General features: G+C 34.3%; 116 protein-coding genes, 3 tRNA genes and 1 riboswitch. Of the genes, 35 read left to right on the plus strand and 84 right to left on the minus strand.

Annotated features, from left to right (window positions below):
- Nucleotides 1-71 precede the first annotated feature (71 nt).
- The 6 genes from metF to ASG22_RS21695 all read right to left on the minus strand — a co-directional run bounded on the left by metF (nucleotide 72) and on the right by ASG22_RS21695 (nucleotide 8,687).
- Entirely contained in the window at nucleotides 72-1,031 is a 960-nt protein-coding gene (gene metF, locus ASG22_RS17210; RefSeq protein ID WP_055987389.1) for a methylenetetrahydrofolate reductase [NAD(P)H], read from the minus strand.
- 41 nt (nucleotides 1,032-1,072) lie between these two features.
- Nucleotides 1,073-3,739, minus strand: a complete 2,667-nt coding sequence (gene metH, locus ASG22_RS17215) for a methionine synthase (RefSeq protein ID WP_055987390.1) — start codon at nucleotides 3,737-3,739, stop codon at nucleotides 1,073-1,075.
- A gap of 91 nt (nucleotides 3,740-3,830) precedes the next feature.
- Nucleotides 3,831-4,841 (minus strand): homocysteine S-methyltransferase family protein, encoded by a 1,011-nt coding sequence (locus ASG22_RS17220; protein WP_055987391.1) that lies wholly within the window; start codon nucleotides 4,839-4,841, stop codon nucleotides 3,831-3,833.
- Nucleotides 4,842-4,912: 71 nt separating this feature from the next.
- Nucleotides 4,913-6,115 (minus strand): O-succinylhomoserine sulfhydrylase, encoded by a 1,203-nt coding sequence (locus ASG22_RS17225; protein ID WP_055987392.1) that lies wholly within the window; start codon nucleotides 6,113-6,115, stop codon nucleotides 4,913-4,915.
- Between the two features lie 86 nt (nucleotides 6,116-6,201).
- Entirely contained in the window at nucleotides 6,202-7,746 is a 1,545-nt protein-coding gene (locus ASG22_RS21690; protein WP_055987395.1) for an ACT domain-containing protein, read from the minus strand.
- 2 nt (nucleotides 7,747-7,748) lie between these two features.
- The gene (locus ASG22_RS21695; RefSeq protein ID WP_055987397.1) at nucleotides 7,749-8,687 is read right to left on the minus strand and encodes an alpha/beta fold hydrolase; all 939 of its coding nucleotides are present in this window, start codon (nucleotides 8,685-8,687) and stop codon (nucleotides 7,749-7,751) included.
- 64 nt (nucleotides 8,688-8,751) lie between these two features.
- Nucleotides 8,752-8,860, minus strand: a riboswitch (SAM riboswitch).
- Between the two features lie 188 nt (nucleotides 8,861-9,048).
- Here ASG22_RS21695 and ASG22_RS17240 point away from each other — a divergent pair.
- Together ASG22_RS17240 and ASG22_RS17245 are read left to right on the plus strand one after the other, a co-directional pair.
- Nucleotides 9,049-11,658 carry an MGH1-like glycoside hydrolase domain-containing protein gene (locus ASG22_RS17240; protein ID WP_055987399.1) on the plus strand — a complete coding sequence of 870 codons (2,610 nt, stop codon included), beginning with the start codon at nucleotides 9,049-9,051 and terminating at the stop codon, nucleotides 11,656-11,658.
- Nucleotides 11,659-11,913: 255 nt separating this feature from the next.
- Entirely contained in the window at nucleotides 11,914-13,593 is a 1,680-nt protein-coding gene (locus tag ASG22_RS17245; RefSeq protein ID WP_055987401.1) for a T9SS type A sorting domain-containing protein, read from the plus strand.
- Nucleotides 13,594-13,683: 90 nt separating this feature from the next.
- Here ASG22_RS17245 and ASG22_RS17250 read toward each other — a convergent pair whose 3' ends face one another.
- From ASG22_RS17250 to ASG22_RS17280, 7 genes are all read right to left on the minus strand, one after another.
- A complete protein-coding gene (locus ASG22_RS17250; RefSeq protein ID WP_055987404.1) occupies nucleotides 13,684-14,109 on the minus strand; it encodes an OsmC family protein in 426 nt (141 codons plus the stop codon).
- Between the two features lie 85 nt (nucleotides 14,110-14,194).
- Entirely contained in the window at nucleotides 14,195-15,517 is a 1,323-nt protein-coding gene (locus ASG22_RS17255; RefSeq protein WP_055987406.1) for a DUF58 domain-containing protein, read from the minus strand.
- A 62-nt stretch (nucleotides 15,518-15,579) separates the two neighbouring features.
- The gene (locus tag ASG22_RS17260; RefSeq protein WP_055987408.1) at nucleotides 15,580-16,611 is read right to left on the minus strand and encodes an AAA family ATPase; all 1,032 of its coding nucleotides are present in this window, start codon (nucleotides 16,609-16,611) and stop codon (nucleotides 15,580-15,582) included.
- Nucleotides 16,612-16,675: 64 nt separating this feature from the next.
- Complete coding sequence (locus ASG22_RS17265) at nucleotides 16,676-17,830, minus strand: DUF4350 domain-containing protein (protein WP_055987410.1); 1,155 nt, start codon at nucleotides 17,828-17,830, stop codon at nucleotides 16,676-16,678.
- Nucleotides 17,831-17,842: 12 nt separating this feature from the next.
- Nucleotides 17,843-18,631: a DUF4129 domain-containing protein gene (locus ASG22_RS17270; RefSeq protein WP_055987411.1), complete on the minus strand. Its 789-nt coding sequence runs from the start codon at nucleotides 18,629-18,631 to the stop codon at nucleotides 17,843-17,845.
- On the minus strand, nucleotides 18,624-19,586 hold the full coding sequence (locus ASG22_RS17275; RefSeq protein WP_055987413.1) for a hypothetical protein: 963 nt from the start codon (nucleotides 19,584-19,586) through the stop codon (nucleotides 18,624-18,626). The genes ASG22_RS17270 and ASG22_RS17275 overlap by 8 nt, the downstream gene beginning before the upstream one ends.
- A complete protein-coding gene (locus ASG22_RS17280) occupies nucleotides 19,570-20,553 on the minus strand; it encodes a stage II sporulation protein M (protein WP_055987415.1) in 984 nt (327 codons plus the stop codon). The genes ASG22_RS17275 and ASG22_RS17280 overlap by 17 nt, the downstream gene beginning before the upstream one ends.
- A 27-nt stretch (nucleotides 20,554-20,580) precedes the next feature.
- On the opposite strand from ASG22_RS17280, the gene ASG22_RS17285 reads away from it, so the two are divergent.
- The gene (locus ASG22_RS17285) at nucleotides 20,581-21,330 is read left to right on the plus strand and encodes an RDD family protein (RefSeq protein WP_055987417.1); all 750 of its coding nucleotides are present in this window, start codon (nucleotides 20,581-20,583) and stop codon (nucleotides 21,328-21,330) included.
- A 182-nt stretch (nucleotides 21,331-21,512) separates the two neighbouring features.
- Nucleotides 21,513-21,803 (plus strand): GNAT family N-acetyltransferase, encoded by a 291-nt coding sequence (locus tag ASG22_RS17290; protein WP_055987419.1) that lies wholly within the window; start codon nucleotides 21,513-21,515, stop codon nucleotides 21,801-21,803.
- Here ASG22_RS17290 and ASG22_RS17295 read toward each other — a convergent pair.
- From ASG22_RS17295 to smpB, 5 genes are all read right to left on the minus strand, one after another.
- Nucleotides 21,789-22,763, minus strand: coding sequence for a glycosyltransferase family protein (locus ASG22_RS17295; RefSeq protein ID WP_055987422.1), 975 nt, complete (start codon nucleotides 22,761-22,763; stop codon nucleotides 21,789-21,791). The genes ASG22_RS17290 and ASG22_RS17295 overlap by 15 nt on opposite strands.
- Nucleotides 22,760-23,587, minus strand: coding sequence for a UDP-2,3-diacylglucosamine diphosphatase (locus ASG22_RS17300; RefSeq protein WP_055987424.1), 828 nt, complete (start codon nucleotides 23,585-23,587; stop codon nucleotides 22,760-22,762). The genes ASG22_RS17295 and ASG22_RS17300 overlap by 4 nt, the downstream gene beginning before the upstream one ends.
- A 57-nt stretch (nucleotides 23,588-23,644) precedes the next feature.
- Nucleotides 23,645-24,385: a YebC/PmpR family DNA-binding transcriptional regulator gene (locus ASG22_RS17305; RefSeq protein WP_055987426.1), complete on the minus strand. Its 741-nt coding sequence runs from the start codon at nucleotides 24,383-24,385 to the stop codon at nucleotides 23,645-23,647.
- Between the two features lie 93 nt (nucleotides 24,386-24,478).
- On the minus strand, nucleotides 24,479-25,957 hold the full coding sequence (locus tag ASG22_RS17310; RefSeq protein ID WP_055987428.1) for an OmpA family protein: 1,479 nt from the start codon (nucleotides 25,955-25,957) through the stop codon (nucleotides 24,479-24,481).
- Between the two features lie 77 nt (nucleotides 25,958-26,034).
- Complete coding sequence (gene smpB / locus ASG22_RS17315; RefSeq protein ID WP_055987430.1) at nucleotides 26,035-26,493, minus strand: SsrA-binding protein SmpB; 459 nt, start codon at nucleotides 26,491-26,493, stop codon at nucleotides 26,035-26,037.
- 117 nt (nucleotides 26,494-26,610) lie between these two features.
- Here smpB and ASG22_RS17320 point away from each other — a divergent pair, with 117 nt between their 5' ends.
- Nucleotides 26,611-28,233, plus strand: a complete 1,623-nt coding sequence (locus ASG22_RS17320) for an ABC-F family ATP-binding cassette domain-containing protein (RefSeq protein ID WP_055987432.1) — start codon at nucleotides 26,611-26,613, stop codon at nucleotides 28,231-28,233.
- Between the two features lie 79 nt (nucleotides 28,234-28,312).
- On the opposite strand, the gene ASG22_RS17325 is transcribed toward ASG22_RS17320, so the two are convergent.
- Nucleotides 28,313-29,128, minus strand: coding sequence for a M48 family metalloprotease (locus ASG22_RS17325; RefSeq protein WP_055987434.1), 816 nt, complete (start codon nucleotides 29,126-29,128; stop codon nucleotides 28,313-28,315).
- Nucleotides 29,129-29,353: 225 nt separating this feature from the next.
- Here ASG22_RS17325 and recJ point away from each other — a divergent pair, with 225 nt between their 5' ends.
- The 5 genes from recJ (at nucleotide 29,354) to ASG22_RS17350 (ending at nucleotide 35,591) form a co-directional block, all read left to right on the plus strand.
- Nucleotides 29,354-31,066 (plus strand): single-stranded-DNA-specific exonuclease RecJ, encoded by a 1,713-nt coding sequence (gene recJ, locus ASG22_RS17330; RefSeq protein WP_055987436.1) that lies wholly within the window; start codon nucleotides 29,354-29,356, stop codon nucleotides 31,064-31,066.
- A 9-nt stretch (nucleotides 31,067-31,075) separates the two neighbouring features.
- A complete protein-coding gene (nadD, locus tag ASG22_RS17335; RefSeq protein WP_055987437.1) occupies nucleotides 31,076-31,660 on the plus strand; it encodes a nicotinate (nicotinamide) nucleotide adenylyltransferase in 585 nt (194 codons plus the stop codon).
- Nucleotides 31,661-31,693: 33 nt separating this feature from the next.
- On the plus strand, nucleotides 31,694-32,032 hold the full coding sequence (locus ASG22_RS17340) for a DUF3817 domain-containing protein (RefSeq protein ID WP_055987438.1): 339 nt from the start codon (nucleotides 31,694-31,696) through the stop codon (nucleotides 32,030-32,032).
- 386 nt (nucleotides 32,033-32,418) lie between these two features.
- Nucleotides 32,419-34,698, plus strand: a complete 2,280-nt coding sequence (locus ASG22_RS17345) for a TonB-dependent receptor domain-containing protein (RefSeq protein WP_055987439.1) — start codon at nucleotides 32,419-32,421, stop codon at nucleotides 34,696-34,698.
- Between the two features lie 116 nt (nucleotides 34,699-34,814).
- Complete coding sequence (locus ASG22_RS17350) at nucleotides 34,815-35,591, plus strand: alpha/beta hydrolase (RefSeq protein WP_238586941.1); 777 nt, start codon at nucleotides 34,815-34,817, stop codon at nucleotides 35,589-35,591.
- A gap of 117 nt (nucleotides 35,592-35,708) precedes the next feature.
- Here ASG22_RS17350 and ASG22_RS17355 read toward each other — a convergent pair whose 3' ends face one another.
- The 18 genes from ASG22_RS17355 to ASG22_RS17445 all read right to left on the minus strand — a co-directional run bounded on the left by ASG22_RS17355 (nucleotide 35,709) and on the right by ASG22_RS17445 (nucleotide 55,079).
- Complete coding sequence (locus tag ASG22_RS17355) at nucleotides 35,709-36,923, minus strand: serine hydrolase domain-containing protein (RefSeq protein WP_055987440.1); 1,215 nt, start codon at nucleotides 36,921-36,923, stop codon at nucleotides 35,709-35,711.
- Nucleotides 36,924-37,032: 109 nt separating this feature from the next.
- Nucleotides 37,033-38,790, minus strand: a complete 1,758-nt coding sequence (locus ASG22_RS17360; RefSeq protein WP_055987442.1) for a discoidin domain-containing protein — start codon at nucleotides 38,788-38,790, stop codon at nucleotides 37,033-37,035.
- A gap of 27 nt (nucleotides 38,791-38,817) precedes the next feature.
- Nucleotides 38,818-39,843, minus strand: a complete 1,026-nt coding sequence (locus ASG22_RS17365; protein WP_055987444.1) for a hypothetical protein — start codon at nucleotides 39,841-39,843, stop codon at nucleotides 38,818-38,820.
- Nucleotides 39,840-41,429: an NAD(P)/FAD-dependent oxidoreductase gene (locus tag ASG22_RS17370; RefSeq protein ID WP_238586942.1), complete on the minus strand. Its 1,590-nt coding sequence runs from the start codon at nucleotides 41,427-41,429 to the stop codon at nucleotides 39,840-39,842. The genes ASG22_RS17365 and ASG22_RS17370 overlap by 4 nt, the downstream gene beginning before the upstream one ends.
- A gap of 50 nt (nucleotides 41,430-41,479) precedes the next feature.
- Nucleotides 41,480-42,994: a polyamine aminopropyltransferase gene (locus ASG22_RS17375; RefSeq protein ID WP_055987446.1), complete on the minus strand. Its 1,515-nt coding sequence runs from the start codon at nucleotides 42,992-42,994 to the stop codon at nucleotides 41,480-41,482.
- Nucleotides 42,987-43,202: a DUF350 domain-containing protein gene (locus tag ASG22_RS17380; RefSeq protein WP_055987448.1), complete on the minus strand. Its 216-nt coding sequence runs from the start codon at nucleotides 43,200-43,202 to the stop codon at nucleotides 42,987-42,989. The genes ASG22_RS17375 and ASG22_RS17380 overlap by 8 nt, the downstream gene beginning before the upstream one ends.
- Nucleotides 43,203-43,213: 11 nt before the next feature.
- Entirely contained in the window at nucleotides 43,214-43,408 is a 195-nt protein-coding gene (locus tag ASG22_RS17385; protein WP_055987451.1) for a hypothetical protein, read from the minus strand.
- 1 nt (nucleotide 43,409) lies between these two features.
- Nucleotides 43,410-44,882 carry a DUF4178 domain-containing protein gene (locus ASG22_RS17390; RefSeq protein ID WP_055987453.1) on the minus strand — a complete coding sequence of 491 codons (1,473 nt, stop codon included), beginning with the start codon at nucleotides 44,880-44,882 and terminating at the stop codon, nucleotides 43,410-43,412.
- Between the two features lies 1 nt (nucleotide 44,883).
- Nucleotides 44,884-45,243, minus strand: coding sequence for an S-adenosylmethionine decarboxylase family protein (locus tag ASG22_RS17395; protein ID WP_055987454.1), 360 nt, complete (start codon nucleotides 45,241-45,243; stop codon nucleotides 44,884-44,886).
- A gap of 22 nt (nucleotides 45,244-45,265) precedes the next feature.
- Complete coding sequence (gene ctlX / locus ASG22_RS17400) at nucleotides 45,266-46,189, minus strand: citrulline utilization hydrolase CtlX (RefSeq protein ID WP_055987456.1); 924 nt, start codon at nucleotides 46,187-46,189, stop codon at nucleotides 45,266-45,268.
- 9 nt (nucleotides 46,190-46,198) lie between these two features.
- Nucleotides 46,199-46,630, minus strand: a complete 432-nt coding sequence (locus ASG22_RS21030) for a CPBP family intramembrane glutamic endopeptidase (RefSeq protein WP_157844727.1) — start codon at nucleotides 46,628-46,630, stop codon at nucleotides 46,199-46,201.
- Between the two features lie 249 nt (nucleotides 46,631-46,879).
- Nucleotides 46,880-47,794 carry a dimethylarginine dimethylaminohydrolase family protein gene (locus ASG22_RS17410; RefSeq protein ID WP_055987460.1) on the minus strand — a complete coding sequence of 305 codons (915 nt, stop codon included), beginning with the start codon at nucleotides 47,792-47,794 and terminating at the stop codon, nucleotides 46,880-46,882.
- Nucleotides 47,795-48,127: 333 nt separating this feature from the next.
- Nucleotides 48,128-48,616: a hypothetical protein gene (locus ASG22_RS17415; protein ID WP_055987462.1), complete on the minus strand. Its 489-nt coding sequence runs from the start codon at nucleotides 48,614-48,616 to the stop codon at nucleotides 48,128-48,130.
- A gap of 653 nt (nucleotides 48,617-49,269) precedes the next feature.
- Entirely contained in the window at nucleotides 49,270-50,556 is a 1,287-nt protein-coding gene (locus ASG22_RS17420) for a citrate synthase (RefSeq protein ID WP_055987464.1), read from the minus strand.
- A 90-nt stretch (nucleotides 50,557-50,646) separates the two neighbouring features.
- Nucleotides 50,647-51,939: a phosphopyruvate hydratase gene (eno, locus tag ASG22_RS17425; RefSeq protein ID WP_055987466.1), complete on the minus strand. Its 1,293-nt coding sequence runs from the start codon at nucleotides 51,937-51,939 to the stop codon at nucleotides 50,647-50,649.
- Between the two features lie 271 nt (nucleotides 51,940-52,210).
- Nucleotides 52,211-52,996, minus strand: a complete 786-nt coding sequence (locus ASG22_RS17430; protein WP_055987468.1) for a sensor histidine kinase — start codon at nucleotides 52,994-52,996, stop codon at nucleotides 52,211-52,213.
- 640 nt (nucleotides 52,997-53,636) lie between these two features.
- Nucleotides 53,637-54,440, minus strand: a complete 804-nt coding sequence (locus ASG22_RS17440) for a hypothetical protein (RefSeq protein WP_055987471.1) — start codon at nucleotides 54,438-54,440, stop codon at nucleotides 53,637-53,639.
- 6 nt (nucleotides 54,441-54,446) lie between these two features.
- A complete protein-coding gene (locus tag ASG22_RS17445) occupies nucleotides 54,447-55,079 on the minus strand; it encodes a response regulator (RefSeq protein ID WP_055987473.1) in 633 nt (210 codons plus the stop codon).
- A gap of 181 nt (nucleotides 55,080-55,260) precedes the next feature.
- On the opposite strand from ASG22_RS17445, the gene ASG22_RS17450 reads away from it, so the two are divergent.
- On the plus strand, nucleotides 55,261-55,680 hold the full coding sequence (locus tag ASG22_RS17450) for a hypothetical protein (RefSeq protein ID WP_055987475.1): 420 nt from the start codon (nucleotides 55,261-55,263) through the stop codon (nucleotides 55,678-55,680).
- A 56-nt stretch (nucleotides 55,681-55,736) separates the two neighbouring features.
- Here ASG22_RS17450 and rplQ read toward each other — a convergent pair whose 3' ends face one another.
- The 29 genes from rplQ to ASG22_RS17595 form a co-directional block, all read right to left on the minus strand.
- Nucleotides 55,737-56,261: a 50S ribosomal protein L17 gene (gene rplQ, locus ASG22_RS17455; RefSeq protein ID WP_055987477.1), complete on the minus strand. Its 525-nt coding sequence runs from the start codon at nucleotides 56,259-56,261 to the stop codon at nucleotides 55,737-55,739.
- Nucleotides 56,262-56,267: 6 nt separating this feature from the next.
- Nucleotides 56,268-57,263, minus strand: a complete 996-nt coding sequence (locus tag ASG22_RS17460) for a DNA-directed RNA polymerase subunit alpha (RefSeq protein ID WP_055987479.1) — start codon at nucleotides 57,261-57,263, stop codon at nucleotides 56,268-56,270.
- Between the two features lie 33 nt (nucleotides 57,264-57,296).
- Nucleotides 57,297-57,905: a 30S ribosomal protein S4 gene (rpsD, locus tag ASG22_RS17465; protein WP_055987481.1), complete on the minus strand. Its 609-nt coding sequence runs from the start codon at nucleotides 57,903-57,905 to the stop codon at nucleotides 57,297-57,299.
- A gap of 19 nt (nucleotides 57,906-57,924) precedes the next feature.
- Entirely contained in the window at nucleotides 57,925-58,314 is a 390-nt protein-coding gene (rpsK, locus tag ASG22_RS17470; RefSeq protein ID WP_034694697.1) for a 30S ribosomal protein S11, read from the minus strand.
- Nucleotides 58,315-58,326: 12 nt separating this feature from the next.
- Nucleotides 58,327-58,704: a 30S ribosomal protein S13 gene (rpsM, locus tag ASG22_RS17475; RefSeq protein ID WP_007839478.1), complete on the minus strand. Its 378-nt coding sequence runs from the start codon at nucleotides 58,702-58,704 to the stop codon at nucleotides 58,327-58,329.
- A 9-nt stretch (nucleotides 58,705-58,713) separates the two neighbouring features.
- Nucleotides 58,714-58,830, minus strand: a complete 117-nt coding sequence (gene rpmJ / locus ASG22_RS17480) for a 50S ribosomal protein L36 (RefSeq protein WP_007839480.1) — start codon at nucleotides 58,828-58,830, stop codon at nucleotides 58,714-58,716.
- 113 nt (nucleotides 58,831-58,943) lie between these two features.
- Nucleotides 58,944-59,159: a translation initiation factor IF-1 gene (gene infA / locus ASG22_RS17485; RefSeq protein ID WP_027381317.1), complete on the minus strand. Its 216-nt coding sequence runs from the start codon at nucleotides 59,157-59,159 to the stop codon at nucleotides 58,944-58,946.
- Nucleotides 59,160-59,162: 3 nt separating this feature from the next.
- Nucleotides 59,163-60,542, minus strand: coding sequence for a preprotein translocase subunit SecY (gene secY / locus ASG22_RS17490; protein ID WP_055987483.1), 1,380 nt, complete (start codon nucleotides 60,540-60,542; stop codon nucleotides 59,163-59,165).
- 9 nt (nucleotides 60,543-60,551) lie between these two features.
- Nucleotides 60,552-61,001, minus strand: coding sequence for a 50S ribosomal protein L15 (gene rplO / locus ASG22_RS17495; protein ID WP_055987485.1), 450 nt, complete (start codon nucleotides 60,999-61,001; stop codon nucleotides 60,552-60,554).
- 19 nt (nucleotides 61,002-61,020) lie between these two features.
- The gene (rpmD, locus tag ASG22_RS17500) at nucleotides 61,021-61,197 is read right to left on the minus strand and encodes a 50S ribosomal protein L30 (protein ID WP_029297759.1); all 177 of its coding nucleotides are present in this window, start codon (nucleotides 61,195-61,197) and stop codon (nucleotides 61,021-61,023) included.
- 10 nt (nucleotides 61,198-61,207) lie between these two features.
- Nucleotides 61,208-61,729, minus strand: a complete 522-nt coding sequence (gene rpsE, locus ASG22_RS17505; RefSeq protein WP_055987487.1) for a 30S ribosomal protein S5 — start codon at nucleotides 61,727-61,729, stop codon at nucleotides 61,208-61,210.
- 19 nt (nucleotides 61,730-61,748) lie between these two features.
- Nucleotides 61,749-62,102 carry a 50S ribosomal protein L18 gene (gene rplR, locus ASG22_RS17510; RefSeq protein WP_055987489.1) on the minus strand — a complete coding sequence of 118 codons (354 nt, stop codon included), beginning with the start codon at nucleotides 62,100-62,102 and terminating at the stop codon, nucleotides 61,749-61,751.
- 15 nt (nucleotides 62,103-62,117) lie between these two features.
- Nucleotides 62,118-62,663 (minus strand): 50S ribosomal protein L6, encoded by a 546-nt coding sequence (rplF, locus tag ASG22_RS17515; protein ID WP_055987490.1) that lies wholly within the window; start codon nucleotides 62,661-62,663, stop codon nucleotides 62,118-62,120.
- A gap of 17 nt (nucleotides 62,664-62,680) precedes the next feature.
- A complete protein-coding gene (rpsH, locus tag ASG22_RS17520; RefSeq protein ID WP_055987492.1) occupies nucleotides 62,681-63,079 on the minus strand; it encodes a 30S ribosomal protein S8 in 399 nt (132 codons plus the stop codon).
- A 147-nt stretch (nucleotides 63,080-63,226) separates the two neighbouring features.
- Nucleotides 63,227-63,496, minus strand: coding sequence for a 30S ribosomal protein S14 (gene rpsN / locus ASG22_RS17525; RefSeq protein WP_055987494.1), 270 nt, complete (start codon nucleotides 63,494-63,496; stop codon nucleotides 63,227-63,229).
- Between the two features lie 3 nt (nucleotides 63,497-63,499).
- Entirely contained in the window at nucleotides 63,500-64,051 is a 552-nt protein-coding gene (gene rplE / locus ASG22_RS17530; RefSeq protein ID WP_055987495.1) for a 50S ribosomal protein L5, read from the minus strand.
- 13 nt (nucleotides 64,052-64,064) lie between these two features.
- On the minus strand, nucleotides 64,065-64,391 hold the full coding sequence (gene rplX, locus ASG22_RS17535) for a 50S ribosomal protein L24 (RefSeq protein ID WP_055987497.1): 327 nt from the start codon (nucleotides 64,389-64,391) through the stop codon (nucleotides 64,065-64,067).
- Between the two features lie 22 nt (nucleotides 64,392-64,413).
- A complete protein-coding gene (rplN, locus tag ASG22_RS17540; RefSeq protein WP_034684837.1) occupies nucleotides 64,414-64,782 on the minus strand; it encodes a 50S ribosomal protein L14 in 369 nt (122 codons plus the stop codon).
- Nucleotides 64,782-65,039 carry a 30S ribosomal protein S17 gene (rpsQ, locus tag ASG22_RS17545; protein ID WP_053073319.1) on the minus strand — a complete coding sequence of 86 codons (258 nt, stop codon included), beginning with the start codon at nucleotides 65,037-65,039 and terminating at the stop codon, nucleotides 64,782-64,784. The genes rplN and rpsQ overlap by 1 nt, the downstream gene beginning before the upstream one ends.
- An 11-nt stretch (nucleotides 65,040-65,050) precedes the next feature.
- On the minus strand, nucleotides 65,051-65,239 hold the full coding sequence (gene rpmC, locus ASG22_RS17550) for a 50S ribosomal protein L29 (RefSeq protein ID WP_055987499.1): 189 nt from the start codon (nucleotides 65,237-65,239) through the stop codon (nucleotides 65,051-65,053).
- 12 nt (nucleotides 65,240-65,251) lie between these two features.
- A complete protein-coding gene (gene rplP / locus ASG22_RS17555; protein ID WP_055987500.1) occupies nucleotides 65,252-65,677 on the minus strand; it encodes a 50S ribosomal protein L16 in 426 nt (141 codons plus the stop codon).
- Between the two features lie 97 nt (nucleotides 65,678-65,774).
- Complete coding sequence (gene rpsC / locus ASG22_RS17560) at nucleotides 65,775-66,533, minus strand: 30S ribosomal protein S3 (RefSeq protein WP_055987502.1); 759 nt, start codon at nucleotides 66,531-66,533, stop codon at nucleotides 65,775-65,777.
- Nucleotides 66,534-66,540: 7 nt separating this feature from the next.
- On the minus strand, nucleotides 66,541-66,939 hold the full coding sequence (gene rplV / locus ASG22_RS17565; RefSeq protein ID WP_055987504.1) for a 50S ribosomal protein L22: 399 nt from the start codon (nucleotides 66,937-66,939) through the stop codon (nucleotides 66,541-66,543).
- Between the two features lie 2 nt (nucleotides 66,940-66,941).
- Complete coding sequence (rpsS, locus tag ASG22_RS17570) at nucleotides 66,942-67,220, minus strand: 30S ribosomal protein S19 (protein WP_034678015.1); 279 nt, start codon at nucleotides 67,218-67,220, stop codon at nucleotides 66,942-66,944.
- A 2-nt stretch (nucleotides 67,221-67,222) separates the two neighbouring features.
- Nucleotides 67,223-68,044 carry a 50S ribosomal protein L2 gene (rplB, locus tag ASG22_RS17575; protein ID WP_055987505.1) on the minus strand — a complete coding sequence of 274 codons (822 nt, stop codon included), beginning with the start codon at nucleotides 68,042-68,044 and terminating at the stop codon, nucleotides 67,223-67,225.
- A gap of 22 nt (nucleotides 68,045-68,066) precedes the next feature.
- Nucleotides 68,067-68,357, minus strand: a complete 291-nt coding sequence (gene rplW, locus ASG22_RS17580; protein WP_055987507.1) for a 50S ribosomal protein L23 — start codon at nucleotides 68,355-68,357, stop codon at nucleotides 68,067-68,069.
- A gap of 3 nt (nucleotides 68,358-68,360) precedes the next feature.
- Complete coding sequence (rplD, locus tag ASG22_RS17585) at nucleotides 68,361-68,990, minus strand: 50S ribosomal protein L4 (RefSeq protein WP_034678010.1); 630 nt, start codon at nucleotides 68,988-68,990, stop codon at nucleotides 68,361-68,363.
- Nucleotides 68,981-69,607, minus strand: a complete 627-nt coding sequence (rplC, locus tag ASG22_RS17590) for a 50S ribosomal protein L3 (RefSeq protein ID WP_055987508.1) — start codon at nucleotides 69,605-69,607, stop codon at nucleotides 68,981-68,983. The genes rplD and rplC overlap by 10 nt, the downstream gene beginning before the upstream one ends.
- Nucleotides 69,608-69,856: 249 nt before the next feature.
- The gene (locus ASG22_RS17595; protein ID WP_055987510.1) at nucleotides 69,857-70,621 is read right to left on the minus strand and encodes a DeoR/GlpR family DNA-binding transcription regulator; all 765 of its coding nucleotides are present in this window, start codon (nucleotides 70,619-70,621) and stop codon (nucleotides 69,857-69,859) included.
- 115 nt (nucleotides 70,622-70,736) lie between these two features.
- Between ASG22_RS17595 and ASG22_RS17600 the strand changes: the two genes are divergently transcribed.
- The 7 genes from ASG22_RS17600 (at nucleotide 70,737) to ASG22_RS17630 (ending at nucleotide 79,717) form a co-directional block, all read left to right on the plus strand.
- Nucleotides 70,737-72,326 carry a glycerol-3-phosphate dehydrogenase/oxidase gene (locus ASG22_RS17600; RefSeq protein ID WP_055987513.1) on the plus strand — a complete coding sequence of 530 codons (1,590 nt, stop codon included), beginning with the start codon at nucleotides 70,737-70,739 and terminating at the stop codon, nucleotides 72,324-72,326.
- Nucleotides 72,327-72,345: 19 nt separating this feature from the next.
- Nucleotides 72,346-73,842 carry a glycerol kinase GlpK gene (gene glpK / locus ASG22_RS17605; protein WP_055987515.1) on the plus strand — a complete coding sequence of 499 codons (1,497 nt, stop codon included), beginning with the start codon at nucleotides 72,346-72,348 and terminating at the stop codon, nucleotides 73,840-73,842.
- 23 nt (nucleotides 73,843-73,865) lie between these two features.
- A complete protein-coding gene (locus tag ASG22_RS17610; RefSeq protein ID WP_055987518.1) occupies nucleotides 73,866-74,597 on the plus strand; it encodes an MIP/aquaporin family protein in 732 nt (243 codons plus the stop codon).
- An 18-nt stretch (nucleotides 74,598-74,615) separates the two neighbouring features.
- The gene (locus tag ASG22_RS17615; protein ID WP_055987520.1) at nucleotides 74,616-75,416 is read left to right on the plus strand and encodes a hypothetical protein; all 801 of its coding nucleotides are present in this window, start codon (nucleotides 74,616-74,618) and stop codon (nucleotides 75,414-75,416) included.
- A gap of 154 nt (nucleotides 75,417-75,570) precedes the next feature.
- A complete protein-coding gene (locus ASG22_RS17620; RefSeq protein WP_055987522.1) occupies nucleotides 75,571-75,984 on the plus strand; it encodes a hypothetical protein in 414 nt (137 codons plus the stop codon).
- Nucleotides 75,984-76,961, plus strand: a complete 978-nt coding sequence (locus ASG22_RS17625; protein WP_055987524.1) for a hypothetical protein — start codon at nucleotides 75,984-75,986, stop codon at nucleotides 76,959-76,961. The genes ASG22_RS17620 and ASG22_RS17625 overlap by 1 nt, the downstream gene beginning before the upstream one ends.
- 50 nt (nucleotides 76,962-77,011) lie before the next feature.
- Nucleotides 77,012-79,717 carry a hypothetical protein gene (locus ASG22_RS17630; protein WP_055987526.1) on the plus strand — a complete coding sequence of 902 codons (2,706 nt, stop codon included), beginning with the start codon at nucleotides 77,012-77,014 and terminating at the stop codon, nucleotides 79,715-79,717.
- Between the two features lie 28 nt (nucleotides 79,718-79,745).
- Here ASG22_RS17630 and ASG22_RS17635 read toward each other — a convergent pair whose 3' ends face one another.
- From ASG22_RS17635 to ASG22_RS17660, 6 genes are all read right to left on the minus strand, one after another.
- Nucleotides 79,746-80,246 carry a low affinity iron permease family protein gene (locus tag ASG22_RS17635; RefSeq protein WP_055987528.1) on the minus strand — a complete coding sequence of 167 codons (501 nt, stop codon included), beginning with the start codon at nucleotides 80,244-80,246 and terminating at the stop codon, nucleotides 79,746-79,748.
- Between the two features lie 205 nt (nucleotides 80,247-80,451).
- Nucleotides 80,452-80,757 carry a 30S ribosomal protein S10 gene (gene rpsJ / locus ASG22_RS17640; RefSeq protein WP_002661363.1) on the minus strand — a complete coding sequence of 102 codons (306 nt, stop codon included), beginning with the start codon at nucleotides 80,755-80,757 and terminating at the stop codon, nucleotides 80,452-80,454.
- Between the two features lie 18 nt (nucleotides 80,758-80,775).
- A complete protein-coding gene (gene fusA, locus ASG22_RS17645; RefSeq protein WP_055987530.1) occupies nucleotides 80,776-82,893 on the minus strand; it encodes an elongation factor G in 2,118 nt (705 codons plus the stop codon).
- Nucleotides 82,894-82,899: 6 nt separating this feature from the next.
- Nucleotides 82,900-83,376, minus strand: a complete 477-nt coding sequence (gene rpsG, locus ASG22_RS17650) for a 30S ribosomal protein S7 (RefSeq protein WP_055987532.1) — start codon at nucleotides 83,374-83,376, stop codon at nucleotides 82,900-82,902.
- A gap of 23 nt (nucleotides 83,377-83,399) precedes the next feature.
- Nucleotides 83,400-83,813: a 30S ribosomal protein S12 gene (rpsL, locus tag ASG22_RS17655; protein ID WP_002983146.1), complete on the minus strand. Its 414-nt coding sequence runs from the start codon at nucleotides 83,811-83,813 to the stop codon at nucleotides 83,400-83,402.
- Nucleotides 83,814-83,922: 109 nt separating this feature from the next.
- Nucleotides 83,923-85,512: a hypothetical protein gene (locus ASG22_RS17660; protein WP_055987534.1), complete on the minus strand. Its 1,590-nt coding sequence runs from the start codon at nucleotides 85,510-85,512 to the stop codon at nucleotides 83,923-83,925.
- Between the two features lie 104 nt (nucleotides 85,513-85,616).
- Here ASG22_RS17660 and ASG22_RS17665 point away from each other — a divergent pair, with 104 nt between their 5' ends.
- From ASG22_RS17665 to ASG22_RS17690, 6 genes are all read left to right on the plus strand, one after another.
- Nucleotides 85,617-86,093 (plus strand): Dps family protein, encoded by a 477-nt coding sequence (locus tag ASG22_RS17665; RefSeq protein ID WP_055987536.1) that lies wholly within the window; start codon nucleotides 85,617-85,619, stop codon nucleotides 86,091-86,093.
- Between the two features lie 93 nt (nucleotides 86,094-86,186).
- Nucleotides 86,187-87,365 (plus strand): nicotinate phosphoribosyltransferase, encoded by a 1,179-nt coding sequence (pncB, locus tag ASG22_RS17670; RefSeq protein WP_055987537.1) that lies wholly within the window; start codon nucleotides 86,187-86,189, stop codon nucleotides 87,363-87,365.
- A 120-nt stretch (nucleotides 87,366-87,485) separates the two neighbouring features.
- The gene (locus ASG22_RS17675) at nucleotides 87,486-87,731 is read left to right on the plus strand and encodes a hypothetical protein (protein ID WP_055987539.1); all 246 of its coding nucleotides are present in this window, start codon (nucleotides 87,486-87,488) and stop codon (nucleotides 87,729-87,731) included.
- A gap of 85 nt (nucleotides 87,732-87,816) precedes the next feature.
- A complete protein-coding gene (locus ASG22_RS17680; protein WP_055987540.1) occupies nucleotides 87,817-88,572 on the plus strand; it encodes a DUF5995 family protein in 756 nt (251 codons plus the stop codon).
- An 85-nt stretch (nucleotides 88,573-88,657) separates the two neighbouring features.
- Nucleotides 88,658-90,166: a DNA recombination protein RmuC gene (gene rmuC, locus ASG22_RS17685; RefSeq protein WP_409991389.1), complete on the plus strand. Its 1,509-nt coding sequence runs from the start codon at nucleotides 88,658-88,660 to the stop codon at nucleotides 90,164-90,166.
- A gap of 105 nt (nucleotides 90,167-90,271) precedes the next feature.
- Nucleotides 90,272-91,039, plus strand: coding sequence for a TrmH family RNA methyltransferase (locus ASG22_RS17690; RefSeq protein WP_055987541.1), 768 nt, complete (start codon nucleotides 90,272-90,274; stop codon nucleotides 91,037-91,039).
- An 88-nt stretch (nucleotides 91,040-91,127) separates the two neighbouring features.
- On the opposite strand, the gene ASG22_RS17695 is transcribed toward ASG22_RS17690, so the two are convergent.
- On the minus strand, nucleotides 91,128-91,397 hold the full coding sequence (locus ASG22_RS17695) for a hypothetical protein (RefSeq protein WP_055987542.1): 270 nt from the start codon (nucleotides 91,395-91,397) through the stop codon (nucleotides 91,128-91,130).
- 184 nt (nucleotides 91,398-91,581) lie between these two features.
- On the opposite strand from ASG22_RS17695, the gene ASG22_RS17700 reads away from it, so the two are divergent.
- Nucleotides 91,582-92,751, plus strand: coding sequence for a hypothetical protein (locus ASG22_RS17700; RefSeq protein ID WP_055987543.1), 1,170 nt, complete (start codon nucleotides 91,582-91,584; stop codon nucleotides 92,749-92,751).
- A complete protein-coding gene (locus tag ASG22_RS17705; RefSeq protein WP_055987544.1) occupies nucleotides 92,735-93,319 on the plus strand; it encodes a hypothetical protein in 585 nt (194 codons plus the stop codon). The genes ASG22_RS17700 and ASG22_RS17705 overlap by 17 nt, the downstream gene beginning before the upstream one ends.
- On the opposite strand, the gene ASG22_RS17710 is transcribed toward ASG22_RS17705, so the two are convergent.
- The 4 genes from ASG22_RS17710 to ASG22_RS17725 form a co-directional block, all read right to left on the minus strand.
- On the minus strand, nucleotides 93,271-93,843 hold the full coding sequence (locus ASG22_RS17710) for a 5-formyltetrahydrofolate cyclo-ligase (RefSeq protein WP_055987545.1): 573 nt from the start codon (nucleotides 93,841-93,843) through the stop codon (nucleotides 93,271-93,273). The two genes, ASG22_RS17705 and ASG22_RS17710, sit on opposite strands and share 49 nt — an antisense overlap.
- 13 nt (nucleotides 93,844-93,856) lie before the next feature.
- Entirely contained in the window at nucleotides 93,857-95,215 is a 1,359-nt protein-coding gene (locus tag ASG22_RS17715; protein WP_055987546.1) for a rhodanese-related sulfurtransferase, read from the minus strand.
- A 233-nt stretch (nucleotides 95,216-95,448) separates the two neighbouring features.
- The gene (locus ASG22_RS17720) at nucleotides 95,449-96,333 is read right to left on the minus strand and encodes a hypothetical protein (RefSeq protein WP_131726210.1); all 885 of its coding nucleotides are present in this window, start codon (nucleotides 96,331-96,333) and stop codon (nucleotides 95,449-95,451) included.
- A 164-nt stretch (nucleotides 96,334-96,497) separates the two neighbouring features.
- Entirely contained in the window at nucleotides 96,498-97,508 is a 1,011-nt protein-coding gene (locus ASG22_RS17725) for a phage tail protein (RefSeq protein WP_055987548.1), read from the minus strand.
- 177 nt (nucleotides 97,509-97,685) lie between these two features.
- Here ASG22_RS17725 and ASG22_RS17730 point away from each other — a divergent pair, with 177 nt between their 5' ends.
- On the plus strand, nucleotides 97,686-97,937 hold the full coding sequence (locus ASG22_RS17730; RefSeq protein ID WP_185113822.1) for a hypothetical protein: 252 nt from the start codon (nucleotides 97,686-97,688) through the stop codon (nucleotides 97,935-97,937).
- 662 nt (nucleotides 97,938-98,599) lie between these two features.
- Here the strand turns inward: ASG22_RS17730 and ASG22_RS17735 are convergent.
- The 6 genes from ASG22_RS17735 to ASG22_RS17760 form a co-directional block, all read right to left on the minus strand.
- Entirely contained in the window at nucleotides 98,600-99,382 is a 783-nt protein-coding gene (locus ASG22_RS17735) for a hypothetical protein (RefSeq protein WP_055987549.1), read from the minus strand.
- A gap of 158 nt (nucleotides 99,383-99,540) precedes the next feature.
- The gene (locus ASG22_RS17740) at nucleotides 99,541-100,554 is read right to left on the minus strand and encodes a hypothetical protein (protein ID WP_055987550.1); all 1,014 of its coding nucleotides are present in this window, start codon (nucleotides 100,552-100,554) and stop codon (nucleotides 99,541-99,543) included.
- A 741-nt stretch (nucleotides 100,555-101,295) separates the two neighbouring features.
- Nucleotides 101,296-101,925: a response regulator transcription factor gene (locus ASG22_RS17745; RefSeq protein ID WP_055987551.1), complete on the minus strand. Its 630-nt coding sequence runs from the start codon at nucleotides 101,923-101,925 to the stop codon at nucleotides 101,296-101,298.
- Nucleotides 101,926-101,931: 6 nt separating this feature from the next.
- A complete protein-coding gene (locus ASG22_RS17750) occupies nucleotides 101,932-104,925 on the minus strand; it encodes a sensor histidine kinase (protein WP_082505042.1) in 2,994 nt (997 codons plus the stop codon).
- Between the two features lie 431 nt (nucleotides 104,926-105,356).
- Nucleotides 105,357-105,431: transfer RNA gene (locus ASG22_RS17755), tRNA-Glu, on the minus strand.
- 57 nt (nucleotides 105,432-105,488) lie between these two features.
- A complete protein-coding gene (locus ASG22_RS17760; protein ID WP_055987553.1) occupies nucleotides 105,489-106,775 on the minus strand; it encodes an N-acetylmuramoyl-L-alanine amidase in 1,287 nt (428 codons plus the stop codon).
- A 64-nt stretch (nucleotides 106,776-106,839) separates the two neighbouring features.
- Here ASG22_RS17760 and ASG22_RS17765 point away from each other — a divergent pair, with 64 nt between their 5' ends.
- From ASG22_RS17765 to ASG22_RS17775, 3 genes are all read left to right on the plus strand, one after another.
- Nucleotides 106,840-109,428 carry a putative LPS assembly protein LptD gene (locus ASG22_RS17765; protein ID WP_055987554.1) on the plus strand — a complete coding sequence of 863 codons (2,589 nt, stop codon included), beginning with the start codon at nucleotides 106,840-106,842 and terminating at the stop codon, nucleotides 109,426-109,428.
- 67 nt (nucleotides 109,429-109,495) lie between these two features.
- Nucleotides 109,496-109,876 (plus strand): RidA family protein, encoded by a 381-nt coding sequence (locus ASG22_RS17770; RefSeq protein WP_055987555.1) that lies wholly within the window; start codon nucleotides 109,496-109,498, stop codon nucleotides 109,874-109,876.
- Complete coding sequence (locus ASG22_RS17775; protein ID WP_055987557.1) at nucleotides 109,876-110,328, plus strand: hypothetical protein; 453 nt, start codon at nucleotides 109,876-109,878, stop codon at nucleotides 110,326-110,328. The genes ASG22_RS17770 and ASG22_RS17775 overlap by 1 nt, the downstream gene beginning before the upstream one ends.
- Before the next feature lie 60 nt (nucleotides 110,329-110,388).
- On the opposite strand, the gene ASG22_RS17780 is transcribed toward ASG22_RS17775, so the two are convergent.
- Nucleotides 110,389-111,918 (minus strand): trypsin-like peptidase domain-containing protein, encoded by a 1,530-nt coding sequence (locus tag ASG22_RS17780; protein WP_055987559.1) that lies wholly within the window; start codon nucleotides 111,916-111,918, stop codon nucleotides 110,389-110,391.
- Between the two features lie 739 nt (nucleotides 111,919-112,657).
- On the opposite strand from ASG22_RS17780, the gene ASG22_RS17785 reads away from it, so the two are divergent.
- From ASG22_RS17785 to ASG22_RS17805, 5 genes are all read left to right on the plus strand, one after another.
- Nucleotides 112,658-113,602 carry a hypothetical protein gene (locus tag ASG22_RS17785; protein WP_055987561.1) on the plus strand — a complete coding sequence of 315 codons (945 nt, stop codon included), beginning with the start codon at nucleotides 112,658-112,660 and terminating at the stop codon, nucleotides 113,600-113,602.
- 499 nt (nucleotides 113,603-114,101) lie between these two features.
- On the plus strand, nucleotides 114,102-114,422 hold the full coding sequence (locus ASG22_RS17790; RefSeq protein WP_055987563.1) for a hypothetical protein: 321 nt from the start codon (nucleotides 114,102-114,104) through the stop codon (nucleotides 114,420-114,422).
- Between the two features lie 67 nt (nucleotides 114,423-114,489).
- Nucleotides 114,490-114,744 (plus strand): 30S ribosomal protein S20, encoded by a 255-nt coding sequence (gene rpsT / locus ASG22_RS17795; protein ID WP_055987565.1) that lies wholly within the window; start codon nucleotides 114,490-114,492, stop codon nucleotides 114,742-114,744.
- Nucleotides 114,745-114,755: 11 nt separating this feature from the next.
- Nucleotides 114,756-114,827: transfer RNA gene (locus ASG22_RS17800), tRNA-Glu, on the plus strand.
- Between the two features lie 96 nt (nucleotides 114,828-114,923).
- Nucleotides 114,924-114,995 (plus strand) — tRNA-Glu (locus ASG22_RS17805).
- Nucleotides 114,996-115,343: the final 348 nt, after the last annotated feature.

The following is a 115,343-nucleotide window of genomic DNA, read 5'->3' on the forward strand; positions in this document are numbered from 1 at the left end:
CGAAACTATAAAAAAAACAAAAAGCCTTGCTAAAAAACAAGGCTTTAAAAATCAAATATCACTTTACTTTATTAGAATAGCTCGCCGGCTACTTTTTTTATGTTATCACTCTTTCCCATCGAATAAAAATGCAGAACGGGAACACCAAAATCCAGTAATTCCTTACATTGATTGATTGCCCATTCTATTCCTATCTGTTTTACAGCTTCGTTATTTTTAGCTCTTTCAACTTCATTAATTAACTCTTCAGGTAAATCAATTTTAAAAATCTGAGGCAGAATTTTCAAATGCTTTTTTGTAGCAATTGGTTTAATTCCGGGAATAATAGGAACTGTAATTCCCATTTCACGAGCTTTTTTAACAAATTCAATGAATTTTTTGTTGTCAAAAAACATCTGCGTTACAATATAATCTGCTCCGGCATCTACTTTTTGCTTCAGCCATTTTAAATCATAATTCATAGACGGCGCTTCCATGTGTTTTTCAGGATAACCCGCAACACCGATACAGAATTTATTATGTTCTTCACATTCTTTTTCTTCATTGTGCAGATACTTTCCTCTACCCAAATCGTTGATTTGGTTCACCAATTCCATCGCACTGGCATGACCTCCTACACTTGGCTCAAAATATTGATGCCCTTTCATCGCATCGCCACGAAGCGCCATAATATTATCAATTCCCAAATACATACAGTCTACCAAAAGATATTCTGTTTCTTCTTTGGTAAACCCTCCGCAAAGCAAATGTGGAACGGTATCTACATTATATTTATGCTGAATTGCAGCACAAATCCCCAATGTTCCGGGGCGCATTCTTGTGATTCGACGCTCCATCAAACCATTTCCTTTGTCAATATAAATATATTCTTCTCTGGATGTCGTAACATCTATAAATGGAGGTTTAAATTCCATCAATGGATCGATATTCTTGTACAAATCTTCAATCCCGATTCCTTTTTGTGGCGGAACAACCTCGAGGGAGAACAACGTTTTTCCGTTTGCGTTTTTTATGTGGTCTGTGATTTTCATTTAATGAATAGTAAGTTTTAATTTTTTTGAAATAGGTTTACTTAAATTCCGTCTGCCAAATTCGGATTCAACCATTTTCTGGCTTCCTGTAAAGAAATTCCTTTTCTTTTGGAATAATCCTTTAACTGGTCTTCTGCAATTTTCCCCAATCCGAAATATTTTGCGTGCGGGCTTCCGAAATAATATCCTGAAACCGCTGCTGTTGGATACATCGCCAAACTTTCAGTGAGATAAACTCCGATATTTTCTTCCACTTTTAAAAGATCCCAAATTGCATGTTTTTCCAAGTGATCAGGACACGCAGGATATCCCGGAGCCGGACGAATTCCCTTATATTTTTCGGCAATCAACTCTTCGTTGCTTAAATTTTCCTGATTGGCGTACCCCCAATATTCGGTTCTCACTTTTTTATGTAAAAATTCGGCATAAGCTTCTGCAAAACGGTCTGCCAAAGCCTTTACCATGATTGCATTATAATCGTCGTTTGCTTTTTCGTATTCTTCCGACAATTCATCAGTTCCGAAACCTGTCGTCACACAAAAAGCGCCCATATAATCTGTTTTTCCTGAGCTTTGAGGAGCAATAAAATCGCTTAATGCCAAATAATCTTTTCCTTTCGAACGTTGAGCCTGCTGTCTTAATGTCAAGAACTTAACCTTTTCTTCATTATTTTCATCAAAGACTAAAATATCATCCGATTCTGTAGAATTAGCTTTAAAAATTCCGAAAATTGCTTTTGCTGTTAATAATTTTTCATCCAAAATTCTTTTTAAGATAACCTGAGCATCTTTGAACAATTCCTTTGCCTGTTCTCCCACAACCTCATCTTCCAAAATATTAGGATATTTCCCATGCAAATCCCAACTTCTGAAAAACGGCGACCAGTCGATGAAAGGTAATAATTCCCTCAAATCCTGATTTTCAAAAATCTGTATCCCTAAATTATTCGGTGTAAAAATTTCTTCGCTTTCCCAATCTATTTTAAAACGATTTTCTCTTGCTTCTTCAATCGAAACATAATCTTTATCTACCTGTCGGTTCAGGAATTTCTCTCTAAAATCTGAATAGTCACTTTTTAAATCCTCAACATATTCTTTATTTCTGTCACCCAATAATGAACTCACAACGTTTACCGCTCTGGAAGCATCATTTACGTGAACTACAGCATTTTTATATTTTAAATCGATTTTTACAGCGGTATGTGCTTTTGAAGTCGTCGCACCACCGATTAATAAAGGAAAGTTAAGATTTTGCCTTTCCAATTCTGAAGCGATATACACCATTTCATCTAAACTCGGCGTAATCAATCCGCTGAGACCAATTACATCCACCTGATGATCGATTGCTGCCTGAATAATTTTCTCAGCAGGAACCATTACACCAAGGTCAACAATTTCATAATTATTACAGCCCAAAACAACGCTCACAATATTTTTTCCAATATCATGAACGTCACCTTTTACCGTGGCCATTAATATTTTACCGTTGGCTTTCTGAGTCTGATCTTTTTCAGCTTCAATAAAAGGTTGCAGATATGCCACCGCTTTTTTCATGACACGGGCAGATTTTACAACCTGCGGAAGAAACATTTTACCACTTCCGAAAAGATCGCCCACAACACCCATCCCGGTCATCAGATTAATTTCGATAACATGAAGCGGTCTTTCTGCCACCTGTCTTGCTTCTTCAACATCTTCTTCTATAAAACGATCGATTCCTTTCACCAAAGAATGCGTAATTCTCTCCTGCAAAGGATAAGAGCGCCATTCTAATTCTTCAACCTTTTCTTTTTTAACCGATTTATTTCTTTCAGAATAATCTAAAAGACGTTCCGTCGCATCTTCTCTTTTATCAAGAATAACATCTTCAACAAGTTCTAAAAGTTCTTTATTGATCTGATCATAAACCTCCAACATTGCCGGATTTACGATACCGATATTCATTCCTGCCTGAATGGCATGATAAAGGAAAACTGAGTGCATCGCCTCTCTCACAGTATCATTTCCACGGAACGAGAACGATACATTGGAAACTCCTCCACTTACCGAAGCATACGGAAGATTCTGACGAACCCATCTTGTAGCCTCAATGAAATCGATTGCGTTTCTGCGGTGTTCATCCATTCCTGTCGCAACCGGGAAAATATTTAAGTCGAAAATAATATCTTCAGCAGGGAATTTTACCTCATCAACAAGAATATCATAAGAACGTTTTGTGATTTCAAGTCTTCTTTCGTAATTATCCGCCTGCCCGACTTCATCAAAAGCCATTACAATAACCGCAGCTCCGTATCTTTTAATCGCTTTGGCGTGTTTTATGAACTCTTCTTTTCCTTCTTTTAAACTGATGGAATTAACCACACATTTCCCCTGAACAACCTGAAGACCGGCTTCGAGAATCTCCCATTTGGAAGAATCTACCATAATCGGAATTTTGGAAATATCCGGCTCAGAGCCAATAAGGTTAAGGAATTTAATCATGGAAGCTTTTCCATCGATCAATCCATCGTCAAAATTAACGTCAAGAATCTGCGCGCCACCGTCCACCTGATCTCTTGCGATATCTAAAGCTTCAGAAAATTTCTCTTCTTTAATTAACCTTAAAAACTTTTTGGATCCGGCAACATTCGTTCTTTCACCAACATTGATGAAATTAGATTCCGTTGTTATAATCAAAGGCTCCAGCCCCGACAGTCTTAAATATTTCATAATTTAATTTACCAATGTATCAATGTAACAGTTTATCAATTAAATTCTTCATTGGTTAAGAATGATGCTGATTGTTACATTGATAAATTATTTAGATTGTTATATTAACTTTTCTTGGTTCGTATTTCTCCACCAAATCTGCAATCGCTTTAATGTGTTCCGGTGTTGTCCCGCAGCAGCCTCCGATGATATTGATCAATCCTTTCTCAACATATTCTTTAATCTGACTTGCCATATCTTCCGGCGTTTCATCATATTTTCCAAAGGCGTTGGGCAAACCAGCATTTGGATATGCCGAAACATGGAATTCTGAATTGTGAGCCAACGTTTCCAGATAAGGCGTTAATTGATTAGCTCCCAAAGCACAGTTAAAACCAACACTTAATAAATTTAAATGCGAAACAGAGATTAAAAATGCCTCTGCAGTTTGTCCGCTCAATGTTCTTCCTGAAGCATCAGTAATCGTTCCTGAAACCATAATCGGAATTTCGATACCTCTTTCTTCCTGAATTTCATCGATGGCAAATAATGCAGCTTTTGCATTCAGTGTATCGAAAATTGTTTCAACCAATAAAATATCTGAACCTCCATCTAGTAAAGCTTCACACTGTTGTTTGTAAGCCATTCTGAGATCTTCAAAAGTTACCGCTCTGTAGCCCGGATCATTAACATCCGGACTTAAACTTGCCGTTCTATTCGTTGGTCCAATAGAACCTGCAACAAATCTTGGTTTATCAGGATTTAAAGCTGTAAACTCATCACAAACTTTTCTGGCAATTTTAGCAGATTCATAGTTTAGCTCGTAAACCAAATCTTCCATGTGGTAATCTGCCATCGCGATTGTTGTTCCTGAAAATGTGTTGGTTTCCAAGATATCTGCTCCTGCCTCTAAATATTTTCTGTGCACTTCTTCAATGGAATGAGGCTGCGTTAATGAAAGCAAATCATTATTTCCCTTCACCGGATGTTCCCAATCTTTGAAACGTTCGCCACGGTAATCTTCTTCCTCGAATTTATATCGTTGAAGCATCGTTCCCATCGCTCCGTCAAGAACAAGAATTCTCTCGGATAATGCTTTATACAATTGTTCTGAATTTTTCATTTTATGTTTCGGCTAAAGCCAATTTTTATTATTTTTTATTCTAAAATGTGATGAAGTCAATTTTTATTAAATCAATCCAAAGCCTGCTTTAAATCTGCAATGATATCATCTACATTTTCTAAACCAACCGAGCAACGAACTAAACCCGCTGTAATCCCGACTTCATTTCTTTCTTCTTCTGACAACTTTGAATGTGTTGTAGAAGCAGGATGCGTCACGATAGTTCTTGTATCACCTAAATTTGCAGAAAGCGAACACATTTTAATCTTATCTAAAAAGTTTCTTCCACCTTCTATTCCACCTTTAATTTCGAATGCGACGATATTACCTCCCAATTTCATTTGCTTTTTTGCGACTTCATAACTTGGATGAGAAGATAAGAATGGATATTTTGTTAATTCTACATTAGGATGGCTTTCTAAAAATTCCGCTACTTTTAAAGCGTTTTCGCAGTGTTTTTCTACACGGATTGCCAATGTTTCCAAGCTTTTTGATAACACCCAAGCATTGAAAGGCGACATTGCAGGACCCGTATTTCTTGCAAAAAGATAAATTTCACGAATCAAATCCTCTCTACCGACCGCTACTCCACCTAAAACACGACCCTGACCGTCAATTAATTTTGTAGCCGAATGCACCACAATGTCTGCTCCATATTTTATGGGTTGTTGCAAATAAGGCGTTGCGAAACAGTTATCCACAATAAAGATCAAATTATGCTTTTTTGCAATTTGTCCGAAAAACTCTAAATCTAAAACCTCAATCGCAGGATTCGTAGGCGTTTCCAGATATAAGATTTTGGTGTTCGGCTGAATATATTTTTCTACGTTTTCAGCATCTTCTGCTTTGAAATAAGTTGTTTCAATATTCCATTTCGGGAAATATTTTGTAAACAACGTGTGTGTGGAACCAAAAACCGACTGACAGCTTACAATATGATCTCCAGCATTTAATAAAGTAGCAAAAGTTGAATAAATTGCTGCCATTCCCGTAGCGAAAGCGTAACCAGCTTCTGCTCCTTCCATTTTTGCAATTTTATCTGTAAATTCTGTTACATTTGGATTTGAAAACCGGCTGTATAAATTTTTAGATTTTTCCTCGGCAAAGCTTGCTCTCATATCTTCGGCATCTTCAAACACGAAGCTTGAAGTAAGATATAAAGGCGTAGAATGTTCATCAAACTGGGTTCTTTCGGTTTGTGTTCTTATGGCAAGGGTTTCAAAGTTGTTTGAAAGTTGCTCGTTGTTAGTTTCTGGTTGAAAATTATCGCTCATAAACTCGTTTATCTTTTATAAAATATCAATTTAAAATCCTTTTGATAAATTGTTAAACTGATACATTATTATATTGTTACATTAATTTATTTCGTTTCACTTACTCTTAAAATATCCCCAAAAACACCTCTTGCAGTTACTTGTGCTCCAGCTCCAGCTCCCATGATTACGATTGGATTTTCGCCATAACTTTCAGTGTAGATTTCAAAGATTGAATCTGAACCTTTTAATTGTCCTAAAGCCGAAGTTGCAGGAACAGAAATTAATTTTACATCAAGCTCTCCTTTATCTTTTTGTAAATCTCCGTGCAAATCTCCGACGTATCTCAACACATGACCTTCTTCCTGATTTTCTTTTATTTTCTGATATTCTTCGTCTAATTCTTCCAATCTTAAAAGGAATTCTGGTTTTGAAACAGAAAGCAAACTTCCCGGAACTAAATTTTGAATATTGATATCGTCAAATTCATTGATTAAATCTAATTCTCTTGCCAAAATCAATAGTTTTCTTGCCACATCGTTTCCTGATAAGTCTTCTCTTGGATCAGGCTCTGTGTAACCTTTTTCCAACGCTTCGTTGATAATTGTAGAAAATTTATCATCTCTTAATGAAAAATTATTGAAAACATAGCTCAATGTTCCTGAAAAAACTCCCTTGATTCTTGTAATGTTTTCTCCTGAAAGGTGTAGTAATTTTATGGTATCAATTAAAGGCAAACCTGCACCAACATTAGTTTCGTATAAATAACGTCTGTTATTTTTATTCAACGTATATCTTAGTTGACGATATTCCTCAATTGGTAATGTATTGAAAATTTTGTTGGAAGAAACCAGGTCGAAACCGTTTTCTGCCAATGCGTGGTAGTTATGAACAAAATCTTTGCTTGCCGTGTTATCAACAACAATAAGATTTTCAAGCTGATTTTCTTTTGAAAACTTAATTAATTCCTGAATATCAGACGGACTTTCGGCTGTCAAAACCTCATCATTCCAATTGCTGTCAAAACCTTTTTTGTTGAAAGCTATTTTTCTTGAATTAGCAACTGCCACCACTTTAAGATCAATTTTTTTACGTCTTCTGATCTCTTCCGATGAATGTAAAACCTGCTCTATCAAAGTCTTTCCAACATTTCCGTGACCTATAATTGCCAAATGAACAGTTTTTGGCTTTTTAGAAATTTCAGATTCGATGATATTTTTTGCTTTTTCGTCCTGCGAAGAAGTGACAACAATATTTACTCTTTTTTCTGATGCAATTTGGTTTAAAAGCAATGGAAAAACGTTATTTCTAGCTAATTCCGCTAATACTTTATTGAAATCTTCTGCGACAAAACCAATGACAGAAACATTATTTATACTGTAAATCTGAGAAACTTTCCCTGATTTTCTTTCTGCTTCAAATTCGTCAATCAGACAGTTTACCGCTTTTTCGGAATCAGCTTCCTGAACTAAAATTGACAACCCGTTTTCAATTGCCTGCTGAGAAATTACCCCAACACTGATTCGCGCTAAAGTAAGCGCTTTAAAAATTCGTCCGTCAATCCCGATTTCACCTAAGAAATCCTCTCCTTCAAATTTGATGATTGATCTGTTTTTCAAAAATTTTATTTCGTTAGCATTTATCTTATTCATTTCTACAAAATATTTTTAATGATGTTATTTAACTGTTTATATTCCATTAAGAAGGCGTCGTGCCCATGAATTGAGGTGATCTCATGATAGAAAACATTTTCCTTTTTCTCTTTCAGCCTTTCAAAACACTTTCGGATTTCAGAAGCAGGGAAAAACAAATCTGTATCTACAGAGATCATGTGCATTCGTGCCTGAATCTTTTCCAATTGAGTTTCATCAGCATTAATATGCATTAATAAGTGATTCATCAGTTGATAAGATTCTAAACTAAATCTTTCGTTTAAAGCATTTCCGTGATAAACCAGCCAGTCTTCAGACTCTAATCTCCGTTTTTCCTGATTATATTTGTTTTGAAATCTATCGTTTAAAGATTGAGGGGTTCTATAGCACAACATCGCATGAATTCTGGCTTTCTGTAATGGCTCATCATTTTGATTTAATAAAAATTTCTGAACCAGACATTGTGCATGAAGCCAATCGTGGGTTTTAAAATCGCAGGCAATAGGAATGAAAATTTCAGTAAGATGTGGATTTTTCACCAACATTTCCCAACCGATTCCGCCTCCTAAAGAACCTCCAATAATGGCGTGTAAACTTTTAATATTTAAAATTTCAAGCCCTTGTAAAAAGATATTCGCAATATCTGAAGGTGTGAAATCTTCGTAATTATCAATAAAAAAATCATCAAATCCGTTTCCGGGAATATTAAAACACAGAACTGTATATTTATTGGTATCGATTATCTGATTTTCACTAATTAATTTCTTCCACCATCCTTTTTCACCTGAAACATCAGAATTTCCGGTTAAAGCATGATTCACCAAAATAATCGGTGCCGAAAACAAGTCTTTCCCGAAAAGCTGATAGCTCAACGAGATATTATATTCCTTTTTGGAATTGGTTTGATACGAAAAATTAATATGTTTAAGTTCTATTTTCAATTCTATTACACTTTATGATAATACAATTGAAAATGCCACAGGAAATGGCTGAAAAAAGATTCAGTAGTTATCTGTCCAAAAATAAATTTGGTAGAACGTAGCACCTTCTTTGCTTGCACAAAGGGTTGCTAAGGTTTCACAGGGTCTAATCCCTCAACCTTTCTTGATAACATTTTCAATATTTTAATGAACGAATGGTGCAAAGATAAAACTTTTCTTTTAAATATTTATAAAAATTTTATTTAACACTGAAAACACCGATCACCAGAAGGTTTTACAAACTATATTAATTATAATTCAAATATAGCGAGTTGGAATTTTTTCTCAAAAAAACTAACTTCGTAATGAAAAGTGACAACATATGATTGCCGAAAAACAAAGATTACAAGATACAAACTGGAAAAACTGGGGACCTTACGTAAGCAACCGACAATGGGGAAATGTACGTGAAGACTACAGTTCAAACGGCGATGCCTGGAATTTCGCCAATCATAATTCTGCAGAAAGTTATGCTTACCGTTGGGGGGAAGAAGGAATTGCCGGAATTTCCGATGCGAAACAACTTTTCTGTTTTGCTCTGTCTTTTTGGAATAAGAAAGATAAAATGGTAAAAGAGCGTTTCTTCGGGCTGAGCAATCCTCAGGGAAATCATGGGGAAGACATTAAAGAAATCTTTTATTATCTGGATAATACGCCGACTCACAGTTATATGAAAATGGTGTACAAATATCCTATCAATGCATTTCCTTATGATGATATTCGTGCTGAAAACGCAAGACGAAGCAAAAAAGAATCTGAATACGAAATTTTCGATACAGGTATTTTTGATGATGATGAATATTTTGATATTTTTATTGAATATGCTAAAGCTGAACATAATGATATTTTAGTTCGAGTTACTGTCTGCAACAGAAGTCAGATGGATGCACCGATTGTCGTTGCGCCAACTGTCTGGTTTAGAAATAACTGGAAGTGGGGATATAATACATACAAAGGACAAACCCATGCCTCCCATGAAAACTGCATTACAATTGAACACGACAGTGTTCCGATTAAAAAGTTTTACTCAAGAAATACAAATTCTGAAAGTGTTTTTTGTGAAAATGAGACGAATTCTCCCAAATTATACGGAGCTCCTTATCCCGGAAATACCTATTATAAAGACGGAATTAACGATTATATTACCTATGGAAGCAACACGATAAATCCTGAAAAAATAGGAACAAAAGCTTCCTTTTTAATTGATGAATTGATAGAAGCTGGACAATCAAAAACGTTTGATTTCAGATTATCTCCTAATGAATTAGATGAGCCATTTTATCAATTTGATGAAATTTTAAATCTGAGAATTGAGGAAGCTGATGAATTTTACACTGAAATTCAGAACGATGTAGAAGATGACGATGAAAGAAATGTACAGCGACAGGCTTTCGCAGGATTACTTTGGAACAAGCAGTTTTATCACTATAATGTCGGAAAATGGCTGAAAGGTGATCCGAATTTTAAAGCACCGAGAGATTTCAGCAATTATGTAAGAAATACCGAGTGGAATCACATGCACAATAAAGACATCATTTCGATGCCTGACAAATGGGAATATCCTTGGTATGCGACTTGGGATTTGGCGTTTCACTGTGTTCCGTTTGCGATTATTGATGCTGAATTTGCAAAAGGACAGCTTCTTTTGTTAACGAAAGAATGGTACATGCACCCCAACGGACAGCTTCCGGCGTACGAATGGAATTTAAGTGATGTGAATCCTCCTGTTCACGCATGGTCTTGCTTTAGAGTTTTTAAAATTGATGAAAAGCAAAATGGAAAACCGGATCTTTTATTTTTAGAAAAAGTTTTCCAGAAATTACTGCTCAACTTTACCTGGTGGGTTAACAGAAAAGATAAAAATGGTAAAAATATTTTCGGTGGAGGTTTCTTAGGACTCGATAATATAGGTGCTTTTGACCGAAATATGGAGTTAAAAGACGGACAACATCTTGAACAAGCAGACGGGACAAGCTGGATGGCAATGTACGCCTTGAATATGATGCGAATTGCCATGGAATTGGCGCAGTATTATCAGGTGTATGAAGATATGGCGATCAAATTTTTTGAGCATTATCTTTATATCTCAGAAGCCATGGAAAATCTGGGTGAAGGAACGAAAGGACTTTGGAACGAGGAAGACGGGTTTTTCTACGACGTTCTTCAATTGGGAAATGGCGACAGCGTTTCTTTAAAACTGAGAAGTATTGTGGGACTGATTCCGATGTTTGCAGTGGAAATCGTTGACCATCATTTATTGGAAAAAATGCCGAATTTCCAGGCAAGAATGGAATGGGTTTTAAAAAACAAACCTGAACTCACAAAACTCGTTTCTCATTGGGATGAGGAAGGTCATGGCAGAAAACATTTGATGAGTATTTTACGTAAAACACGTCTGACAAAGGTTTTATCAAGAATGCTGGATGAAAATGAATTTTTAAGTTTATATGGTATCCGTGCCATGTCTAAAGTCTATGAAGAGAAGCCTTTTAAATTCTCTGTTCACGGTCAGGAAAATACCGTTTATTATACTCCTGCAGAAAGCGACAGCCGGATGTTTGGTGGAAACAGCAATTGGCGCGGTCCGATTTGGTTTCCCATTAACTTTTTGATCGTCGAAAGTTTACAACGGTTCCATTTTTATTATGGAAATAGTTTAAAAGTTGAATTGCCAACAGGAAGCGGTGATAAAAAAAATCTGGATGAGGTTGCACAAGATATCAGCAACAGATTATGTTCTATTTTCTTAAAAGATGAATTTGGACAAAGACCTTTCAACGGTGGAAATTCGAAATTTAATTATGATGAAAATTTTAAAGATTATATTACTTTCTTCGAATATTTTCACGGTGATAATGGTCGAGGAGTCGGTGCTTCGCATCAAACGGGCTGGACGGCGACAGTCGCCAAACTGATGAAAAAAAGATTATAATACAACAGACTTTTTAAGTTCTTATCAAAGATGAATCCTCTTCTTGCGAAGAGGATTTTTCATTTCCTATACAGTACATACTATCCATGCCTTCAATAAAAATTTGCTATATTATAGTTAAAATCTATTTTCAAATTGAGACAATACAACTACTTAATTCAAATACTAAAAAAATTACTATTAAAATTAGACTTATCTTAATCATTTTACAACAAAATACCTATATTAGCACCATAAAAACTAAAAAGTATTTTTATGAAAGGAAAACTACTGCCTATCGCCGGATTGCTTCTATCTGGCGCATTTACCACTCTTTTTAATGCTCAGGAATATCAGCCATTGACCGTTCAAAGCGGGTTTAATGCTGATGTGATTGCCAATGGAGTGGGTCCTTCTGCATCATCAACCAATAATGATGTAGATGGAGTAAGTTATGCATTTATTGCAAGAGATTTTATGTTATCGGCTACAGGAACGCCTCTTTCTTACGGTCTTCCTACGAATGGAATTATCAACTCTGAAGTTACTTCTACCCCCGGCCTAACTTATCAGATGGCACCTTACGGCGGAAATAATTCATTGAGACTTGAAAGTACGAATGACAGCGGAACGATTTTATTCTCTAATCCTCTGCAAGCGATTAATCTATATATGCTCGCAACTGGTGGAAGTGGAGACTGTACCGTTGACGTTGTTGTAAATTTCACTGATAATACATCACAAACCTTCACAGGCATCGGCATTACAGATTGGTATTACGGAAGCAATTATGCCATCCGCGGTATTGGAAGAATTAATATTGACAATGACAATCTTGAATCCGGTTATGGAACAGATCCCAGATTATATCAGATTCCTCTAGCTATTTCTTCGGGTAATTTGGCTAAAACGGTTAAAGGTGTTACAGTAACCAAAACAGGAACAGGTGGTATCCCGAATATTTTTGCCTTTTCTGCAGATGCTTACAATGCTTGCCCTACTCCTTCTAATGTTAGCGCCACTACTACAGCGACTGGTGCTACTCTAAGCTGGACTGCTCCTTCAAGTGCTCCTTCTTCAGGATATCAGTACTATTACAGTACATCTCCTACAGCTCCCACAGCAACTACAACTCCTACAGGAAGTGTAACATCGGGAACATCCGTTACTTTAAATAGTCTTGTAACAGGACAGACGTATTATTTCTGGGTAAGATCTAATTGTGGAGGCTCTTCACAAAGCTTCTGGAAAATGTTAGAATTTACTCCGGGACAGATTTCTGCTACTTATACCGTTGGTGACATTGAAACACAGTATGATGATGCGGGAGTTAATACTTCATCAACAACAAACTGTCCGGCAAGTTTATCAGTAACTATACCTACAGGTTATAAAATAAAATCAACTAAAGTTTCCTATGCCATGTCAACAGCAGGTAATGGCTGGATGGCAGAGCAGAGAAGCTTTTTGGTATGTACTACTAATAGCACAGCAGAAGCTACTGTTAGTTCAGGATCCGGGTCGAGCACTGGAACATATTCTTACAACAGAACAGGTCTTACAATAGCCAATGAACTTAGCGGAACTGTAAACTTCGAGCTTAGAGCATGGAGAACCTACGGAGGATCAGACTGTAGTTTAGATTATAACAAAGTTGATAACAATACATGGAAAGTAACTGTAACAATAGAACCACTCATATTGGCAACAGGTGAAGTAAGTGCAAAAGAAAAAGAAAGAATCGCCTATCCGAATCCTTTTGTTGACACTTTATATATCGAGAAATCTGAAAATGTGAAGAAAGCAGTTGTAACAGACCTTTCAGGAATTGTTGTGAAAACAGTTGAAAACCCATCTTCATCATTATACTTAGGTGAACTTAAATCTGGAATGTATATTTTATCATTAACGATGAAAGACGGTTCTGTAAAAAGTACAAAAACGATCAAAAGATAATTGATAATTAATAATTTACAACCATTATCAAAAGAAAACCGGGTAACTTAGTTACTCGGTTTTTATTTTTATTGATTATTTAAAAGAAATTTAGTCCTGAACAATTTCTCCGTTTACATATACTTCGTAGCCTATTTCAACATTAGGTTCCAAGGTTTTAGAAACCGAACAGTATTTTTCAAAAGATAACTGAGCTGCCTTTTGAGCTTTTTTAGGATCAATAGCTCCTTCTAAAAAAAACTTAACTTTAATGGCTTTAAAAGGTTTTGCATCTTCCACAGGAATTCTCTCACCTTCTACCTCAGCTTTAAAATCTGTGATTTCCTGTCGCTGCTTTTTCAGAATAGAAACCACATCTATTCCGCTACATCCAGCAACTGCCATCAAAACACTTTCCATTGGCGAAACACCTCTTGCGCCGGGCTGCGTTGTATTATCTAAAAGAATTGAATTTCCCTGAGAATTGGTACATTCAAACAGAAAATCGTCATTGATTCTATTAAGTGTTATTTTCATTTTTATTGATTTTTATAAAGCTTTGACCGTTATCGAAGCATTTTTTATCCTGAATTTTTTATCCTGAATTATTTCTGCCACAAAATTATAAAATTCCCCTCGCTTTTATCTCCAGATATTTATTGATAACATCGATATTTAAATTCTCAGGCAACGTATACACCGTATAAATTCCGTATTTGCGAAGTTCCTGAATGATTAATTTTTTTTCAAACTCAAATTTTTCAGCAATAATTTCATCATAAATTTCCTGCATACTTTCAGGGTTTTTATGAATTAATGTCTGCAATTCTGAATTTTTAAAGAAAACTATCACCAATAAATGGTTTTTGGCAATCCCTCGAAGATATTTTAACTGACGATTTAACCCATCAAGCGTCTCAAAATTGGTGAATAATAATAGTAAACTTCTTTGATTTAATGAATATTTTACATCCTGATACAATCGGTTAAAATCACTTTCAAAGAAATCTGTTTTAATATTATAAAGCGATTCCGATATTTTCCTTAACTGTCCCGATTTATTTTCTGCGGCAATCTTATTTTCTGTTTTTTTAGAGAAAGTCATCATTCCTGCCCTATCCCCTTTTTTCAAAATAATATGGGACAAAGCCATCGTCGCATTAATGGAATAATCTAACAAACTCAATCCGTTAAAAGGCATTTTCATTGTTCTTCCTGTATCAATCAACATGAAAATACGCTGTGATTTCTCATCCTGAAACTGATTCACCATCAAACGATTGGCCTTAGAAGTCGCTTTCCAGTTGATGGTTCTGATATCGTCCCCTGGTACATACTCTTTGATCTGCTCAAATTCCATCGTGTGTCCCAGTTTTCGGATTTTCTTAATTCCGCCCAACAAAAATTCACTCTGAATTGCCATCAGTTCATATTTTCTGAGATGAATAAATGACGGATAAGCAGACAAATTAGCATCTTTCTGAAATGTGAATCTTTTGGAGATAAACCCCAAAGGTGATGAAACAAAAATATTTAAACCTCCGAAATTGTATTCTCCTCTTTCTTTCGGTTCTAAAATATATTGGAAAAAACTGTTTTTACCGGATTCAATATTCTTTTCAATCATAAAATCCCTTTTCTGAAACTGAAACGGAATTTCATCGATCACTTTGACCTTAATTTTAAAACTGTAATTATTTTTAATATCTATTTTCACAGGATTTTCGTCACCGTTCGACAGTTTTTCAGGTAAAATTCTCTGTGCTAAAATCCCGTCTTTCTGATTAAAAACAAAAAGGCAATCGACCATTGCTGCCAGAAAACACAATATCAAAAAAATGTGCGCCACGATCATCAACCACGGAAAGAAAAATGCAAAAACATACAGAATCCCAACTCCTATCATGGTAAAGAAAAAGCGTGTATTGATGTATAAATTTTTCATTTTGTTTAGGTTGCAGGTTTTAGATTTTGAGCTTATGAGTAATTTAATCTTACACTGATAATCTATCTCGGAATCTCAATTCCCTCTAAAATCTGTCTGATAATTTCATCGGCTGTCAAGCCTTCCATTTCTCTTTCCGGAGAAACGATTACTCTGTGCCTCAGAACGGCGTAACTTGCTTCTTTGATATCTTCCGGAGTTACGAAATCTCTTCCTCTTAACGCAGCAAATGATTTTGATGCTGTTAATAACGCAAGACTCGCTCTTGGAGAAGCACCTAAATACAAGAATTGGTTTTCTCTTGTATTGACGATAATTTTCGCAATATATTCCATCAACTGACCCTCAACGATGATTTCTTTTACCAAATGCTGATAGTTTTTCAATTGTTGAGCCGTGATTACTTTATTCACAACTTCTGTTTTATCTTCTCTTTTGCTTTCATGTTGGTTTTTGATAATCGAGATTTCCTGTTCAAGATTGGGATAACCTACGTTTATCTTAAATAGAAAACGATCAAGCTGCGCCTCTGGAAGTCGGTATGTTCCTTCATGCTCAATTGGGTTTTGGGTGGCAACGACTAAGAACGGTTCTTCCATGACATAGGTTGTCCCGTCCATCGTGATCTGCCTTTCCTCCATTACTTCAAACAAAGCGGCCTGCGTTTTTGCCGGAGACCTGTTGATTTCATCAATTAAAATAAAATTAGAGAAAATAGGACCCTTTTTAAACTCAAATTCTGAATTTCTGACATTAAAAATAGAAGTTCCCAAAATATCAGAAGGCATCAGATCCGGAGTAAACTGAATTCTGCTGAATCCTACATCAATTGTTTTCGACAATAATTTTGCCGTAATTGTTTTAGCAACTCCCGGAACGCCTTCAATTAAAACGTGACCATTTGACAAAAGCGCTGCCAAGAGATGCTCTACCATATCTTCCTGACCAACAATTACTTTTGCGATTTCGGCCTTTACTTTATCTAAGCTTGCACGCAGTTCAATCATATCAATCCTTGACTGGAACTGATCTTCATTTTTATTAAGATTTATAGAATTGTGACTTTCTACATTCTGGTTTTCAAGGTTTTCCATATTATTTTAATTTAACAACTTAACAATCAAAAATTGTCACATTGTTATATTTTAGATGTTACATTTAAATTATTTCGTCCAGCAATTTATTCATTTTCACCAAATCTTCTTTTATTACAGTAGCGTAAGGATTTTGTGCGTTTTTAATATAAACTATTGCTTCATTAATCATTTCGATTGGCTTTCCAGTTTTTAACTGAAGCTTTTTAGCAAATTCTTCATCGAGATTCTGAGTATCAATTAAAAGTTCCAGTCTCACTTTATTTAAGAAATATTGAGCTTTTTTTGCCATCATATCATGAAAATCGCCTTCCTGTAAATACAGATTTCCGATACTTTTCACAAAATCGACAGAAGTATTTTTTAACGGTTCAATAATCGGAACGATCCGCTGTTTTCTTTTTGCATTGAAGAAAATAAACAAAACCAATCCGCCTAATAAAATCCACCATGCATATTTCAAAGCTGGATTTGAAAGAATAAATCTCATAAAAAACTGAGACTTTTTCGAGTTGCTTTCCGCAAACCAAATCGTTTCCTTGTCATCAAGATACGAAAAAACATCCTGTGCATATTTTACATTTCCGGGTTTCAGCAGATAATAATTGGTGATAAAAAGCGGTTCGCAATGCACAAATATATTTCCTTTTCCGAATTTGGCTTTGATGAAATTTGCCTGATCCGTATTATTTTTTTCAACAGTTTTCCCCAGAACTTCTACGCCGGGTTTGATATACGTAAATCCTTTTCCTGATGGAAATTTATCTAATTTGATGAAATCATTCTGATATTTTTTATCCGTCAGTTTTAAAACGTTTTCGTCTTCAAAAGAAATTTTAGAATCATAATATCCGATACTGTCCGAAATTTTCTGCGGAATATCGCTCACAATAAGCATCGCATTCGCTCCTTTCGAAACTTCATTTAAAATCTTATTCCAGGATTGTGTATCAATATCATTTTCAATGACTAAAATATTATGCGTTTCTTTCTTATTTTCATCATAGTAATCGTACGGAGCTTGATCTGTTTTCTTAATCTTATTTTTAAAAAGATTTTTAATTTCTGCATCAAAAACATACAATCCGAACGGAGATTTTTGATTTGTATTAAAATTCTTACGCCAATCCGTAGTTTCTTTTTTGTTCACTTCAAACAACGCTAGAATAATCATCACAACGATGAAAATGACAGCATATATTTTGAAAGTTTTGTTCATGTGAAAGTTTAATTACGGTTTAAATGACTGAAATTGGTTTTTAAATTTCAGGTAATGGTCTTCATCAATGCTGAATTCTCCGTACCAGACATAATCGAAAATATAAGAAAGTCTAGAAAATTCATCCTTTACATGAGCAGATTTTAATTCCGAAACATAATCTTTATTGGTCTTTTCCGGATTCCAGACAATTAATTTTTTATCACTTAATTTTTTAAGCAAAAATAAAAACTGATAACGAATGGCAGAACGGAAATCACCCGATTTTTCAAATTTTAAAATACTTTCGGGAAAATTAATCTCATGAATATTTTCATGCAGTTCTTCATCTTTGATGTTAATTTTTCTGTTTCTCTTTCCAAATAAGAAATTTCCGTCTTTCCCGATAAGATGTTTAATGATAAAATAAACCAAAAATCCGACAAGAACAATGACAAAAATCCGAATCAGAATTCCGGTAATATTGCCTGATTTTGTGAAAACAGTTTCTCCGAAAATACTTTGCAGTAACCTGAAAATTTTAGTCATCAACTTATCCCAGAAAGACATTCGAGGTTTTACGGTTGTATAATCAAACTCGTTTCCTTTGTATCTTGAAGGAACATTATCTTTGAATTTTTTAGGATAAGCAATATTTTCTGTTACCGGATTTTTAAGCAATACAGAATCTGCACGATACATATTTTTGTAATGCCCCGTTTCCAGAGAATCTATGTATACAACAGGCGGCTCGTTGCTATCTTGCGCAAAAGTGAATCCTGCGGAGAAAAAAATCAATAAAAAGAAAATAAATCTAGTCATTGTTTCCGATGGTTTCTATTTCTTCCAGTTCAACTTTTTGATGAAAATCTGTTCTGCTGTCGTAGTACATCAACCCTGAATTGACATATAAAATATTCATCAGCAAAAACGAAACTAATGTAGAAATGCCGTAAATAAAGAATAAAAATATCCCAAAACCACCTTCTAAAGGATTTTGTTCAAAATAAGCATCTGAAGTTGTCGTCGTAAGGGTTATTAAATAAATAATCATCGGAATCCCTGAAAATATCCCGCTTATGATATAAAATAGGATTAAAAATATAGTTGTTGATCCCCAATATTTTACATAAGGCGAACCTTCTCTTGCGTTTGCGTAAGAAAATTGTGATCTTACAGCGTAGCTTAAACTTTCAAAAAAACCTCTGTTTGAATTAAAATAATCGTAACAGAGAAATGTGATGACATTAAATAAAGTAGGACCGACAAAAAGTACCACCAAAATTCCGATAAATATAAAAACCAAAATGTAAGAAAATCCTAAAAGAACCATAGCAACCGGCATTACCAAAAAAGTTAAACCAAAGTACATGGTAAAAACTTTTTTGATATTATTTTTAAAATCACTTAAAATATCGTCTGACTTAATTTGCAGATTTCCTTCCGCTATTCTTTTCATATAAAAAACAGGAAAAAGAAGATTAACCGTCATTAAAGCTGTGGAAAGAATAAACAGAAAAATGCCTATCAAAATAAACATTCCGATGTTATTTTCTAAATATTGCTCCAGATAATAACTTTGTCCACCGATATTGGAACCAAACATTGCCCCGAAAAATTCTTTGAACCCGAAGACCATCGTAATGACCATTACAATCAACAATAATCCGTTCAACAAAATAAAATTCTTGAGGTAATTTTTCCCGTATAACCTGAAAAAAGTGAAACTGTCGCTTATAAAAGTTCCAAAATCTCTCTTTTTATAAAACTGCATCATGGATCTGGCTGTTAATTTTTTTACTGACGATAAAAGGATAAATACAATAATAAAAACCAATGATAATCAACGATCCGAAGATAATCAATAAGTTTAAAGACCAATGCATCTGTAAAGCGTGTCTTGTAATATACCCTTCAATAATTCCTGCACATATCGTAAATGGAACGGTGCTTAAAAATATTTTAAATGAATTTTTAAATCCGTTTTTAAAAGACTCAAATCTTGAAAAAGTTCTGGGAAACAAAATAGATGTTCCCAAAATCAATCCGCACATTGCTTCCACCACCATTGCAAAGATTTCAAAAACGCCGTGAAGCCAGATTCCTCTTGCGCTGTCTTTCAGTGCTCCGTAATCATAAAAGAAATACTGAAAAGAACCCAACATGACACTATTCGAAAGCAATGCATACAAAGTCCCTACACCGCCTGCAATGCCGTAAATATATAGCTTTGCACCAACTTTAAGGTTATTGGAAATAATTCCAATCGTACTTCCCCAGGTCGAACCACTTTGGTAAACTCCGACGGCATTGCCTTTTTTAATATTTTCAATAGTTGTATTTACATAATCTTCACCCAATATAACATTGGCAAACTCTTTATCATAAACCGCAGAAAGAACCCCAATTGAAGTAAATAAAATAAAAAACAGAAAAGCATACATTAAATATCTTCTGTACTGAAAAACCAACATCGGAACTTCCGTTTCGAAGAAATACAGAATCCTGTTTTTCTCAATTCTTTTGGTCTTATAAATTTTCTGGAAAATCTGAGAAGACAAATGGTTCAGGTAAACCGTCGTATTACTTTTTGGATAATAGGTCTGTGCAAAAGACAGATCATTAATGAGATTAATGTACAGCGAAGACAGGTCATCAGGATTTTTTTTAATTTTCCCTTGAACAACCTGTTCGATTCCCAACCATTTTTCTTTATTTTGTTTAATGAAATAAACCTCTCTCATAATTGTAGAGCTAAAATAGTAAAAATTATGTCTCAAATTGCGATTAATACTTCACAAAATGTAAATATTAATTTCAACATTGCCAGTGTTGGAGATAGGATGCTTGCGTTTATCATAGACCTTTTGATAAAAATTGCTTATGTGATTTTTATCTTCTATCTTTTTTTCAACATTCTGGATTTAGGATATTTACTTACAGGGCTTGATCAATGGTCAATCATGGCGATTTATATTGCGATTACATTTCCGGTTTACATCTATCCTGTTGTTCTGGAAAGCATGATGGAAGGGCAGACTCCCGGCAAAAAGCTTATGAAAATTCGGGTGGTAAAAATAGACGGTTACCAGGCAAGCTTCGGGGATTATATCATCCGCTGGATTCTTAGAATTATTGATACTTCTTTTGCCGGTGTCATTGGTCTTGTAACAATGGCTATTTCTAAAAGCAACCAACGTTTGGGCGATATTGCATCGGGAACGGCAGTTATTTCACTAAAAAACAATATTAATATTTCTCACACGATCCTAGAAAATATCAAAGAAGATTATATTCCGACTTTTCCACAGGTTATCGGACTGAGTGACAATGATATGAGAATCATTAAAGATAATTATGTAAAAGCTCTGAGAGTTGATGACAGACAGATTATTTCTAAACTTTCCGATAAAATCAAAAGCACTTTAAAACTGGAAGTTGATCCTACCAAAATGACAGAGAGACAATTTATAGGAGTGGTGATGAAAGATTATAATTATTATACCGGAAAAGATAACTAAAGTGAATGGTAAATTTTGCTTTGAAAGTGAGTTGTGAATTTTCTAATTCAATTTTTAAAATTGAAAAGAGAAAAGAGAAAAGAGAAAAGAGTTCACTATTCACATTAAAAAAATTTCTTGATTTACATCAAAACAACCTCGGTGCGGTTTTTGTACTTTTATTCTCAATTAAAACTTGAATTATGAGATTTGAAAATAATAAATCAGGAAACGGCGGAGTCATTACTTTAAATAATGAAATTAAAGAAATCGGGAGATTGACGTACACTATTTTCCCTGAAGACAATAAATATATCATTTCCTTCGTGTTGGTTCATCCCGAATTTGAAGGTCGCGGAATGGGAAAATATTTGGTTGAAGAAGCCATCAAATTTGCAAGAGAAAATAATTGGAAAGTCTATCCGCACTGTTCTTATGCAAGAGCTGTAATGACAAGAATGAATGATGTAGATGATATTTTACTTGAGCGTTAAAACTTCATTCACCAAAATTTCTTCAATGTCATCGGGATAATCAACCTTTAAATGTTGGTCAGAAGCTACCCAATTCTGAATTTCTTCCAGTTTCAAAACCTTAGAATTCGGAATCCCCATTTTGTCTAAAGCGCAGGCATTACATTCCTGTTCATATTGATTATGAATTGGGATGACGAATAATTTCTTATCCATAAAAAGTGCTTCGGCAGGACTCTCAAAACCGGCATTACAAAGAATTCCGTCACAGTTTTCGAAGGATTTTAAATATTGAATTTCGTCAATAGGAAAAATTTCAACATTACTTTCCTTAAATTGAAGTTTGGAATATTTAGAAAAAACTTTCCATTCAACCGGAATTTGCTTTAAAACTTTAATGATATTTTCATCTGAAAAACTTGGAAGATAGACCAAATAAAAACCTTTTTTGTCAGGATTAAGATTTCTGATTTTTCTTCTGATGACAGGTTTTTTAATCTGAGGATGATAATTTTCAAAATGAAAACCAATTTTTCTTTCACTTGGAACATAATATTTCAGTATCATTTCTCCGAGAAAATCTTTTTTATCAGGTTTTGGAGTTTCTTTAAACAACATAGAAGCCTGATGACTCAATTCAATCATGGGAAGTTTCTTCAATTTACACGCCCAACCCGTCAGAGGTTCATAATCATTGATGATTAAATCATACTGTGAAAGTTCAATTTCTTTTATTGCTTTGAATGCTTCAAGAAAACTATTATCCGTAAACGTTTTTTTATAGGATAATCCACCTGTTTTATCATAAAGTAATGAAATCCCTTTATGCTGAAAGTTAACGTCGAAATCAGCCTTTAACTGCGATTGATGTCCACTGATCAAAGTATCAACAGATGCATATTTTTTTAAGATCGGAACAATTTCCTGAGCTCTTGCGACATGTCCGTTTCCGGTTCCCTGAAATGCGTATAAAATTTTCATTGTGTGAAATTGGTTACTATTTTTAAAAGTTCGGCACTGTCGATATCCTGAATTTCATCTACAATTTCATCTTTCAAAATATCTTTATGATCTTCATAGTAAAAGATTTTCCATTCCTGATTGTTGTATTCCAAAGCAGAAAGATTCTCGATCCAGTCTCCGGAATTCATATACGTACAAGACCCTTTTTTATTAACTACTTCACGAATTTGCGGTTGATGGATGTGCCCGCAAATCACATAATCGTAATGGTTATCAATTGCCAATTCAGAAGCTGTTAATTCAAAATCTCCAATGTATTTTACCGCCTTTTTTACATTATTCTTAATCTTTTTTGAAAATGAATATTTTTCTCTACCCATTTTCTCCAAAAACCAATTTACAACATTATTGATTACAATTAATAAATCGTAACCTTTTCCTCCCAATTTGGCAATCCATTTTGAATGCTGAACGGATGCATCAAACACATCTCCGTGAAAGATCCATGTTTTTTTATTATTAATTTCTAAGAAAACTTTATTGCAGACTTTTAATTTACCTAATTCGAAATCGGTAAACTTTCGGAACATCTCGTCGTGATTTCCGGTGATGTAGAACACATCAGTATTTTTTGTAGCAAATGAAAGGATTTTCTTAATCACTTCCAAATGAGGTTTAGGGAAGTAAGACTTTTTGAATTGCCAGATATCGATGATATCACCGTTCAAAACCAAAATTTTAGGCTGAATAGAATTGAGATATCTCAGCAACTCTTTAGCCTTACATCCATAAGTTCCCAAATGAACATCCGATATGACAACTAATTCAACGTTTCTTTTCATAGTTTTATGCAAAGAAAGTACTTGAAAATTAACTGTATATGAATGTTATATTATTTTTTATAGAGTTTCCATCAACTCTTCTGTGATTTCCATGTTGTGATACACGTTTTGCACGTCATCATCTTCTTCAAAACGATCAAGCATTTTCATATTTGCTTTGAATTGTTCTGCGTTTACTTCTTTTGTATTATTTGGAATTCTCTGAAGTTCCGAACTTTTTGCTTCAATTCCCAAATCATCTAATTTATGAGATAAAGATCCGAAATCTTCAAAAGCAGTCGTAATCATTACTTCTTCTTCGTCTTTTTCTACATCTTCTGCTCCTCCGTCAATCATCTCCATTTCGAATTCATCCCAATCCATTTTAACCTGCGCTAAATCGATTGTAAAAATTCCTTTTCTGTCGAAAATAAATGCTAATTCACCATTTTTTCCCAAGTTTCCATCAAACTTATTGAAGATCGCTCTCACATTAGCAACAGTTCTTGTCGTGTTATTGGTTGTACATTCCACAAAAAATGCAACACCACCTTGTCCATATCCTTCGTAAGTAATTTCTTCATAGTTTTCTGCATCTGCACCACTTGCCTTTTTAATTGCTCTTTCAACATTGTCTTTTGGCATATTGGCTCCTTTTGCATTAAGGATACATCTTCTCAATGCCGGATTGGCTTCAGGATCTGTCCCACCCGCTTTTACGGCTAATGCAATATCTTTACCTATTTTAGAAAAAGTTTTGGCCATCTTGTCCCAACGTGCCATTTTAGAAGCTTTTCTATATTCAAACGCTCTTCCCATTTTTATTTTTAAATTTTCAACAAAATTAACTAAAAGTCAACAAAAAAAAAATACCCCTAGATAACTAGAGGTATTTATATTTAGAAAAATTAATTATTTTTTCTTTTTAGCAGGAGCTTTTTTCTTAGCTGCTTTTTTAACAGCTGGTTTAGCTACAACAATATCATTTTTCTGGTAAGTTTCCCAATCAGATCCTGAGATTGCTCTTACAACAACTTTTCTGTCTACTTGTCTTTCAGCATCAGAAGCTTTTGCAGGAACAGTCGCTTCTTGAGAACCTATACCGATAGACTTAAGCGTACTAGGGTTAACTCCTCTAGCTTCTAAAGCAGCAACTACAGCAGCAGCTCTTTGTCTAGATAAGTTTAGGTTATAAGCAACACCACCTTTAGCATCTGTAGAACCTACTACTAAGAAATTAGTAGCTTCAGCATCTTTAATAATATCTGCAGCAGTATTTAATTTACCACTAGATTCTGGCTTGATCGTAGCTTTGTTAAAGTCAAATAAGATATCTTTCAATTCTTTGTTGATAACAATTACGTCTGGTTTTTTAGGAGCAGGACATCCGTTGTATTCTGGAAGACCTGGAACAGTAGGACAAGCATCATCTTTATCTAAGATACCGTCACCGTCTGTATCTGGCCAAGGACAACCATTGTTTTCTGCAGGACCTGCAACAGTAGGACAAGCATCATCTTTGTCGATAATACCATCTCCATCAGTATCTGGCCAAGGACAACCGTTGTTTTCAACTGGACCAGCAACATCTGGACACTGATCGTCTTTATCTGGAACTCCATCACCGTCAGTATCAGGACATCCTTGGAATTCTGGTAAACCTGGTGTATCTGGACATAAATCGTCTTTATCTAAGATACCATCCTTATCTCTGTCTCTATTTCCGAATCTAAAGTTAATAGACGCAGAAGCTTGCCAGAAGTTAGCAACTGTAGATTTATCACCTGGAGTTGATACATAGTCTCCTTGTACTCCTAAACCGAAATTTTTAGTTACCCAGAAATTAACACCAGCACCTGTAGCAACAGTAAAGAAGTTTGATTTTCCATTTTCAGTACCATTATCACCGTTAGTTACAGATTCCCCATTAGCATCAGTTCTAGGGAAAGTAAGAGATGAGTAATCATGTCTTAAATAGTTAGCACCAACTCTCAAATATGGGTCAAACCAAGACTCTTCATTCCATAGAAGACCTGCAGCATGAGCTTGGAAACCAAGACCTGTTTGCAACATGAACTCCTTACCCATGTTGAATCTTTTGTTCTCAACATTTCCTACAGTAGTCTGCCAGTCAATAACTAAACCTTTACCGATGTTTCTAGCAACTGTAAGTTTAGATAATGGCGGAGTAATAGAGAAGTTGTTCATATTGAACATTGTCTTCGTCAAATTTTTAGCAGCAAATGTATTACTAAAGTTGTCTCTCTGCGCTAGGTGGTTCTCTGCATGAGCACCAACACCGATCATCCACGGATTGTTGGTAGTCTGAGCGAACACAGTAGAAGCAACAGTAAGTGCCAATGCTGAAATTCCTAATTTTAGATTTTTCATAGAATTAAATGATTAAATAATTGATAATGCAAAATAAATATAATTTTTCTTTATAAACAAAGTTTTTCCGATGATTTTTAACTTTTCTTTAATATTCTATCGAGGTTTCGTTTATTTTCTCTATCTTTTATGCTCTCCCTTTTATCAAAGAGTTTTTTCCCTCTACCAAGGGCAATCAGAACCTTTGCTTTTCCCTTATCGTTGATATATAACTTTAAAGGTATAACAGTGTTCCCAGCATCCTTTAACTTTTTTTCTAATTTTTGTAATTCTTTTTTGTGCAAGAGCAATTTTCGTTCCCTTTTTGTCTTGTGATTATAAAAAGTTCCCAATTTATACTCATCAATCATCATATTAATAATGTATAATTCCCCATCAATAAACTGACAGAACGATTCTGTAATCGATGCTTTAGAAGAACGCAAAGATTTTATTTCTGTACCTGTTAAAACCATTCCTGCTTCATATTCGTCGAGAATTTCGTACTCAAACCTGGCTCTTCTATTAAATATATTAACTGTTTTTTCAATCTTCATGTTAAAATTTCTTTAATGAAATATATAAAAAATACCCCACATTAAAAACTTGAATATTACATTATTACGAAATACCCAATTTCTTTTCGTATTTTTGCGCCAAATTTACAAAACAATATGTTAACAGTATCTAACTTATCTTTACAATTCGGGAAAAGAGTTCTTTTTGACGAGGTAAATATTATGTTTGCCAAAGGAAACTGCTACGGCATTATCGGAGCAAATGGTGCGGGAAAGTCTACATTCCTTAAAATATTAACAGGAAAGCAAGATCCAACAACAGGACACGTATCTCTGGAACCAGGGAAAAGAATGTCTGTTCTTGAGCAGGATCACTTTGCTTACGATCAATATACGGTACTTGAAGCGGTTTTGAGAGGTAACAAAAGATTATTTGAAATAAAAGAGGAAATGGATGCGCTTTATGCGAAAGAAGATTTCTCAGACGAAGATGGTATTAAAGCAGGTGAATTAGGGGTTATTTATGACGAAATGGGCGGATGGAACTCTGAGTCTGATGCACAAACCATGCTTTCAAACGTACGAGTGAAAGATGATATGCATTATCAGCTGATGAGTGAACTGGAGAATAAGGACAAAGTAAAAGTTCTTTTGGCTCAGGCACTTTTCGGGAATCCTGATGTATTGATCTTGGATGAACCTACTAATGACCTTGATATTGAAACAATTTCTTGGTTAGAAGATTTCTTGGCTGATTATGAAAATACCGTAATCGTTGTATCTCACGACCGTCACTTCTTGGATACCGTTTGTACGCACATCGGAGATTTAGATTATGCTAAACTAAACCTTTACACAGGTAACTACTCTTTCTGGTACCAAGCTTCTCAGCTAGCGACAAGACAAAGAGCTCAGGCTAACAAAAAGGCGGAAGAAAAGAAGAAAGAACTTCAGGATTTCATCGCAAGATTCAGTTCGAACGTTGCAAAAGCTAAGCAGGCAACGGCAAGAAAGAAAATGATCGATAAATTAAACATCGATGATATTAAGCCATCTTCAAGAAGGTACCCGGCGATTATTTTCGAAATGGAAAGAGAAGTTGGAGACCAGATTTTAGATGTTAAAGGTCTCGAAAAAACAAAAGACGGAGAATTATTATTCTCAAACATCGACCTTAATCTTAAGAAAAATGATAAAGTTGCTGTATTATCTAAAAACTCTTTAGCGATTACAGAATTTTTCGAAATTTTAGCAGGAAATGTTGAAGCAGATAAAGGAGCTGTTGCTTGGGGAGTTACAACAAACCAATCTCAAATGCCTTTAGACAATACTAAATTCTTCCAGGAAGATATCAGCTTAGTCGATTGGTTGAGACAATTTACTAAAAACGATGAAGAACGTCACGAAGAATTCATGAGAGGATTCTTAGGAAGAATGCTTTTCTCAGGAGACGAGGCGTTGAAATCTTGTAAAGTACTTTCAGGAGGGGAAAAAATGAGATGTATGTTCAGTAGAATGATGCTTCAGAAAGCAAATGTTCTTTTATTAGACGAGCCTACCAATCACTTAGACTTGGAAAGTATTACAACGTTGAACAACTCATTGTCTAATTTTAAAGGAAATCTTTTATTGGCATCTCATGACCACGAAATGCTTTCAACAGTCTGTAACAGAATCATCGAATTGACTCCAAACGGAATTATCGATAGAGAAATGACGTACGACGAATATCTTTCTGATAAAAAGATTAAAGAACTAAGGGAGAAAATGTATTCTTAATCTTAAGACAATACTTATTCAGATAAAAAAATCCTCAAATTTGATTTGAGGATTTTTTATTTTCTATATTAATTTTAAACTATTTCGTAAGTTTTGTTGTTGGTAAAGAAACCGTTCCCGGATCCTTCCAAAGTCCATCTTTTTCTGCTCTTTTCTTAATCGCCTCTGCCCTTTTGTTACTGTCTGGGTGAGAATTAAACATTTTCTGGAATCCTGATTGAGGTGTTCCGCCTTCAGAAAGCAACGCTAATTTTTTAAATGCCGTGTAAGCTCCTACAACATTATATTTATTAGCTTTCATAAAATCGTAAGAATAAAGATCTGCTTCAGATTCCTGTTTTTTACTGTGAGAAGCATCCAAAAATGAATTTGCCATTTTTCCGATTTGGCTCTCGTTAAGCGTAGCAACTTTTGATGAAGCCGAAGAAGCAGCTCCCAATGCCGCGGCTTTCAGATAAGCAGTTTTCATGGCGTCTTTTGTATCCTGATTTTTTACGTGACCAATTTCATGACCGATTACCGCCAATAATTCATCATCCGTCATAATATCCATTAACGAAGAAAAAACACGGACACTACCATCTGCACAGGCAAAAGCATTAATATCTTTCACTTTGTACACTTTATAATTAAGGTTTAAGCCATCCTGAGATTTGTGCTTTGCAAAAAGTTTGTTGAGTCTTATTGTATAAGGATCTTTTGCCCCAGCAACCGGATTGTTTTTATCCATATAATCTACCGACTCTTTGGATAATTTAATAGCATCTTCGTTTGAAAATGTTAGCCCTTTCGCACCGTTACTCACGACTTCCGCAGCTTTTCCAAGATTGATTTTTTGTGCATTAATTGAATGCATTGCCCCGATAAACATCAGGCAGAGTGTAATCTTTTTCATATTATAATTTTAATGTGGATTGCTAAGATAGTTAATAATTTAATAATCTGAAAATTGAATTAAAAGCCCATTATTATGGCTTTTTTATGAATTTAAATCAAGAATATATCTACAAAAATAAATTGTTAGCATGCGTAAAAATATTATCCTTTCAGTTTCATTTTTTAACATCTTCTCTTCGCAATAAACTTTATCTATTAAAATATAATTCCCTATTTTTGTGAAATGAGTCAAAAATGGATTTACAAACCCGAACCTGATGAAGAAATCGTTGACGGACTGAGCTCGTCACTTGGTTTTGGAACTTTTGAATCCAAGCTTCTCGTTCTCAGAGGAATTGACAATTATCAAAAGGCGAGAGAATTCTTCAAACCAAACCTTACCGACATACACAACCCGTTCTTAATGGCAGATATGCAAAAAGCTGTTGAGCGTATTGCGACTGCAATTGAAAATGGAGAAAAAATACTTGTTTACGGCGATTACGATGTAGACGGAACTACCGCTGTAGCTTTAATGTATCTATACCTCAGCAAAATTGTTGAGAAAAAATATTTAGATTATTACATCCCCGACAGAAATTCTGAAGGATACGGAATATCAACAGAAGGAATTGATTTTGCAAAAGCAAACGGATTTTCACTAATCATTGCTTTAGACTGCGGAATCAAAGCATTGGATATGATCAATTATGCTAAAAATTTAGAGATTGATTTTATCATTTGCGACCACCATTTACCTGGCGAAGAAATTCCTGATGCTGTAGCTGTTTTAGATCCAAAAAGAGCTGACTGTCGTTATCCTTTCAAGGAACTTTCAGGATGTGGAGTTGGTTTTAAGCTTTGCCAGGGATTGAATACCATTTATAAACTTCCCGATGCAGAACTTTTCGAATTAACAGATCTTCTTGCCATCTCAATCGCTGCAGACATCGTTTCTATGACTGGGGAGAACAGAGTGTTGGCAAAAATGGGATTGAAGGTTTTGAGAAAAACCAGAAATTTAGGATTGAGATTATTAATTCCGGACGATAAACTTTCTCATTTTGAAATTTCAAATATCGTTTTTGAAATTGCTCCGAAAATCAATGCTGCAGGGAGGATTTCGCAAGGAAAGGCTGCTGTTGAACTGATGGTTTCTGATAATCTGAAACACGCACATCAGATTGTTGGTGATATTATGAATTTGAATGATGAAAGACGAGAACTGGATATGAATTCCACATTATCTGCTTTAAATCAAATCATTGAATCTCAGCAGGAAACAAAATTCTCCACGATTGTTTATCATCCTGAATGGAACAAAGGCGTAATCGGAATTGTAGCTTCAAGATTAATTGAAACCTATTACAAACCGACTTTGGTTTTCACCGACGGGAATAACGGAGAAATGGTCGCTTCAGCAAGATCTGTATCCGATTTTGATGTTCATGAAGCATTAGATATGTGTTCGGAATATTTCCTGAAATTTGGCGGACATCATGCTGCTGCCGGACTTTCGATGGAGAAAGATAAATTTGAAGCTTTTAAAGATAAGTTTGAAAAAATTGTTTCTGAAAAGATTAAAGAACATCAAAAAGAGCCTTCTGTAAGCATTGATTCTGAGATTAGTGTAGAAGATATCAACCGTGATTTCATCAATTTTCACAGGAAACTGGCACCTTTCGGACCTCATAATATGAAACCGATTCTGGCTTTGACCAATCAGAAAATTTCAGGTTATATTAAGACCATGGGAAAAGACAATAATCACCTGAAGTTTTATATAAAACAGGAATCTACCGGTAGAAATATTGAATGTCTTGGTTTTAAATTAGGACAGTTTGCTGATGATTTCCGAACTAAAAGTTTCGATCTGGCTTTCACTTTAGAAGAAAATCACTGGAAAGGAAATGTGACGCATTACCTTAATATTAAGGATGTTAAATTCAGGGATTAGGAAATTTGCATGAAAAAAATCGGTTTATTTTTCGGTTCATTTAATCCAATTCATATTGGTCATTTAATTTTGGCGAATTACATTCTGGAGAATTCCGATATGGATGAATTATGGTTTGTCGTGAGTCCGCAAAATCCTTTTAAAGATAAAAAATCATTACTGAAAGATCATAACAGATTGGATATGGTACAGCTGGCGGTAAAAAATTACCCAAAAATGAGAGTTTCTAATGTAGAATTTTCTCTTCCGCAGCCCAGTTATACAATTGATACGCTGACTTATCTGCATGAAAAATATCCTGACTATTCTTTTAGTTTAATCATGGGAGAAGATAATCTTAAAGGCCTGCACAAATGGAAAAATTCGGAAAATTTAATTAAAAACCATCATATTATTGTTTATCCGAGAGTTTTTGAAGGAGAAAAAAATGAGTCGGAATATCTTCAGCATGAAAATATTTCTCTGATCAAAGCTCCGATTATTGAACTTTCTGCCACCGAAATCCGAAACATGATCAAGCAAGGAAAAAATGTAAGACCAATGCTCCCGACAGAAGTTTTTGAGTATTTGGATGGAAGTAGCTTTTACAAGTAGACTCAAAATTTTATTATTAAAAATTCAGCATTAATGGATTTCATCGAAAAATTCTTTTTAAAATATCCTCAGAAAAAAGTAATTAAATGGTTTAAACAAATATGTTTAGCTGAAGCCATTTCGTGGTTTTTTTTGTTCACCGCCATGATCTGGATTCGTACTGATCCGGAAGGTATTTTCCCGATTGTTTACATCAGTACGATTGGTAGTATTCACGGATTCTTTTTTACTCTTTATCTGCTATTTTTACCTGCTACAAGAAAAATATTTGCATGGGATGATGAAGATACTGTGTTCGCCGTAATCTCAGCCTTCTTCCCATTTGCTACCATTTGGATTGATAAAAAACTCGCCCGATTCGACAGAGAATAAATATACAAAAAGAACCTTTCGGTTCTTTTTTCTTCTTCAATAACTCCGTTTTCTTTTTTTCATTTACTGAAATTTTCTTTTTTAACAACAGGATTATCGTTTTAAAAATTGAAATGTTTATTTCAATTTCCATTTTTCTATAAACTTTCAATTATTTCAATATTGAAATGTAACAAAAGTTCGGTCTTAATTGTTTAATTAAATAACAAAGCTCTTAGTTTTAAAAATTTCAATTAAAATTTTTAAAACTGAAAATCAAATAGTTATAAATAAATTAAAAACATTTTAAGTACTTTGTATTGCATGATACTATTTTTATTATATATCTTTGCAATGTAAAATAATTACAAATACAAGCTATTAAACTCTCTAAAAAAAATAATATCATGAAAACGTCTATACTTATCGCAGCTATATTCTTCAGCGGATTAACCTTTGCACAGGAAAAAAAACAGGATTCAGCAAAAACTAAAAATATTGAAGGGATTACTTTAACGAAACAGGTTTTCAAAAAACAAAGTGACCGTTTTGTATATGATGTTGCCGCTTCGCCTATTGCCAAAGGAAATACAACGTTTGATCTTTTGAAGCAGACTCCCCTATTATCGACAACAGATGATAAAACGTTAAAAATTGTAGGAAAAAATAATGCACTGATCTACATCAACGGCAGAAAAACCAATATGGATGCGGAATCTTTAACGCAATTCTTGAAAAATACGCCGGCAGAAAATATTCAGAAAATCGAAGTAATTACGGTTCCCGGAAGCGAATATCAGGTAGAATCTTCAGACGGAATTATCAACATTATTCTGAAAAAGAAAATGAGTAATGGTACGAGCGGAAACATGAGAATGTCTAACAGCCAGAATAAGTTTAATGCAAGCAATGCAAGTTTCTCTGTGAATTACAGAAAAGATAAACTGGGAGTTACAGCAAATTTAAGCGGCGGAGAAAATATCAATCCACAAGCTTATGTATTAAAAAATGGTATCGGTAAAGTAAAAAACGAATCTGTAGGAAATATTGACGACCCTAATAAAAACCTTGGAGGTTATCTAAATATGGACTATCAGTTAACGGACAAAAGCAATCTGGCACTTTCATGGAATTCCTGGGCGAATAAAAGTTATAATTCTACTATCGATTTATTAAATACATTAACTCAGCCCAACAACGCCGGAATTCTTGAAACAACCTATACAAGAACAAAAAATAAGGAGAACGCTAGAAATTACAACAACTCAGTTAATTTAAATTACGAGGTGAAATTGGATTCTTTAGGAAGTAAATTCAATGCTAATGCAGCTTATCTTATTTACAAAAGATTTCAGTTTTCTGATAATAATACGATGATTTCTGATGTTAAAGGAAGCACATCTGGTTTTTCAAGAACGGGAAGAAAAATCATTCAGGATATTCCACAAATTGTGAACAACTTTTCGGGAACTGTAGATTATATTCAGAAATTTAAAAATGATTTCACATTTTCTGTCGGAGGAAATTTCAATAAAACGAAAACCGATAATGACACCAAAAATTACAATTACGGTTATGATTATGATGTTGCAACTGGTAATCTGAAAGGCATAGACACTCAAAGAGATTTCAATCATTTTATATATGACGAAAATATTTACGGAGCATATATCACACTTGAAAAGAAATTTTCTGATAAATTTTCCGGAAAAGTAGGTGCTAGGTATGAAATTACAAACAGTGTGGGAACTGCAGACAGTTTTAAAAATGACGTACAAGGTCAACAAAAAATTGAACAGAATTATAACAATTTATTACCCTATTTAAGTTTCAATTATGCCATTAATGATAAGAATAACATTTCTTATTCATTTTCGAGCAGAATGAGAAGACCAAGTTTCTGGGAACTGAATCCTGTGAGAAATATTATTACCGAAGACAATTATACGCAGAATAATCCTTTTGTAAAAGCGTCTTCTACTTACAATCAGGAATTGACGTATATGTATAAAAACTCTTATTTCTTAATCTTGAATCATTCGTATGTAAAAGATCAGATCACACAAGTTCCTTTGCAGAAAAAATACTTGGATGATAACAATATGGAAAGAGTAAGACTTGCGTATATCAGAACCAATTTTGGTGACAAACAGGAAATGTCTGCCATGCTGGGAATTCAGAAATCATTATTTAAACAATATGTAACGTTGAATTTCAATGCGGGAGTTCAGCACAATATCAACAACGGAACTTTGGACACAGATCCTACAACAGGACAGGTTTTCGATACTTATACCAACAACAGAAAATCGACAAGCTTCATCGTGACAAGTAACAATACGATTCGTTTAGATAAAAAGAAAACTTGGTTCTTAGGCGTAAATTATTTCTATGTTGACAAACAACAAATCGAATTGGGAATGCTGAAAAGCCTGATGAGTTTAGATTTAAGTATCAAGAAAAACTGGAACGACTGGACTTTTGCAGTGAATGTAAATGATATTTTGAGAACCAATGTTGTGGAAATTGAAGATTATCAGGACAATGGAAATTACAATTACATTAAAAACGATATGTACAAAAGAAACGTTACGGTAAGCCTTACCTACTCTTTCGGAAACAGCAAAGTGAAAAAAGTAAGAGATATCGAAGCCGCTTCTGATGCCATTAAAAACAGAACAAGATAAAACCAATCATTTCATTTCTTCATATAAATTATTTTGTACAACTGCCCGCTGATTTATCAACGGGTTTTGTTTATTTTTAAGGTTAAATTAATAAGCGAAAATATACCCTATTGAAGATGAAAAAGCATTTATTAATCTTTGCAATTCTATTATTGACAATTCTCACAGGCTGTCAACAGAAGACCATTGAATTGGGGAAAAATTCTTTTACCATCGAAAAAAACATTTCTTACGGACAAGATCCGGAACAGAAAATTGATTTATATATTCCCGAAAACACATCTCATCAAAAAGATGTTTTCATCATTATTCATGGCGGCGGATGGCGTGGCGGTGAAAAATCTCAGTTAACGTCTTTCACTTATTCATTGATGAAAAAATTTCCACAGCATATTTTTGTTAATATGGATTATCGACTGGCAACTTCAAACCGTTTCGCACTTCCCAATCAGACAGATGACATTAAAAGTATGATGATTTATCTGGAGAAAATTTTAAAATACAAACCAAAATATATTCTTTTGGGAAACAGTGCTGGCGGACATTTATCGATGTTGTATGCTTATCAATTTAAGGATAATAAAAATATAAAAGCTGTTGTAAATATTGTTGGCCCAGCAGATTTGAATGATCCCGGGTTTAAAAATTATGACGATTATTATTTTGTTGAAAAAAATCTGATCGACCCGAAAATCATTAGAAATAATGAATCATTAATGGATTTTGGAAGCCCGACACATTGGATCAATAAGAACTCAACGCCTACTCTATCATTTTACGGAACTCATGATCAGGTTGTTCCTCTGTCACAAAAGAGAATTTTAGATTCAGCTCTACAGAAAAATAATGTTTATAATGAGTCTTATGAATTTAATGGAACTCATCTTTCCTAGGAAAATGAATTCAATTCAAAATTTCTAATTAATAAAATTGATCTGTTTATAAAAAATATCAACAAAAAATAAGCGCTCTGATTTCTCAAAGCGCTTATTTTATTATTTTAAATCTAATTAATATCCCAACGTTTTCTTAGCTTCAATCGCTGTAGAATTCAATGTTGCAATACATTTATTAAAATTGCTGCCTCTTAAATCCCAGAATGGCAACAATACGATTACAGAAACATCAGATGCAGGATCATAAGCTATTAATGATAAATATCCTTCCGTTGCACCGTTATGCCCGTAACCGATTCCTGGAAAATTCGAACAGCCCAAACCATACCCTGAAGTGGTGGCAGGACCTTTATTCGTTCTCATTAATTCTGCGCTTGAAGCGTACAATACGTTATCCCCTTTCATCAAACTTCTGATATAATCTGAAAGCATCGTCATTGTCCCAATGCCATTTCCTTCTCCAATATGTGCGCTTGCATTTTTCAGATCGGTAACCTCATCGTGAGTATCGTACTTAATAAAACCTTTTACATAAGGGGAAGGTAATTGTTTGTCAGATGCTAATTCAGGAAATTTAATTGCCAAAGGTCGCTTTGATCCCGGGCCGACAATTTTATCATACATAAAATTGCTGTATGTTTTAGCAGAACCCGCTTTTTCGGAGTATACCCTTGCAATTATTTCGCTTAAAATCGCATATCCGGTATTTGAATAATGATAAACCGTATTTGGCGGACCATACGTAAGGTTATGATCTTTAAGAACTTTTGCATAATCTGAGGCCGAAAACTGAAAATCAGGATTGGTTGTCAGTGTATGATCTGCATACGTTTCTCCACCGATATTGTATTGAGACGGATCATTTGTGAGATCATAAATCCCCGCATTATGCTGTAAAATTTGACGGATTGTAATGTCGTTTTTGTGAGGAAAATTCCAGTCTGCAACATTCGGTGTATAAGGAACTGTTGCCCCTGGAATATTTGCGGTGATTTTATCATCAAGATTGAGCCATCCGTCCTGCATCATTTTCAGAATTGCTGTGGAAGTAAAATTCTTTGTATTACTTGCAAAACGGAAATAGGTATTTGGAGTTACGGCAGTTCCGTTTGTTCCCTTCACCGTACTGAAATAAGTTCCTTTAGGAGAAACAACATATACGCTTAAAGAAGGAACATCCGTTCCAAGACTGGTCTGGAGATTGGCATGAACGTTTCTTACAACGGCATCCATTTCGACCTGATAATTTTTTTCATCCTCATCATCACTACAACCCGCAAAAATGAACGGCAGCAATAATGAAAGCGACAAAAGTTTGAGTTTTTTCATAGTTTGTTATTTTAATTTATTTTCTGATGCTAATTTCGTTAAATTTTAGAAATATTTCTATAGTTTAAAATAAAACCTCCCCAAAAGGAAGGTTTAAGTTATATTCAAATTATTCAGATTTAAAAACTTCCGTTCTTTCCGAAACTCCGTTTGCATTGAACGCTTCAATCTGGAAATAGTAAGCATCTGTTCTGTCGGCTCCGGTGAAGAAATATTCATTTTTACCGTACACCATAATGCTACCATATAATTTGTCATGAGATTTTCCCCAGTAAATTACATATCCGTCTGCGTCGGAATTTTGCTGCCATTTCATCCAGATGCTTCTTCTTTCACCATATTTTTTAGGATCGGCTCGCAACGGAACAAAATTCTGAACTTTTGGTGGAACAGCTCCCGCTCCTTTTCCGAAAACTCGGAAACCACTCAATGCAAATTTTCCCGTTGGCATTTTCAGATTTTCCATTTTCAGGAATCTTGCTTTTCCAGGCTTTTCCAGTTCAACATAATCATGAGGAACATCTTTTGTATTTTTACTTTTATCAACAATAACGCTCCATTTTTTACCGTCATTCGAACCGTATATTTTATACTGATGCATTTTGCCCAACGTCTTACCCATAAACTCAACATCCTGATCAGCATAATTAATTTGAATAGCATTAATCGTAGAAACCTCTCCTAAATCCGTCTCATACCATTCTCCTGAATTTCCTGTTTTTGCGCTCCAATACGTTTTAATATCCTCATCCACCGCATAATTCGATTGATAACCACCCAGTGTTGATGAAACCTGAACGGGTTTATTATAGTTCAATAACATCCAACCTGCAAAAAGTCCTTTAGAAAAATCTTTTCCCTGAGCATATTGTGGAAGATAGGTCGGATAATCTCCGTAAGCAGTGTTGCAATACATCACATCATCTTTATCAAATCCGGCAGGCCAGATCCCTAGCCTTCTTTCAAAATTATTTTTAGTGGAAATAAAAATCGTTGAAATATGCCACCAATTTTTGTAATTATCTTCGAAAGTTGCTCCATGTCCCGCTCCTCTTGCAAAACCTCCCGGTTTATAGGAAAACGGATTGTGCTGCTGATATTCAAAACCCTCTAAAGGCTTATCGCTCATATAAACCCCATCAGAATATCCACTGAATTCTGTTGCGGGGGCGCCATACTGCATATAATATTTTCCATTATGCTTCGTCATCCATGCTCCTTCTACGAAAGGTTGCAAGAAAACATTATCGTTGTATTCCCCGAATCTTTCCCAGCCATGATCTTCCGGTTTCAGTCTTAAAATAGGTTTTACAAAACCTTCCGACTGCAATGTTTTGGTTTTAATTTCAGTTCCCAATAACGGCCATTCGTTGCTTGAACCCCAATAAAGATAAAGCTTATTTTTATCTTCATCATAATGAAAAGCAGGATCCCAGGCTCCGACTTTTAATGTATCAACAGCAATTTTCCAATCATCTTTTGTAGGATTTGTACTTTTCCAGATCGGAAAATCCTGTTCCCAAGTCGATCCGAAGACATACAAAGTATCTTTCATTGCCCAAACTGCCGGAGCATTCAGATCGTGGATGTATTTATTGTCTTTGAGGAATTTTCTTTTCACAAATTTCCAATCGAGCATATCGTCGCTATACCAATATCCTTCCTGATTGGTGGAGAAAAGAAACAATTTGTTTTTAAAATTAACAATTACCGGATCGGCTGTAGCACGGTGTTTTCCCTGTTTTGAAAAAACTTCGAACGGCGTGTATCCGTAATCGATATTAATTGGATTACAAAATGTTTTCTGCTGGGCATTCAGATTAAAAAATCCCAACAAAATCATCAATGAAAAGAGGTACTTCTGCATTTTCAAGTTTTTTTATTGAGAACAAAATTAGTCATCTTTTTTGGGTTTCCTCCAAATGAACCCATCCAATAAATAATGCGTCAATTGAGGGACGACTAAAAGCGGAATTAAAAATTGAAACCAGTTTAATGAAATATTTAAATTCAATGAAAAATGCTCATTCCAAACCAATATTTCCCACAAAAATTCTTCAAAAAAAGCAAATACCAAAATAACGATGATAAACAAGAAAATTCCAAAAGTAGATTTGAATATAGAAAAACCATTCAATTTCTGAGGATCTTTTTGTCTAATTTCTCTGATATAAATTAAAGCGACGTACGGAATTCCATGAGAAATGACATTAAGGAAAGTAAAAACAAGATCATTATTAAAATAAACAATTCCGAAATACCACGAAAGATAAGTTCCTATTATTAAAGCTATTTTAGGAAAATTAAATTGTTGGGTCTTAAAGATTTCAAAAGCAGTTTTTATTAACCAAATAATTAAAATGACGAAATATAAAATTGTTATTGCATGAGTATAATCGGGTAGATTTTGAAGCCAGTTAAATTCATTTTCAATAAACCACGTGAAAGCTCTCGGAGTTTTAAACCAATATAGCATTGGGAAAATCGTAGCAGAATAAACTGCAATTGCATCGATTCTCTTTCTCCAATTATTAGGTTCGAACCTTGCATAAATTCTCATGAAACCATATTGCTGACGGATGAAATGAAAAACAGCGATCAAAGCCAAAACTGACCAGAAAGTTAGACTTCCAAATTGGTATAAAATTAATCCCAAAATCCAGCCCAATACAGGAATTCCGTAATATAAAAGTTTCCTTTTCCGGATTTCTTCTTTTACAAAATACGTTTTAAATAAAGTAGAATACAAATGCGCAACATCCACAAAAACAATGAGGAAAAGCCATGTGTAAAAGGAATAATGATTTTCCAAACCTTGAATTTGCTTCTGAAAAAGGAAAATAATCAATAAGATCAAAAAAGGCGGTGATAAAATAAACCAACCGTCAGTTTTTGCATTATGGATCCAAGGCCGCTTCATAACATATCTTTTGCCGTTCTTAAACCCTGATAAAAGGCTTCTTCAAAAATTGAAATTCCTGAAAGATCAGAATGAGCGAAGAAAATTTTTCCGTCAATAGGCTCTTTAGCTTTAAAATTTCCAAAAATCTGATTAGGAACAGGCGCAATCATGGCGTGACCAATCTTGTGAAACTGCATTTCAATAATAAAATCTTCGATCAGGGGATGTGCTTTTTTCAAATCTTCCAATACCAAATCTTTAAGCTGATATTCTTTTAGAGCGTATAATTTTTTTCTTGCTTTTTTGCAGTCGGCAGTTGAAAAACTTCTGTAATACGTAATGACTTTTTCACCCATAATTTGTTCGACATTCTGATGCTGATCGTAAATATACCCCAAACCATCCGAGCCGTAGATCACATTATCCCAAGCTAGCTCTTCGTCTCCGCCAAAATCATTTTGCAGTGTAATAGTCGCCAAGAGCCAAGGAACATAATTAAAATTTTTCGCTTTAGTGTTATTGAAAATTCTTTCGTTAACAAATTGTGGTGTCGAAAATAAAACTTTTTCGGCAATGATTTTTTTTGTCTTTTTCTTAATATTATCAAAGCTTAAAATCTCAACATTTTTATCACTGATTTTAACATCAAAAACTAAATTATTCGGCAAATATTTTCCTTCTGCATATTTTGAAAAATGCTTCGCCAATCTTGCATTTCCTTCCGGCCAGGTAAAAACCTGATCTTTATATTTTTTGCTCCAGTTGTTTTTTCTGCCGGCAAAATAGTGAATTCCCGCCCACGCTGAAACATAATCGATGCCTAAACCGTAATCGTCACGACAGGAATAATCCAACAGCCACAATAATTCTTCTGATGTAAAATTTTGTTGATTAAGCCAATATCTAAAAATAATTTTCTCCAATTGTAAAACCTCATCTTCTCGGCTTGAATCATGAACCGGGATGGCAAACCAATATTTTCCCAAAATATCTTTTTTATCCCGAAAACAATCCATCATTTTAAAAAAACGATCGAATTCTGTTTTTGTTTCTACAGAAACTCCGTTTTGTGGTACAATGTCATTTTGCCATGAATTTTTGAAAAATAATCTTTCCTGCTGCGGAAAAGTCATCTGATATTCATCTAAAATCGGGTCTCCATTTTCATCGTCACCTTGATAAATTCCGCATTCTTTTAGAAACTCAATAATTTCTTTATTTTCTTTATTAGGTAACGGTAAATAATGTGCTCCCAAAGGAAATTTTGAGAATTTATTTTGTCCGTTTGATGAATTTCCTCCTAGATGATTTTCCATTTCCAATAACAGATAATCGTTTTCGTTATTCTGACTGAAAAATCTACAGGCTGAAAGACCGGAAATCCCACCACCCACAATGAGATATTTTGTTTTTATTTCTTCTGAATATATTGGAAAATCTTTTGCCCAAAGTTGATGCCCCAAAATATGATTAGTTCCTGTGACCTTAAGTAATATCGATTTGCCTTTCTTACTGCAATACTGTAAAAAGGGTAATATCAGACTTCCTAAAAATATGGTTTTAAGAAAATCTTTGCGGGAAAATTGAGTTGTAGGGTTTGACAAGATTTAATTATTAATTTGAAATACTTTCGTAGTTGTAATAAGGATTCTTATTACTGTACTTTTCCCCATTCTTCATCAAAATAACGTACTAAAATTTGATTATCCAAACGATTCACTTCAATATCTTTCGTTTTCATGTCTTTAGTAAAATAAGAGAGTTGAGAGAAATTGTAATCGTAGAATTTTAAATTTGTAATTTTTCGGTAAATTTTATTATTGATCGGTTCAAAAGAAGCCATCGAAAATCCCCATTCCCCGAATGAAGGAACATAGGTATGATAGGCAGAAGTAAACGGAAAAATCTGATTGATCGTCTTTTCAATACACCAGAATGACTTTGGAGCAAAATACGGAGAAGTGGTCTGTACAACGATTTTTGTATCTAAAGTTGCAAGTCTTTCAAGCTCTTTATAAAACTGTAAAGAATATAATTTCCCTAAGCTGTAATTGGACGGATCCGGAAAATCGATGATAATAACGTCATATTTTTTTGTGTTTTCTTTTACCCAAATGTAAGCGTCTTTATTAATAACTTTTAATTTCGGATTGGATAATGAATTTTGGTTTAGCTGACGCATCGTTTCATTGGTTTTGAAGAAATTAGTCATTTCTCCATCCAAATCAACTAAAGTCATGTTTTTTACATCCTTATATTTTAAGACTTCACGAACTGCAAAGCCGTCACCTCCGCCGAGAATTAAAATATTGTCAATCTTTTTAGCCATTGACATTGCAGGATGAACCAATGCTTCATGATAACGATATTCGTCAGTTGAAGAAAACTGTAAGTTATTGTTTAAATATAATCTGAATTCACGGTTATTTCTGGTTAAAACAATTCTTTGATAAGGTGAACTTTTAGTATAAACAACATTTTCACCGTACAATTTTTCTTCAGAGAATGATAAAATTTTATCCGAAAAAATGAAAAGAACCAACAGAAAAACAAATGCTCCGATTGATTTGATTCTTAATGAAATCGGTTTTGAGAGTTCTTTTTTAAGATAAAAGCATAAAAATATAGCGATCGAAATATTAATCAATCCAAAAAACAAAGGTGTTTTTACAATTCCTAACTGCGGAATCAATACCAACGGAAATAAAATGGACGCCAACAAAGCCCCGATATAATCGAAGGCAAAAACATTTGAAACCAAATCTTTAAATTGAACTCTGTCTTTTAAAATATTCATTAACAACGGAATTTCTACTCCGACTAAACATCCCGTAAAAAAAACAAAAAGATAAAGAACGGCCTCAAAATGCGCCAACGTATTAAACAAAACAAATAAAACTACCGAGCTTATTCCGCCAATAATCCCAACCAGAATCTCAATTTCTATGAATTTATCAATTAAATTTCCTTTGATGAATTTTGCAAAATATGACCCAACTCCCATCGAAAAAAGGTAAACACCAATGATGAAGGAAAACTGTTTCACAGAATCTCCCAGAAGATAACTTGCCAAAGCTCCTGCTACCAATTCATAAATCAGTCCGCAAGTTGCTATGACAAATACCGAAAACATTAACAGTAATTCAAGAGGAATCCTCTTCTTATCCATGAATTGCTGCACTTATAATAATTGAAATTCCGATGATAAAAGCACCAAAAATAATTGCTAAAGCCGTGTTTTTATTTTGAGCGATCTCGTGCCATGTTTTTTCCGGGGTTAATTTCTCAATAACAACATAGCAAACCAATAAAATGGCAATTCCTAAGAAAGAATAAATGACCGAATTGATAATCGGTAAAAAGTTGATCTGATCCATAGTTTATATTTTTATTTGTGGTAGTATCTGTAGTAGCCTACTCCCGAAGAATGATGTCTTCTTGTAGTTCCATCACGATATTTTTCTGTTTTTTCGCAGTCGCAGAATTGGTTTCCGTTATAGGTGAGATAAGTGAACCATCCCAGAAAAAAAACTCCGATGACGCACAGCAGCCAGTGTTCTTTTATATAATTAATAACCTTCATTTTATGATTGTGGATAAGGTGAATTGGAACTGTTCATCCATTTACTCGATTCAAAAATTTTTCTTCCAAAATAACAGGCTCCGACGAAAATAATCAGTAAAACTAAAACAATCGCAAAATTCCAAAAGGAAACAGGAAGCCATTCGGCTTTTATTTTGACCGTAGGATTAGTATCCGAATTTACCACATAATTGTATTCCGTAGGAACTGCATAAAAAAGAATAGAATCTATTTTCTGAGTTTCTTCAGGTTCCTTTATCAGATTATTGAGTCGCATTAATTCATTCTTAAAAACCAATTTATCCGAATAAGTTGTAATTTGAGAAGTCTTATTATCCTTCATATAAAAATATCCTTTACCATCCTGAATAACAGAATAATTACCATTATCAAGCTGATATCCCGATTTAAATGGATCTGAAATACTACTTTCCTTATCTGCTGAGATCAGGAAATGATATTTTCCGGGAGCCACGCCACAGAAATTAAATTTTTCATTTTGGCTTCCTTCACTCCAGTTTTCCCCGCTTTCGTAGCCGTGATATTCTTCAATATCTTTTGAAGCGAAAGTAGTTTCGCTTGTATTTTCATTTACCAAACCTAACCCAACATTTGCACAGGAATTATCGACATTAGAAGACACTTCAACTTTTAAAGGTGCCGAACCGCCAAATAACTCAAAACTTTTGCTTACTAATTCTCTGTCTTTTACATCTGCAAAATTTACATCTTGCTCAAAAGCCAATTTATTTGTTCTGGTAGAAACAACGTATAGCTGAAGCAGGCAAATCATTAATGCCGTAACAGCCATAATATTTATAGTTTGTTTATAATCAACATAAAACGGCTGTACAATGCCTATCCCTGAATAATTGGGAAGATTTTTGATATTGAACGCTCTTTTAACTTTATACTTTGAAATATGTCTTCCGAAAAAAAATTCGTTTGATCCTTTAGATTGCTCATGAGAAATCATCTGAGTTGCATTGACATATTCTCTATATGTTGCTAATCCGAAATTTAATCTGTCTTCGAAAAAGCCTGCTGCAGCGTGAATGTTGCATTCTGTTGTTTCATACCAACGGTAATTTATTCCGTGTAATTCTACCGCTTTTCCGTTTAATTTTTTCTTTACATCCAAAGCATTAATTGAGTGCAGAAACACCCAGTGACCGTCACTTTCGCTCAGAAAAGCATTTTCTCCTTTTTTATCTTTTAAAAAATATTCTCTCCAAAAAACACTGTTACCATATCTTCTGACGACTATTCCTGTAACACTATATTCCGTATCATCAATAATTCCTTTTTGTCCGATTTCCAGCACAACATTTTCAATAGGCTTTTTAACTATTTTCTCAGAAATATTTTTATTGATATTGATAAGATTCGAGCAGGATTTACAAACATATTCCTGAACAGGAAATGTAATGTCATTTTTATTTTCAACTTTACAGACGGGGCAAACGTAATGCATTTTATCTATAAATTTTGTGTTTCTGAATGGTTTTAGCTTTAAAATATTCTATGACCTCATCAGCAATTTTTTCAACTTTTTCCGTATTGTCTTGTGTATAATTACAAAGAAAAACATCAAAAGTCAATTGCTTAAATTCTGGCCAGGTATGAATACAGAGATGAGATTCTTTAAGACAAACTGCCGAAGTAAAGCTTTGATTTTCAAAAATATGATTGGTAATTCCTACAATTTCAACCTCTTTTGTTTCTAAAATTTCATTCGTAAAACTTAAAAAACGTGCACTGTCTAATAACAAAGCTTCTGACTCCGTTTCCAAAGTCAGAAGAATATGTAAACCTTTATTTGATAATGGGTTCAATTAAATATTTTTCACAAATATATTATTTTTTCGGCAGAAAAACCTCCGCAAGCATACAACGTGCACTGCCTCCGCCATTTACTTCAATTGTATTTAAATCTGAGTAAATAATCTCACAGTATTTTTCAATCGCTGAAATTTGGTTTTCGCTTAAAGATTTATAAGCAGTTTCGCTCATTACTAAAAACTTTTCTCCGTCTTTATTCTGAACCTGAAGCATATTTCCTGCGAACTGCTGCATTTGTTCTTCAGAAATTTCGATGATTTCTTTCCCTGAATTTTTAATGGTTTCAACAACTTTGCTTCTTTCCAGTTCGTTATCGATACAGTCTAAACAGATTACAACGAATTTATCTGCCACACACATCATTACATTAGTGTGATAAATAGGAAGTCTCTCTTCTCCAACCGTCTGGAATGAATGAAAAACAACCGGCGTAAAGCCATATTTCTCACAAAACTTTCTGAATAAATTCTCATCCAGTCTTAAAGAAACCGAACCATAGGCAATTTTATTATCGTGATCGAAAATCATACTTCCCGTTCCTTCCAGAAAATGGCCCTGAATTTCCGGTAACGACCAATCGTCAATTTCAGCAACATCAAATCCCTGATTTTTGATTGTTTCAATAATATCGTCTCTTCTTTCCACTCTTCTGTTTGAAGCAAACATTGGATATAACACCACTTTTCCATCATTATGGAAACTCACCCAGTTATTCGGAAAAATAGAATCTGGAGTGTGAGGATCCAAAGTATCTTTAATGGTAATAATATTGATTCCTTTACTTCTTAATTTCTCAGCAAAAATTTTAAATTCAGACAAAGCTTTAGACTGAATATCAAGACCTTTCTGCTCAATCTGAAAGTAATTGTTTTTTGCCGTTTCTTCGTTGAAGCCAAATGCAATTGGCTCTATCATTAATACTGTATCTGTTGTCTGCATAATTTAAATTTAAAAAATAATATTAAATCCTGAATAAAAATCTGTTAAGCCATAATAACTTAACGTAAGAAAAACTGTATCAATTAAGCCATGAACAATAATATTGATCCAGATATTTTGGAATTTTAAATAAATGAAACCAAAAGCCAATCCGAATAAAAATGTCATGATTAAACCTGAAATCCCCTGATATAAATGCGGTAATGAGAACATAATTGCACTTAGAAGAACTATTAAGATTTTCTTTTCTCCCAACAATTTCTTAAGCTGTGAAAAAGCAAAGCCTCGGAACAGAAGTTCCTCTCCGATTGCAGCACTTATCCACATATTGAAAAGCCATTTGAAATACATTTTAGGATTTCCTTCAATGATTTTAAATGAAGAATAATCTGCCGGTTCGTTACATATTTTACTGACCAAAGGCTGAAAAATAAAATCCATAGAAAGTTCCAAGACAAGATAACAAATTATTATAATTTTGATTTCTGATACTCCTATTTTCTTACAATTAAGGTTTTTGAAACTTCTGTCCTGTAAATAAGTGAACAAAAAAATTACCGCAATAATCACACAAAATGTATATGGAAATTTTGTGAATGGATTATAAATCAAAGAAAACGTTATAACCAAAAGTAACAACGCTATCCATTTATTATTGAGTATAACTTTTAAATTCATTATTATTTTTCATTACTCTCTTATTAAAGGCATTGTTGAGCAACGCAACAAACCTCCCATTTTAGAAATTTCACGGTACGGAATTTCTTCCACGGTCATTCCCCATTCGTTTCTAAGGTGATCGTTCATTCTTGTGAATGCTTTGTCGGAAACTACAATTTCAGGAGAAATAGAGAAAATATTTGGATACATTTCAAACATCTCTTCGGCTGTCACATGGAAACAATTCTCTTCTCCGAAAATATCGATGATTAAGTTATAATCACTTTCATCAACAAATCCTTCTTTATAAATGATGCACTTGTCTTTTCCAATCGGGTTGAAAGTACAGTCTAAATGCAAAATTCCTTCGTACGGAATTCTGTCATTTTTCTTTAATTCTAAATCAATAATTCTCTTTTTCGGAAAATATTCTTTGAGAATTTCTATGGCGTATTCGTTGGTTCTTGCTGTTTTATAATTTCTGTAATCTTCACTGAAACACGTTCCGATAAAAATAAAATCATTCCAAACAATAACGTCGCCACCTTCAATATGAGCTGTCTCCGGAAGGTTGATAATTGTTCTCCAAGCGACCTTTTCGAAAACACTTTTGTAAGCTTCCTGCTCATCGGCTCTGTCGGCAATCACATTAGAAATGATCATTTTATCATCGATAACGAAAGCGACATCCCTTGCAAAAACCTGATTATAATCCTGGATAATATCAGGGCGAAGAACTTCTACATCGTATTTTTTTAAAACTGCTTCAAAAGCATTCATTTCATTAATAATATCTTCTTCTTTCGGATAGATATTATTTTCTATTGAATGATAAGATTTTGCGTCGTAGCTTTCCTCAAGTGTTGGAATTCCTCCCATTGAATTGGGCTGACCTAAAACCACTGATCTCAGCCTGCCCGTTTCGTTTTTTATATTTAGTTTCATAAAGATTTATGCAATATTACAAATATAAGTAAAGGGCTGAATTTAGGAAACTTTTGTAGGATTTTTAGGCATTGATATAATATTAATCTATAAAACTAATGTATAGCAGTTTTTTAATCGAGTTAATGAGCAGACTAAAACATTTATTTGTAGAATTAATAATATTCTGCAGATAATTTTAATTAAAACATATTCTTTATGAATTATTTATAATTAAACTCACTTAATCTTACGGTTTACTTAAAATTAAAGATAAAATCATTCAAATACAATCATTAATTACACTAAAAACAGATATAAAATCTTTTTGTTAATGTAAAAACTCTGGTTTTATCATTCAATATTTGATTGATTGTTCAGTTTTTGATTACTTTTTAATGCTTTAATACCGTACCAAATTGCAATTACACTTACAATTAACTGTGCAGGAACAAATGTCCCCCGGAATAAAGCACTGAAAGAGTTTGCTTTTTTGTAGATAAACGGAACCCATCTTTCCTCAGTTTCATAAAAATAAAGATAATAGACAGTGCTCGCCCTGAAAATCAGCAGGAAAATATTTACTAAAAATATTGTTTTAACGGTTTGCTTGGTCGAAACTAAAATAATTAAACTAAATCCGCATAAGAAACAAATAATCATTTCCATTTGGTAGTAGACAACATTTACCAAACTATAAGTCGCATGATAATCTTTTGGTTTTGTATGAAGCATTTCAAGAAAATCGAACGTTTCAATTAGAAATAAAAGTCCGTAGATCAGGTACAAAAAAATATTAATACGCATTGTATTTTTCACTGAACTTAATGTATCATTTTCCATGCTTTAATATAAAAATTTTCCGTTACATAAAAAAATCCTTTTGTAGCTCCATAGGATTTATATATTAAATATTTCTTCTCCCTTTCTTACTGTCATCTGACCGTTTCGATAGCTTCATTATTTACAAATAAGAAGCACATAAGAAATCAAAAGTTTTCCGTAAAAATATAGGAAAATGGCTATCTTGAAGAAGTTTTGAACAATAATGATCTTACAAAACAAAAACTTTCGATTTTCTCAAAAGTTTTTTCCTATTTAAAATAAAGTTCTTTAAAATATTGCGTCCTCCAAAAAGGAATAAAGATTTTCCAAAATTCTTTTTTTGATATAATACCTTTTTGGTATAATCTGTAAAAATCTGTAATTCCTCGATAAACAAAGTACAGCAATATCATTAAAGCAAAAATATTATAATGCCTTTGTTTAGCGACTAAAAACATTATAACCAACGGAAATAATATACATAGATAATAAACTATTATATTCTTCATAAATTCTATTTTTATTAATGATGACAAGAAGGTAAACAACCTCCTGCTTATTGTTAATTATTAAAAATTAAACACATCATAACATACTATTCTTTGAAAGTTTCTAGAATAAAAAATCCTAAAGTAAGCTTTAGGATTTTTATTTATAAATAAGATACTTGATTATCTGTTTACCAGATCAATATAGTCTCTTTTTTTAGCACCTTGGTAAACCTGTCTTGGTCTTCCGATTGGGTCTCCTTTCAATCTCATTTCTTTCCATTGAGCAATCCATCCCGGAAGTCTTCCCAATGCAAACATTACGGTAAACATTTCTGTAGGAATTCCTAACGCTCTGTAGATAATTCCTGAATAGAAGTCTACGTTTGGATATAGTTTTCTTTCGATGAAGTACTCATCTTCAAGAGCTACTTTTTCTAATTGCATAGCAATATCAAGCGCTTTGTCTTCAATTCCTAGAGCAGCCAATAAATCGTCAGCAGCTTTCTTGATGATTTTCGCTCTTGGATCGAAGTTTTTGTACACTCTGTGTCCAAAGCCCATCAAACGGAAGCTATCATTTTTATCTTTGGCTTTTGCTACCCATTTGTTAACGTCTCCACCATCTTTTTCGATTAATTCAAGCATTTCGATTACTGCCTGGTTTGCACCACCGTGAAGTGGCCCCCAAAGTGCAGAAATACCTGCAGAAACAGATGCAAAAAGACCTGTGTGAGCAGAGCCTACCATTCTTACAGTAGATGTAGAACAGTTTTGCTCGTGGTCTGCATGAAGAATTAATAATTTATCTAAAGCTTCAGTTATCACCGGATTGATTGCAAAATCTTCGTTTGGTAATCTGAAAGCCATTTTGTAGAAATTTTCTACATAGCTTAAATTATTATCTCCGTGATTTAATGGAAGACCTTGTGTTTTTCTATAGGTCCAAGCACAAAGGTGAGAGAATTTAGCAATCAGTAATTCTGCTGCAAGATCCATCTCTTCTTTAGAATTTACATTAACAGCTTTCGGATTAAAAGCCGTTAAAGCAGAAGTTAAAGTAGATAAAACTCCCATTGGGTGAGCAGAACGAGGGAAAGCATCGACGATTTTTTTCATCTCCTCTGCTACGAAATTATATTTTTTGATATTACCGTTGAAGGTATTGAATTGATCTGAAGTCGGTAATTCACCGTGTAATAAAAGGTACATTACCTCTGTGAAGTTAGACTTTTCAGCAATCTGCTCGATAGGATAACCTCTGTAGAATAATTCTCCTTTATCTCCGTCTAAGTAAGTGATGTCACTAAGTGTAGCTCCGGTGTTTTTGTAACCTAAATCTAAAGTGATAAGACCGGTTTGGTCTCTTAATTTTGAAATATCGATTCCTCTGTCTCCGATAGTACTATCCACGATTGGATATTCATACGAATTACCTGCGTAATTCAATATTACTTTGTTGTCTGACATTATTTATTTATTTTGTTTCTAAATATACTACTAATTACAAAATACGGCAAACTAAAATTATCGCTTGCCGTTATTTATAAATTCGATGAATTATCTTTTGATTTTAAAAGCATCCAATCCCGGGAAATAAGCTGTATCACCTAAAGCTTCTTCAATTCTCAACAATTGGTTGTACTTCGCCATTCTATCTGATCTTGAAGCAGAACCTGTTTTAATTTGACCACAGTTCATTGCTACTGCTAAATCAGCGATTGTACTATCTTCAGTTTCACCTGATCTGTGAGACATTACTGAAGTAAATTTATTATGCTGAGCCATTTGTACTGCTGCCATTGTTTCAGAAAGAGAACCAATTTGGTTTACTTTAACCAAGATTGAATTTGCAATTCCTTCATTAACTCCTCTTGCTAATCTTTCAACATTCGTTACAAATAAATCATCACCAACCAATTGTACTCTGTCACCGATTTTATCAGTTAACATTTTCCAACCTTCCCAGTCGTTTTCCTGCATACCGTCTTCGATAGAGATAATTGGGTATTTGTTTGCCAATTCAGCCAAATAAGAAACCTGCTCGCTGCTTGTAAACTGAGCCGCATCCGGAGTCTGGAATTTTCTATAATCGTATACTCCGTCTTTATAAAATTCTGAAGCCGCACAGTCTAATGCGATCATTACATCATCACCAGGCTTATAACCTGCTTTTTCAATCGCCTGAAGCAAAGTGTCCAAAGCATCTTCTGTTCCCTTGAAAGTCGGTGCAAAACCACCTTCGTCGCCTACCGCCGTAGACAAACCTCTTGAATGAAGAATCGCTTTCAGATTATGGAAAATCTCAGTTCCTTTTCTCAATGCGTGAGAGAAAGAATCTGCTTTTACAGGCATTACCATAAATTCCTGGAAAGCAATCGGCGCATCTGAGTGAGAACCTCCATTGATTACGTTCATCATCGGAACCGGAAGTGTATTAGCATTCACACCACCAACATATTTGTATAAAGGCATTTTCAATTCATTTGCAGCAGCTTTCGCAGCAGCTAATGAAACACCAAGAATTGCATTCGCTCCTAGACTTCCTTTGTTGCTTGTTCCATCCAATTCAATCATAATCTGATCGATTAAATTCTGATCAAAAACCGGAAGACCCACCAATTCTGGTGAAATTACTTCTCTTACATTTTCTACAGCTTTAGAAACTCCTTTCCCCATCCATTCTGAACCACCATCACGCAATTCAACTGCTTCATGTTCACCCGTAGACGCTCCGGAAGGAACTGCAGCACGTCCCATCGCACCACTTTCCGTGAATACATCTACTTCAACTGTAGGATTTCCTCTTGAATCCAAAATTTGTCTCGCTTCTATGTAAGAAATGTAACTCATTGTTCTTTTTTTATAGTTTAGACAAATTTAATGAATTTTTGAGTTTTGAGTGTGGTTAAGTGCTAATTTATACGTTTATTCTGAGTTAAATTTTAGTTAATATTGGGATTGTGGTAATTTATTTACTCGTTAGTGTCTTTACAGTTAATTGAATTTAAATTCTATACATTTTATAGTATAATTTGTTTTGATAGAAACACATATTAGTTACAAAAAAGTTTCTTTTGTAAACCGTATTAAAACGATGATGTAATATTTAATTAATAACCAATTATAAATCTATCCCAAAAAATAAATGAGTTCCGTTTTCCGTAGTCACTTCACAACGTCCGTTTTGTTCTTGCATTCTTCGTTTCATGTTTCGTAATCCGTTTCCTTCAGTCTTTTCATCATTGATACCTATTCCGTTGTCGGAAATTTTCATCATGAAGTGTTTATCTTTCTGGATAAACGAAATTTTTAGTTGATCGGATTTGCTGTGTTTGTAAGCATTATTCAAAGCTTCTTTTAAACATAAAAATAAATTTCGCCTTTGTTCCGTAGTGATTATTGTTTCAAAGTTTATATTTTCATCTTCTATATTCAATTGAATTTTCGTCTTCTTAAGAAAGTTATAAGCATACATTTTTGAATAGTCTATAAAACTTCCTAATGTATCATTACCGGAGTTTAGACTCCAAAGCATTTCTCTCATGGACAAATTCATTTCTTCGGAAGTTTTCAAAAGTTCATCAATGTCACTTTTTAAATCTTCATCTTCCGCCCGTTGTTTTAAAAATTCAGCCTGAAGTTTTAATGCCGAAATTCCTGCTCCGAGATCATCATGCATATCATGGGAAATTCTTTCACGTTCTGCTTCTATGGATTTTTGTTTTTCAAGTTCTTTTTGGAGGAGCTGGTTTTGGTGTTCGGATTCTTTGAGTTGTTTTTCTCTTAGATGTAATAATTGCCTTTTATTGTACATCAAAACTACAAAAATGATAAAGCAAACGAATACCATCATTATTGAAATTGTAATAATGTAAGCCAACTTTATATCATCTTGAATATGAGTCATCGATGTAATTTTCTTTCATATTTTATCAAGGCTAAATAAAACATACTATACATACATATATTAATTATATTCTGCCCCAAATGTAAAAATTCGAGAAATTCATTGTCAACTTTCGCGAAATAAAACATAGGTATGACCCTAAAAAGGAAAAAACAACTCCACATTAATAACCCTGTTGAAATCCAAAAATAGGGATCGCTTGTAATTTCATATTCGTCAAAACTATTTATTTTATAGTAAAACCAAAGCAGCGAAACACCAATATAATATAGTGAAATCAATATGCCTATAGAAACATCAAAATCCGATTTATAAAAATTTGTACAGCACAAATAAAAAAATAGTACACTAAAAAATATTAAATTAAACAATTTCAAATAAATTCTCTTAAAATAGATTCTGTAAAAAAAATAAAATAATAAAATACTTAATAGACAATAAAAATTATACAAAATTCCTTTTGGACTTTGTTTACTGATTAGCAAAACATAAGAATATAGTTCTAATCCCGCTGTAATAATTATATAGACATTTAAAAAGTTCTTGGCTATAAAACCATTATATCTAATTGAAATAATAGATCTTATAGCCAAAAACAATAAGAGTAAATAGTATATAACTTCGATTATTTTAGATAATATCATGGTCTAAGTCCTCCCATATCGTAATATCTATCTTCCGAGTTGAACACCAAAGTCATCTGTCTCTCTCTAAATTGAAAATGCTCACGGTAAACCTCAGGCCTAATCGTTAATGACGAATCATATTCTGAAATAACTTTTTCTACATCACTTATTTCACATAAGTATACTTTAAATGTATCACATCTTCCATTTTCATCTACCAATGTTTTTTTAATATCATCAATATGATAATAAATGAACTGAGTATTCTTTCCATTAATCGAAAAGTAGTCTTTCAAAATTTTATGACTATATTTTATATAAGAATCACGCAACTTTTTTTTATCAGCATATGTTATATTTAAGTTATCTAATGTCAATCCTTTTTTTACATTAATGACCAAATAATTATATTCATTTTCTACTATTTTATTCCCTTTAACAAGTGACGCAACTGCATATAGAATATTTCCATTACCAACAGTATTCATTTCCAAGAATTCGTTATCTTGATCTACTTCAACAAAAGTGAATACTAAGTTATCTGCACCAATCTCATCCATTTTTGTACAAATATCTTGCAATAATGAGTATTCCATTTCATAAATTCCATCTACATTAAAATTGACATTATTTTTCAACAGTATAGGAAACATTCCATCCTTAGCATGTTTTATAAAGCTTTTCGCCATAAGTTCATCAATAAATTTTGTCAGCGGATGTTCTTCTATAATTTCTACAAGTTTGTTCCCTATAGGACCGCTTAGATAGTTTTCAGAAAGTTTTGGTACAATTTCTTTCGGTTCATTTAAATTGTTCATGATTTCTTAGTTTTTAAAATGGTTAAATTTATTAATAGCCTCCACTTTGTTGTTAACGTGGAGTTTTCTGTAAATGTTTCCAACGTGTTTTTTTACGGTATCAATGGCTATGAATTTCTTATCGGCTATCTCCTTATACAATAAACCCTGAGACAAAAGTTCCAACACTTCTTTTTCCCTTTCTGTCAATTCATCAAAACCTTTTATTTCCAGTAATTTTCTTTCAAAATGGCTTAAAACTTTTCGGGCGATGGAAAAACTCATGGGTGCGCCACCGTTGTAGACATCACGAATAGAGGAAAGAATTTTATCCATACTTTCTCCTTTCACAAGATATCCCATCGCTCCGGCTTTTAAAGAATTGAAGACTTTTTCATCATCTTCAAAACTTGTACACATAATGAATTGGGTTTGTGACATTTCTTTTTTAAGCTTTTTGATAATGTCAATTCCGAGCATATCCTGTAATTGAATATCCATCATCACTACATCCGGAGAAATATCTGAGAGATCCTTTAGTGCTTGCTTTCCGTCGAAAAGCTGGGCAACAACTTTCATGTCATCCTGATAATTGATGACTTTCTTCAACGCGTTGTTGTAGTTTTTTTCGTCTTCTACTATGGCTACGGAAATGCTCATGTTATGTAATTTTGTTTAAGACAAATATCACGAGAAAACAAAGCAGAAACAATTACACATTCGGGTAATCTTAAAGTTTTGAGTTCACGGTTGTTGGTTTAGTTTTGTTTTTATTAAATTTAATGAAAAATATTTTATTACAGAAAAATAATTAATTATCAATACATTAAAAATAAGTACTATGAAAAAAGGACTCATCATAGCAGTTTCAACAGTGGCATTGTCGGTGATAAGCTGTAAAAAGAGCGAAAGTGGAAATAAAAGTGTTATAAAAGCAGAAGATTCAACCATTATTCTGGCTGATAACGGTAAAATAGATTCAACGATAGGATACGATGTGGATGTAAATGGAAAGAAGTCACTAAAAACAGATTACGTTTATAAAGCGACTGATGGTACTTTAGTAAAAGTTGTTTACAATTACAAGGAAAATACGATGAGTATTAGAAATAACAACAAAACTTTTATTCTGAACAAACTAAAATCTACCGGAAACGAAACTGTTTATGAAAAACAAGATATGAAAGCGAAGGTAAAAAAGGACAGTTTAATTTTAAATCAAGGAACTAATATTATAGAATTAGTGAAAACAAAAATTTAAGACATAAAAAAACCGTTCAGAATCTGAACGGTTTTTCTTTTATATCTGAATGAATATTATTCACCAGCTTTTTCTTCAGTAGAATCTGTTGCTTCTGCCTTAGGCTCTTCAACTTTTTCTTCTGCTACAGGAGCTTCAGCAACTACAGCTTCTTTTTTAGCCGTTGTAGTTCTTCTGCTTCTTCTTGTAGTCTTTTTCTCTTCAGCATTAGGATTGTAAAGTTCGTTGAAATCAACTAGCTCGATAAGAGCCATGTCAGCAGCATCACCTTGTCTGAAACCAGTCTTGATGATTCTTGTATAACCGCCGTTTCTTTCTGCGATTTTAGGAGCTACTGATCTGAAAAGTTCAGTAACAGCCTCTTTACTTTGAAGATATGAAAAAACAATTCTTCTATTGTGTGTAGTATCTTCTTTTGCCTTTGTTAATAGAGGTTCAACATATACTCTTAAAGCTTTTGCTTTAGCTACAGTAGTGTTGATTCTCTTATGCTCAATTAGAGAACAAGCCATATTAGAAAGTAAAGCACTTCTATGAGAAGCTGTTCTTCCTAAGTGATTGAATTTTTTACCGTGTCTCATTATTAATTATTTATCAGCGTCTAACTTATATTTTGCAACGTCGAAACCGAAGTTAAGACCTTTTGAATGCACTAATTCTTCTAGTTCTGTCAAAGATTTTTTACCAAAATTTCTGAATTTCATCAAATCAGACTTACTGTAAGAAACCAATTCTCCAAGAGTTTCTACTTCAGCTGCTTTCAGACAGTTTAGGGCTCTTACAGAAAGATCCATATCTGCTAATTTAGACTTAAGTAGTTGTCTTGTATGAAGAGTTTCCTCGTCATATTGGATAGATGCTTTTACAGCTTCAGTTTCAAGTGTGATTCTCTCATCAGAGAACAACATGAAGTGATAAATTAATATCTTAGAAGCTTCTGTTAAAGCATTTTGAGGGCTGATAGATCCATCAGTCTCTATATCTAATATAAGTTTTTCGTAGTCTGTCTTTTGCTCTACACGATAATTTTCAATGCTATACTGTACTTTCTTGATTGGCGTAAAAATAGAGTCAATCGCAATAGTACCTACAGGTGCATTGTTTGACTTATTTTGTTCTGAAGGCACATACCCTCTACCTTTTTCTACGTTGAAAGTAATTTCGAAAGTTACATCACTGTTTAGGTTACAAATCATTAAATCTGGGTTTAACACCTCAAATCCAGTCATTGATTTTCCTAAATCACCAGCAGTAATAACCGTCTGACCCGAAACTTTAGCAACAACCTGCTCAGTAGCCTGGTTTTCTGCCGTAGCTTTTAATCTCACCTGCTTAAGGTTAAGAATAATTTCGGTAACATCTTCGATTACTCCTGGAATAGTTGAAAATTCGTGCTCTACACCTTCTATTTTGATAGATGAAATAGCGTATCCTTCCAGAGAAGAAAGCAATACTCTTCTCAAAGCATTACCGATAGTAAGCCCGAAACCTGGTTCTAGCGGTCTGAATTCGAACTGACCTCTAAAATCATCAGAGTTAAGTAGGATTACTTTATCGGGTTTTATGAATTGTAAAATTGCCATATTATTGGGTTGAGCAAAAATTTGATTAAAAAATTATTTAGAGTAAAGTTCCACGATAAGATTCTCCTTGATGTCTTCCGGAATTTGGATTCTTTCAGGAGCAGAAATGAAGGTACCTTCTTTCTTCTCATCGTTGAATTGTAACCACTCATAATTTGCTTTAGAAGCTAATGCATCAGTAACAACTTCAAGAGACTTAGACTTTTCTCTTACAGCGATTACATCACCAGCTTTTACCAAATATGAAGGGATGTTTAGAATTTCTCCGTTCACAGTAATGTGTCTGTGAGAAGTTAACTGTCTAGCAGCAGATCTGGTTTTAGCAAAACCTAATCTGTATACTACGTTATCCAATCTAGATTCGCAAAGTTGTAATAGAACTTCACCAGTTACACCTTTACTTCTGTGTGCTTTATCAAATAGGTTAGCAAACTGTCTCTCTAAAATACCGTAAGTATATTTAGCTTTTTGCTTCTCCATTAACTGAACAGCATATTCAGATTTCTTTGCTCCTCTTCTTTTGTTAACGCCATGTTGTCCTGGCGGTTGGTTCTTTCTTTTTTCGAAGTTTTTATCATCTCCGTAGATTGCAGCACCAAACTTTCTAGCAATCTTAGTTTTAGGTCCAATATATCTTGCCATAATGGGTAAATTCTAAAAATTAAACTCTTCTTCTTTTTGGTGGTCTACATCCGTTGTGTGGCATAGGAGTCACATCAACGATTTCACTTACTTCAATTCCAGAATTGTGAATAGATCTGATAGCAGATTCTCTACCTGCACCTGGACCTTTTACGAACACCTTTACTCTTCTTAAACCAGCTTCGTGAGCTACAGCAGAGCAATTTTCAGCTGCCATCTGAGCAGCAAATGGAGTATTCTTTTTAGAACCTCTGAAACCCATTTTACCGGCAGAAGCCCAAGAGATAACCTCTCCGTTTTTATTTGTTAAAGAAATGATGATGTTATTGAAAGAAGCCTGAATATGAGCTTCACCAATAGCCTCAACTTTTACTTTTCTTTTCTTAACTACTTTAGTTTGTTTTGCCATAATTCCTAACGATTATTTACTAGCTTTTTTCTTGTTAGCAACAGTTTTTCTCTTTCCTTTTCGGGTTCTAGAGTTGTTTTTCGTTCTCTGGCCTCTTAAAGGTAATCCAAGTCTGTGACGTATTCCTCGTTGGCATCCTATGTCCATCAATCTCTTGATGTTCAATTGCACTTCAGATCTAAGCTCTCCTTCCACTTTTACGTTTTCTGAGATATAAGTTCTGATTGCAGCCAATTCATCGTCATTCCATTCGTTGACTTTCTTGTCTTCGCTGATACCGGCAGCTTTAAGGATTTCAGAAGAAGTACTTCTTCCTACTCCGTAGATGTAAGTTAAACCGATAACGCCTCTTTTGTTTTTTGGTAAATCAATACCTGAAATTCTCGCCATAATTTAATGTTAACCTTGTCTTTGTTTAAATTTTGGGTTTTTCTTGTTGATTACGAATAGTACACCTTTTCTGCGTACGATTTTGCAATCAGCACTTCTTTTTTTAATTGATGCTCTAACTTTCATTTGAAAATATTTATTTTTTACTTAGTCGAATAAAACCTTACGACATTATTCGGATAGTATTTATTTTTTAACAATAGCCAAATGGAGATCAGACGATTCCATTTGGCGGTTGTTTAATATCTAAATGTAATTCTCCCTTTTGATAAATCATAAGGAGACATTTCTAATTTTACCTTATCACCAGGTAAAAGTTTAATATAATGCATTCTCATTTTACCAGAAATATGAGCGATAAGGATATGCCCATTTTCTAGTTCTACACGGAACTGAGCGTTCGAAAGTGCTTCCGTTATAACGCCGTCTTGTTCAATATGTTTTTGTTTTGCCATAAATTAATATCCAGTCGTTCTTGATAATTTAGACTGCATTAAGCCATCATAATGATGGTTCAGCAGATATGTATTAATCTGTTGAACAGTATCTAAAATTACTCCCACCATAATCAATAATGATGTTCCCCCGAAAAATAGAGCGAACGAATCTGTCTGAACAAAGCTTCCATGCACTATTGCCGGAAGGACTGCAAAGATAGATAAAAATATTGCACCTGGCAAGGTAATTTTTGATAAAATATCATCTAAATAATCAGCTGTCTCTTTACCGGGTCTTACTTTCGGTACTAAACCTCCATTTCTCTTCAAATCATCAGCCATTTGGTTTACCGGAATCGTAATTGCAGTATAGAAAAACGAGAAGATAATAATTAATAGCGCAAACAATACATTGTATTGCCAGCTAAAAACATTCTTGAAACCTGCAAGAAAAGTATTAGACTCATCTACTTTTGTTAATAAACCGGGAACGAACATCAATGCCTGAGCAAAGATAATTGGCATTACACCGGCAGCATTAACTTTCAATGGAATCCACTGTCTTGCTCCTTGCATAAGATTTCTGTTTACACCTCCTCTTGCCTGAGCTCTGCTTACATACTGAATAGGGATTTTTCTGACAGCAACGGATAATACCACCGCCAAAAGAACAACCAACATCCAGAAAATTACTTCAATAAGGATCATGATAGACCCCATTCCTCCTTTTCCGTTCTGCACTGCCATCTCCTGAACGAATGCTTCCGGTAATCTTGAAAGGATTCCCACCATAATAAGGATAGAAATACCGTTCCCGATACCTTTGTCGGTGATTTTTTCACCCAACCACATTGCGAATACCGAACCACCTACCAAGATTACAATACTTGGTAACCAGAACATGATAGAATTTGGCTCTACATAATATGCAGAAGAGAACTGAGCATATGGTAAAAATAATTGAGTAATAGAAGTTAAATAAGAAGGTGCCTGTACAAGACAAACTCCGATAGTTAACCATCTGGTAATTTGATTCAATGTATTTCTACCTGACTCTCCATCTTTCTGAAGCTTCTGAAGATAAGGAATAGCCATTCCCATCAACTGAACAATAATAGAAGCAGAAATATAAGGCATGATACCCAACGCCATTACGGAAGCATGACTGAAAGCTCCTCCCGTAAACGACGAAAGCAAGCCAAGGAGACCTGCTCCTTGCTTGTTACCGCCTTGATTTTTATAATGCTCTAAGAGATCTCCTACTTCTGCAAGGTTAATCGCAGGAAGAGAGATATAAGATGCGAATCTATACACTAGGATAATACCTAAAGTGAAGAGAATTTTATCTCTTAGTTCTTTAAGACTCCAAATATTTTTAAGTGTTTGTATAAATTCTTTCATTAGTAATTATTATAAGGTAATTGCTTTTCCACCTGCTTTAGCAATAAGCTCTTCAGCAGATTTAGTGAACTTGTCAGCAGAGATTGAAACCGCAGATTTCAATTCTCCTCTACCCATAATTTTCACTAATTCGTTTTTAGTAATTATACCGTTCTCAATTAAAACTTCTCTTGTAATATCTCCAGTGATAGATTTATTTTCAATTAAAATTTGAATTGTATCAAGGTTAACTCCTCTAAACTCTTTTCTGTTTACGTTTTTGAATCCGAATTTCGGTAATCTTCTTTGTAAAGGCATCTGACCTCCTTCAAAACCGATCTTCTGAGAATAACCAGCTCTTGCTTTCTGTCCTTTGTGACCTTTCGTAGAAGTACCTCCTTTTCCAGTACCCTGACCTCTACCAATTCTTTTTGAATTGAAAGTAGATCCTGCAGCTGGTTTTATGTTGTTTAAATTCATTTTAAAATTATTTTAAAAATTATTTTTGAACTTCAAGTAAATGACTAACTGCAGCTATCATTCCTAAGATAGAAGGAGTAGCTTCGTGTTCTACAACTTGGTGAAGTTTCTTTAATCCTAATGCTTCAAGCGTTCTCTTTTGGGTTTTTGTTCTTCCAATAGCGCTTCTTACTTGCTTTACTTTGATTGTTGCCATTGTTTTATTTTTAACCGTTAAACACTTTACTTAGTGAAACTCCTCTCATTCTAGCAATTTCTTCTGGTCTTCTGATATCCAATAACGCTTTGAAAGTAGCTTTCACCACGTTGTGAGGGTTAGAAGAACCTTTAGATTTTGAAAGGATATCGTGAATACCAGCAGACTCCAATACCGCTCTTACCGCACCTCCGGCAATAAGACCTGTACCGTGAGAAGCAGGTCTCAAGAAGATATCAGCACCACCGTATCTAGCAGCAGTTTGGTGAGGAATAGTGTGGTTCATTACAGGAACTTTAACAAGGTTTTTCTTAGCGTCTTCAACTGCTTTAGCAATTGCAGAAGCCACCTCCTTAGATTTCCCTAAACCAAAACCGATAATACCTTCTTCATTTCCTACAACAACGATTGCAGAAAATCCGAAAGCTCTACCTCCTTTGGTTACTTTTGTTACTCTGTTAACAGCTACGAGACGATCTTTAAGTTCTAATCCTCCCGGTTTTACTCTTTCTATATTATCTAGTCCTAACATATTTTCCGAAATTTAATGATTAGAATTTAAGTCCACCTTCTCTCGCACCATCAGCCAGAGCCTTAACTCTTCCGTGATATACGAATCCGTTTCTATCAAACACTATGTTTTCAATTCCTGCAGCAATAGCTTTAACAGCGATAGCTTTACCTACAGCAGCAGAAACGTCAGTTTTAGTTCCGTTAGCATCAACACCCTTCTCTCTAGAAGAAGCCGAAGCTAAAGTTTTTCCACTGTGATCGTCGATTAACTGAGCGTAAATTTCCTTATTACTTTTATATACAGATAATCTTGGCAATTCAGAAGATCCAGAGATTTTTCCTCTTACTCTTCTTTTTATTCTTATTCTTTTTTCTAATTTACTTAATGCCATAATACTTATAATTTATTAAGCAGATTTACCAGCTTTACGTCTAACAATTTCTCCTACGAATTTCACACCTTTTCCTTTGTAAGGCTCAGGTTTTCTGAAAGAACGGATCTTTGCAGCTACCATTCCTAGAAGTTGGTTGTCGTGAGACGTTAAAGTAATAATTGGGTTTTTACCTTTTTCAGTCAATGTATCAACTTTCACTTCGCTTGGAAGTTCTAATACGATACCATGAGAGAATCCTAAAGCTAACTCAAGTTTTTGACCTGCGTGTGAAGCTCTGTATCCTACCCCTACTAGTTCTAGTTTCTTTTCGAAACCTGTATTTACACCAACAATCATGTTGTTGATTAACGCTCTGTATAAACCGTGAAGCGCCTTGTGTTGTTTAGAATCAGATGGTCTGTTAACGTTAAGTTCACCATCTTTTTGTTCTAAAGTAATTCCTGCTGTAAGCTCCTGAGAAAGTTCTCCTTTAGGACCTTTTACAGTTACTACACTGTTGTTCTCAGTGACAGTAATACCAGCTGGAATTGTTATAATTGCTTTACCAATTCTTGACATTTTCCTGTGATTAAAAATTAATAAACATAGCAGATTACTTCACCGCCTACTTTTTCTTCTCTAGCTTTCTTGTCAGTCATTACTCCTTTAGAAGTAGAGATGATAGAAATACCCAAACCGTTCAGTACTCTTGGAAGTTCAGTAGAACCTTTGTACTGTCTCAAACCTGGTCTAGAAGCTCTTTGGATAGACTTGATAGCCGGTTTTGTAGTTTGTTTGTCGTACTTTAAAGCGATTTTGATCGTTCCCTGAACAGCGCTTTCTTCAAACTTGTAGTTTAAGATGTACCCTTGTTCAAATAAGATCTTAGTAATCTCCTTTTTGATTTTTGATGCAGGAATTTCCACCACCTTGTGGCCTGCGCTTTGTGCGTTCCTTACTCTTGTTAGGAAATCTGAAATTGGATCTGTTACCATTTTTCTTTTATAAATTATTGGTTAAAGAACAATCAGTTTTGTAAAGACTTGAAGAAGAAAATATCAGACTTCAGAAAACTTCGGTCTGATATTTTTATCTTTAGTATCTGAACAACTTAATTGTCCCGAATTTTTAATTAGTAATAATTACCAACTAGCTTTTTTAACACCCGGGATAAGACCGTTGTTTGCCATTTCTCTGAAAGTTACTCTGGAAATACCAAACGTTCTCATGTATCCTCTTGGCCTACCTGTTAATTTACATCTGTTGTGTAATCTTACAGGAGAAGCATTTTTAGGCAATTTCTGAAGTCCTTCATAATCACCAGCTTCTTTTAAAGCTTTTCTTTTTTCTGCGTATTTAGCAACTACTGCTTCTCTTTTGCGCTCACGCGCTTTCATTGATTCTTTAGCCATTTCTTAGTTCTTTTTGAAAGGTAAACCGAAGTGAGTTAATAATGCTTTAGCTTCTTTATCTGTTTTAGCAGTTGTAACGAAAGTGATGTCCATCCCTTGGATTTTTTTCACTTTGTCGATTGCGATTTCAGGGAAGATAATTTGCTCAGTAATACCTAAGTTATAATTACCTCTACCGTCGAAACCATCAGCTTTAATACCAGAAAAATCTCTAATACGTGGTAAAGCAGAAGCGGTAAGTCTGTCTAAGAATTCATACATTTTGTTTGCTCTTAGCGTAACTTTAGCACCTACAGGCATTCCTTTTCTCAATTTGAAAGCAGCTTCGTCTTTCTTAGAGATAGTACCTACAGCCTTCTGACCAGTGATGTTCGTTAATTCTTCAACAGCATAATCAATGATCTTTTTGTCAGCAGTAGCGTCTCCTAAACCTTGAGATAAAATGATTTTCTCAAGTTTTGGCACCTGCATTACTGATTTGTATCCGAATTCTTCCATCATTGCTGGAACAATCGTTTCTTTATATGCTTTTTTGGGTCTTGCTATATATTCCATGTGTTATTTAAAATTATAAAGTTTCACCCGTTTTTTTGTTGATTCTTACTTTCTTATCTCCTTCGATTTTGTAACCGATTTTGATAGCTTTTCCGTCTTTATCAACTAAAGCTATGTTTGAGATATGAATAGAAGCTTCCTTTTCAGTAATTCCTCCTTGAGGATTTGAAGCTGAAGGCTTAACGTGTTTTTTAACGATGTTAAGTCCTGCAACGATTACTCTAGGGTCTTTTCCTTCTTTTTTGATCACTTCAATAACTTCACCAGTTTTACCTTTGATATCTTTTTTACCAGTAGTAATGATGACGTTATCTCCTCTTTTTATTTTTAACTTTGACATTTTCTTTTAAAAATTTTAAAAATTAAAGTACTTCAGGAGCCAATGAAATGATTTTCATATATTCTTTGTCTCTCAACTCACGAGCAACAGGTCCGAAAACACGCGTTCCTCTCATTTCTCCACCAGCGTTAAGTAATACACAAGCATTGTCTTCGAATTTGATGTATGAACCATCTTTTCTTCTTACCGCTTTTTTTGTTCTTACTACAACTGCCTTAGATACTTGACCTTTCTTTGCGTTTCCTGATGGTGTAGAATCTTTAATAGTAACTACGATTTTATCACCAACTGAAGCATATCTTCTTCTGGTACCTCCCAGAACTCTGATAACCAATACCTCTTTAGCACCTGTGTTATCAGCAACTTTTAATCTTGATTCTGTTTGTAACATTACTTAGCTTTTTCAATGATTCTTACTAATCTCCATCTCTTGCTCTTGCTCAAAGGTCTAGTTTCTTGGATAAGAACTGTATCTCCTTCTGTGCATTCGTTGTTCTCGTCGTGTGCAGTATATTTTTTCGTTTTCAAAACGAATTTACCGTACATCGGGTGCTTTACTCTCGTAGTCTCACTTACAACAATGGTCTTTTCCATTTTATTGCTGGAAACTATTCCGATTCTTTCTTTTCTTAAGTTTCTTTCCATAATGTATGAAAATCTTATTGTTGTTTGTTAGTTAACTCAGTATTTAGTCTTGCGATTGTCTTTCTCAAATCTTTGATTTGGATCGGGTTTTCAAGCGGGCTGATTTTGTGAGCCAATTTCATTTTTGAGAATTGAACTTTAGCATCAGCTAATTGAGCTTGAACTTCCTCTGCGCTTAAATTTTTAATATCAGCTTTTTTCATTGTATTCAAAGATTAAAGAGGTTTAACAAAATCGTTAGCAACGATAAATTTGGTAACGATTGGTAATTTCTGTGCAGCAAGTCTAAGAGCTTCCTTAGCGATTTCGTAAGGTACCCCTCCAACTTCGAACATAATTTTACCAGGTTTTACTACAGCTACCCAATATTCCACAGCACCTTTACCTTTACCCATACGTACTTCCGCTGGTTTTTTAGTAATTGGCTTATCTGGGAAGATTTTGATCCATAGTTGACCTTCTCTCTTCATATATCTTGTCGCAGCAATACGAGCAGCTTCAATTTGTCTTGCAGTGATCCAAGCACCTTCTGTCGCCTTGATTCCGAAAGTTCCATAAGCAAGTTGACTACCTCTTTGGGCACTCCCCTTCATCTTCATCTTATGAACTCTACGGAACTTGGTTCTTTTTGGTTGTAACATAATTTCTAAATTTTAGATTTTAGATTTTAGATTTTAGATTTTTTATATTTTAAAAAAGTAACGGTAATTTAAAATTCAAAATTTCTATCTAAAATTTTTAATTATTATTGTTATTATTATTGTTCTTTCTAGGTCCTCTATTGTCTCTTCTGTCTCCTCCTCTGTTGTCTCTTCTATCTCCAGACGGACCTCCTTTTTTCTGTTGTCCCACTAAAGGAGAAAGTTCTCTTTTACCGTAAACTTCACCTTTCATGATCCAAACTTTTACTCCTAGCTTACCGTACTGAGTAAGTGCTTCACCGATGTGGTAATCGATATCTGCTCTGAAAGTAGACAAAGGAATTCTTCCGTCTTTGAAAGATTCTGATCTTGCCATTTCAGCACCGTTCAATCTACCAGAGATTTGAACTTTGATACCTTCTGCACCCATTCTCATTGTACCAGCGATAGCCATCTTAACAGCTCTTCTGTAAGAGATTCTGTTTTCGATTTGCTTAGCGATGCTGTCAGCAACTAATACTGCGTCAAGCTCAGGTCTTTTGATTTCGAAGATGTTGATTTGAATATCCTTTTTAGTCAATTTTTTCAACTCTTCTTTCAGTTTATCAACTTCCTGACCTCCTTTACCGATGATAAGTCCCGGTCTAGCAGTAGTGATTGTAACTGTAACTAATTTTAATGTTCTTTCAATATAAATTCTTGAAATACCACCTTTAGATAATCTAGCTTCAAGGTATCTTCTGATTTTGTAGTCTTCAGCGATTCTGTCTCCATAATCGTTTCCACCAAACCAGTTAGAATCCCATCCTCTGATGATACCTAATCTATTACCAATTGGATTTGTCTTCTGTCCCATACCTTGATTAATTTTCTTTTGTACCTAAGATTAGCGTAATGTGGTTTGATCTTTTTCTGATTCTGTACCCTCTACCTTGTGGAGCTGGTCTTAGTCTCTTCAATTGTCTTGCACTGTCTACAAAAATTTCTTTAACGATAAGGTTTGCCTCTTCAATATCAGCACCTTCGTTTTTAGACTGCCAGTTTGCCATTGCAGAAAGTAATACTTTCTCCAATTTGTTTGAAGCGTCTTTTTTAGAATATTTTAGAATGTATAAAGCTTTATCTACTTCTACTCCTCTGATGATATCAGCTACCAATCTCATTTTTCTTGGAGAAGAAGGGCAATCATTATGTAATGCTTTTACTACATCTTGATTTGTTAATTTACGTGCTAATGCACTTTCTCTTTTTCTTGATCCCATGATTATCTGCTACCTTTGTTTTTGTTACCACCATGACCTCTAAAAGATCTTGTTGGAGAAAATTCGCCTAACTTGTGACCTACCATGTTTTCTGTAACGTAAACAGGGATAAAAGATTTCCCGTTGTGTACAGCAATAGTTTGCCCTACAAAGTCCGGAGAAATCATCGATGCTCTAGACCAAGTTTTGATAACTGTTTTTTTATTAGCTTCTATATTTGCCTGAACCTTCTTATCTAAAGTATGATGAATGAATGGTCCTTTTTTAAGTGATCTTGCCATAATTATTTACGTTTAGATATGATATGACGGTTAGACGCTTTATTTTTCTTTCTAGTTTTGTAACCTTTAGCCGGCATACCATTTCTAGATCTTGGGTGACCTCCAGAAGAACGTCCTTCACCACCTCCCATTGGGTGATCAACCGGGTTCATTACTACTGGTCTTGTTCTTGGTCTTCTACCTAACCATCTGCTTCTACCAGCCTTACCTGATACAGTTAATTGGTGATCTGAGTTAGAAACTGAACCGATCATTGCCATACACTCAACAAGAATCATTCTAGACTCTCCTGAAGGCAATTTGATGATTGCGTATTTTCCGTCTCTTGAAGTAAGTTGAGCTGAAGAACCAGCACTTCTTGCTAAAATAGCACCTTGACCAGGCTTCATTTCAACACAAGAGATAACAGTACCCAATGGAATATTTTTCAATTTCATTGCGTTACCTACATTAGGCTCTACGCTTTCACCTGAAACTACTTTTTGATCTACTTTAATACCGTTTGGAGCGATGATATATCTCTTCTCTCCGTCTGCGTACTCTAATAAAGCGATAAATGCAGTTCTGTTTGGATCGTATTCTACAGTTTTTACCGTTGCTTCAATATCAGATTTGTTTCTTTTGAAGTCGATAATTCTGTATTTCTTTTTGTGTCCACCTCCGGTGTAACGCATGGTCATTTTACCAGTTTGGTTACGTCCACCTGACTTACTAATACCAACTGTTAGAGATTTCTCTGGTTTGTTGGTAGTAATTTCCTCAAAATTGTTTACAACTCTGAATCTCTGTCCTGGGGTGATAGGTTTTAATTTTCTAACAGACATTACTATTATTTATAATTAATAATTAATTTACAGCAAAAATATCGATAACATCACCTTCAACAAGTTTAATTACCGCTTTTTTCAATTTGTTTGTCTTTCCTACTTGAAGACCTTTTTTAGTGTATTTCGAAGAAACCTTCGGAGCATAAATCATTGTATTAACGTCTGCTACTTTTACACCGTAAGCCGCTTCCACAGCTTTTTTAATCTGGATTTTATTCGCCTTAGGATTAACTAAGAAAGAATAAGAACCTCTTAAATCCGTAAGGTAATTAGCCTTTTCTGAGATAACTGGTTTAATAATAATAGACATGACTTATTTCTTTAGATTTTCCTGGAATTTTTCAACTGCACCTTCGAAGAATACAACCTCACCTGCATTTACAATATCGTAAGAACTTACTTCGTTGAAGTTCATTACTTTTGTTTTAGGTAAGTTTCTTGAAGACAAATACACATTCTTGTTAGCTTCAGGAAGAATAAACAAAGATTTTTTACCGTTCAATGCCAAAGCATCCAATAATGTAATGAAATCTTTAGTTTTAGGAGCATTTAAGCTCATATCTTCTAAAACTCTGATGCTGTTGTCTCTCATTTTCTGAGATAAAACAGATTTTTTAGCTAATCTCTTAAGAGCTTTGTTCAATTTGAATCTGTAGTCTCTAGGTTTTGGTCCGAATACTCTACCTCCACCTCTGAAAGTTGGAGATTTAATATCACCATATCTAGCAGAACCTGATCCTTTTTGCTTCTTAAGTTTCTTAGTAGAAGCAGTAATTTCGCTTCTTTCTTTTGATTTATGAGTTCCTTGTCTCTGTGCTGCAAGGTACTGCTTAACTTCTAAGTAAACCGCGTGCTGATTTGGCTCAATTCCGAATACTGTTTCGTCTAGAGTTACTTTTCTTCCGGTCTCTTTTCCTGATGTATTTAATACTACTAGTTCCATTTTCTGATAATTACATAAGAATTTTTAGCTCCCGGAACAGCACCTTTTACTACTAAAAGATTTTGTTCTTGATCCACTTTTAATACCTGAAGGTTTTGAACAGTTACCTGCTCACCTCCCATTCTTCCAGCCATTCTCATCCCTTTGAATACTCTTGAAGGGTCAGATCCAGCACCGATAGAACCTGGAGCTCTAAGTCTGTTGTGCTGACCATGAGTTGCCTGCATTACACCTCCAAATCCGTGTCTTTTAACAACACCTTGGAAGCCTTTACCTTTTGAAGTACCTGTAACGTCTACATATTCACCTTCAGCGAATAAATCAACTTTTACTTCATCTCCTACTTTTACTTCATCAACGAATTCTCTGTAGAATTCTACTAATTTAGCTTTAGGAGCAGAACCAGCCTTTTTGAAATGGCCAATTAACGCTTTACCTACGTTCTTCTCACTCTTGTCATCGAAACCTAATTGAACTGACTTATAACCGTCTTTTTCAATGGTTCTGACCTGTAAAACCGAGCATGGACCAGCTTGAATAACTGTACAAGGAATGTTTTTTCCTTCTTCGTTAAACAAAGACGTCATACCGATTTTTTTACCAATAATACCTGACATTGTTTATGTATAATAAAATTTATCCTTTATTTTCGTCATTTCCCGGAGGCTGAAGTAATTTCTACTTTTGAATATAGGCATACTACGCCCGTAAAATGAGTGTGCAAATGTATGAATAATTTTATAACTGACAAATATTTACAGCAAAATATTTTGATTTTTAATCATTTAGATAATTTTGAGAAAATTCAGGTGAAATTTCCTTTAAAATATTTTTGAATTACAGAAAATTTAAAAATAAGTTGATTTTTACTTTATAATTACACTTACTCCAATTTCTTCAAGATTATTTTTATCTTCTTCCAAAATCTCGTGATCTGTAATCAGATAATCGATTTTATCCAAAGAAGCAATTTTACCGAAGCCTTTTACATTCAGCTTTGAAGAATCTGCAAGAATGACTACTTTTTCAGAACACTCAATCATTAATTGATTCAAATGAGCTTCTGCAGCGTTTGAAGTACTGATTCCGAAATCCATATCAATTCCATCGACACCGAGAAATAATTTATTACAAGAGAATTGTTTCAGAATACCTTCAGAAATGGAACCGACAATCGAAGTAGAACTTTTCCTTACTTCCCCACCCAACTGTATAATATTAATATTCGGATTATTGCAAAGTTCAATAGCAACACGTAAAGAAGAAGTTAAAACCGTCAGCGGACCGAAATTTACCAGCATTCTTGCCAGATAATGCATCGTTGTTCCTGAAGCCAGAATAATACAGTCATTTTCCTGAATTAATGCCAACGCTGCTTTTGCAATGTTTTGTTTTGCTTCTACATTAATATTTTCCTTCTCACCAACATTTTTTTCATACGCATACCGTACGTGCTTACTCGCACCTCCATGATTTCGGAAAAGCAATCCTAAACTTTCAAGATAATTCAAATCCTTTCGGATGGTAACCGACGAAACATTAAATTTTTCACACAAGTCCTGAACCAGTACATGATCTTTTGCGTCTAACTCATTTAATATATCATTATGTCTTGGCAGCAGCTTTTCCATTTTGTTCCGTTTCTTCAAAAATACCAATTTTATTTTGATTCGAAAAATTTCATTTATTTTCTTTTTGGTTTCATTTTTAATTTATACATTTGAAAACGAAACATAACGAAATATTATGAAACGAAACGAAGAACTCAGCAAATTAACCACCGTAAAAGAATGGGACTTTCTAATCATTGGCGGAGGAGCGAGTGGTTTAGGTTCGGCATTGGACGCTACAAGCAGAGGATTTAAAACGTTACTGTTGGAATCTCACGATTTTGCGAAAGCAACTTCCAGCAGAAGTACAAAACTAGTACACGGAGGAGTAAGATATTTGGCACAGGGAGATATTGGTTTAGTAAAAGAAGCTTTAAAAGAAAGAGGTTTACTGGCAAAAAATGCAGCGCACGTTGTGAAAAACCAATCTTTCATTATCCCGAATTATACCTGGTGGGGAGGAATTTATTATAAAATAGGACTTTCGGTTTATGATTTTCTGGCAGGGAAATTAAGTTTAGGTAAAACAAAATATATCAGCAAATCTAAAACTGTTGAAAAACTTCCTACGATCGAGCAAAAAGGTTTGGCAAGTGGGGTTGTTTATCAGGACGGACAGTTCGATGATGCACGATTGGCAATTAATTTAGCTCAGACCATAACTGAAAAAGGAGGAACAGTAGTTAATTACGTTAAAGTTATTAATCTGATTAAAAATGATTCCGATAAAATAACAGGTGTTATTGCAGAAGATCAATTCACGAAACAACAATTCGAAATCAAAGCGAAAGTGGTCATCAACGCAACCGGAGTTTTCACGAATGACATATTAAATATGAATAACCCAAAACACGGGAAATTCGTTGTTCCGAGCCAGGGAATTCATTTGGTCCTGGATAAATCTTTCTTAAAAAGCGACGATGCCATCATGATTCCGAAAACTTCAGACGGCAGAGTTTTGTTTGTTGTTCCTTGGCATGATAGAGCTTTGGTAGGAACAACCGACACTTTACTGGAGAACGAAAGTTTTGAACCAAGAGCTTTAGAAGATGAAATTAAATTTGTTTTAAATACCGCAAGACAATATTTATCTAAAAAACCAACCCGTGAAGATGTAAAATCTGTTTTCGCAGGACTTCGACCTCTTGCAGCTCCGAAAGACGGAAGCAAAAGCACGAAAGAAGTTTCGAGAAGTCACAAAGTAGTTACATCCGAAACCGGGCTGATTTCGATTATTGGTGGAAAATGGACAACTTACCGCAAGATGGCAGAAGATACAATAGATGAAGCAGTAAAAGTTCATCAATTAGGAATCACAGCTTCCAAAACAGAGCATCTTTCGATTCATGGAAATGTGAAACCTGAAACGGTAGACAGAACCAATCATCTATATGTTTATGGTTCAGATATTCCTGAAATCAAAAAACTTCAACAGAACAATCCTGAATTTTCAGAAAAAATACATCCTGATCATCCATTCACCATAGCAGAAGCAGTCTGGGCAATACGAAGCGAAATGGCACAAACCATTGAAGATATTCTTGCCCGAAGAGTTCGTCTTTTATTTTTGGATGCAAGAGCAGCGATCGACAGTGCGCACAAGATCGCCGGAATCCTTGCAAAAGAAAACGGGCACTCCGAAGAATGGGCAAACGAACAGGAAAACGAGTTTATCGAATTGGCGAGAGGATATCTACTGACTCCTTACTCTCCAAAATCCATCTAACCTTAATTACTATCACAGCATGAGTGAAAAGTTAATTCTCGCTCTGGACCAAGGTACGACTTCGTCAAGAGCCATTTTATTCAACCACAGCGGAGAAATAGAATTTGTTTCTCAGAAAAGTTTTGAACAGATATACCCTACTCCGGGCTGGGTAGAGCACGATCCCAACGAAATCTGGTCTTCTCAGGTTTCAGTAGCAGCAGAAGTAATTGCAAAAGCAGGTATCTCAGGAAGAGAAGTTGCCGCAATCGGTATTACCAATCAACGTGAAACTACCGTTGTCTGGGATAAAGAAACAGGAGAACCCGTCTACAATGCAATTGTCTGGCAAGACAGAAGAACGGCAAAATACTGCGACGAATTAAAAGAACAAGGTCATGCTGAAACGATTAAAGAAAAAACAGGTCTGGTGTTGGATGCCTATTTTTCAGCAACAAAACTGAAATGGATTTTAGATCATGTAGAAGGCGCAAGAGAAAAGGCGGAAGCAGGAAAATTATGTTTCGGAACCGTAGATACTTTCTTGGTTTGGAAATTAACACGTGGAAAAATGTTCATCACCGATGTTTCGAATGCAAGCAGAACGATGTTGTTAAATATTCATACGCTGGAATGGGATAATGATCTATTGGAATTATTCAATATTCCAAGAGCTATTTTACCGGAAGTAAAACAAAGCAGTGAAATTTATGGTGAAACAGCTACTACTCTATTTTCGACTAAAATTCCAATTGCAGGAATTGCCGGAGATCAGCAGGCAGCTTTGTTCGGACAAATGTGTACCACTCCGGGAATGGTAAAAAACACTTATGGAACAGGTTGCTTCCTTTTAATGAATACAGGAAAAGAAGCCGTTTCATCGAAGAATAATTTATTAACGACCGTTGCCTGGAAAATTAATGGAGAAGTTAATTATGCTTTGGAAGGAAGTGTTTTCGTAGGCGGAGCAGCCATTCAATGGTTGAGAGACGGTTTAAAATTAATTAATTCTGCAGAAGAAGTTAATACATTAGCTCAATCTGTTGAAGATAACGGCGGTGTTTATTTTGTTCCTGCCTTAACAGGTTTAGGCGCGCCTTATTGGGATCAATATGCCCGTGGGACAATCGTCGGGGTAACGCGTGGAACAACAAATGCTCACATTGCAAGAGCAACATTGGAAGGAATTGCTTTTCAGGTGTATGATATTGTAAAAGCAATGGAAGCAGATGCCGGGAAGAAAAGTCCTGAATTGAGAGTTGACGGCGGAGCTTCTGCAAGTGATATTTTAATGCAGATTCAATCAGATATTTTTGGTGCTAAAATCACAAGACCGAAAACACTGGAAACTACAGCGTTGGGGGCAGCTTATCTTGCCGGATTGGCCGTTGGATATTGGGAAAGTGTTGATGAAATTCAGTCTCAATGGATTGTTGACAAACATTTTCAACCTCAAATGGAAGAAGAGAAAGTTGAAAAAATGCTTAGAACATGGAAAAAAGCCGTTCAGCGTTCTCAAAACTGGATCGAAGATTAATCACATTTAAAACACATTAAACTATGACTCCATTTATAGCAGAAATTATCGGCACAATGCTGATGATACTTTTAGGGAACGGCGTGGTGGCAAACGTTGTCCTGAAAGGTACAAAAGGAAACGGTTCCGGATGGATCGTGATTACGACAGCCTGGGCATTGGCAGTTTTTGTCGGTGTTACCGTTGCAGGACCAGTCAGCGGTGCACATCTGAACCCGGCGGTAACTTTAGGATTAGCCATTGCAGGAAAATTTTCCTGGGATTTGGTTCCAACGTATATTGCAGGAGAAATGATCGGAGCAATGTTGGGCGCTTTTCTTGTTTGGCTGTTTAATAAAGACCACTTTGCGATTACAGAAGATGAAGGGGCAAAACTGGCTTGTTTCAGTACAGGCCCGGCAATCAGAAAACCAATTTCCAATATGATTAGTGAAATTATCGGAACCTTCGTTTTGGTATTTGTTATCTTCCATTTTACAGATCCTAATCTTAGTTTTAATAATGATCCGAGTGCAAAAATCGGTTTGGGAACAATAGGTGCTTTACCTGTCACATTTTTAGTTTGGGCAATCGGTTTGTCTCTTGGCGGAACAACAGGTTACGCGATTAATCCGGCTCGTGATTTAGGACCAAGAATAATGCATGCTATTCTTCCGGTAAAAGGAAACAGTGATTGGGGATACGCCTGGATTCCTATTGCAGGGCCAATAATAGGAGCAACACTCGCAGCTTTACTCAATCTTGCTTTAAGCTAACCACAGAAAGTTTATACAATGAAAAAACTCTTTTTTATATGCCTGATTGCATTAGGCACAGGAAATATTTTTGCCCAGGAAATAGCTGAAGAAAAGGAAGACAGCAGATTAGATTTTACAGCTAATATTCAGAATAATCACCTTTGGCGAGGTTTAATTATCACCGACAAGCCTGTTGTGATGGGAAATCTTTCTTATGCTTTAGACAAAGATAAAGAATGGAAAGTCGGAATTTGGGGTGCTTCTTCAATGACTGACGATAAAGATGGAACGCATTACAAGGAAATCAATTATTACGTTCAGTATTCCAACGGACGCTTATATATTGGTTTGTGGGATTTATTTAATTCAAGAAACATTAATACAGCAGTTGCTTCGGATGATATTTTTAACTATTCAAACCGGAAAACTGCTCATATTATCGATTTAAGAACCAACTATACTTTCGGACCCGTGTTCCCATTGAATATTGAAGCAGATATTATGTTGTACGGAGGCGCAAACGCCGGAGAAGTAGTTTTGGAACCAGACGGAACGTACAAAAAGAATAAATATTCCACGTACGTTCAGGCAAGCTATCCCGTGATTAAAGATAAAAACGTAAATCTTAATGCTTTTGTAGGAGCAGGTTTTGCTTTAAATGATGAAAGATTTCTGTACGGAAACGGAACCAATAGCTTCGATATCGTAAATTTGGGTGTGAAAGCAACCAAATCTCTGAAAATCACAGAACATTACAGTCTTCCTGTTTCTATGATGGCTATGTGGAATCCTGCGAATAAGTTTGCGAGAATCCAATTGGCGGCAACCGTATTTTAAAATAAAAATTGTTAGTAATTTAGAAACCATCTCATTTTTGAGGTGGCTTTTTGTTTTTCAAATTTTTCATATAAAAGTCTTTATTAAAAGTACACACCGTGATTTTACGGTTTAATTTTTGCTGAGATATTTTTAATTTTGAAAAATTTCGGTCATGAAAAAAGTTATTAGTTTATTTATTTTATGCATCAGCATTTTATCTTTTGCTCAATCTAAAGCACCATTCACTGGGAAAAGAAGTTTTAACATTGAAGATGGAGCCAGCGGTTCGGGAACTCCTTCATATTACTTAAATGCAAAAAGTAACGGTGATATCTATTTTGGTTTCGTTCAAATCAATCAGGCGGATGGAAAGGAAACAAAAGAAGAAATTAATGCCGGAAAATACAATCCGAATGTAATGAAAGTTCATTTCAAGACATACAACGAAACTTTTTATGTGAAATTTAATAAAGAAAAAATTTACCTTACCGACGAAAAAGGAAAAATTAAAAAATCTGATGACTGTTGTCCCGTTTCTGAATTGGCAGAAATAAACTGTGATTGCGGAAGCAAATTATACAAATAATGAAAACTTTACAGTTCCTTTTCATCTTGTTTTTTGCCGTTTCCTGCAATAAAAAACGAACTCATCAATACACATTCTATTATTGGAAAACAAAACTGGTATTAGATAAAAAAGAAAAAGAAGCTTTACAGAAAGTAAATGATCCTTATCTATATATACGTTTTTTTGATATTGATAAAATTAATGGAAAATTTCAGCCTGTCGGAGTCATTACAAAAGATAAGAGTTTTGAAACAGACAAGCAGATTGTTCCGACCGTTTTTATCACCAACCGAACTTTTCTTTACATCAGCAAAGAAGAAATTACTTTTCTTGCCCAACATATCTATGATTTAATTCAAAAGAAAACTTTCGAATATCATTTAAAGATCAACGATGAAATCCAGATTGACTGCGACTGGACCGCCGGAACAAAAGATGATTACTTTACATTTCTGAAAGCATTAAAAAAGATTTCGCAAAAACAAATTACCTGTACGCTTCGTCTCCATCAGGTAAAAGATAAAATACAGACAGGAATTCCGCCTGTAGAAAAAGTATACTTAATGTGTTACTCCACTTCTTCACCGTTGGAAAATTCGGATAAAAATTCAATTTTGGATGTTCCTATTTTAAAAAGTTATTTGTCGGAAATTGATAAATATCCTATTAAAAATATGGAAGTGGCACTTCCGATTTATTCCTGGGGAATTGTGACAAATCATTTAGGAAAACATAAACTGATTAATGCTTTATCTGAAAAAGATTTAGAAAATATTAATTTCAAAAAAATATCAAATACAGAAATTGAAATCCTGAAAGACGGTTTCTATTTTGGAAATTATATGAATAAAGGTTTCAGAATAAAAGTGGAAGAAATCTCTGATGATCAGTTAAAAAATGTTGTTAATTTCCTAGAGAAAAAAATAAAGCATTTCAATATCGTTTATTATCAATTAGATAGTAAATTTGTTACTGAGCAGAATTTTAATTTTTAAAATTCCGTACAAATATTAAAACTACACACTCAAAAAACACCATCAACAATATGAAAAAGTACCTTCTTTCACTGGCAGTTTTATCGCTGTTTTATACGAAAACCGAAGCCTGTGCGTGGTCGGATCCGGATTATGAATATTTTAATTTGTTTACGCAAAGTATCATTAAGGATAAATCCTATTTACCGTTTCTTCACAGCTATTCGACAAGATTTTACACAGATTTTAAAGCTTCACAAATTCCCGATGAAAATATTGATTCGTGGAAGAAGTTCTTTAACAATCAGTTAAGCTATGCAGAAACCGATTATTTGGTGAATAAAATGAACATCAACGATCTTAATGCATTAAAAAAAGGAACTCCGACCAATCAATTACTGATAAAACAAGGTTCCGGATTTTATCAAAAATATCATGAAGGAATTGATTATCTGATCGAGGCAAAATATCTGGAGCCGTACATGAGAATCAATTATGTGGAAAGTCCTGATTCATTTTACTATGAGCGGTCAACTGCCGATAAAAACGCTACCAATCTCGATTATAATAAAACAATTGCAGCATTAACTTCTTTGTATAACGCTGCGAAAAATCCCGAAATCAAACAACGTTACGGTTATCAGTTGGTTCGTTTCAATCATTATACAAGAAATTATGATGCCGCTGCTCAGGCCTTCAAAACCTATATTCTGCCTATAAAGCTGAAAGGCGCTCCCTACATCATGGCTTTGGATCAGCTTGCGGGAGCGCAAAGAGGATTAGGCATGAACAATGATGCTAACTGGAATTTCTTCCAGGTTTTTAAAGACAGCAGAAGCCGTAAAGAATCGGCTTTTGTTTCAATGAAACTTTCAGACACTGCTTCTTTTAATAATATTTTAAAGAGAGCCGGAACAAACGATGAGAAAAATATGGCTTATTTTCTTTTAGGTTATGAAGATTTCAACAACCCGATTCCTATTATGGAAAAGATGTATGAGATTGATCCCAATTCGGAAATCCTTAAAGTAATGGCGGTGAGAAGCATCAATGAGTTGGAAAGGAATTATCTTCCGATTTATTACTACACCAATACTGATGATCAATCAACGGCTCAGGTTAATAATTCCACAAAAACATCAGATCAGACAAAAGCTGAGACAGCTGCTGAACAAAAAAAAGAAGAACTTTCTTTCTGGCAGAAAATCGTACGATTCTTTAGAAGATTTTTTGGGATGAAAGATAAAACTCCTGAAGAAATCAAAGCCGATCAAAGTGATGATGAATTATTAGACAATCCTAACAGAATTCCTGTCTTTACCAAAACTAATTACTATTACGATGATAAGACAAAAGACTATCTGGATGATTTAGAAAAATTTACGGCTAAAACCAAAGAAAAATCGAAAGATGAATATTGGCAGATTGCAGATGCTTATCTTAAATTTCTGAAGAAAGATTACAAAGCGAGTACTGAAATTTTAAATGATATTAAAACTTCAAATCCGGAATATCAAGAGCAGATCAAAAGAATGAAAGTTCTGAATGATATTGTTTCCCAACCCAAAATTGATGCTGCTTTTGAAGATCATCTAATGAAAGATTATGCAGAATATTTTGTTGATAAACCGGAGGTAAAAAAAGACAGTACAGAAACCAATGAATATGATTATTATGGTGAAGTTCCTTCTACCAAAGACTTTTTAAAAGATATCCTAGCGAATCGTTATTTCCTACAGGGCGAAGACGGAAAATCTTTCTTAATGAATAATAAATTATCTGATCTTCAATATAATCCGAATTCAAGTCTGGTAAAAAGTGTGGAAGACTTTTACAGAAAACCAAATAAAACACAATTTGAACAACAGATTATTGCCAAAAACTTTAATGATGTAGGAAATATTGATGCTTTTTTTGCGGTAATTTACGGCGACAGAGCCATGAGACAGGCTGATTTTGATAAAGCTAAATCATATTATTCAAAAGCTCAAAGTTTCACAGGAATTCCAAGATCGGAATGGAATTATGATGCTAAAAAACAGACTCCTCTTAAATATACCCCTGATGTTTATAACGGATTTAATCATATTTCTGATTTGGTTTTCGGTCATAATGTTTGGGAAAGCTATCAAAGTTCAGAGGACGAAAGCATGGAAAAAGAAGATTATTCACAATTTCCTTTTATTAAACCAACGATGAATAAACTAGAATTAGCAGATGCGCTCATTCAACTGAAAAAGATTGGAACAGGAAAAGATGAAAAATCTGCAACAGCGAATCAGTTGATCGGGAATTTATTATATAATACTTCGATTTTAGGATACTACAGACAGTTATTTGTAATGGATATCGACAATACCAACGGCGGAAAATATGATTTTTGGAGCACCGATCGTAAAAATCCTTACCAATATTATTATAAAAATTTCTTAGATCGAACCTATATCGAACCCGATAATTTTGATCTTTCTATCAATTATTATAAAAAAGCCTTGAATGCTTCAATTAACCAAGAACAAAAGGCAAGAGTACTTTTCCAAATGGCAAGTGCCGAACAGGGAAAATATTATCAGTATGAAGCTAAAAATCCGTCAAAAGTTGATTATTCAGATCCTAAGTACAGCGAGAAAAGTGATGCTTATCAAAAGAATCTTGATCAGATTAAAAATCAGAAATACAGAACCTATTTTGCGATGTTGAAAACTCAATATGCACAAACTGAAACCGCAAAAAGTCTGATGGGAAGCTGTTCTTATTTCGATTATTTTATGAAGTAATATCTTTCAGTTAAAAATAAAAAAGGAATCAAATTGATTCCTTTTTTTGTTTCTGTTGCTGTAACCACTCTTCATGTCTTTTCCTGAAAACCCTATCCTTATGATCCTGATTTCGCTGGGCCGCATCGATAGAATGTGACGTATGGATGTCATCATCTTCCTCTGCAAAATCCGCAAGTTTTTCGTAATAGCAATGCAACTGATCGAGTTCTTTTTCTGTTAGATCTTCAATATCAACGATTCTGTTGCTTGCTTTTTCATTAGCTGCTATTAATTCATTCAATTTAATCTGAATTGCTTTTGAATCTTTATTCTGAGCTTTCTGAATAAGGAAAACCATTAAAAAGGTAATAATCGTCGTTCCTGTATTAATAACCAATTGCCAAGTCTCGGAATAGTTGAAAACAGGACCCGAAATCGCCCATACTAACACGATAATCACAGCTCCTATAAAAGCATAAGAACTTCCTGTAAATTTTGTTGACCAGTCTGAAAATTTCTCAAAAATACTTTTATCTGAATTAGCCATTTTTTTATTTTAATTGTAATGATATTCAATCAAAAACTCCGCCGAAGTAATACGTCCCTAAATATTAATAAACAAGATTATCTCTCATTTTTATTTGTGAATATTTGAATTTATAGAGAATTAAACAATCACTTTATAAAAACAAAAATCCCTCTTCTTGCGAAAAGGGATTTATATGTAAGATGATAAGCCAAAGGCTTAATTATCACACTTTAATTTCAACGTCAACTCCTGAAGGAAGTTCTAATTTCATTAGAGCATCAACAGTTTTAGAAGAAGAAGAGTAGATATCCATTAGTCTCTTGTGAGCTGATAATTGGAACTGCTCTCTTGCTTTCTTGTTTACGTGCGGAGATCTCAATACTGTGAAGATTCTCTTATTCGTTGGCAATGGAATTGGTCCGTTTACAACAGCACCAGTAGCCTTTACCGTTTTTACGATTTTCTCAGCAGACTTATCTACCAAGTTGTAATCGTAAGATTTTAGTTTTATTCTGATTCTTTGTGACATTTCTTGTACTTTAAAAAATTAACCTTTTGCTTTAGCAATGATTTCTTCAGCAACGTTTTGAGGAGTAGCCTGGTATTTCTCTAATTCCATAGAAGAAGTAGCTCTTCCTGATGAAAGTGTTCTTAGAGTAGTTACATATCCAAACATTTCAGACAATGGAACTGAACCTTTGATAACAACGGCACCGTTCTTTTCTTCTTGTCCACTGATTGTACCTCTTCTCTTGTTAAGGTCACCAATGATGTTACCCATATATTCTTCTGGAGTTACAACCTCCAATTTCATAATAGGCTCCATAATTACTGGCTTAGCAGCACGTCCTGCTTCTTTGAATCCTAATTTTGCAGCTAATTCGAAAGAAAGAGCATCAGAATCCACTGCGTGGAAAGATCCGTCTTTAAGAGTAACTTTAATACCTTCAACTTCGAAACCAGCCAAAGGACCGTTCTTCATTGCAGCTTTAAAGCCTTTTTCAATAGCAGGAACAAATTCTCTAGGAACGTTACCACCTTTGATCTCATTGATGAATTCTAAACCGATTTTACCTTCGTCAGCAGGTCCTAGTTCAAATACAATATCAGCAAATTTACCTTTACCCCCAGATTGTTTTTTGTAAACTTCTCTGTGTTGAGCAACTCTTGTTAAATTTTCTTTGTATTCTACCTGAGGCTGTCCTTGGTTAACTTCAACTTTAAATTCTCTCTTCATACGATCTACAAGAATATCAAGGTGAAGCTCACCCATTCCTGAGATAATCGTTTGTCCAGAAGCCTCGTCAGTTTTAACCTGGAATGTAGGATCTTCTTCAGCTAATTTAGCTAAAGCGTTACCCATTTTATCCTGGTCAGCTTTTGTTTTAGGTTCTACAGCGATACCAATTACCGGGTCAGGGAAAACCATCGATTCTAGAACGATTGGGTTTTTCTCGTCACACATTGTATCACCAGTTTTGATAGATTTGAAACCTACAGCTGCACCAATATCTCCTGCTTCAATATATTCTACAGGATTTTGCTTGTTAGCGTGCATCTGATAGATTCTTGAGATTCTTTCTTTATCTCCTGAACGAGTGTTCAAGATATAAGAACCAGCATCTAATCTTCCAGAGTATGCTCTGAAGAATGCCAATCTTCCTACGAAAGGATCGGTAGCAATCTTAAATGCTAATGCTGCGAAAGGCTCATCTACAGATGGTTTTCTTGTAATATCAAGATCTGTTCTTGGGTCTGTACCTTTGATGTCATCTTTATCCAATGGAGAAGGCAAGTATTTACATACTGCATCCAACATAAACTGTACTCCTTTATTCTTGAATGAAGAACCACAAGTCATTGGGATAATAGATAAATCGATAGTAGCAGCTCTCAATGCAGCATTGATTTCTTCTTCTGTAATTGAATCCGGATCTTCGAAGAATTTCTCCATCAAAGTTTCGTCATATTCAGAAACAGCTTCAACTAATTTCTCTCTGTATTCCAGAACTTCAGCCTTCATGTCTTCAGGAATTGGCACTACTTCGAAAGTAGCTCCTTGTCCTGCTTCGTCCCAAACGATAGCTCTGTTTTTAATTAAATCTACTACACCTTTGAAATCTTCTTCAGCACCGATTGGTAAAACGATTGGAACTGCGTTTGATCCTAACATAGTCTTAACCTGGTTTACCACGTTAAGGAAGTCAGCACCTTGACGGTCCATTTTGTTTACGAATCCCATTCTTGCAACTTTGTAATTGTCAGCAAGTCTCCAGTTTGTTTCAGACTGAGGCTCTACTCCGTCTACTGCAGAGAATAAGAATACCAAACCATCCAATACTCTCAAAGATCTGTTTACTTCTACTGTGAAGTCAACGTGTCCCGGTGTATCGATGATGTTGAAGTGATAAGGTTTAGTTTCTGCTACAGGTTTACCTTGGTCTGTTGGAAAGTTCCAAGAACAAGTAGTTGCAGCAGAAGTAATTGTAATACCTCTTTCTGCTTCCTGCTCCATCCAGTCCATTGTAGAAGCACCATCGTGAACTTCTCCAATCTTGTGGTTTACTCCTGTATAGAATAAAATTCTTTCTGTAGTAGTAGTTTTACCGGCATCAATGTGCGCAGCAATACCAATATTTCTTGTAAATTTAAGATCTCTACCCATTTCAGATTAGAATTTAAAGTGTGAAAACGCTTTGTTAGCTTCCGCCATTTTGTGAGTATCACTCTTCTTTTTGTAAGCAGCACCTTCTTCTCTAGAAGCAGCTACAACTTCGTTAGCCAATTTCAAAGCCATTGACTTATCGTTTCTCTTTTTAGAGTAAAGAATTAACCATTTCATTGCCATAGAAATTTTTCTATCCGCTCTGATTGGCATAGGAATCTGAAAGTTAGCTCCACCTACTCTTCTAGAACGTACTTCTACGTGAGGCATAACGTTAGTTAATGCATCTTTCCAGATTTCAAGGGCTGTTTTTTCAGTTTCTCCTTTTTTAGTTTCTACGATTTCTAATGCATCATAGAAAATTTTGAATGCGATTGACTTTTTACCGTCAAGCATTAAGTTGTTTACGAATCTCGTTACCAATTGATCATTAAACTTCGGATCTGGTAACAACGGTCTTTTTTTCGCTTTTGTCTTTCTCATTGCTTCTGTACCTTATTTAATGATTATTTTTTCTTTCCTTTTGCAGGAGCTGCAGCAGCTTGTCCTGGTTTAGGTCTCTTAGCTCCGTACTTAGATCTTCTCTGAGTTCTTCCATTAACACCTGCAGTGTCTAATGCTCCTCTTACGATGTGGTAACGTACTCCCGGTAGGTCTTTCACCCTTCCGCCTCTAACCAATACTATCGAGTGCTCCTGTAGATTATGTCCTTCGCCCGGGATATAGGCGTTAACTTCTTTACCGTTAGAAAGTCTTACCCTTGCAACTTTTCTAAGTGCAGAGTTAGGTTTCTTAGGTGTAGTAGTATATACTCTCGTACATACACCACGTCTTTGTGGACAAGAATCTAGGGCAGCCGATTTGCTCTTCTTGGCAAGCGTGGCTCTTCCTTTTCTTACTAATTGTTGAATAGTAGGCATTTAATTGCTTTTTATTTTAGGGTGCAAATTTAATAATTATTTTTGAAATAACAAACACTCAGAGATAAATTATATTTTTTATTAAAAATTAATAAACAGACACTTACACTTACTCAATGATTGTGACCTGCACATTTTTATCCCAGTTAAATTTTTTGATATTTTCCTTTAGTTGCTGGAGATTCCTGTTATCAATAGAATAGATTGTCACTTCATCTCTCGCCACGGTAATAGGATTTTTAATTTTTACTACACCTGCTTTCTTCCAGTTTTTCGGCACAAATCCCTGAAGCCAAATCTCATATACTACAGCAACTTGATACTTATTATCGATACAATATTGAGTCAGAAAATTCTCAAAACTTTTATCAAAATGTTTTTTATTTTCATTAAAACGAATCGTTTCTTTTGATCCTAAACCAGCAATATCAAGCAAATGAATATCCGTATAATATGATACTGCCCCAATATCATTGGCTACAATTTTAGAATCATTATAATAGGTGTGTAAAAATTTAGCGGACTGAACCTGCTGTTCATAAATATTTTTACCTCCGTTCAGAATAACAGCATGTGCATAAAAAGTTTTATAACCCAACAGTATCAAATTCATCAAAATCAGAAAAGAAAGAAGTTTTTCATTTTTAATATACTCCTTAAAGTTTTCAAAAAGACCTTTTACTTTCGGAATCAGCGCCATTGAAAAACCTGTCAGAATATAAGCCTCATATCGAAAACCTCCTTTCAGATCAGCAAACATTGATTGGCAGATCATTAATAAAGAAATAACAATCAGAAGAAAATTATCTTTAATTAATTCCTGAAAATTTTTCTTTTTAAAATCTCTGAGAATAAAAACAAGACACATAAGAATAGGGAAAAATCCAAGTTTATAGAAACTGACATTCAATAAAAAGTTATCAAAAATAATAACTTTCATCTGATGAAAAAATTGAGAATCAAGACTCAGTTTAGTTCCCTTCACTACAATAGAATTCGGGAAAAAGTAACCATCTTCCTGATAATTAAAATAACAAAAAATCATTATTGGTAAAAAACCGACTAATAATACAGAAATTGCTTCTTTCCATCTTTTAATTAATATAAAAACAAATGCAAGAATCACAAAGTAAAACATACTTTCGAAACGCACCAATCCCATAATTAACAAGGAAATATAAAACCCAAAGACCGCCGATTTATTTTTAAGATTTGAAAGGCACAAAATATTTAATGCTATTAAAAACGCATGAAAAATATGCTCCATTCCCGCTAAAACCTGTAAGTGCAAAACAGCAAAAAATAAAGTGAAAAGTAAGGCAATTATAACATTTTTAACATTATTGAAAATTCCTGAAAAGAATTTAGACAAAACAAAAACAGTCGCGACCCCGAAAAAAGCATTGAAATACAAAGGAAGCTGATCGTTATTCCCAAAAATCTTAATCAGAACACTTAAAAGATAAGTAAATAACGGAGAAGAAGATGTTGAAGAAAACTGATATCGTGTAATTCCCCAAACGTCATGAAGTGCAAAATTTTTCGCTACTGCAAGATGAATGTAGGCATCATCTATAATATACGTAAAATGACCTTCCGTTTTGGAAGCTGATAAAAAAAAATAACCGACACAAACCCCAAGAAAAATTGTCAAAGACCACCAAAAACTTTTTAAACTAATATTTGATGCTGACTCCATATTTTAAAATTTATTATAAACATCTCAAAGATAATTATCATCAATCATGAAACCTAATCTTCGGCACAATATTTACTTACTTTTGACCCATAAATAATAAACGTATGAAAAACGCAAACATTATCTGGCTCAAAGAGGAAGATTGTAAAACTATTTCGGAAAAGCTGAATGTACTTTTAGCAAATTATTCCATTTTTTATCAAAATACGAGAGGATCTCACTGGAATATTAAGGGAGACCAATTTTTTACCCTTCACCCGAAATTTGAAGAATTGTACAACAGCCTGGTATTGAAAATCGACGAAATTGCCGAAAGAATATTAACATTAGGAGCAACACCGGTACATAATTATTCAGATTATCTAAAAGTTTCTACGATTAAGGAAAGTCAGGAAGTAATTGATGGGACGAAAAGTGTAGAAATTATCCTTAATTCTTTCAAAGTTGTAATCGACCTACAAAGAGAACTTTTGGACATTACGGACGAAGCCGGAGACGAAGGTACAAACTCACAGATGAGCGATTACATCACGGAACAGGAAAAAGAAGTTTGGATGTATAACTCCTATCTCGGGAAGTAATCTTAAAAAAATATCAGAAAATATTAAAAAAATCACCTTACATTTAGGTGATTTTATTTTTAATTATTAAATTTGCGTATAAATTACACAATTATGCACGACGTACGATTGAATTCCATTTTAGATAACGACTTTTACAAAATAACTATGCAGAACGCAGTGGTAAAATTATTCCCAAGTTCCATAGTAAAATATGAATTTATCAACAGAGGTAAGCATCAGTTTCCCGAAGGTTTTGATGCCGCTTTAAGAGAAGCTGTCAACAAAATGGCTGAACTTAAACTGACAAAAGATGAAAAGAAATTCATGGCTAAAACATGCCCTTATATAGATCTTCCGTATTTAGATTTTCTTGAAGGCTATCATTTTGATCCTTCTGAAGTGAAAATCCATCAGGATGGAAGCGATCTTTCAGTGGTAGTGGAAGGACTTTGGTACAGAACAATTCTTTGGGAAGTACCTTTGTTAGCTTTAATCAGTGAGCTTCATTACGAAATGAACCACATGGAAAGAGATTCCAACGAAGTGGTAATGACCAAAACATTGGAAAAAGCTGAAGCGCTGGCAAAGCTCGGAGTAAACTTTGCAGAATTCGGAACCCGTAGAAGACATTCTCATAAAGTTCAGAACTTGGTAATGGAAGCTTTAACACAAAAAAAAGAATCCACATTTATAGGAAGCTCAAATGTACATTTTGCTATGAAATATAATGTAAAACCTATTGGGACTCATGCTCACGAATGGTTTATGTTCCACGCTGCAGAATATGGATTCAAAATGGCGAATGAATTAGCATTAGAACATTGGGTTGATGTTTACAGAGGCGATTTAGGAGTTGCACTTTCAGATACGTATACAACCGATGTTTTCTTTCAGCAGTTCGATAAGAAGTTTGCAAAATTGTTCGATGGAGTTCGTCACGACAGCGGCGATCCTTTAGAATTTGCAGACAAAACAATTGCCCATTATGAAAGACATGGGATCAATCCTTTATTTAAATATATCATTTTCTCCGATGCTTTAAACTTGGAAAAAGTAGAAGAAATCACCAATTACTGCAGAGGAAAAATCGGGATTTCTTTCGGAATCGGAACCAATCTAACGAATGATGTAGGGTTGAAACCTATGAATATCGTCATGAAATTAATTGGGGTTCAGGCATCCAATCAAGAATGGATTCCAACGGTAAAACTTTCCGACGAACACGGGAAATATACCGGAGATCCAAAAATGATTGAACTGGCAAAAGAATTTTTAAGAATTAAAGAATAATCATTTTATAACACAGTCGTGATTTATTTTTTAGTATTTTAGCTAATAATTTTTAAGAATTATAAATCTCATTATGAGAATATTACATTTTAAAATTATTAGTCACTAAAAAATTATCCTATGAAAAAAATCCAATTAACTAAACTTTCAAGACAATCACTTAAAGATGTTTACGGAGGAACGCTTTACCCCGCTTTGGAATGTTATTCTGACAGAGAATGCGCAAAATACGGAGAAGCTCTCATCATGTGCCCAAACGGAGCCACTTCAATGACAAATTACAGCTGCATGGGCGGAAAATGTATGCTCAATACCGGATTTTGTCCTCCATTAGTAATTGAAGAACCAATTACATTAGTACCTTAATTGTTAATTTCTCACTAATTAATCAATATACAACCTCGTTTTTAAGACGAGGTTTTTTCTTATCTTTAATAAAACTAAAACCACTATGAAAACCATCGAAGAAGTTCTGAAAAAATTAGACGAGATTATTATCTGGGCTAAAGAAAATCAAAGTCCGGTCGGGTATTTTGCTTGCACATACAGAATTATGACCGCACAGGTTTTGAAAGGAATTCAACAGAAAAAATTTGAAGATAATCTTAGAATGACTCAACTTGACATTGCCTTTGCAACCCGCTATCTTGACGCTTGGGGTGCTTACTCAAAAGGACAGAAATGCTCAAATTCGTGGTATCTTGCTTTTGATGCTGCGAAAAATAAAAATCTCCTGATCTTACAGCATATTTTTCTGGGCATGAATGCCCACATCAATCTCGATTTGGGAATTTCTGCCGCTACCATTATGCCCTATCGGAAAATCAATCCTCTGAAAAAAGATTTTGAAAACATTAATAATGTCATTGCTTCTATTAATCAGAAAGTTCAGGATTCGTTAAATAAAATCTGCTATCCGGTGGAATTAATTGATAAAATTTCGAATGGAAAAGATAACGTTATTTTAGATTTTGCCATTTCTAAAGCAAGAGAAACTTCATGGGCAACCGCAGTCATGACTTCCAACACCCCTAACTTTTTAAGAGAATCTGTTATCGGAATTGTAGATTATGCTGCTGCAAAAGTAGCTTCCCAAATCTTAAATCCTAAAATTCTGACTCCCGCCCTCACGAAAGAACTGAAAAAATGTGAGAGTAACGACATTGTCAAGAATATTGAAATTCTGGCTTCAATAAAAAATATTTAATCAAAATATTCAAGGAAATATGCACAACTTATATTCTACGGTTTCCCGTAAAAGAAATCAGATGATCTTTTTGTAATTTTGAAAAATGGAGATGACATATTTAATTATCGGATGTATTGTTGGAGGAATTCTTGGCGCAGTTGTTCAATATTTTGCTTTGAAATCGTCGATGGTTTCAAGAAATTCTTATAATGATCTTAATAATTTATACATAAAGAGCAATTCGGATTTAGAAAATGCTTATCAGAAAATTGAAGAACTCAATCAGAATATCAACAGAGAAAAACAACTGAATCAGCAGCAGACCGATTTCTTCAATGATCTTAAAAATGAGTTTGCCAAAGTTTCTGCCGAATATTCAGCGTTGAATTCCCAATTGGTGGAGCAAAAGCAAATCAATACAAAGCAAAGTTCTCAGATTGAAAATCTTCTGGCGGAAAAACAGATTATTTATGCTAAAAACTCTGAGCTTTCGGCTAAAAATGAAGGGCTACAACAATCATTAGATACTCAAAAGGAGGAAATTACGAAAATTCAGGACGAATCTAAACTTCAGTTTGAAAATCTTGCGAATAAAATTTTAGAAGAAAAAACTGAAAAATTCACAACTTTAAATCAAAATAATTTAAAAACAATCCTCGAACCTTTTCAGGAACGAATTGCCGAATTAAAAAATCGTGTTAACGAAGCATACGAAAAGGAAAATAAAGAACGCTTCTCTCTTGCCGAAAAAGTAAAAGAATTGGCAGAACTGAATCAGCAAATTTCTGAAGACGCCAAAAAACTGACCCGAGCTTTAAAAGGCGAAAGTAAAACGCAGGGAAATTGGGGTGAAATGATTTTGGAAAGCATTTTGGAAAAATCAGGTTTGGTAAAAGGCAGAGAATATTTCCTGGAACATGAACTTCGTGATGAAGACAACAAAGCCCTTTTCTCGGAATTTTCTGGTAAAAAAATGCGTCCTGATGCGGTCATAAAATATCCGGACGAGAGAAACGTAATTATTGATTCCAAGGTTTCTTTAACTGCATTTACGGAATTGGTTGATGAAAACGATCAAGATATTTATCAGATAAAACTGAATCAACATTTATCTTCCATTAAAAATCACATTACTCAATTAAGCCAGAAAGCTTATGATGATTACGGAAAGTCTCTGGATTTTGTGATGATGTTTATTCCTAGTGAACCGGCTTATATTGCAGCAATGCAAGCAGATCAGAATCTCTGGAATTACGCTTACGACAGACGAATTTTATTATTAAATCCAAGCAATTTAATCACTTCCTTAAAATTAATTGCCGATCTCTGGAAACGTGAATATCAAAACAAAAACTCCATGGAAATCGCCGAAAGAGGCGCAAAACTTTACGACAAATTTGTAGGTTTCATTGATAATCTGGAGAAAGTCGGCAAAAATCTGGATCAGGCAAAAAATGTGTATAATGATGCATACAAACAGCTTTCAACAGGAAATGATAATTTGATTACCCAAACTCAGAAACTAAAATCGTTGGGAATTAAAAATAAAAAAGATCTTCCTCAGAGCTTAATAGACAATTCACAAATTTATCCGGACACTTTGGAAGAATAAAATTTCAATTAAAATAAAGTAAGCCTCGATCAGTGATCGGGGTTTTTCTTTGCTTAAAATTTAATTTAAAAGAATCCAAAAATAATTTTTACCTAATTTTGCAAAATGTTAATAGAAAGCTTCCAGAACGAAAAGGTAAAATATATCACCAAACTTCTTACAGATAACAGATTTAGAAAAAAATCGAACGTTTTTGTAGTGGAAGGACAGCAGGAAAATGAAAGGGCACAGCATTTTGGTTTTGAACCTGTTGAATTTTTTATTTGTGAAAAAATTTTCCAAAAGGATCTTCCAAAAGGAAAAATCCATTTAGTACATGATAAAGTGTATGAAAAAATTGCTTATCGTGGGAGTTCTGAGGGAATTATAAGTGTTTATAAAACTAAAGAAGCAGATCTAAATTCATTTGTACCTAAAGAAAATTCTACCATAATTATCGTAGAAGGCGTTGAAAAACCGGGGAATTTAGGAGCTATTTTAAGAAGTTGTGAAGCTTTTGGTATTGATGCGCTTATTGTTTCTGATGGAAAAACAGATTTTTACAATCCAAATGTAATTCGTTCTAGCGTTGGCTGTCTTTTTGGAATGCAAGTTTTTCAATCAGAAAATCAAGAAACATTGAATTTTCTACAGAAAAATAATATCAACATCTACACAACGATAATGGATGAATCTGCGGAAGATCTTAGCAAAAGAGATTTTAAACAGAAATCTGCTGTGTTATTTGGAACAGAACATTCGGGTTTAAGTGATTTTTGGATTGGGAAAGGAAAGAATACATTAATTCCGATGGCAGGAAGCATCGACTCTCTGAATTTGAGTAATGCTGTTGCAATTACTTGTTATGAAGCTTTAAGACAAAAGAAGAATTAGCCATAAATTTAAATAATAACATCGAGAATAAAGCATAAAAAAACCGTTCCACAAGTGAAACGGTTCTTTTATTTTCGAGTAAGAAAAATTATTTCTTAGCAGCTTCTTCTTTTTTAGCTTCTGCTTTGATTTCTTCTTTAGCAACTTTAGCGTCAGCTTTAACTGAATCTTTAGCAGCGTCAGCAGTTACATTAACTGAATCTTTAGCAGCGTTAGCTGTAGAATCGATAGCTGTAGTAGCAGAATCAGAAACAGCAGCAACTGAATCAGTAGCACCTTCAGTAGAAGTAGCTTCAGTTTTTTTACAAGCAACTAGAGAGATTGCAGCGATAGCAGCTACGAATAATGACTTTTTCATAATAAATTAAATTTAATTTTGTTAATATTGTTTTATAAATCTTTTTCTCTGTTCGGTTATTTGAACAAGACAAAGGTAGAACAGATTAAAAATTTGTTTAGGAAAAATAATTGTAATACCTTTGTAAAATAGTTTTACAAATTAATACTATTGAAAATCAACAATTTAATTACTTTTAAATAAATTGACAGACTTAGATCTATTACACTTTGAGCAACTGAAAAAGGATGTACAGGCTCAATATTTGAAAGAACATACTCCTTCCTATGACGATATTTCGAAATGGAAGGGAATTGATATTATATATTTCCAGGAAGATCTTCGCAAAAAAGCAAAAGGAAACATCAGCGAAAAATCTTTTTACACCTACTTTAAAAATTCACCTGTTACAAAATTACCGAGAATTGATATGCTCAATTTACTGAGTATTTATACGGGTTATGATTCATGGTACGGATTTAAAAAGCAACATCTTTTTGCAGGAGAATTACTTCAGGATGATGGTGATCTGAATGAAGATGAAATCAAGGAAATTGAAAAAATAGTATCTGATGTTACAGATATACCTAAAACTGAAATTACACCTCAAAAAACAGAGCTAAAAACATCAGAAAATATTGATTTACAAAAATCGATTACTGATAATCAATCAATTAATAAAAAAACAGAATTATCACCTTTATCAGAATCTGAAATAATAAAACCCAAGAAAAGTTTTTTCAAAAAGAATGCGTGGGCATTCATTACTGCCCTTTTGATTATTATTACCGGAATTTTAGGTTTTAAAGATGTACTTTTCCAAAAAACATATACTTATTGTTTCACCGATGCCGACAGAAATCAAAATGTTCAGAGTACGATTGAAATAAAAGTTATCAAACAAAATGAATCTCCTCTATTTTATAGAATAAAACCCGGCGAATGTTTCCATTATCTTACAAAAGATAAAAACCTGCGGATGCAGATCAGCTCTACGGTTTACGAAAATCTGGAAATCAACAGGAATCTGGAGAATGCTCCTGAAGAGGAAACCATCGAACTGAAACCTGACGACTATAAAATGGCAGTATTTTATTATTCGACAAAAGATGTTTCGGGAAATCCTTCGGAACAGATTAATATTAAAAGACGACAGCTTGAAAGCCGCATCAGCAATGATGCCGTTATTTCTCAAATATATGATAATGAGATCTATGGAATTGAAACTTTAGACAAGCAAAAATATATTACTCTGGTTACAACGCCTACAACCTCTCTTAAAAACCTTTCTGTTATTGAAATGAAAAAAGACAAGAAGGGAAAAATAATTTCCATTAAATTTAAAATCTCAACAAACAATGAAAACAATAAATAAATTTTGGATTTTTGTCATGTTGATGGGCTTATTCACTTCTTGTGTAAAAAAAGAAGCTCAGACAGTCAGCGATTTAGATAAATTAAGAAACAGCAATAACAGAAAAACTTACCCAGCCGTTCAAATGGACAGTGTTCAGGTTATTAATGATATCACAACGCAAAAAGTTCAGCAATTATTGGAACTTTCAACTTTATATTTATCCGGCAATAGGAACACGGAGATTGACACAACGATTTATTCTCAAATGCAGGGTTATTTTCATGAGCCGGATAGTTTAACCTTCAAACCTTTATTTAAAGAACTGGAAAGTTTAAAAGTAAAATCGGTAAAAGTGAACAACCTGAAAGTCTATAAAGAAGTTTATAATCAGGATACACTGGATCTTGCCAAGTTTAATGTTGAATATTTTGACAATAAAAATAAATCTCTGGGAACTTTTGAAAAGAACGCACAATATACTTTGCAATCTTATCCTGTGAAATTCAAAAAGGAATTCAAATTTTACTTCCTGAATTTTTATTCTAAACCTAAAAAAGACAGCACTTCAGTTGGAGTAACCAAATAGTCTAAGGGAATATCATTTTCCCAGACATCATCGATATTTTCATCGGGGTTAAAATAATTAACTCCGATTTTTTTTGTCTTAACGGATATACTTTTAAAAAAACCGTCATAAAAACCTTTTCCATAGCCTACTCTATTTCCTTTTGAATCACAATAAAGCAGCGGTGTAATAACAAGATCAAAATCAAGAACCCCTGAATCTTCATTAGAAATAGGTTCAGAAATTCCCCAACCGTTCACTTCAAATTTAGAATCAGCAAAAATTTCAACTGAAATCAATTGTTTATCTACAATTTTCGGAACAAAAACCCGGATATTTCTGCTAAGAAAGTAATCAATAAAAATATCAGTTCTTATTTCATTAAACTTTTCAATCGGAATAAAAATATGTATTTTCTGTCCGGAAATTGGTTTAAAATAATCGATAAAAGTATTAAATATCTTTTCCGATAACAAGAAAGCCTCATCGGTTGACAAGGCTTTTCTTTTTTGTTTATATTTTTTTCTAAGCTCGGCTTTTAACATAATTATTATGCATTTAAGCTTCTAAAATTTTATATAATTTATCTGACAAACGAATTCTGAAAGGAATTTCAAAAGTGATCTGATCTCCTACTTTTGCCGTTTCACATGGACCTCCATTCGCAAAAATCTCAGTAATGGTAAATTCCTGTTCGCCCGTTGTTGGTCCTGAAACTAATACTTTATCACCTACAGAAAGTTCTTTATTTTCAATTAAAAACTGTCCGATTTTTGATTTTGAATAATAATGTTCGCCTTTTCCAATCAAAACTTTTTTTACTGCTAATTTTGCACGAATATTTTTCGTTTCTGCTTTTGCTAAAGTTTGCGTTGATAAATCTCCGGAATGTTTGAATTTTAATGCATCAGATTTTCCTTTTCTGAACACTTTATTTCCAACTTTTAATCCTTTTCTTAATGCAACCTGCTCTTCCCAAGGCAAATGAATTGTTTCCAGACATTCTGTAGAACACGTATTTTCCATGGCAGCTTTACACTCATCACATTGGATAAACAATAAATGACAAGCATCATTCGAGCAGTTTGTATGATTATCGCACGGTTTTCCACATTGATGGCACTGTGAAATGATATCGTCTGTAATTCTCTCTCCTAATCTATGATCGAATACAAAATTTTTCCCGATAAATTTACTTTCAATATTTTCTTCTTTGATTTGGCGTGTATATTCAATAATTCCACCTTCCAATTGGAAAACATTTTTGAAACCCTGATGTTTGAAGTAAGCACTCGCCTTTTCACAACGAATTCCTCCTGTACAGTACATCAAAAGATTTTTATCTTCTTTAAAATCCTGTAACTGCTCGTTAATAATCGGCAAACTTTCTCTGAAATTTTCCACATCAGGAGTAATGGCACCTTCAAAATGACCGACTTCACTTTCGTAATGATTTCTAAAATCTACTACAATCGTATTTGGATCTCCAAGCATATCATTGAATTCCTGTGCTTTCAAATGAATTCCTTTGTTGGTTACATCGAAAGTATCATCATTCAAACCATCGGCAACGATTTTATTTCTGACTTTTATCGTCAACTTTAAGAATGAATGATTGTCCTGATCAACAGCAACATTCAATCTGATTCCTTTCATAAAGTCGTATCCCTCCAAAGTATTACGAAAATCGTCAAACTGGTCCGCAGGAACACTCATTTGAGCGTTAATTCCTTCGTGTGCAACATAGATACGACCAAGAGCATCAAGTGCATTCCAGGCTATAAATAAATCGTCGCGAAATTTTTTAGGATTTTCAATGTTGGCATACGCATAGAAAGACAGAGTAAGACGATCCTTACCAGCTTCATCAATAAGTTGAGCTCTTTCTTCTGCGCTTAAGGTGTTATACAGTTGCATGCTATAAACGTTTTAAGTGAGAATATTTTTGCAAAGATATAAATTTTTCGTGAGTGTTTTGTTTGAGATAAATTGTAGCTATTATGAAATATATTATGTTTTCAGACTCTGAGCAACAATCTGAAATTTAGAGTCTGGAACCTCAAAGGATGATTGGATTTATTGATTGTACGAATTAAATTTGTGTTTTTAGAATCCAATGTTACTTTGAGGGATGATTAGTTTTAAAATTATTATCTGGATATTTGATAAAAATCTATGGTAGGCATTACTGTTTGGTTGGCAATGCCAATGTATCTGAAATCCACAATATCTCCAGGCGAAAAGTAAATTGCAGCTGTACCTTCAGCCTCTATCGGTGTACCTGCTGTGCTTCCTGCTGCCAGTGTTCTTTTAAGAGTACCATTCACGAAAATTCCGATGCGTCCAGACTGAGAGGTTGAAGGCAAGAGTTCTGTGATATATGATGCATTGATCTGATAAAGCCCAACTCCATTGGGAGAAATCGTAAAGCTGTCTGTAGCAAGATCAAAGTCATTGGCTGTTTTTCCAAATGTTTTAGTGGTAAAATCAAGTTTCGTCCAAGTCCCGGTTGATACGCCATCAGGAATTGCTTGGTAAGTTGTTCTTGTAACAGAAAAATAGGCTTCAGCATTTTGTGCTCCGATAGTAGAGTTTTTGCTCACCCAGCCTGTCCCGTCCCAATAGTATTCTCCAACACCTTTAGCGGGATAAGCTGTTGAGCCTGATGTGAGATCTGGGTTTGTATTGTATACCGTCATTCCATGAGCAGCGGGGCTGTTGAATGTTCCGTCCAGAGGAGCCCAAAAGAGAGTGCCGGAAAGGAAAACCTGAGGCAGTCGCAAGCCTTTTCCTGTACTATTAAGCTCTAATAAGCTTCCGAAAAAAGGTGTTGAGGTTCCAATGGCAGTTCTTCCCTGAATAATCATTCCGTTGGTGGGCGCTGCAATTCCTGTATAACCCGCACCTATTGATTGATTACCATTAACTGTTAAAGTATTCGTAGGTGTTTGAGTGTTAATGCCTACATTTCCTGTTTGAGCGTTAAGTATAGCAAAATATCCTACTATACTTAATAAATAGATAATTTTTTTCATGTTTTTTTTCATTTGTTTCTGAGCCAAAAGTAATTTGTTTTTAGAAAGTATTAATAATAAATGTAGTACCAATAACACTACACGCTTGTACTAAGAATACTACAATAAAAAAACACCGCAATTTATTTGCGGTGATCTATGAGACAACTCTATGAAAAAATTGATTAGTATTTTATAATAGGCATCATAGCTACATTTCGTGGACGAGATACTCCATATGCGTAATCGCTTCCATTATCGCTTACATTAATTAATTGTGTATTTGTAGAATTATCGCTATTTCCGTTGTTTGCCTTTACTGTGTTAGGGTAATTTGCTGTATACACATCATTATACAGAAGATCCCAACCCAATCCGTTTACCAATGTAGGCATTAATGTTCCTGTACTGGCAACAACGAACGGAATAACGGAGTCCATATTAGGTCCTGCTCCTCCGGCAATGAATGATCCTTTTTGCCAGGTTCCTATTACTCTTCCGGTATCTACCCCTCTGCTATTATCATATCCACGGATAAATTCTCCTCGCAGATCAGGTAAATTAAAGGTTGTGCTTCCATTACCTATTCCATATCTTGTTCCTAAAACAGCAAATAAATCTGCATAAGTAGTTCGGCTAACGGCAGAACCATCACATTCAAGATATCCGTCCGGGAGAACGTTTGTGGCATAATAAAGAACTCCACCGACAGGAACACTTCCTGCTGCAAGGGCAGCTACTTCTGCTTGTGCTTTGGCTTCTTTTATTTGTTTTTTAGATGAAGCTAAAGTCATTAATTGTACCCATTCGGTTCCGTTGTTAATGTATAATCCCGGAGTAAGGTCTCCAACTTTTGCAGTATTGTAGATTACCATTCCCGCAACATGCTCTTTTAATGGAGCAGGGCTGTCGGAGGATTGTAAACTAATGCTTGGGAATTTTACTCCTTTATTAACGCTGGCAATATCCAAAGCGGCATCTGCATTTGGATATATTGTACCAATTCCTAAGTTTCCATTGGCTGTTACCACTACGTCGTTAGACTGTTGTAAGTTCGTTGGTTTGTCTTTTAATGGGTTGTCCTTTCCTCCGTCAATATGTAAGGTTGCTTGCGGATTAGTTGTATTAATACCGACCTGAGAATAAGCTAGAATACTTCCCTGAAGAAGGATTCCTAAGATTAAAGTTTTTTTCATTTGTTTGTTATTTATTAATTACAGTATTGTATTTAAGGGAATTAAAAAATTGCATTTGTGTAACTCTTCGTACGGTGAAGTTATTGGTTTTGCAAAGAATACAAAGAATAAAGTTTGTACTAATATTACTACATACTGTACTAATAATATGACAATTACTATTTTTTCGTAAATAAAGTGTACGATTTCAACAAAAACCAGCCCGAATTAAGTTCATCAGATGTCGATTGGGCAGAATTTGAAAAAGATTACAATTCCCGCCTTCATTATGAAAGTATGATTGCCAGACTCGAAAGCCTTGTCATTAGGCTTAAAAATGCCAAAACACTTCATGATTACGATAATTATCAGGCGGCACTTACAGAGTATTGGTTTACTGCTTTTAAGGCGGGAACTGCTTCCCCGGGATTTGGAGTAAAACAGCTCTAGCTGAAACAGTTTTTCAACAGAACGGCTAAGCCGGGTAAAATTACTTCCGAACCAAAGGGAGAATCCATTTAAAATTTTTCAAAATACATTGTATTAAATAAGCCCGGAATATAGGTTCCGGACTTTTCTTTTGGTGTGATTGAGTAGTCTGTTGCACTCCGGCAGTTCTCCGATGTGGTTCTGTAGTGAAGTGTTGAGGTTTCGAACTGCAAGTCTGAGGCCATTTAGCCTAACTTTGACGTTCCGTACACCAACATTGGGCTGAAGAACCTCAAGACTGGGCATCAGCAACCCGAAATTTGGGGTTCGGAACTTCAAATTTGGTCTCATGAACGTCAACGCTTTACTGTAGAACCTCAAGCTTGCAGTTCGAAACCTCATCGGAGCAGTTTTACAGATCGTTGTTTCGTTATTTTGATTGGTGAACCGCAATAATCATATGACAGGAATATAATAAAAGAACTATAATGAATTAGGATAACGTATTCTGACATGATTACTAAAATGATGTAAATAAAAATACCACAGTAGGGAACCCGTGGTATTGAAAAGAAATTAAGTGTATGATCATTAAATTCTATGATTTATTATGCGACAACTTAATATGCTGAATAAATTTTTTTATCTTAATATGTTCTTAAAATCATAATTCTGAAATTGACTTATTTCTGATATTCTACGAACATATAACCTTGTCCTCCGAAGCCTAATTGATCTCCGTCAGCTGCATGAAAATTAACTCTGTAATAAGTCTGGTCAGTATAAGAAAAGAACATGAATTGAATATGACCATCGTTATAACAGTCTACGCCAAATACTCCCGGAATGTTATCGAAGGTAGTTCCTATTGAACTAGCATTATTGTAATGTAGTGCAGTTGGACCGGAACCTTGTGATGTCATATATTGCCCATGAACGATTCCAATATTAGCAGCTCCGGTAATTGATCTGCCCTGTATAGTTGTATAAGGAAGCGCTCCTCCTGAAGAACAGTTTCCCGGTATTACTTTAAATTCTAATGTTCCTATCTGAAGTGTTGGGCTTTCTGTAACCGTTGCATTAATAGGAAAAGAAACAAATCTTGTTTGTATTGGAATCGTGCTCTGTACTACTACATTTCCTGAACCATCAACACCCAGAGCTGCTGAATTATTAGTAGCCGGTGTTGTATTGTTAATATTGGATAATTTCAATCCTGAAGTACCGTTTGTACCCGATGCTATTTCCAGTTTTGCAGTAGGTGCCAGTGTACCCAACCCCATATTTCCTGCATTATTTATAATAGCGTCATTGGCGGATTGTACAGCACTCGGTACACCTGTCGCAGGGTTGTCTTTAGCACCATCTATATGAAAGCTGCCTTGTGGATTTGCTGTGTTTATACCAACCTGAGCGAATAATTGCGTTGATATGGAAAACAACGTGAGTAAAATTGTTTTTTTCATTTTGTATGTAAGTTTTAAATGTTAGTACTGACTATTTGAAAAAAGATAAATCGGTAACCCTGCAATATCAACTGCACAATGTATAATCTTTAGAAGCTGTTTTCTGATCAACTACAGATGAAAGGCTTTGTACATATATATGTGTTTTTAGAATCTATCTACTGAATTCTTGTAATGATGTAGTTGGAATCGGCCAAATATCCGTTGGTTCCTGAAGTATTATTATAATAAACTGACATTGTTTCGCCCGCTGCCATAGTTTGAATGGTAAAAAACGCAGCTCCGATTGTACCATTAATAACAATTCCTACCGCCGTACTTTGTACGATTGTGGTTTCATTCTTTCTGAAAGAAAATATCATTCTATTTCCGGGATTATTAGTATTAATCATTGCGCATGAAAAGTCAAAACGGTAAACTCCTGCTGTAGGTGCTGTAAAGATCCCCGCATTTGTCAAAGCTGCTGCCGGTGCACCACCATATCCCGCTGTTGTAGTATAACTCACGGTTCCTGTTGAGCCTTCTCCGCCATAGCTGAAAGTGGTAGGATTTACGCCATTTACTACATACAATCCAGTATATGTATTTTCGGTACCCATGGATATAACATTTCCGCTGCTGTCTACACCAAGGGCAGTTTTAGTGCCTGTAAATGCCGGGGTACCGCTATTTAGATTAGAAAATTTCAATCCCGAGGTTCCTGTTGTACCCGATGCAACTTCCAGTTTTGCAGTAGGTGTTCCAATACCAATACCTACATTTCCGGTTCCTGTAAATCCTAAGTTGTTTCCGTTTAAGTTTACATTTCTTACTCCTGCAAGGCTTCCATCAGCATTATAAATATTGGCTCCGTTTCCTGTAGCCATTTTTACCCAGACTGTTCCATCGAAATAATAAAATCCTACAGCATCTATATTGGCGGTTGTTCCGGTTGCAGTTCCTGTAGCGATGTTATTGACGTAAATCATGGTAGAAACAGGAACCGAAGTCATGCTTTGGGCACGTTGTCTGTCTACTCTCGGAATCAAAACACCGTCTACTGTATTAAGGGTTCCGGTGGGTGCTTTAGCAGTAATGTCAAGAGTTGCGGCAGGTGTTGGTGTATTAACACCTACTTGTGCGAAAATCTGTACCGAAAGTGACACCATAGCTAATAAAAATAATTTTCTCATTGTATCAAGGTTTTAAATTTAAGTAATAATTAAAATCAGATAGAAAAGACCATACTTATCCCGGCTTACTAGAAATAGCTTATGCCTTAAGATTCTGAAGTTATTTTCCTGAACTTCAAATTTGTGTGTTTGGTGAAATGGTGGAAAAGAATGTTTTCTATGGTTTATTAGAGTTATTCTTTTTAAAAGATTTAAGAGTTAATATTCTGTTAATCTCTTTGTAAGCAGTGAGGTTATGAGTCTTTTTAATGATTATTTTTTTTAAAATCCTGTGTCAAAAATATATGAATTATTATGGCTTTCATAATAATGTTTGAACGAATGATACTACATGTTTGTACTAAAAATACTACAAAACAGTCCCTACATATTCAATAGCTTAATTGTAGTCATAGTATGACAGATTTGTAGTATATATATTACAAGTTATATAATTGGAAAACTTAATGTAATAGATACATTTGCATTGTAGTTAGTATAAGGGTTTATTTGAAATAAAGCTACACACAGTGAGGACACTTATTAGTGATAATTGTCTTTTTTTTCATCCTGATCTGTCGGATGTGAGGTCCGGCAGATCTTTTTTAAGAATATTTTTTCAAGCAGCCAATAAGGCAACGATTCTAAAAGCATTAAAAAACTTATCATAAATTGATGGTACTTACATCCCAATAATCCATCAAATGGAAACATCAGATCAAAAGATCTGATGTTTATTTTTTTACGAAAAATTTTTCTTAGTTATTTTTTTGGAATATTGTGGCTGCTGTTGTATATTTTCAGAAGTTCGATGAGGTTGTTTACTTCCAGTTTTGCATACACTCTTCTTTTATAGGTGCTTGCGGTAGTCATTTGGATATTGAGTGCGTTGGCGATTTCCAGATTTCCGCTTCCTTCTGCAAGAAGCCTGAAAACCTGAAGTTCTCTTTCCGATAGAACATCATTCACGTCCTTTTTATGTTGATGTTTAGAAAACTGCTTTATTAATTCGGGAGTATAATAAAAACCGTCTTCAAAGACTGAGTTTACCGCTTTTATTAATATTTTTTCACTGCTCATTTTATTTAAGAAACCTTCTGCGCCTTCCCGGATATACTCTATTGCAACATTTTCTTTATAGGATGAGAACACGAGAATCGGAAGATCTTCCTGAATCGTTTTCAGTTCGCGGATCATGTATTTGAAAGTACTGCCTTCCATGTCTATATCAAGAATCAGCAGATCGAATTTCGCTTCCTGAAGTTTATTTTTTACTTCGTCGTAGTTTTCTGCGTAATCGCAGGAAATGTCTTTAATGTGGCTTTCCAAAACCAATGCAGTGCCCAGCCTTACCACAGAATGGTCGTCGGCGATCAATATTTTTTTAGTCATAGTGTGTTATTTTTTAAGATGAAGTTTTACAATAGTTCCTTTCGGTATATTTTCATGGAAAGTAATTTTTGCTTCTAACTTTTTAATGAGTTGAATTACCATATGCAAACCCAATCCGTAGTTTTTAAATACAAAATTTTCTGTTGCTAATCTCTCGGATACCTGAGAGTAGTATTCTATCTGAGTTGGAGTCATCCCCTTTCCATCGTCAAATATACCAATTTCTACTTGGGTGTTTTCTTCTCTTGTTTTAATGAGTATTTCGCCACTTTCTGTATTTTTTACGGCATTGTCTATCAGATTATGAAGAATTGCTGAGAGTATATTTTTATTTGTTTTTATCATCAACTCAGAATCACACAGATTCATTATGGTGGTATTTTGCTCTAAAGCCATCTGCTCAAAAAGAAGCTTTTTATCTTCCAGTATTTCAAAGATAGAGCAGGCTTCTTGGTCTAGGATATTTTCTTCTTTATACAGCTCATTGTATTCTTTTAATCCCAGTGTAAACTTAAATAGCTGTTCGGAAGTTTTATGAATACTGTCAAAATATTTTTTCTGAGCATTGATATTATCTGCTTCACTTAATTTTTGTGACATCAGGGAAATAAATCGAACAGGTGTCGTAATATCATGGCTGATGCTTTCCATAATCTTCTGTTGATATTCAGATTCGTTTTTCAGTCTGGTTTTGGTCTGTTCAAGGCTTTCGCTGGTTTCTTTCAGCTCCAGATTTTTGCTGTCGAGATTACTTTTTAATTTTTTATTGATACTTCTCAGGAAATTTGTCCGCAGCTGTATAATGATCAAAATGCTGATAATTCCTATTAATGCAATGAATGTTTTAAACCAAAGTGTTTCGTAAAAAAATGGCTGTATCTCAATGCGTATTTTTTTATAGGCAAATTTTCCATCTTCGGAAGTCAGGAATCTTACATGGAGGTAATAATTTCCGGGGCGTACATTGGCTAAAATATATTTTCGGTCGTTTTTAGCATCTTCCCATTTATCATTTTCGCTGTTTTCGAGTCTGGTTTCCAGATAAATATTTTCGCTGTTATGGTAATATGGGAAATCAAAATAGATGTCAGCAGCATTATAATCACTGCGTAATCGAAGCGTGTCTTTAAAATTAATATTATTTTTGCCGTTTTTGGCTCTTTCTATAAATAATTGATGAGGTTTAGGATAATGCGTTTTAATTTCATTAGGATTAAAAAATACAAAGCCTTCCATTGATGGAAATACAAAATCTCCATTTCCCAGAATATTCCCACTGGGATTTGAGCTTCCGTTGAATTCATTATTCAGAAAGCCATTTTCTTTGGTATAACGGTAGTAGGTGATTTTTATGTTTTTGTCTTGAACATAATCCAATAATGCTTTTTTAGAAACTTTGAATAATCCGTTATTGGAAGAAATCCAGAAAAACCCTTTTTGGTCTTCCAAGATATGATGGGCGTTGGCAACATTTCCACCTTTGTCATAGGGCATTCCAATTATTTTATATTTTTTAATAAGAAAAAAACCTTTTCCGTGTGTTGTAAACCAATAATTGCCGTCTTTTGTCTTTTGAATTTCTTTTACAACCAATCCTTTGGCTATGTGCCTTATAATTTTATGCTGAGAAAGTGAAACAATAAAAATTCCGTTACTGGTTCCTACATACAATTGATTATTACCTGCATCTTGTACAAAATTCACAAAATCTTTAAATCTGAAAATATTTTCTGCTTTTTTGAAGTGGTCATCAGGAAATACATTCAGATAATAATAATTGAATGCGGCATCTGCCATATTCACAGCATATTTTTTATTGATCTTAAAAATGCCCTGAACATTTCTTTCCGGGAAACTAATAGAATCTTTTTTGTGATAGTTTGAGTTCTTAAGTATTCTGTGAATTTTGTTAAATTCTACATGTAAGAGATTAGACGAATTATCATACAAAAGATAACGTCTGTCGTATTTTGTATTTTCAGAAAATTGTCTGTCAACTTTATCTTTGAAAAATTCGAATCCCTGTTTGGTAATAATAGAATGAGAAGTAAACGGTTGTGCTTCATATACCACTTCACCAGTAAACGGAACATTTTTTTGTGGAACATAAAAATTGGAAAGACTGATAATATTCAATCCTTTTACCACATTTCCCAAATACAGTTTATTGGATTCTGCATCGTAAAACATACAATACAATAATTCTTTCTCAATTTTTCTGTATTCTATGAGAAAGGTGAGTGTTGGTTTGCCATTTTGTAATTTGCCGAGGTATATATTGCCATTTTTGATTACAAAAACCTGTTGGGTTCCCTGATGCCAGTATATTTTTGCTTTAGGGTCATTGTAAAGTGAAGGCTGATTGTCATATGAAACTGTTCCGTTTTTTATAATAATCGTTCTTCTGTTTTTAGGATCACCGACGTAAATAGTATTTTCGTGAACAAAAACATTTCTTAGGAGTTTGAGAGGAAATTTTTTTAAAATTACTTTTTTCGTTTTATTTTCTAAACCGTACTCAACTTGTTTGCCGTCGAAAAAGTACGTTCCTGAATTTGTTTTAATGTAATAATAATCTATATCAGGATAAAAAACGGAACTAAAGCTGTTCTTGTAGAATTTCTTATACTGTTTTCCGTCTATTAACGAAAAAGTTCGGGATATATTTTTATCAGGTATAGTTTTTACTGTTCTGCCGGAGATCAAAACACATTGTTTTTCCCAATTGTTGAAAACAATAAATTTATCTTTTTCATAAATAAGAAAGTCTTTAAAGTTTAGATTCTCAATTTTGAAATTATTATACAAAAGAAAACTGTTTCCGTCAAACCTAATAATTCCGCTGTCTGTTGCCAACCAGATAAAGCCGTATTTATCTTTTGTGATGTCTTTTACACTGTTTTGAGGAAGTCCCTGATCCATGCCATACCATTGGGATGTATAATGCTGAGCACTAAACATCAGTGGGAAAAATATAAAAATAAAGCAACGGAACTTCATTAATAATATTTGGTTATGTTAGTTTTATTTCTGCAAAGGTATCTACAATTTGTAGTAATAATTCTACAAATTGTCAATTAATTATTACATTTTAGTATAATTAATTTTAATAAAAAATAATTATCTACGATGAATTCGCTGATGTCTTTTGATAGTAAATCAAAACCTCCCGGTTGGAGAGGCTTTGTTATTTATTTAAAGTTGTTGTGTATTTACTATAAAGACTTACTATACAGTCAAGTGAACTCTATAAAGAATGAGAGTCTGTTTTTTTTCATTAGTTGTATTTATAAGAGTACAAAGATAAAGGAATTACCTATTGATTAAATAAAACAAAATATAGTAAAAATCCTACATTCATGTACTAAAATTACTACACTAAAAGTCTGGAAATAAAAAAGCTCTAATAATAGAGCTTCTTAATGAGTAATTGGTAGTCTATAGGAGAATCGAACTCCTGTTGCAAGGATGAAAACCTTGAGTCCTAACCACTAGACGAATAGACCAAATTTTGAGGTTGCAAAAGTAAGGATTAACTTTTTAACTTCAAAATTATTTTCTTACTACCTAAAGACTTTTTGGATAACCGAATTTTTAATTCCTTTAGCCTCAAGATCTTTCTGTAGTTTCACTGCATCTTCCAATGAATATAATTTTCCGTAGGTATAGTAGAAAACTCCGTTTTCTTTATTTCTTTCAACATCTTTCAGGGTTTGCATCACATATGAATTACCATTCAGTTTTTCACCTACGTAGACTTCAATCGTATAATACCCTGTATTCAGTTTTTGATTAGGCATAAATCCTACCGCATATGCATTTCTGAATCCTGCGTCTTTAGCCGTTTTAATATTAATATCTCTTACCGAAGCAAGATTGGTAACACCATAATAATATTTATAAAGTCCGTTTTCTTTAATTGGAAGAATATAATTCAGTCCTTTTAAAGCAGGATCACCATCATTGTATTTTGTAGGAGAGCTCAGCAATAAAATTCTGAAATCATTTTTTAAAGCAATTTCTGCCAATTTATCCGGTTCCGGTTTTTTAGTGATCGTCTGAACTCCTGATTTCCTGTCGATTGCTTTTTTATAATCAATAATTGCTTGGTAGATACTTACGGAAATTTCCTGTTGTCCTTTTTCTGATGCCAAATAGTGACTTTCTTCAGGGTGATTGATAAATCCTGTTTCGATAAGCACAGAAGGCATCGCGTTCATACGCAGAACGTGAAGGTTTTTCTGCCAAACTCCTCTTGACGATCTCTTATCTTTATTCACAAAATTATCTTCAACCAAACCTCCTAACAAAAGGCTAGATTCAAGATATTTGCTTTGCTGAAGTTTCAGGGCAATTAAAGATTCCGGGGAGCTTGCATCGTAAGAACCGAACGTTTGCTTATCTTTTTCGTCCAAGAAAATCACATCATTTTCTCGTTTTGCTACTTCAAGATTAGTATCATTTTGATCCGGTCCCTGTACATAAGTTTCAGTTCCGTAAGCAGTTGGTCTTTTAGAAGAATTACAGTGTATGGAAACAAAAAGATCTGCCTTACTTCTATTGGCGAGATTTGTTCTGTCGGATAATGAAGGATATTCATCGATTTTTCGGGTATAGATTACTTTGAAATCTTTATTTTTTTCAAGCATTTCACCAACTTTCAGAGTAATGGCAAGCGTAACGTCTTTCTCTGCAATTTTCCCAATATCTGCATAGCTTCGGTTGGCTCCATGATCGCTTCCTCCGTGTCCTGCGTCTAAAACAACGGTAAATTTCTTTTGTGAAAACATAAAGTTATTAAGAAGGAGAAGGAGAAATGATAAAATTATTTTAAAATTTACTTTGTGCATCTTACAGTTTTAAAAATTATATTAATTTTGAGCCTTGAATTATATACATTAAATATAACATAAATTGGTCAAAACCGTCTCCAAAAATATATTACAAATTTTAATTATCCTAATTTTTAACAATTTTTTAGCACAACAAACTCCTGAAAAATTGCCTGAAAATACGGTTAATGATACTATTCCCAAAAAGGATACCATTGTCTTGAAGAAAGAATCATTAGAAGATATTCTTCAGACAAAAGCAGACTTCCAGCGCAGGGATTTCCAGAAAAAGATGATTTATCTGAACAAAAATGCGCAGGTAAAGTATCAGGATATGCAGATTGATGCAGATTATATCTCTATTGACGAGCAGAAAAATCTTATGTATGCCAGAGGAAAACAAGATTCTTTAGGTAAAATTATTGAACCTGTAATCACCACTCAGGCGGGAAAAAAATATGAGACCGATGAGTTCAGTTATAATACCAAAACCAGACAGGCAATTGCTTTCAATGCAAGAACTGAAGAAAGTGAAGGGGTAATTGTCGCTGAAAAGACAAAAAAGTATAATGACAGCGTCTTTGCGATGAGACGGGCAGATTATACGACAGATGATTATTTCATTAAGAAAAAAGATACGGCAGCCGATTATTTTCTGAGAGCATCTTATATTAAGTTAATTAAAACAAAAAACAAATCTTCCATTGTTTCCGGACCTATCTGGCTGTATATCGAAAATATTCCGACTCCTTTAATTATGCCGTTTGCGATCTTGCCGTTTTCGAGTAAAAGATCTGCAGGTATTTTGATTCCAAGTTTCGGGGAAAGACAGGATGTAGGATTTTTCTTAAACGGAATAGGATACTACCAACCCATCGGTGAGCATTTTGATATTAAAGTGCTGGCAGATATTTATACAAAAGGAAGCTGGAACTTAAGACCTGAAACCAATTATATCAAAAAATACCGTTATTCCGGGAATTTCTCTGCAGATATCGGTACCGCCGTACGAGGTATTAAAGGATTGGATGATTACGGAAAAACACGAACATACAGAATTGCGTGGAGGCATTCACAGGATGTAAAAGCTAACCCATTTCTTACATTCTCTGCTTCTGTGGATATTGTAAGTACCAAATTCTACAACAATACGCTAAATAACAATTATATTTTAAATCAAAATGTATTAAATACGCAGCAAAACTCCACTGTTACGCTTACGAAGAGATTTTTAAAACTTCCCGCAACGATCACGGGAACGGCTTCTTACTCTCAGAATTTTGCAACAGGATTGTCGGATCTTCGTTTGCCACAGATGAATATTGCGATCAATCAGTTTTATTTATTTAAATCAAAAACAGGCGTTAGACAAGGATTGCTGGAAAATATTACAGTAAATACGGGAATCAATTTAACCAACTTTGTACAAACCGACGAAGGAGAACTTTTCAAGCAGGCAATGTGGGATAAAATGCAGACGGGACTGAAAAACAACATCACTTTAGGAACCAATACAACGGTTGCAAAATATTTTACATTCAGTTTAGGAGCTAATATTGATAATGCATTAACGACAAAAACGGTTGAGAAGTTTTATGATCCTATCCAAAATAAAGTCGTGACAGAAACGGATAAAGGTATCAACGGATATTCTACATTTTCAACAACGGCGAGTCTTCAGACGACCTTATACGGAATGCTTAACTTTAAAAAAGGTTCTGCTATTGAAGCGATCAGACACATGATCACACCAAGTTTAGGGTTTACATATTCTCCGGATTTCGGAACTTCAAGATTCGGGTATTTTAGAAATTATTATGATGCAAACGGAGCTTTAACACCATATTCTATTTTTGAAGGCGGAATTATAGGAAGCCCTTCAACAGGAATGGTGGGAGCGCTTGGCTTCAATATCGGGAACAATATCGAGATGAAAGTAAAGTCTAAAAGTGATTCTACCGGAGTAAAAAAAATCAAGATTTTTGAATCTTTAAACCTTTCAGGAAGCTATAACTTTGCAGCAAAAGATCACCCTTTTTCTATTGTAACCATCAACGGGCAGTCTTCTTTCTTTAATAATAAATTGAGTGTAAATACAAGTTTATCATTAGACCCGTACAAAATTATTTATCTTCCGGGACAGGATGCGGGAATCAGAACTGAAGATTTCGGAGGTTTCAGTGTACAGGGTTTCAATGTTCAGATGTCTTATCCTTTGAGCAACGAAATATTCGGAGAGAAAACAGATTACGGTAAAAAATATAAAACAAAAGGAGAAATCAGGAATGAGAATTATTATTTTGATGATGATAATTATGCACATTTCGATCAGCCCTGGACATTAAATATAAATGCCAATTATGCTTTCACGAAAAGTTCCGCTTCAAGAACACCGACAAGATTAGCATCAGTTGGTTTGGATGGAAGCTTAAAATTAACGCCTTTCTGGAATATCAACGGAAGTACGCATTATGATATGGTAACGGGAGATTTGGCGTATACAAGAATCGGTTTTTCGAGAGATCAGCGAAGTTTTACGATTAATTTTAACTGGGTTCCTTTCGGACAGTATAAAGTGTATGATTTCTTTATCGGTATAAAAGCCAATATCTTAAGTGACGCATTGAAGTATAAAGACAGAAGTTTTACACAACCTAATGCTCCTTTTTAATATCGGATTGATATTTGATTATGTAAATAGAATATAAATTTTATATTTGCACCCAAAATAAATTCTAATGAAAAAGATAATCAATACTGTAAATGCTCCGGCAGCTATCGGACCTTATTCACAAGCAAATATGGCGAATGGTGTTTTATACATCTCTGGTCAGATCCCTGTAGATCCTGCAACGGGTAAATTGGTAGAAGGAATTGAAAAAGAAACGCACCAGGTAATGAAGAATCTTGAAGCTGTTCTTACAGAAGCAGGAATGACTTTTAAAAATGTTGTGAAAGCTTCAATTTTCCTTAAAAGTATGGATGATTTTGCAGTAATGAATGATATTTATGCATCTTATCTGGATGCAGAAAGCTATCCGGCTCGTGAAACGGTACAGGTTTCTTGTCTGCCTAAAAATGTTGATATCGAAATTTCTATGATCGCACATCAGGATTAATGAACTTTATAAGAAATACTTTTGCGGTTATTGTAGGTCTTGCGATTGCAGGGCTCATTATTACTCTTGGGATAAGAATATTTCCGCAATGGATTACTTTCGATGCTTTTGCTCCGTTTGAGCATTGGCAGAGATTTCTTCAGAGTATGCAGAACGATGGTGCTTTCTTCGGATTCCTTTTGTTTATTTCCGGTTTGGGAACTACAGTGGGAGGAGTTGCGACGGCTATCATTGTTAAATATGCCAAAGTGGCTTATGCGATACTTATTGGGTTTATTATGCTGTTTATAGCCATGCTGGATGTTATTATTTTCCCATATCATCCAACGTTTTATAAAATCTCAATTTTTCTTACTTTCTTTCCTTTTTCTTGGATCGGAGGTAAGATTGTAGCAGTTATTTATGAACGGAAAAAGAAGAAAAAAATCTCCGAAAAAATGAATAAATCATAAATAAAAAACGCTGCAGACTGCAGCGTTTTTTGTTGATATGAAGAAAAATTAGGGTCTTTATTAAGGCATTTTAAAACCTCTAGTATAAATCTGTCCGTAAGCGTCTACAAATTTTACCGATACATTTCCTGAATATTTGTCAAGAACTTTCTCAACATCTTTTTGAGAGTTTACCGGTTTACCATTAATTTCAACAACGATATAATTATCTACAATTCCTATTTTGGCAATCTCGCTTCCTTCAGTAACATTTTTAGCAACCACACCGCTATTTAAACCATAATCTGTTTTAAATCTTTCACTTAAAGGCTCAAATTCAGCTCCGATTTTTTCACTTACACTAAGGTCAGCTTTTGTTCTTGTAGAAGTTCCTCCTTTTTGATCTCTTAACGTAACTGTTGTCGTAGTATCTTTACCATTTCTTGAATAGGTAACCTGTACTTTATCACCAGGGCGTTTGCTTCCGACAGCCATTGAAAGATCAGCAAAATCGGTGATCGCAATATTATCAATCTTATTAATGATATCTCCTTTTTTCAATCCTGAAGATTCCGCACCGCTGTTTTCTCCAAATCCGGTAACCAAAACTCCTGAACCTACTTTAAGATTGGCCTTCTCTTGTTTGTTATAAGCAGCAACTAATTGATCATTGGAAAGATCTAATGAAGTTACTCCCAAGAATCCTCTCTGTACAATACCGAAGTTTTTAATATCTTCAACAATTTTTCTCGCTAAATTCGCCGGTACAGCAAAGCCGTATCCTTGATAATAACCTGTAGTAGACTGAATGGCAGAATTAATACCAATCAAATCTCCATTTGTATTTACCAATGCTCCCCCTGAATTTCCAGGATTAATCGCCGCATCTGTCTGGATGAAACTTTCAATAGGATTGGCAGCTTTTCCCTGTGAGCTTAAAATTCCGATACCTCTTCCTTTAGCTGAGACAATTCCCGCCGTTACTGTAGAATTTAATCCCAATGGATTTCCTACGGCAAGTACCCATTGTCCAACATCGATATTATCTGAATTAGCAAAATTTAAATATGGTAATCCTTTCTCTTCGATTTTCAATAAAGAAATATCAGTGTTCGGATCTGTTCCTATTAATGTTGCGATGTAAGATTTTTTATTGCTTAATACAACTTCAAGTTTATTGGCTCCTGCTACAACATGATTGTTTGAGATAATATAACCGTCCGGCGAAATAATTACCCCTGAACCCATACCTGAAGGCATATTATCAGGTGTTTGCTGTTGTTTCTGTCTCTGTTGTCCTTTTCCTCCGAAAGGATCTCCGAAAAAGAAATCAAACATATCCTGCTCAGAAGCTCTGCTTGATGTTCTGGATTGATAGTTTTTGATCGTTACCACAGCCGGAACCGTTGTTTTTGCTGCTTTCACGAAATCATCGCCTACCGCTCCGGAATTCATTCCTGCAAAAGAAACACTGGATGCCGATTTTGTAAAGTATGACTGGTCTCCGTTGTTGGAATCATGATTGAAATATTGTAATGCTCCAACGGTAGTAGCTCCTGACATAACGCCTACTACTGCAAATGGTAATAGTTTTTTTAAAGTACTCTTCATTGTATATCTTTTCTTTTTTAATTGTTAATTCTTGTGTTATTGTAAACAAATTTAATGCTAAATAGGTATGCGATTAGTATGTAATGTTTCAGTTTTAACTAAAATTTAACGAGAATAACATTATTTTACAGGTTATGTCATAATTATTCAAGTCAATTAACAGAACTTAAAATTATATTAAATGACATTTTGACATATTGTAAGATTAACTAAGTCATACAAAAGTTAAATTTGATATTTTATATGTCAAAAATTCTACCAATTAAGAGCTTTAAATTTTATTAAGTAACCCGTTGTGCATTTTGATGTATTTTCGTCACTTCGAGTAGGTTTTTGAAAAAAATCGTATCGAGAAGTTTGTAATTTTGAAGGCAGATCTATTCTCGACTCGAATTGACGTATCTAACATTAAAATTTTTCAAAATGCACAACGCATTAAGTAATAATTTTATAGCCTAATTTAGTTTTATCTACCACAACATTTCTTTTGATTTACTTTTTTCCTACATCAAAGCCGTTGAATGACAATCTTTATTCAAATTTTCACCTTACTCTTTAAACAGGCTCTTAATAGTATTTTAATTAAAAATATTTATAAATCCCACATATTTCAAAACCTGATGATAAATATTACAATTTTGTCATTTTTTTATTACACAGATGTAGTAAAAATATTACGTGATTTAAAAATAAGATTACAATAAAACCAATACTTTTGGAACTGAAAACAATACTAAGCATGAAAAAAATTATTACCCTATTAGGTACGGTAACTTGTATCTCTATTCTTAACGCCCAAGCCGGCAATGTAGGTATCAATACTCCAACTCCCACCAATACCCTTACCGTAAACGGAAATCAGTCGATAGGTTTTCGATATCAGAATGTCAATGCTCCCACAAACGGAATTATTATTGAAGGAAATACAGGAATCGGTACTTCTACTCCACTATCAAAACTAGATGTAAACGGGCAGACAAAAATTGGTGATGGAACTATCACTCCCACAGCTCCTCCCTCCAGCGGAAGTATTCTTGAACTAAACAGCGAATCTCGAGGATTACGACTGCCTCAGGTTGCTCTTACAAGCACTACCCAATATTCTCCCATACAGGGATCGGGAACAGATTTTTCATCAAAAGGAATGACTATTTTCAATTACAATGCCACAGTCGCATCAAGCAATACCCTGTATCCCGCAAGAGGAGCCGGAGAGTATTATTGGGATGGCACAGGTTGGGTTAGCAAAAATTCTTACGGACCGCAGGCTTCAGACAGCTATATGTCTGTTTACAGCACAAGTAATCAAGATATCGCCGCCAATACATGGACTACTATTAATTTTACAAATAAGTATTATGATAAAAATAACAGTGTAGCCCTACCTACTTCAGCGTTTTCTATTGCTAATAACTCTACAGGACTTTATCAGATCAATGCATCCTATACAACCGACATAAACATGTCATCAATTCGAAGGGGCAGAATAGGGATATTTGTTAACAATATTCTCATAAAAACTTTTGTCTACAGCAATGCATATCCCTCTTTACCTATCGAGACAAGTGGAGGAACCGCTTTATATCTGCAGGGAGGCGATGTAGTAACATTTAAATTTTACGCAGACGGTATTGGGGTAAAACTTGCTACCATAGACCTCGATATGTATCAGGTATCCAGATAATATATAAGCATGTATGATTAAAATTCCCAATAATCATATTTGATTCTAAAAACACATTCTATTCATAATTAAGTAAGGTAGTCAAAGATCTAGGTCTTTGGCTTTTTTTTGGATTAAAATCGCATTAAAAAGGTCAATAATATCAGCCCAAATCAGTAAAAAAAATAAAAAAAATCACTAACTTTTTAAAAAAATTTAAAAGACATTCTTAAATTACATCAACAATGTCATAAAAACTCATCGTGAATCTTTAAAAACATAACAGAAGAATGCACTCAATTGATTTTCAACACTCAAATAATATGAAATATAACTATCAAAATTAAAACACTGAACAGAAAGAATTAACAAAAAGGGATAATAACATCAATCGAGAGAAGATTTTTTTCATAAAAACGCTCAAAAACACGTACACTATTTTGTTTCAAAGAAAAAAATATTATATTTGCACCGCCTTAACGGGGAATAACTCCTCTTTAAGACAACAAAATTTTATATCATGCCGGATTTAAAAATACAAGAAGCAAAATTGCTTTTTAAGAAAATCCACTCTAACCCAAAAAGTTACGATTTAAGAATCAATGAAGACGGGATTACAGGCAGAGATGATAAAATAAGTTTCAGACTTTACAGGACCAGAGAAAGGGTCGATTTTGAAGTAACGATTGACGGACTAACCTTCACCAATATTACTGGAGAATGGAACAACGCAATGATTATGCTAACAAGCACGATCAAAAAATTAGAAAGAGAAGAAGAGAATTTTAAAATAGAACAGGCAATAGATAAACTCCGAAAATATTTATCTGAAGAAAATTAAAAATTTCTAAAAATAAATTTGGTAGATTAAAAAATAGTTTATACTTTTGCACTCACATTTGAACGATATGGCAAATCATAAATCAGCATTAAAAAGAATCAGACAAAACGAAGTTAGAAAAGTTCGTAACAGATATTACCACAAGACTGCTAGAACAGCTTTGAAGGTGTTAAGAAATGAAGAAGATAAAGCTGCTGCTACAGAGCAATTGCCGAAAGTTATCTCTTTGTTGGATAAATTAGCTAAGAAAAATATTATCCACAAAAACAAAGCAGCTAACTTAAAAAGCAAATTAACTAAGCACATTAATAAACTAGCTTAATAAGTATAGATGGCCCGTTCGTCTATCGGTTAGGACCTCAGATTTTCATTCTGGTAAGAGGGGTTCGACTCCCCTACGGGCTACAAAACTTAATTACTACTAACCGGGTAATTAAATAAGAGTTGATACTTATAAAAACAAAAAACTAACCCTGTAAATATTTTCACAGTTTGGTAGATGGCCCGTTCGTCTATCGGTTAGGACCTCAGATTTTCATTCTGGTAAGAGGGGTTCGACTCCCCTACGGGCTACTTAAAAGAGATTTCAATTTGAAATCTCTTTTTTTATTGTACTATATTATGATTACTTCTCACAGTGTAATCAAATACTTCATATAAACAGCTACGGCTCATTAAAACTAGGAAAATAAGAATGACGAACCACAAGCTGTAAACTGCATAAATCATTGATGAGTTAGTTTGTGTCAAACATTAATCTTATGGCGGTCTTCTGAATTACTTATTTTTTGACGCAAAGTTTTATTTTTCGTTATGAATATTTTAAAAGAGCAAAGAGTAAATCAATTAAAATTGATTTGACGAAGCGAACGTTTACAGTAAACTTAATCAAACAGCTTCGCTGTTAAACTTTGCTCCTTT

Source organism: Chryseobacterium sp. Leaf405 (assembly GCF_001425355.1).
Classification (GTDB): domain Bacteria; phylum Bacteroidota; class Bacteroidia; order Flavobacteriales; family Weeksellaceae; genus Chryseobacterium.

What these genes read in the sequence shown, in the direction of transcription:
- metF (WP_055987389.1), bottom strand. Translation starts at nt 1,031, where the DNA reads ATGAAAATCACAGACCACATAAAAAACGCAAACGGAAAAACGTTGTTC.
- metH (WP_055987390.1), bottom strand. Translation starts at nt 3,739, where the DNA reads ATGAAATATTTAAGACTGTCGGGGCTGGAGCCTTTGATTATAACAACG.
- ASG22_RS17220 (WP_055987391.1), bottom strand. Translation starts at nt 4,841, where the DNA reads ATGAAAAATTCAGAACAATTGTATAAAGCATTATCCGAGAGAATTCTT.
- ASG22_RS17225 (WP_055987392.1), bottom strand. Translation starts at nt 6,115, where the DNA reads ATGAGCGATAATTTTCAACCAGAAACTAACAACGAGCAACTTTCAAAC.
- ASG22_RS21690 (WP_055987395.1), bottom strand. Translation starts at nt 7,746, where the DNA reads ATGAATAAGATAAATGCTAACGAAATAAAATTTTTGAAAAACAGATCA.
- ASG22_RS17240 (WP_055987399.1), top strand. Translation starts at nt 9,049, where the DNA reads ATGATTGCCGAAAAACAAAGATTACAAGATACAAACTGGAAAAACTGG.
- ASG22_RS17245 (WP_055987401.1), top strand. Translation starts at nt 11,914, where the DNA reads ATGAAAGGAAAACTACTGCCTATCGCCGGATTGCTTCTATCTGGCGCA.
- ASG22_RS17250 (WP_055987404.1), bottom strand. Translation starts at nt 14,109, where the DNA reads ATGAAAATAACACTTAATAGAATCAATGACGATTTTCTGTTTGAATGT.
- ASG22_RS17255 (WP_055987406.1), bottom strand. Translation starts at nt 15,517, where the DNA reads ATGAAAAATTTATACATCAATACACGCTTTTTCTTTACCATGATAGGA.
- ASG22_RS17260 (WP_055987408.1), bottom strand. Translation starts at nt 16,611, where the DNA reads ATGGAAAACCTTGAAAACCAGAATGTAGAAAGTCACAATTCTATAAAT.
- ASG22_RS17265 (WP_055987410.1), bottom strand. Translation starts at nt 17,830, where the DNA reads ATGAACAAAACTTTCAAAATATATGCTGTCATTTTCATCGTTGTGATG.
- ASG22_RS17270 (WP_055987411.1), bottom strand. Translation starts at nt 18,631, where the DNA reads ATGACTAGATTTATTTTCTTTTTATTGATTTTTTTCTCCGCAGGATTC.
- ASG22_RS17275 (WP_055987413.1), bottom strand. Translation starts at nt 19,586, where the DNA reads ATGATGCAGTTTTATAAAAAGAGAGATTTTGGAACTTTTATAAGCGAC.
- ASG22_RS17280 (WP_055987415.1), bottom strand. Translation starts at nt 20,553, where the DNA reads ATGAGAGAGGTTTATTTCATTAAACAAAATAAAGAAAAATGGTTGGGA.
- ASG22_RS17285 (WP_055987417.1), top strand. Translation starts at nt 20,581, where the DNA reads ATGTCTCAAATTGCGATTAATACTTCACAAAATGTAAATATTAATTTC.
- ASG22_RS17290 (WP_055987419.1), top strand. Translation starts at nt 21,513, where the DNA reads ATGAGATTTGAAAATAATAAATCAGGAAACGGCGGAGTCATTACTTTA.
- ASG22_RS17295 (WP_055987422.1), bottom strand. Translation starts at nt 22,763, where the DNA reads ATGAAAATTTTATACGCATTTCAGGGAACCGGAAACGGACATGTCGCA.
- ASG22_RS17300 (WP_055987424.1), bottom strand. Translation starts at nt 23,587, where the DNA reads ATGAAAAGAAACGTTGAATTAGTTGTCATATCGGATGTTCATTTGGGA.
- ASG22_RS17305 (WP_055987426.1), bottom strand. Translation starts at nt 24,385, where the DNA reads ATGGGAAGAGCGTTTGAATATAGAAAAGCTTCTAAAATGGCACGTTGG.
- ASG22_RS17310 (WP_055987428.1), bottom strand. Translation starts at nt 25,957, where the DNA reads ATGAAAAATCTAAAATTAGGAATTTCAGCATTGGCACTTACTGTTGCT.
- smpB (WP_055987430.1), bottom strand. Translation starts at nt 26,493, where the DNA reads ATGAAGATTGAAAAAACAGTTAATATATTTAATAGAAGAGCCAGGTTT.
- ASG22_RS17320 (WP_055987432.1), top strand. Translation starts at nt 26,611, where the DNA reads ATGTTAACAGTATCTAACTTATCTTTACAATTCGGGAAAAGAGTTCTT.
- ASG22_RS17325 (WP_055987434.1), bottom strand. Translation starts at nt 29,128, where the DNA reads ATGAAAAAGATTACACTCTGCCTGATGTTTATCGGGGCAATGCATTCA.
- recJ (WP_055987436.1), top strand. Translation starts at nt 29,354, where the DNA reads ATGAGTCAAAAATGGATTTACAAACCCGAACCTGATGAAGAAATCGTT.
- nadD (WP_055987437.1), top strand. Translation starts at nt 31,076, where the DNA reads ATGAAAAAAATCGGTTTATTTTTCGGTTCATTTAATCCAATTCATATT.
- ASG22_RS17340 (WP_055987438.1), top strand. Translation starts at nt 31,694, where the DNA reads ATGGATTTCATCGAAAAATTCTTTTTAAAATATCCTCAGAAAAAAGTA.
- ASG22_RS17345 (WP_055987439.1), top strand. Translation starts at nt 32,419, where the DNA reads ATGAAAACGTCTATACTTATCGCAGCTATATTCTTCAGCGGATTAACC.
- ASG22_RS17350 (WP_238586941.1), top strand. Translation starts at nt 34,815, where the DNA reads ATGAAAAAGCATTTATTAATCTTTGCAATTCTATTATTGACAATTCTC.
- ASG22_RS17355 (WP_055987440.1), bottom strand. Translation starts at nt 36,923, where the DNA reads ATGAAAAAACTCAAACTTTTGTCGCTTTCATTATTGCTGCCGTTCATT.
- ASG22_RS17360 (WP_055987442.1), bottom strand. Translation starts at nt 38,790, where the DNA reads ATGCAGAAGTACCTCTTTTCATTGATGATTTTGTTGGGATTTTTTAAT.
- ASG22_RS17365 (WP_055987444.1), bottom strand. Translation starts at nt 39,843, where the DNA reads ATGAAGCGGCCTTGGATCCATAATGCAAAAACTGACGGTTGGTTTATT.
- ASG22_RS17375 (WP_055987446.1), bottom strand. Translation starts at nt 42,994, where the DNA reads ATGGATAAGAAGAGGATTCCTCTTGAATTACTGTTAATGTTTTCGGTA.
- ASG22_RS17380 (WP_055987448.1), bottom strand. Translation starts at nt 43,202, where the DNA reads ATGGATCAGATCAACTTTTTACCGATTATCAATTCGGTCATTTATTCT.
- ASG22_RS17385 (WP_055987451.1), bottom strand. Translation starts at nt 43,408, where the DNA reads ATGAAGGTTATTAATTATATAAAAGAACACTGGCTGCTGTGCGTCATC.
- ASG22_RS17390 (WP_055987453.1), bottom strand. Translation starts at nt 44,882, where the DNA reads ATGCATTACGTTTGCCCCGTCTGTAAAGTTGAAAATAAAAATGACATT.
- ctlX (WP_055987456.1), bottom strand. Translation starts at nt 46,189, where the DNA reads ATGCAGACAACAGATACAGTATTAATGATAGAGCCAATTGCATTTGGC.
- ASG22_RS21030 (WP_157844727.1), bottom strand. Translation starts at nt 46,630, where the DNA reads ATGGATTTTATTTTTCAGCCTTTGGTCAGTAAAATATGTAACGAACCG.
- ASG22_RS17410 (WP_055987460.1), bottom strand. Translation starts at nt 47,794, where the DNA reads ATGAAACTAAATATAAAAAACGAAACGGGCAGGCTGAGATCAGTGGTT.
- ASG22_RS17415 (WP_055987462.1), bottom strand. Translation starts at nt 48,616, where the DNA reads ATGGAAAATGATACATTAAGTTCAGTGAAAAATACAATGCGTATTAAT.
- ASG22_RS17420 (WP_055987464.1), bottom strand. Translation starts at nt 50,556, where the DNA reads ATGTCAGACAACAAAGTAATATTGAATTACGCAGGTAATTCGTATGAA.
- eno (WP_055987466.1), bottom strand. Translation starts at nt 51,939, where the DNA reads ATGAGTTACATTTCTTACATAGAAGCGAGACAAATTTTGGATTCAAGA.
- ASG22_RS17430 (WP_055987468.1), bottom strand. Translation starts at nt 52,996, where the DNA reads ATGACTCATATTCAAGATGATATAAAGTTGGCTTACATTATTACAATT.
- ASG22_RS17440 (WP_055987471.1), bottom strand. Translation starts at nt 54,440, where the DNA reads ATGAACAATTTAAATGAACCGAAAGAAATTGTACCAAAACTTTCTGAA.
- ASG22_RS17445 (WP_055987473.1), bottom strand. Translation starts at nt 55,079, where the DNA reads ATGAGCATTTCCGTAGCCATAGTAGAAGACGAAAAAAACTACAACAAC.
- ASG22_RS17450 (WP_055987475.1), top strand. Translation starts at nt 55,261, where the DNA reads ATGAAAAAAGGACTCATCATAGCAGTTTCAACAGTGGCATTGTCGGTG.
- rplQ (WP_055987477.1), bottom strand. Translation starts at nt 56,261, where the DNA reads ATGAGACACGGTAAAAAATTCAATCACTTAGGAAGAACAGCTTCTCAT.
- ASG22_RS17460 (WP_055987479.1), bottom strand. Translation starts at nt 57,263, where the DNA reads ATGGCAATTTTACAATTCATAAAACCCGATAAAGTAATCCTACTTAAC.
- rpsD (WP_055987481.1), bottom strand. Translation starts at nt 57,905, where the DNA reads ATGGCAAGATATATTGGACCTAAAACTAAGATTGCTAGAAAGTTTGGT.
- rpsK (WP_034694697.1), bottom strand. Translation starts at nt 58,314, where the DNA reads ATGGCAAAACAAACTAAAGTAGTTAAGAAAAGAAAAGTAAAAGTTGAG.
- rpsM (WP_007839478.1), bottom strand. Translation starts at nt 58,704, where the DNA reads ATGGCGAGAATTTCAGGTATTGATTTACCAAAAAACAAAAGAGGCGTT.
- rpmJ (WP_007839480.1), bottom strand. Translation starts at nt 58,830, where the DNA reads ATGAAAGTTAGAGCATCAATTAAAAAAAGAAGTGCTGATTGCAAAATC.
- infA (WP_027381317.1), bottom strand. Translation starts at nt 59,159, where the DNA reads ATGGCAAAACAAAAACATATTGAACAAGACGGCGTTATAACGGAAGCA.
- secY (WP_055987483.1), bottom strand. Translation starts at nt 60,542, where the DNA reads ATGAAAGAATTTATACAAACACTTAAAAATATTTGGAGTCTTAAAGAA.
- rplO (WP_055987485.1), bottom strand. Translation starts at nt 61,001, where the DNA reads ATGAATTTAAACAACATAAAACCAGCTGCAGGATCTACTTTCAATTCA.
- rpmD (WP_029297759.1), bottom strand. Translation starts at nt 61,197, where the DNA reads ATGGCAACAATCAAAGTAAAGCAAGTAAGAAGCGCTATTGGAAGAACA.
- rpsE (WP_055987487.1), bottom strand. Translation starts at nt 61,729, where the DNA reads ATGTTAGGACTAGATAATATAGAAAGAGTAAAACCGGGAGGATTAGAA.
- rplR (WP_055987489.1), bottom strand. Translation starts at nt 62,102, where the DNA reads ATGGCATTAAGTAAATTAGAAAAAAGAATAAGAATAAAAAGAAGAGTA.
- rplF (WP_055987490.1), bottom strand. Translation starts at nt 62,663, where the DNA reads ATGTCAAGAATTGGTAAAGCAATTATAACAATTCCAGCTGGTATTACT.
- rpsH (WP_055987492.1), bottom strand. Translation starts at nt 63,079, where the DNA reads ATGGTAACAGATCCAATTTCAGATTTCCTAACAAGAGTAAGGAACGCA.
- rpsN (WP_055987494.1), bottom strand. Translation starts at nt 63,496, where the DNA reads ATGGCTAAAGAATCAATGAAAGCGCGTGAGCGCAAAAGAGAAGCAGTA.
- rplE (WP_055987495.1), bottom strand. Translation starts at nt 64,051, where the DNA reads ATGGAATATATAGCAAGACCCAAAAAAGCATATAAAGAAACGATTGTT.
- rplX (WP_055987497.1), bottom strand. Translation starts at nt 64,391, where the DNA reads ATGTCAAAGTTAAAAATAAAAAGAGGAGATAACGTCATCATTACTACT.
- rplN (WP_034684837.1), bottom strand. Translation starts at nt 64,782, where the DNA reads ATGTTACAAACAGAATCAAGATTAAAAGTTGCTGATAACACAGGTGCT.
- rpmC (WP_055987499.1), bottom strand. Translation starts at nt 65,239, where the DNA reads ATGAAAAAAGCTGATATTAAAAATTTAAGCGCAGAGGAAGTTCAAGCT.
- rplP (WP_055987500.1), bottom strand. Translation starts at nt 65,677, where the DNA reads ATGTTACAACCAAAAAGAACCAAGTTCCGTAGAGTTCATAAGATGAAG.
- rpsC (WP_055987502.1), bottom strand. Translation starts at nt 66,533, where the DNA reads ATGGGACAGAAGACAAATCCAATTGGTAATAGATTAGGTATCATCAGA.
- rplV (WP_055987504.1), bottom strand. Translation starts at nt 66,939, where the DNA reads ATGGGATCAAGAAAAAGAGAAAGTGCATTAGCACGTAAATTAACAAAT.
- rpsS (WP_034678015.1), bottom strand. Translation starts at nt 67,220, where the DNA reads ATGGCAAGATCACTTAAAAAAGGACCATTCATTCATCATACTTTAGAT.
- rplB (WP_055987505.1), bottom strand. Translation starts at nt 68,044, where the DNA reads ATGTCTGTTAGAAAATTAAAACCTATCACCCCAGGACAGAGATTCAGA.
- rplW (WP_055987507.1), bottom strand. Translation starts at nt 68,357, where the DNA reads ATGTCTATTATTATTAAACCAGTTATCTCAGAAAAGGCTAATTACCTT.
- rplD (WP_034678010.1), bottom strand. Translation starts at nt 68,990, where the DNA reads ATGGAACTAGTAGTATTAAATACATCAGGAAAAGAGACCGGAAGAAAA.
- rplC (WP_055987508.1), bottom strand. Translation starts at nt 69,607, where the DNA reads ATGTCAGGTATTATTGGTAAAAAAATCGGTATGACGTCTTTGTTTAAC.
- ASG22_RS17595 (WP_055987510.1), bottom strand. Translation starts at nt 70,621, where the DNA reads ATGGAAAAGCTGCTGCCAAGACATAATGATATATTAAATGAGTTAGAC.
- ASG22_RS17600 (WP_055987513.1), top strand. Translation starts at nt 70,737, where the DNA reads ATGAAACGAAACGAAGAACTCAGCAAATTAACCACCGTAAAAGAATGG.
- glpK (WP_055987515.1), top strand. Translation starts at nt 72,346, where the DNA reads ATGAGTGAAAAGTTAATTCTCGCTCTGGACCAAGGTACGACTTCGTCA.
- ASG22_RS17610 (WP_055987518.1), top strand. Translation starts at nt 73,866, where the DNA reads ATGACTCCATTTATAGCAGAAATTATCGGCACAATGCTGATGATACTT.
- ASG22_RS17615 (WP_055987520.1), top strand. Translation starts at nt 74,616, where the DNA reads ATGAAAAAACTCTTTTTTATATGCCTGATTGCATTAGGCACAGGAAAT.
- ASG22_RS17620 (WP_055987522.1), top strand. Translation starts at nt 75,571, where the DNA reads ATGAAAAAAGTTATTAGTTTATTTATTTTATGCATCAGCATTTTATCT.
- ASG22_RS17625 (WP_055987524.1), top strand. Translation starts at nt 75,984, where the DNA reads ATGAAAACTTTACAGTTCCTTTTCATCTTGTTTTTTGCCGTTTCCTGC.
- ASG22_RS17630 (WP_055987526.1), top strand. Translation starts at nt 77,012, where the DNA reads ATGAAAAAGTACCTTCTTTCACTGGCAGTTTTATCGCTGTTTTATACG.
- ASG22_RS17635 (WP_055987528.1), bottom strand. Translation starts at nt 80,246, where the DNA reads ATGGCTAATTCAGATAAAAGTATTTTTGAGAAATTTTCAGACTGGTCA.
- rpsJ (WP_002661363.1), bottom strand. Translation starts at nt 80,757, where the DNA reads ATGTCACAAAGAATCAGAATAAAACTAAAATCTTACGATTACAACTTG.
- fusA (WP_055987530.1), bottom strand. Translation starts at nt 82,893, where the DNA reads ATGGGTAGAGATCTTAAATTTACAAGAAATATTGGTATTGCTGCGCAC.
- rpsG (WP_055987532.1), bottom strand. Translation starts at nt 83,376, where the DNA reads ATGAGAAAGACAAAAGCGAAAAAAAGACCGTTGTTACCAGATCCGAAG.
- rpsL (WP_002983146.1), bottom strand. Translation starts at nt 83,813, where the DNA reads ATGCCTACTATTCAACAATTAGTAAGAAAAGGAAGAGCCACGCTTGCC.
- ASG22_RS17660 (WP_055987534.1), bottom strand. Translation starts at nt 85,512, where the DNA reads ATGGAGTCAGCATCAAATATTAGTTTAAAAAGTTTTTGGTGGTCTTTG.
- ASG22_RS17665 (WP_055987536.1), top strand. Translation starts at nt 85,617, where the DNA reads ATGAAAAACGCAAACATTATCTGGCTCAAAGAGGAAGATTGTAAAACT.
- pncB (WP_055987537.1), top strand. Translation starts at nt 86,187, where the DNA reads ATGCACGACGTACGATTGAATTCCATTTTAGATAACGACTTTTACAAA.
- ASG22_RS17675 (WP_055987539.1), top strand. Translation starts at nt 87,486, where the DNA reads ATGAAAAAAATCCAATTAACTAAACTTTCAAGACAATCACTTAAAGAT.
- ASG22_RS17680 (WP_055987540.1), top strand. Translation starts at nt 87,817, where the DNA reads ATGAAAACCATCGAAGAAGTTCTGAAAAAATTAGACGAGATTATTATC.
- rmuC (WP_409991389.1), top strand. Translation starts at nt 88,658, where the DNA reads ATGGAGATGACATATTTAATTATCGGATGTATTGTTGGAGGAATTCTT.
- ASG22_RS17690 (WP_055987541.1), top strand. Translation starts at nt 90,272, where the DNA reads ATGTTAATAGAAAGCTTCCAGAACGAAAAGGTAAAATATATCACCAAA.
- ASG22_RS17695 (WP_055987542.1), bottom strand. Translation starts at nt 91,397, where the DNA reads ATGAAAAAGTCATTATTCGTAGCTGCTATCGCTGCAATCTCTCTAGTT.
- ASG22_RS17705 (WP_055987544.1), top strand. Translation starts at nt 92,735, where the DNA reads ATGAAAACAATAAATAAATTTTGGATTTTTGTCATGTTGATGGGCTTA.
- ASG22_RS17710 (WP_055987545.1), bottom strand. Translation starts at nt 93,843, where the DNA reads ATGTTAAAAGCCGAGCTTAGAAAAAAATATAAACAAAAAAGAAAAGCC.
- ASG22_RS17715 (WP_055987546.1), bottom strand. Translation starts at nt 95,215, where the DNA reads ATGCAACTGTATAACACCTTAAGCGCAGAAGAAAGAGCTCAACTTATT.
- ASG22_RS17720 (WP_131726210.1), bottom strand. Translation starts at nt 96,333, where the DNA reads ATGAAAAAAATTATCTATTTATTAAGTATAGTAGGATATTTTGCTATA.
- ASG22_RS17725 (WP_055987548.1), bottom strand. Translation starts at nt 97,508, where the DNA reads ATGAAAAAAACTTTAATCTTAGGAATCCTTCTTCAGGGAAGTATTCTA.
- ASG22_RS17735 (WP_055987549.1), bottom strand. Translation starts at nt 99,382, where the DNA reads ATGAAAAAAACAATTTTACTCACGTTGTTTTCCATATCAACGCAATTA.
- ASG22_RS17740 (WP_055987550.1), bottom strand. Translation starts at nt 100,554, where the DNA reads ATGAGAAAATTATTTTTATTAGCTATGGTGTCACTTTCGGTACAGATT.
- ASG22_RS17745 (WP_055987551.1), bottom strand. Translation starts at nt 101,925, where the DNA reads ATGACTAAAAAAATATTGATCGCCGACGACCATTCTGTGGTAAGGCTG.
- ASG22_RS17750 (WP_082505042.1), bottom strand. Translation starts at nt 104,925, where the DNA reads ATGAAGTTCCGTTGCTTTATTTTTATATTTTTCCCACTGATGTTTAGT.
- ASG22_RS17760 (WP_055987553.1), bottom strand. Translation starts at nt 106,775, where the DNA reads ATGCACAAAGTAAATTTTAAAATAATTTTATCATTTCTCCTTCTCCTT.
- ASG22_RS17770 (WP_055987555.1), top strand. Translation starts at nt 109,496, where the DNA reads ATGAAAAAGATAATCAATACTGTAAATGCTCCGGCAGCTATCGGACCT.
- ASG22_RS17775 (WP_055987557.1), top strand. Translation starts at nt 109,876, where the DNA reads ATGAACTTTATAAGAAATACTTTTGCGGTTATTGTAGGTCTTGCGATT.
- ASG22_RS17780 (WP_055987559.1), bottom strand. Translation starts at nt 111,918, where the DNA reads ATGAAGAGTACTTTAAAAAAACTATTACCATTTGCAGTAGTAGGCGTT.
- ASG22_RS17785 (WP_055987561.1), top strand. Translation starts at nt 112,658, where the DNA reads ATGAAAAAAATTATTACCCTATTAGGTACGGTAACTTGTATCTCTATT.
- ASG22_RS17790 (WP_055987563.1), top strand. Translation starts at nt 114,102, where the DNA reads ATGCCGGATTTAAAAATACAAGAAGCAAAATTGCTTTTTAAGAAAATC.
- rpsT (WP_055987565.1), top strand. Translation starts at nt 114,490, where the DNA reads ATGGCAAATCATAAATCAGCATTAAAAAGAATCAGACAAAACGAAGTT.